Raw genomic sequence first — 115343 nt, 5'->3', positions numbered from 1 at the left:
CGAGAGAGGAAATCAAGACAATACGTGACGTTCTTCTTCGTCTGCCGTTGAGGAGCGGCCTCCAGGCTCTGTCTGGGGCTTGGCATTTAGTTTCAGGAAAAGACGGTGAGCACCCGCGCGACCGGCAGTCCGCCCTCGACGCCCTGAGATATGTCGCCTCCACGTGGATGCAGAGCATGGATCTCGATGCGACCGCAGTTCGGGACGCCGGGCCCGAGCGAATTTTCGTCATATTGATGAACTGGATGAGCGATCGTCAGCTCTGGTTGGACATGCCAAGATTCCAACCGGATGGGCCGGACGATGGGCGCAATCTAGTCGCCATATACCTTGCCGCTACGCTCGTCGATCAATTTAGGGCAAACCCGAATGCCATGATCGACTACTGGACCCGCATCTGCACGATCCGAGAGCTATTCGACTCCCACGTGGTCGATCACTTGGGCGTCGGTGCCTTGATGCAGCATTTGAAGGTCGGCACGAACGAAAAGACGATGCAGTTCGCCAGTCGACTTGCCAGCTGGGAAGCAGGCGGGGCAGGCGCTACCGGACGGCAGCTGTCGCGCGCCATACGCCTCAGCGGCGTCAGCGTGCCCGCCACCCGTCTGAGGGAGCCCGCCTCGGTCCAATACGAGCTCTACGGCATAGATGGAAGTGACTCCCAGAGAGAGGTTTTCACCAAAACCTTTGATGAAACGGACGAAACAGAATGTACGAACCTGCTAATCGCGGCAATGGCAGCACCGTTGCAGGGCTTTCACAAGCGATTGATGTCAAACGGTTGGCCGTACAACCACTCCGGATCCAAGCGACCGGGTATCACGGGATCGCTTGCCAACTCCTTGGGAAGTCTCAGGGCGCAACTGGATCCCGACTCGGGCACCGTCTTCGGACTTGGCGCGATGCATGTCGTCAGCGCACAGCATTCTGAGAACGGCATCTATTCGTTCCTTCGCATCGTCTCCGCAATCGGCGAACTGACCGACCTGATCAAAGACGGACGTGCGTCCGACGACGCCGTCGAGGCGCTTCTCGTTCGCCTCTCCCAGATCCGCAGCTATCCGGCTCCTTCACCTATTCAAGGGGATCTGCAGGACGTAGATCCTCTGGGCGGCGAGAACGAGTTGCTCGACACGAGGCTGAATGCACAGGTCGAAGGTCAAGAGTCCATCGCGCATCTCTTAGCCACCTGGCTGAATTCATTCGAGCAGGATGAAATCAGGCGCATGGCATTGGCACCGGTGACGCTAGCAAGGATCTGGACCCGTTTCACCTATGCCTTCACGACCATACGAGATGGGCTGCAGCACCTCAGAACCCGCTACCTCGGCGTCCTGATGCACCGGTCGGCGATAGCATTTCTACACTCCGTCGGTGTCGAGTCGCTGCGGGCGTCCGGAGAACCGCTCGGCGCCAAGATGGTCGACAATCCTGTCAAGTCCAGCGAGCCCTTCCTTTCGTTGCTGAAGCGGATCGACGAAGTCGATGCCACCGGAAATCCGTCTGTCCGGGATGCCATGCTCTGGTTCCAGTTTCTGTTCTCCTGCCCGTTGTGGGATTACTTCCTCGCAAAGACGGACACGTCGATCTACGGCGTCGATGCCCGGTCGAGCGCGACGCAGGAAGTCTACACCCTATACCGCAAACGCCTGGAAAACCGGTGCGGGATCACGCGCACCTTGCAAGTCCAACTTACCCACCTCGACGACCCGGATATGACGGTCGAGTTCGACAGTCTCTACTCCGTATTGAACACCGTCCAGATTCAAGGATTGCGATCTGCTAACTCCAATGCCAAGTCGTCGCCAGTCGCTGAAGTTCTTTCGCGACTGGGGGCCGTGGTCGAGCCGGCCCCAGCTTCCGTCAAAATGCGCCGTTCGCCTGCTTTAAGACGCGCGCGACCTCTGCCTGCCAAGTCGTAGGCCGGAGAACGGATCGTGGCTGCCCTGATCGACCGCCGTGCATTCTCCGACTACCATGGTCTGGCTGCCCTCTGCTCGGGCCGGCTTCCAACGATCGAAGAGACGCGCAGACGTATCTTCATCGCCGAACGGCGCTCGGATGTCGGCAGGCCGGACCACTTCTACAAAGGCTACCTCGAACAGCGTCTCGGTCTCGCCAAGCATGTCGGCGAAGTTCCCTGGCTCGTCCTGGAGCGGCTGGCCCTCCGATACGTCGAGCGTCGGGAAGGCCGGATCCGGGTGCGTTACGACCGCTTCTCGGAGTGGCACGAACTTCTGCCGTTCATCTCGCCTCTTGCCGTCGTGGTGTCGTTCCTCGTGATCGAGGGCCGTGGGCCGCAGCCCGCCCTCGATCCCCGCAGGTTCCTGGCGCAGGAGTTCGGTAGTACCGCGTTGATCGGCCCGGCCGATCACTCCCTCGACGATCTGATCGAGCGTAAAGGCCTCCACGAACTCCATATGCATCTGAACGGCTCGACCGAGCTCGACATCATCTGGCCGGACGCGTGCAGATCGCCCAGGGAGTATTACCGAGAGCTCGAGAAGGGTTGGTCGGAGAACGAGGAGCCGACTGCCGAGCTCTACGAGCAGATGGAACCCGGTCTCACGCCCCTCGGCCTCTACAGGCGGATCCGCGCGGCACGCCGCGTACGGCGACGTCTGGCGGAGACGGTGGCGATTAAGCTGGGCCGCTCATCCGCCTACGACGGCGTGTCCGAGGTCGCACCGCGGAGCCTCGTCGGGCTGCTGAAGCTCATGGACGGCGAGCGGACGGACCGGGATTTCGGCTCGCCGCGCGGTCCGAAGCTCGCGACGCACCCATGTCGCGTCATATATCCCAGAGGAAAGGCGGAGACCCTCATCGAGGAGGCCGCTTGGCTCTATGCGTGCCTCTCGATCCTTCGGTCCGATCCCCGCGAGCGCGTCGTGGGCGTCGGGCTCTACTTCAACCTGCTGGTTCATACCCAGGTGGCACGGCTGTCGGTTCAGCAGGCGGACGAGACCGGGTTCGACCAGTTCCAGAAATATACCTTCGTCGGGACACGTGAGCGTGTGGAGGCGAAGTACGAGGCTCGCTTCCGTCAGCTGAACGGTCGAGCTCCGTTCGACGCGATCGCGCATCTAGAGGGTCGTTTCGCGCCGAAGCTCACTGTGGTCAGGACCCGGGAGCTGATCGGGAAGATCGTCGACGGCTACCTCGCCTTCCGCGGTTGCCGACACCGGAAGGATGTCAAGCATCTCTTCGGGTCTCCGCCACCATGCCTGACCGGACGAGGCTGCGACGGAAAACGTGGGCCGCGCGGCGGTCGGCCGAACGCGGAGTTTTCGTTGGTAGCCCATTTCATCAAGCGCCAACCCTCGATCGCCGCCGACGTGTCGCGTCGCTGCCGCGACAGCGACCTACGTCTCGCCCTGCGGGCCCAGGCGCGGATACTGGCCGACCTCCACGCGCACAATCCGTTCGCGAGATGCCTGGTGCGCGGAGTGGATGCGGCTGCCAACGAGCTCCACGCGCCGCCCGAACCTTTCGCGCCGGCATTTCGACTGGTCCGAAGGGCAGGCATTCCACGCGCGACATTCCACGTGGGCGAGGATTTCCGCCATCTGCTGTCGGGAATCCGAGCGGTCTCGGAAGCGATGACGTTCCTGGATCTGGGCCCTGGTGATCGCATGGGCCACGCGACCGCTCTCGGCATAGACCCCCGGCTCTGGCTCGAACGCACCGCCGACCGCTTCGTACTGCCAAAGATCGATGCTCTGGACGATGCGGTCTTCGCCCACAGGATCCTGTCGCGGCTTGGAGGATACGAGTGCGATCTTTTCCGTTTGGAGAGTTCGATCGACTCGCATTCGGAAGCCCTCTACGGCAAGGCGCACAGCCCGGCGCTCCTGCACCGCGCCTGGGAGCTTCGAACGCTCGACGCCCTGGAGTTGCGGAACATCGAAATCTCGTTGACGCGTTCTGGCGAACGAGTGGATGCGGAGAAGGTCGCGAAAAGGGCGAAGCTCCTCTCGAAGACGGCGATCGACGAACGACGTCGCACTGAACTGACACTGATCGCCGAGATGATCGAGAAGGCCGGTCCGGCCTACGAAATATTTAGCGCGCGACATGCCTTCGATAGCCGGAAGCGGTCCGGGACGACCGAGATCGATGCCGACGCGGTTTCGGCCAAGGCCTTCTGCGTCCTTCAGGACGAAATCCTCGGCGACGTGAAGAGGCGCGGCCTGGCATTGGAGACGTTGCCGACCAGCAATCTCAGGATCAGCTTCTACAACACCATGGAGGAGCATCATCTCTTCCGGTGGCTCGGTCTCGCCGGACCAGAACTGCGGAACAGACCCACGGTGGTTGTAGGCAGCGACGATCCCGGAATCTTCGCCACCTCCCTCAAGAACGAGTACGCCGCGCTGTCGAGCGTCCTGCGCTCGCGCCACGGAAAGTCGGCCCGCGAAGCAATCGAGATCCTGGAGTCGCTCGCTGATGCCGGCAGGGTGCATCGGTTCCGTCCGGTGGACCCTTCCGACACCATGATGGACGGCCGAACGTGGTCCCGGAAGCTGTGATCCATGCCGACCTCCCATCGATAGGCATCGAGCCGTCCCCTCGGAAAGCGTGTACCCCATTGCCGAGATCGCTACTCCAGCTCGTCGCCCAAACCCAGCGCGTGGGTCCACTACCATGAACGGAAGCCCGCCAGGGGCCGCGATTCGATCATCCCTCTTGCGAGGCTGCTACAACTGCCGTCTTCAGAGCACCAGCCAATTTGGCGGATGTTACGAGGATCCGGAGATGCGATAAGGACCCATCATCCAATCTGCCCTAACGGATCAGGCTAGAGCGTTCACACCAGAAATGGACGCCGACGTGTCCCAGACGGCTCCGACTTTATTCAGCAGCGACTACGCGACGGATTGACTGTCCGCGAAGCGTTGCGGGCCCAACGACCTGAACTCCGCCGGATCCCCCGACTGAAGATTGCATCACAGAGATAATCGTTGTTGTGGCGGCTGCGATAGTCAGCCCCGTCATATCCAGACTCTAAAGTCTCCACTAATTTCCTCCTGGATCCCGTGTAATCGTCGCCAGCACCGATATCGCCTGTCACGTGGGCGAGGTTCAGTCCACTTCCATGAAGATTCGCCACCTACACATCGCGAACGAGTTCGAGCTCGGACTAGGGTCTGGACTCGATCAGCACCAGAAGGCGATGACGGCAACGAGTGCGACGGCCGAGACGTAGTTTCGGGCCAGCTTGTCGTAGCGGGTGGCGATGCGACGGAAGTCCTTGAGGCGATTGAAGGTCGCTTCAATCCGCCAGCGTTCGCGGTAGCGGCGTTTGTCGTAGCGGATCTTCCGCTTGCGGCCGCGCTTGCCGGGGATGATTGGCGTGATGCCTTTTTCCCGTAGGTCGGTCCGGAGCCAGTCGGCGTCGTAGCCCTTGTCGGCGGTCAGACGACGGATACGACCGGGCGCCTCGGCGAGCACGGCTGGGGCGGTGGTGACATCGCTGGCATTGCCCGGCGTCAGCAGGAGGACGCCGGGGCGGCCGAGGACATCGGTGAGGACGTGGATCTTGGTCGTCTGGCCCCCGCGGGACGGGCCGATGCCTTGCGCACGAGCCCCCCTTTATGGATGGCCCGCCCCTCACCGGGCTTCACTGCTAGGTTTGCAGTGTGGCTCACACCAGTGATGGAGCGGACCGATGGCCATTGCGATACTCGGGATCGATCTGGGCAAGAACAGCTGCAGCCTTGTCGGGCAGGATGCGACCGGTCGGGTCGTCTTGCGACGCCGGATGCGGCGCGAGACGGTGATGACCTTTGGCGCAACGCTTCCAGCTTGCATCATCGCCATGGAGGCGTGCTGTGGCGCCCATCACATGGGCCGGGCGCTCGCCGCTCAAGGTCACACCATCCGGTTGATGTCGCCGGAATATGTGCGGCACTACGTCAAAGCGAGAGAAGAATGACGACCGCGACGCTGAGGCGATCGCGGAGGCTGCGACGCGTCCGACCATGCGGTTCGTCGCGCTGAAGTCGGAGGCACAGCTCGACATGCAGACCCTGCACCGGGTGCGCGACCAGCTCGTGGGCGAACGCACGGCCCTGATGAACCAAATCCGAGCCGTTCTTCTGGAGCGCGGTCACATCGTCCCGCAGGGACGCGCCAAGCTCGCCGCCAGATTGGAAAATCTGCTCGATACCGAGGCGGTCTCTGACCTCACGCCACGGATGCGCATCCTCGTGGCGGACGTGCGTGAACGCTGGCAGTCCCTTGACGGACGCATCGCAGCCCTCGACGCAGAGTTCGCCGAACAGGCCCGGACCGACGAAAGCGCCCGCCGGCTCACCACCATCCCGGGCATCGGTGCACTCAACGCGACGGCGCTGGTCGCGGCGATCGGTGATGTGGCGACCTTCGCCCGCGGACGTGATCTGGCGGCCTGGCTCGGCCTCGTGCCGCGTCAGGTCACAACGGGCGGACGACCACGCCTCCTCGGGATCACCAAACGCGGCAGCAAGTACCTGCGCAAGATGCTGATCCAGGGCGCACGGGCCGCGATGCCGACTTTGCGCAAGAGCGATACGCTGATCGGCCAGTGGCTACGGGGCCTGCTGGCGCGGGCGCACGCCAACACCGCCGTCGTCGCGCTGGCAGCCAAGATGGCCCGGACCGTCTGGGCGCTGCTGCGCCACGAACGCGTCTATGAGCCGGCGGCGGTGGCTGCCTGAACCGAGCTTGGTCGGCGAAGCCTTCGTCGGCCTCACCATGTCTGCGAGCGGCGAGAGGAAGATGGCCTGACAGTCGATCGGTGTTCTGGAAGCCTCCGGCGGAAAATGGCGCTCGACGCCGACCCCTTTATGAGGACCAGGACGCGCGGATCTCCATCTTGGCCAACGGCATCGCCGGAAGGCCGGATACGTTTATGCAGACTGCTCAGACCAGCGGATCATAAGCCACTTGCGGACGGGGCGGGCCATACGTTGCCGCCATGCGCCGAGCGGTGAGCCTTGACGTAGGTGCTGTCGATGGCGGCCGCCTCGCCCACCCATCCGCTCTTGGCCAACGCCGTCAGCATCGCCCGCCAGAAGCCACGGCGGGACCAGCGATTGAAGCGGTTGTAGACGGTCGTGCGCGGACCATACGCGGCTGGGCAGTCGCGCCAACGGCAGCCTGAGGTGAGCACGTGCAGGATGCCGGAGATGACTTGCCGATCATCGTTCCGCTCTGGCCCGGGCTGGTTCGTGGGCATGAACGGTTCCATCACCGCCCACTGCTCGTCGGAAAGCCGGAACAGATCTGCCATCGTCGCCTCCATGCTGCAAACGGCGGCTCTGAATCACAAAACGATAACGCTCGCAATGCCTTGGTTCGGTTCACACCCTAAGAACGGTCCCGTACAGCCGGCCAGGCGATAATCCTGGCAGGCCTTCGTAGGACCGTCTCGGCAGACGCTCCTTGCAGGTTCTCGCCGGCGTAGAGTATGCGATACTGGCTGGTGGGTGCGTCGAAGCGATTGCTAGACCGGACGTCCGGCTCGGGGCCGAACCGAACGGGGCAGTTCAAAATCCATTGGACCGGTGCGAAGCCGCCCGTGCATTTCACACAGAACTCCTTATGGCCGCGTAGATGCCATCGTACCGTCATTAACATCGGGCCGTTGTAATCCCGGACTTCGAACGACGACAGGTTCGGTATTCCCATCGAACCCAACGCCATCACCGCTGTGCCAACGATTGGGTATCGTTTTTACAACATTCAATTCTTCAATGATAATTACAAACTAGCAAATATTGCAATTTTCAGGGGTCTACGTGCGCACAGGTCGTCGTGAATGCCGCCGATGAGCCTCTTCAGAATGGTAAGTGCTTGGTCGAAGTAGACGCTGTCAACGACTAGCGCCTCCCTGGAGCGAGCTCGCGCGTAGCTGCCAGCCTTCCCCACGTAACGATCGTTGGCAACGTTCTCGGCGTGCACTACCACGTCGCGCGTGGCTTTGACCTCGGCGAACTGCTCGAAGATGACGATCGGCACGTCAACTTTGACGATACGCTTGAGCCTGTCGAGGTAGTCCCGCGGACGTGCGTAGAGGATCGCCTCCAGCCTTAAGCGGATTTGCTCCTCCAGTACCTTGTGGCGGCCGCGACTGATTAAGTCGACGAGGGGAAGCGTGAGCGCGGGGCCGCCCTTCTCCCATCCCATAAGTCGTTCGGGATGCGCGCGCAGCACGAGACGCATGACGTTGCGCTGGTAGTCTTTCGTGATCGAGACCGCCAGCACCAATGACTTGCGGAACTCGCCCTCCTCCCGCACCTCCGAGAGCAGCCTGGGAATGGCCTTGCCGTCCCGACTTATCCGCGCGGTAGGTTTCCCCGCCGACGGGACCACAAAGTGGAACCTGCGCGCCGCGTCACCCTGACGTGGGAGGATGTGCATTTTCTCCTGTCGCGAATAGGCCTCGAGCGCATCGCGGGTGACCATCTCCACCAGTCTCACGTTGTTTAATCGCCGGAAGTACAGCTGCTTGTCGCGTGCGAGCGGAACGGTCGGCCGAGGCTTCACCTTGACCTCGCCTACCATGGGGCGATCTCGGCCTTGCCAGCTGCCTCTCGGTTCGGCCCTATTGTATCCGAGCCTCCGATCGGGTCGATCATCTCGTGCGTCCCGACATCCATGATCAGTTCTCAGGACGGTTGCTAATCGATCTCTGCGGACCCTTGCAACGTTCGGCGTCGGTAGGGAGCGGCCATCATGCCGAAGCCGTCCGAACATGGGCGAGAAATGATGATTGCAGGATGGTGATCGTCTGATAGCTATCTGTAACCTAAGCCTGGATGGATCCCCCGAATTTGGCAGAGCCTGCCACCACACGCGCCGCGATCCAGAAGCTCCATGACGCATGCGCCGCCGCATTGGCCCTATCGTTTGAGGGGCCGCGCGAGGGGCAGATTGGAGCGCGCTTCGCGTTTGGGTCCAAATTGCAGACGTGGTTCACCGTTCTGAGGGATAGGCCAGAGCGCGCGTTGTACGACGTCGCGCAACGCGAGTACCTTGTGGCGATGCTGAACCTCGCCCAGGGCTAGTACCGCAATCCCTTGAAAAGCCTGAGGCTTGTCCTCGAGCTCCACCTGCAGGGCGTCCTGCTTCCGACCGATCCCGTTGGCCTCTTCGAGTGACTGCGCAACGCCAAGAACACCATCTGGGCGAGGATCATCGAGGACGAGGGCGTCTTCAGAAAGCGCTTCGCGCGGGCGTTCTTCCCCGACCTGGAGCCACGCGTCGGGGCCGGTTCAGGGCCGCGGTAATCGCGATAGCCATTCGTCGCGTCTCGACGGGAGGGCACATCCATGGATGACGAGATGCACGTCATCTCCGCCGGTTATCGATTGCGGTGTGCAGGGGATTCTTAGTACGTTGCACCTTCAAATGAGCGCCGCGACGGTGCAGTGGCGAGTGGTGCAGATTGATCGTTGGCGGTGTCGGGATCGAACCTATAAGCCATCAAATGTGCAGGGGATGGCGTGAAGACGTGCTAACCACCGGTTTCAACAACGACTCCGTGTCTCCGTGCACCGCGACGGTGATCAACTTGGATGCCGCCGCGAACACCGTTCCGACCGAGGAAGTGATCGACGCCGTCGTTGCCACCATGCGCAGCGGCGCGGCCAATCCGGCGAGCGCACACGAGCTCGGCGACCGCTCGCGTGCCGTCCTCACCCGCGCCCGCGATGGCGTACTGTCTCTTCTGGACGGCGCATTAGATGATGGGGTGACATTCACTTCCGGCTGCACCGAGGCAAACAACACCGTGTTCGCGGGCATCCCGGCGGCCACGATCATCACCAGCACCGTAGAGCACCCCTCGGTACTCCGGTCGGCCGAGCGGGCGGCATCCAGCGGAACGACCGTCTTGTTCGTCCCAGTCGATCGGGCCGGCTTGGTGAGTCTCGAGCAGCTCGGAGCAATCGTCGCGTCAGTGCAGGGCCCGCTTCTCGTCTCGATCCAGTTCGCGAACAGCGAGACCGGCGTAATCCAGCCGATTGCCGCGGTCGCGGCGCTGTTGGCGACACGTCCGCAGACGACGTTCCACTCCGACGCGGCACAGGCCTACGGCAAGCTGCCGATCGACCTCTCGCCCGGGGTCGGCCCTGATGTGATCACCGTCTCGGGGCACAAGCTGCACGCCCCGATGGGCGTCGGCGCGATCGTGGCCGCCGAGCGGGGCGTACCGCTCGCACCCCTACTCGTCGGTGGCGACCAGGAAGGATCGCTGAGAGCCGGTACCGAAGCGGTTCCGCTGATAGCGGGCTTTGGCGCGGCCTGCGCGGCGCGCGCCGACACGATGAACGACTGCGTGCTGCACATGTCGCAGTTGCGCGATCGACTAGAGGCCGGGCTGCGAGATGGGCTTCCCAATGTCGTGCTACTCGAGAGTGCGATCGATCGCCTGCCCAACATCTCAAGCGTACGGTTCCCGGGTGTCGACGGCATGTCACTGATCGCCCAACTGGACAGCCGCGGCGTTGCAGCGTCGCAAGGATCGGCATGCTCAAGCCGCCGCCCCGAACCATCGCATGTGCTAATGGCGATGGGTATTTCCGAGAACGACGCCTTTGAGACCGTACGCTTCTCGGTCTCCGCCCTGAACACCGTTGCCGAGATCGACGAGGCGACGTCGATAATCGCCGATACCGTCAACCATCTGAGGAGCGTTTCATGGGCGAAGGCCTGATACGCTTCTCCTATGGCGGCCACGTTACCTTCCCAGTGCGCTATGGTTGGCTACCAAAGGGGCTGTCGCGGATGCGGCAGGAGGGCGCCTTCCATCCAAACACGGAGGTCGGCGACGATCTCGGCCTCGGCTCAAAGATGGTCGAGTCTCTTGGCTTTTGGCTCAAGGCAACCGGACTGGCCCGCGACGGCAATGATGGGCGGTCGGGCCGTGTGCCGTCGGAAATCGCGGATCTGGTCGCGACGCACGATCCGTATTGCGAACTGCCTGGCACATGGTGGTTCCTCCACCTCGTCCTGGCGACACGTGAAGGGACCGTGTGGTCTTGGTTCTTCAACAACCATTCGGACCGCATCTTCGACCGTGCCTCATGTGCCGAGGCCTTCCTTCAGTTCACGCGCGCCAAAGCCCTGCGTCCAGCGAGCGATGCCATGGCGCTCAAGGACGTATCCTGCCTACTCAGTGCGTACGCAGCGCGTCCGGGCGTTGACATCGTCGATCCCGACGACGTGGGCGCGTGCCCGTTCCGTGAGCTTGGATTGATAGTGCGCCACGACTTGGTAAAGCGCTTCGAGCGCACTCGTGTGCCCGTCGGGCTCCCGGTCGAGGCGTTTCTCGCCTGCTCCTCGCTGCTCGCCAAGGAGACAGGTCGTGACGCGCTGTCGCTGCGCGAACTCGCCACGCTCCGTTTCGGTCCGGGCCGCGTTTTCTGTGCCGGCCTCGATGCCGTCGACGAGATGGTCGGCATGGCGGCTGGCGCATCGTGGATGAAGAGCATCAGCGTCGAGACGCTGGCAGGCGAGCGGTATCTTAAGGCCACGGTCAAGCCCATCGAACAGTGGCTCCGCGACTACTATGGCCGCATCAAGGTCGCGTCATGATCGGCTCCGACTTCTTCAAATCGCTTAGCCTGATCGAGGATCTGGAGCATCCAGAGCGCTTCAGCCACTATCGGCCCACCCGCCGGGCGCTGCCGATCATCACCGCCATCGTCGAGCCAGGCGCCACCACGATGGTCATCGCACCCTATGGCAGCGGGAAGAGCCTTGCGGCTGGCGTCGGAGCACTGCTGGTCTTCAACTCGGACGACGACGGGCGCGCGCTCGCACCGATCCTAGACCGTATCGACCAGGTCGATGCGGCAATGGGATCGACCCTGCGCAGCCGATCCGCCGGCACCCTTCAGGGGCACGTCGTCGTCCTGTCTGGGATGGTAGCGGACCCGATAGCGGCGATCGCCGAAGCGCTTGGTATGAAGGAGCCGCCGAAAAGCGTCGAGGGCTTCGGCAAGAAGATGCGGGACGCTGGCTGGGACCACGTCGCGATCGTCTGGGACGAGTTTGGTCGACACCTCGAAGGCTTGGTTGCTGACGGCCGTTCGGGTGAGCTCGACGTCGTCCAGCGTCTGGCGGAACGCGTGTCCCGCGCGACCGGGCCGACGATGAGCCTGACGCTACTCCTGCACCAGAACCTTCTCGCGTACGCGGCGCGCCTCAACGAGACGTCGCGAAGCGAGTGGCGTAAGATCGAGGGGCGGTTCCACCCCCTTCGCCTGATCGAGGACAGTCAGGAATTCTACCGCCTGATCGCTGAGGTTGTCTCGGACATGTGCCCGCCCGAAAGCGCGGCAGTCATGCCGCCCGTCACCCAGGACATGGCCGCCAAGGTTGTCAAGTGGAAGTGGTTAGACGGCATCGAAGACGCGAGCCAGGCGCTCGCAATCCTCAACGACGCGAGGCCGCTCTCACCGGGCGCGTTGCAGATCCTGCCTACACTGGTTGCGCGCGTGGGCCAGAATGAGCGAAGCCTCTTCTCCTTCCTCCGTGAGATCGACCTCACGCGTAAGGTCGGCATCGAGGCCGTATACACGTCGTTCTCGGATGCGATGCGTACCGACGTCGGCATCGGCGGCACGTACCGGCGCTGGATCGAGACCGAGAGCGCCAGGTCGCGGGCCGACACAGCACTCCAGCGCAGTTTACTAGCGGCGGCATGCCTGCTGCAGCTTGGCATCAGCGGCGAACGCCGCTGCCTACCGCGTGACGTCCTGGAGCTGGCGGTCGCGGAGCCGGACATCCCTTCCGCCGATATCGCAACCGCGGTTGACGATCTTCTCAAAGCCAAACTGCTACTTTGGCGCAAGCACACCGACGACGTGGCGGTGTGGCACGGAGCCGACATCGATGTCGCGATCCGAGTGCGGGAGGAACGCGAACGCCGGTCGAGTGCATTCGACCTGCGGGCGTTCCTCGAGGATCGCTTCCCAGCGCCGCATCTACGGGCGCCGCGTCACAACGCCGAATATGGGGTGAACCGCTTCCTGATCGGACGCTACGCGTCAATCAGCGAGTTAAGCGCACTCCTCGCGGACGGTGACTCGGCGGATGGGTCGATCATCTACGTGCTCGCGGAGGATAAGGCGGAGATAGCCGCCGCGCGGAAGCTGGTGACGGAGTCCGACATCAAGGCGATCATTGCCGTGCCGGATCGCCCCCTCGCTGCAGAAAGCGCCGCGATCGAGTTGACGTCGATCGAGGCGCTCCGCGCAGATAAGGAATTCTTGGCGTCCGATCCCATGGTGACCACGGAGATCGACGAACTCCAGTCGGTGGCATTCGAGGAGCTGGCCACACTGCTTCGTGGGCTGCTCGATCCACGTTCCACTGGATCAACATGGTACTCGCAAGGCCAGATTCTGGAGGTGTCGCCGGAGCGCCCCGGACCAATGGCGGCATCCCGCTTGCTCAGCCAATGGTTCGACAAGACGCCGATTATAGCGAACGAGCAGCTGATGCGCAGCGCCGCATCGCGCACGATGCAGACCGCGCGCGTGCGCGTCGTCGGATCCATCCTCGAACGCTCAGACCGCAAACGGCTGGGCTACGAGGAAGGCGATAGAAGTGCGGAAGGGTCAATCTACCGAACAGTGATCGAGAACACGGGCCTTCGCCCTGCAGGATGGACGCGCTTCGCCGATCCTAATCAGATCACCGATCCTGGTCTCAAGGAGGTCTGGCTCCGCATCGCCGGCTTCTTCCAAACACCCACGGGTCGGGACGGCGGTGTGTACCGTGACCTGAGCGAGTTCGTCAGGACGCTCGCGGCGCCGCCGATGGGCGTCCCGATGGCGGTGATACCGGTGCTCATCGCTGCCGGGTTCAAGCACTTCTCACGCGCTGTGGCGCTTTACGACAGCGGTCGATACGTCGCCGACACATTGGGCTTCCAGTTCGACAGCATGGTGTCGAACCCGAAGGGGTTCTGCGTGCAGGTCCTCGACCCCACGCCCGATCTGGTCGAATACCTGTCCGAGATCGCCTACGTCTTCGCGCATGAGCGGCCCAAGGCGGGTGATGAACTCGTCCGCTTCGCGCATGATGCGCTGACACGTTGGCTGCTAACCGTTCCCGATGGATCTAGACGCTCTCAGAAGCTTGGGACACATGCGAGGGGAGTGCTCCGAAGCGTGGGCAGCTTCTCCGATCCCGTCCAGCTCCTCCTCAAGGATCTGCCCACAGAGCTTGGCGCAAAGGGGCCTTCCCCGAGCATCATCGGCAAGCTGGAAACTGCGCGGAACGAAATCGACTATCTACGTGACCAGTTCGCCCAGGATGCTGTCGAGGCGGTCGCCGGGAGTTTCCGATCCGCCTATCTCACAGTCGATCCGCTGGAGGCGATCACCGCCTGGGCACGTTGCTTCGACGCTGCGTCACTAGATCGGCGCGACGACCTACGTATCGTAGACCGCGCCGTGCTGCGTAAGGCCGTCGAGGCGGTAAACGGCCGCTTCTCGCCAAAGTCACTCGCAAACGCGCTCAGCTCGATCCTGCTCCAGCGCAGCCTCGACAAGTGGGACGATCGGACAGCCGCGCAGTTCCGGTCCGCGCTGCGCGACGCGCGAGAGCGAATTGAGGCGGCAGCGCTCGACACTGAAACGCCGACTGCGGCGCTGAGGCCGATTGTCCGGGCCCGCGTCGAGGAACTTACCAGAATGCTTGTTAAGATCGATGAGACCGAACACAGTCGCGTCCGCGGCCTTCAGGTCGCTGGGGGAAAAAGATGAGCTTGGTGGCCATCAACGTCGATGACGCAGTCAAGGATACCGGGGCACGGCACATCGTGCCCGTATCCGGTGGCAAGGACTCGTCCGCTCTCGCCGTGTACTTGAAGCAGCGCAATCCCGAAGTAAACTTCGAGTACGTGTTCTCCGACACGGGCGTAGAGCTGCCCGAGACGATCGACTACCTGGATCGGCTCGAGAACATCATCGGGGTGAAGATCCACCGCGTCTCGGCGATGGAAATGTTCGACGTTGCGGAGAAGCCGGGCCGAACTGCATTCGATGTCGCTCTGTTCGAACACTTCGCGGGCTTCCTGCCCAGCCCGCGTGCAAGGTGGTGCACGCGGATCATGAAGATCGCGCCCTTTGAGCGTTTTATCGGCGGCAATCGAGCCTATTCCTACATTGGCCTTCGTGCCGATGAGAACCGCGTGGGATACCTTGGGACGGGCACGGCTGGTGCCAAACCGGTGGTGATTTCGGAAAAGCCCAACATCACGCCCGTTTATCCGTACCGGGATGACGCGATCGACCTCGCCGAGGTCGGCCGGATCCTCGACAGCGCTGGGCTCGGCTTGCCAGATTACTACGAGTGGCGGAGTCGGTCGGGGTGCTACTTCTGCTTCTACCAGCAGATCGGCGAGTGGCAGGGCCTAAAGGAGCGTCATCCCGAATTGTACGAGAAGGCGAAAGCGTACGAGACGATGAAGAAGGGGCGGAAGTACACCTGGGTCGATGGCCGCTCGCTCGACGACGTCGAGAACATGCCACGGCGGGCTGTGAAATCGAAAGCGGAGGACGGCTGCGCCGTCTGCCACCTTTGATGGGCGCGTCGGCCCACAACAGGCTCGTCGACTTCCTAGCGACATATGGCCCGGTCGCCGCCTCGGACAGCCTGTGTGACGAGAACGTTCGGAAAGCAGAGGACGAGTATGGTGTCGCCAGCATCAGCACGCAGGCACCACGCCTCGAGGACATCGGAACGGAGCTGAACACTGGTGCCGGCAGGAACGTCATTCTCACGGGAACAGCGGGCGACGGCAAGACCTTCCACATCCGGCGCTTCCTTGAGGTGCACCACCCAGAGGCGCTCGTCGGCTGGCCAGGCGCCGAAGGAGTGATGCGCATCCAGCTGCCCGACGATCGGGAACTGTGCGTCATCCGCGACCTGAGTGAGATATCAGATAGTGAAAAAGAGGCCGAGCTAGCGAACTTCGCGAGCGGCCTGCTTGGCGAGACCGACGAGCGGCTGTACCTGGTGGCCGCGAACGATGGGCAGTTGCTGAAATACTTCCGCGATGCCGCGCGTGCGGGCGGAACGGGCGCGGATCGATACCGGCTGTTGCACGAACGCATCACGGGGATGCTGCGCGCCGAAAGCGAGACCGCCGACGGCATGTCACTACGTCTGATGAACCTCAGCCGGACTTGGAGCAGCGCGACGGTCGACGCCATTTTCGACGCGGTCCTCGACCATCCCGATTGGGATGGGGCCTGCTCGGCATGCCCGGGTGCTACGAGCGAAACCCCTTGTCCGATCCAGCTGAACCGGTCGCTGCTGATAGCTTCGGATGGAATGCCGTCATCGTTCCGCACCCGGCTGCGGGAATCGCTCCGCCTCGCCGCGGCGAACGATCAGCATGTACCCATCCGCCAGCTGCTGACACTCGTAGTAAACATCATCCTCGGCGACGCGAACAACGCCGATCGCCCCTTGCTCGATTGCGCCACCGCGAAGAAGCGGACGGCCACGCGGGACTACGGGAGCACTAACCCGTACAACAACGCGATGGGCCGCAACCTGCGCGACGACAGGCGGCGCGCGAACCGAGTGTTCGGGATCTTCGAGGTGCTCGGGATAGGATTCGAGACGAACAACCTCGTCGACGCGATGCTCGTGCAGCGCGAGCCGAAATCACTATACGACACCTTGTTTGATCAGGAGCCGACCTACGGCTCGAACCTCTTCGACCCACTCAGGCGCGAGTATCTGGGTGGTGGCGGCGGCGATGTCGCGATCCGCAATTTCCGCCGCGGCCTCGAGGCCCAGCGCCGGCGCGCCTTTTTCCTTCTCCCCGACCATCCGGACTTTGAGGCGGCAACACCCTGGCGCCTGACTATCTTCCATCACGGGGGCGAATACCTCCGGCTGCTCGACGCGCTCGAGGCGGGGGCAGCTCGGGACGTCACCGACCCGTTCACGCGGCAGCTCGTCCGCGGCCTCAACAGGGCACTTACGGGCATGATGGCCGCGGACGACAACCACCTCTGGCTGTCAGGTACGATTGGCAAGACCGACGACCCGTCAGGAAGGGTCGCTACGGTCGAAGCCGTTGATCGCACCTCCACCACAAATCTATCAGTCAAGCTGTCACGCGACCCGGTCACGCGTCGGCCATCGCTTGGCGTCGCAGTCCCGAAGCTATGGGTCCAGGCCAAGATGCCGCAGCTCGACCTGCGTCCGCTGCTATTCGAGTATTTGATGCGCGTTGCCAACGGGAGCCTGCCAGCGAGCTTCTCGAGGCAGTGCCATCAGGAGATACGGCACTACGCGCTCGTCGCGACTGCCGCCATCCGCGCAATGCATGCCAGTGACGAACCAGGTCCAGAGGTCGTCCGAATGCTTTCGCTCGGCACCCAGGGCGAGGTTCAGGCCAGCAGGATCGAAATCTGATGACGACCAGTCGGAATCAGCACCTGCAGCTTGCGAAGAATGCCGTCCGCGTTCCTGAGACGCAGAACCTTTCGAGTGTGAAGCTGTGGTGCGAGTATGCGATCTGGGGGCTCCTCTTCTACGACGACCAGTCTCCATGGCTAACCGTCGTCGAGGCGCTGCACATCTGCTTTCACCGCAAGGTGCAGGGCGACCCGGTCTTTACGCCCGTCGCATCCGCCGCCTCTACGGAGCACGAGGCGATCACATACCGACTGCGACTCAACTACGAACTCAGGCACATGCTCTTCCGCGACCGCGAGGTGATCCGGATCGCTAACGGACAGTCTGTCGACGAGAAGGCCCGCTGGAAGGCATGGCTTGAAACCGTCAGCCGTGACTATGCAGGTCTCGAACTCGGCTACCTGCGGGATGAATTCGACACGTTCGGCGAGATGGCACGGTCGGTGGAGCTGTTGCGCACCGCCGAAATTGAGGCGCAGTCAGCCAAGCGTTGGACGTCGCGGCACATCCTGCCGCTCGGCCCGGACATGCTGTTCGCGGACGTCAATGACAAGAACTCTCTCGACCGCAAGTTCATGCGTCGGACCGGCGAGATGCTATACATCATGCTGAACCGAGCCACGCGGCGGGAGAAGCTTGGCCAGCTCATCGAGACGCGCCTGCTTGGCGCAGCAAGCCCGTGGAACCGTCTGGCCAAGCGCGTCGGCGGGCCGACCGCGGCATGGGTCGGCGATACGCACATCGGCTACCTGCCCGTGGCCAGTACCACTAGCTACGACCGCCTCGCCGAAGACTGGGTCGCGCTTCTGTCCTTGCGTAACATTCCCGTCGAGAACCTGCTCGATCCACTTGAGCGCGTCAGCGGGCTAAATCAGATTCTCTATATCCTTGAGCGCGCGCAGGTGACGATTGGCGACGAGGTCCCGGTTCCGCCATTCTTCCTCGACCTGCTCGGAGCGCCTGGCAACAACCCCATCCGAAAGCTGTCCGCGAACCAATTCAAGCGGCATCGCTCGATGCCGGTCGAGGCGATTGGAGCCTTCATCGACACCTTCGCCGCATCCAAGGAGTGGGGGGGTGTATTAGCCAGTGCCGCTGGCGCGAAGGAGGCTATGGACCTCCTCGCATCCCGCTTCCTATGGCGGCCGAGCCGATCACCCAACCCGGACTGGATGCCCTCGCCGCAGGACCAACTTGCCGAGCTGCGCACGCAGGCGCAGAACAGCAAGGGGCACTCGATCACATCGACGTTCTCTAGCCATGCGAAGCACATCGGCATGCTCAGGGCCCAGCGCAGCTCTGGCACTTGGTATGCGCCGAGCGACGCGTTCCTTGAGGCGCTGGTGCTGGCGAACGTCACCACTCCCATGGAGTTTGGCGATTTCCTCCATCGGCTGATGACCAGGTACAACATCGTCATCGGACCAGAGGAGGTGCGCGCCGCCTTCAACGTGAAAACGAGCGCGCTTCCAGCACCACTGGCGGACCTGAAGGACAACGAGCGCCGTCTCGAGGACCGGCTCCGCGTGCTCGGCTTCCTCGACCGCAAGTCCGACGACTGCGCGTTTGTCATCAACCCTTTCCACGACGCGACGGCGGCGACCAGCGGAGCAGCGCAACTTGTCCACGCTTGAACTGATCGGACAGGTGGCCGCGCGTCGGCTCGCCGAGCTGCGCGACGCTTCTAACGGCCGCGCCTTCTACTGCATAATCGGCCTCGACGCCGAGGTGACTAGCGCGATCGTCAAGTGCGTGGCGCAGGATGCGGTCGCCCACGGCGGCGACGTCGAGGTGTTCATCCATCCGCGGCTGGCCGTCGGCGACGTGTCGCCCGCTGTCGTCTCGGACCAGACGGCACCATGGCACCGCAACCACGCGACCGCTGGCATGAAGCTAACTGTTTGCACGGTCCCGCCGGACATGGTGAAGGCCACCGAACCGACGCTGGCCCACAACTCGAAGATCGACGAGGCGTGGCTGCTGCAGAGTCCCACGATCTGGTCGCAGGTGGCGCTAAAGCAGAGCTCGCCCGAAATTCGGGACAAGTTCACGAACGTGCTGCAGGGTGTGCTTGACGCGTTCGTTGCGCATGACTCCGAGACGATCGGCGACTTCGTGTCGAGCGTCGTCTTCCAACTGATCGAAAAGGGCCTCGCGCCCGAGAACGCCGTCCGTGCTTCCCTGCCCGCGTTGCGGCTACCGCGCGATAGCGGAGACCCACGGATGAAGATCACGGAGTCGGCGGAGACGGCGGCGCGCTTCTTCCGCAAGATCGTCGAGGACGTGCAGCCGGCGATCTACCTGCGTGCGAAGGACGGCGATCCGCTCAACCGAGGCGAGCTTCGCCAGAGACTGGCGGACATGAAGGCCGACGGCACTATCAATGACGAGGTGCATGACAAGCTCCAGGCCCTGGTCGCCGACCGCAGCGTGCACGACGGCCAGTGGACGCAGAGCCAGCAGGTGGTCTCCGAACTCGGATGGGATCGCATTGAGCCGTTCTTCAACAAATCCAAGCGCAAGCCGAAGCAGTCGTTCGGCGGCGAGACGAAGTTGTTCTTCGACCGCCAGTATCCGGGGGCGCTGAAGCCGGCCGACGATGAGCTGCTGGCCGACCTGGCCAAGGAAAATCTGAAGCCATCCGAACAGGTAGACGATTTCTTCGCCCGGCACCGCCCGCGGCTGCAGACAGAACCGAAGCTTTACAAGCGGTGGGAGCGCATGGTCTTTCGCGCTCCGATCGAGACGAGGGATCTGGGCGAAGGCCTGCTACGTCTCGCGCATCGTGCGTTTCCCGAAATAGAGGACACCAATACCGAGGACGCCTCGCGCGTCCTGTTCATACGCCTCCGCAATGCGGAGAAGATGGATTTCTGGTGTTCGGAGAAAAACACGCGCATCCTGCGGTACCTGCGCGACCGATACCGTGGCCTTCACAAACTGCTCGCGCCGCATGCGGTCCTCGACTTTGGACGATGCTGGGAGGAGGGCTGGGAGCAGAACGTCGCGGAGGAGAACACCAGCAGCGGCAAAGCAGCGACCGAATTCGAGTTCGAGGCCTTCCTAGTCACGGCCGAGGAACTCGCGGCCGTTCTCGAGGACCGATCAAGCAAACCGCACGCCAATCGCGCGCAGATGATCTGGAAACCGCATCCCGAAGCTCTAGGCCTGTCGCTTTCGATCGACCTGCGACAGATCCGACATCAGGACGCCACCCTTCCGACGCATCTAATATCGGGACGCATCCATCAGAACAGAGTAAGCCGCAGCGCGGCGCCTAGCACCGTCAATCTCGCTCAACGCAGCTCCGTGTCAGATGCGTTCCAGCAAAGCGAGGGACTGCTGGCGAACCCGGGTCGCGATGAGAACCGCATCGACATTACGTGGCCGCGCGCACTAGCCGCCATCGTCGAGCAAGGCGTGATCACGTCCGACCAGGGACAGGAGCTGCGTTCCGCCTATGACGCGTTCGTGGTTTCCTACGGTGCGGCCGTCGATGCGCTCGTGCGGGGCGCCGGCATCGGCGCCGACGAGATCCTGCTCCAGGCTGAACTCTACGGTGATCTGCTCCGTAGTGTCATGACGATCGCACCGCAGGAACTGTGCATCCGCGACCTGCTCGCACCCTTAGTGAGCATCGGACTCGTAGCAGTCGAGGGAGAGACGCCTTCGGCCATCCTGACCGCATGGCACCCTCTGCGCCTTGCCGAGATAGGTGCCAAGGCCCGTCAGTTGGCCGAGGCCGTGACCGCCGTCGTCACCAGCAATTCCGACCAGCGCAGCGGCGTCGAGGACTTCGTCTATGACCGGATCGCCACCCTCGGCGGCACGTATTACGGCGACATCGCCTTGCTGCCAGGCCTTAATGACCAGCTCGTCGCCGAGACCCAGGCGATCATGGACTACAGCCTGCTCGAGCCGATCTCGGGCGGCACTCAGCATGGCGTCACCAATGAACCCGCTGACGCGGCGATCGCTGCATTCGACCGTGTCGCCGACGAGTACCTTAAGCTGCGCCCACACGAGCGGGCGAATTTCTCGGTGGTGATCTTAAACGCCGATTCGGAGAACCTTCCGCTCGCCATGGCCAAGGGGCTGTCGCGCCGCGTCGAAGATGACAGTGAGATCAGGTGCGAGCTCGTCGTGACCGACGATGATCCCATCCGGCTTCGCCAAGTCTACGAGCGGCAGAACCGCCGCATCAGCCATGAGATCGACACCAGTCTCGCCAGCGAGGCGGCACGCAACTTCCTGTCGCGTCTGCGTGTCGGCATCTTCAGCCCCGAGACGCTCGCGCAGGAGACGCAGAAGGCGAACGACGTCGTCCTGCTGCAGGACGTGATCGCGCGCAGCAGCAAGGTACGCTGGACCAAAGGGTTCGACGACGGCACGAGCGAGGAGATCGCGACGTTCGTCCCGACCGCGCGCTCGAAGCGACGGCCCTTTCGCAAGGGGAACACCACGTCTGCGCTGTACCTAACCGCGCCAAGGCAGCCACTTGCTGGGCGGATCTACGTCGACGCCCTGCGAACGATCATGATGCGCGACGTGGCAATGAACGCTGAACCCTGGCTCCCCGTGCAGGAGGTCGAGTTCAAGGCCGGCGAGGTCAACCAAATCCTCGTCAAGGCACACAAGCTCGGCAGTTGGGTGATGACCTTCGACCGTGTCGCCGACCGTCGGCTCATTGCGACCGACGAGCGCCGCATCATCCGCTACTTCAGCGTGCCTGGGTCGACGCACAACGTGATCGTGTCGACCGAGATCACGGAACGAGAGCTCGGCAACTGCATCGACGTGGACATCGGCGTCCTGATCCAGGGCCTGGACGCAGACACGTTATCGGCACTTCGCCACCAACTGTTCATTCGGGCGGCGCAGCTGTCCGGTGGGGTCGTGATGCGGGGCGCGCAATGGTCAAACTATGCGCATGAGCTGCTCGGTTTAGTCCTCTCCCAGCGCGAACTTGAGCGTCTATTGCGCGTCGATCGCGAGAATAAGACCGCGTGGTTCTTCCTAGACGACTACCGCGACTGGCTCGACCTAACGGGCGAGATGGCCGACATCCTCGCCATCGACTTCGCGGTCGGTGTCAACGGACCGGAGATCCGCGTGGTCGTCGCCGAGGCGAAGTATGTTGCTCAGGACGGCATCTCCGAGCACCGTAAGCGGTCCGCTGGCCAGCTCGAAGCGACCTGGACGGCGCTCAACCACCGCTTGCTCGGCGGGTCCGTGAACCTAGACCCGGCGATTTGGAGGCACAGGCTCGCGGACATGATCCTCGAGCACATGGATCCGTTCGATCAAGTCGGCGGCATCGGACAGGACCGCTGGCTTGAGGGCCTTCGAGACGGTACCTTCCCGATTTCGGTCGACGGCCACTCAATGGTGTTCAGCCACGAACTGGGCTCCGTATTCGAGCCGATGCCGCACCTGCCCGACGAGGCGAAGTTCGTCGCTGAACGCCGACGTCTCGCACAGTGGGTATTCTCGCGTGCAGAGACAGCCAAGGCACTGAGTGGGCTCGCCGACGACGCGTTGCCTGCCATGATCCACGTGCCGGCAGGTTGGCCACAACTGACGGCTAGCGCGAAACACGACGATATGCAGGCGGCGCCGACGCCTCCACAGGGGAACGAGGGGCCGTCACAGGAAGGCCCACCAGACGACGTACCGCCGCCGCCTTCGGATCCCCAGCCGGACCGGCCCATGCCGACGTCCGGTCCGATGTCAGGAGGATCAGCCGAACCTTTTGCGGCTGACGGACCTGCTGATGTCGCTGGCCCATGGAGTTATCAGATCACGGCGGTCCTGACCCGGTTGAGCAATGCCGGCGATGAGGCAGAGGGTCACACATGGCTCGCTGGGCAGATCGACTCATTGCGTGCGGCCCTGCAGGCCGAGGGCATGGACGCACCCGTGATGGGCCAGCGGCTCACGCCGAACACCGGCCTCGTTTATGTCGGCGGGCGCACGCTGACGGTCGCTTGGCTGGAGCGGAAGCGAACAGACCTGCTCACCCGCTACGGGCTCGAAATCGTGCGCATCTCGCCGATGCCTGGACAGATCGCGATCGGCTTGCGCCGCCCGGCGCGCGCGATCCTTCACCTTGCAGATGCATGGCTCAAGCGCGTGGCCGACCCCGCGGATGGCCAGCGAACCTCGCCGCTGTTGGGTGAAAAGGAGGACGACGGCAGCCTGTGCTTCCTGCCGCTAGCCAGTGGCTACCTCGCCCAGGAGCGCGCGGCGCCCCACAGCCTAATCTCCGGTACGACGGGCAGCGGTAAGGGCATACTGGTCACCAACATCATGCTGGACCTCTGTGCGCTCAACAGCCCTAAAGAGCTGGAGATGCACCTGATCGACCCCAAACGAGGGGTCGACTACGCATGGGCGCGTCGCCTTCCTCATCTCAAGGGCGGCATTGTCGATGATCAGGACGAGGCGATGGCACTTTTAGAACGCCTAACGGGTGACATGGACCGGCGATACGACGAGATCAGCCGCGAGAATTGTCGCAATATCGACCAATACAACCGAAAGATGCATCCGGACCGGCGGATGCCCCGGATTGTTATTTTCTTCGACGAAGTCGCAAACTGGATGCAGGACGACGATTTCAAGAAGGTCGTCGACGGCCTGATCAATAAGATCGCGACTAAGTCGCGCGCCGCCGGCTTCCACCTGTTCATGGTGTATCAGCGCGCCGACAACCAGGTCATGACCATGCAGCTTAGGACGAACCTGGGAAACAAGCTGATCCTGCGTCTAGGCGATGAGGGAAGTTCGCGGATCGCGCTCGGCGAAGCCGGCGCCGACCGGCTGCTGGGCAAGGGGCACCTTATCGCAAAACTCGACACTGACGACAAGATATACCTGCAAGTCCCCTTCATCGGCGACGACGAGGTCGAAGAGCTCGCGGACGCAGTGATCGCGACTTGGGTGGAGGCGCGTCGGGAAGCGGCGGAATAGATGGTCGTCGGGAAGCTCGTACGCGGCGCGCTCTACGTCCACCGTGACGCGATCGGGGCTCTCACGAAGGATAAGCAGTCGATGATCGACGAGGCGGTCGCGATCGCGAGTGCGGCACGTTGGAACGTCGCGCGCGTCGAGAGGCATATCGTTGGCCTGCTCGAGTACGAGGACTTTAACGCCGCAGCCTTCCCGCGGCTCATCGCTTCGACCCGGGTGAACGTCTCGAGAGGCGAGCATGCCCGAACTGATTTCAGCCGTTCGGCCAACCCGCTGATCCTGCATCGCAAGGAACAGCTGGTCATGCAGGATGATCCGCGCGTCAGTCGATGGGCCGAGACGACCCGAAAGCTTGTCGAGAGGGGCCTGTTCAAGGACAGTCACGCCATCGGACGACAAGCAGTCTGGAACGATCGGCTCGTGCAGGCGGGACTAGCCGCGCTAGGGGACGAGGTGGTGCCCGCATGACCGGCGCGACCGTTCACCGCCATCGGACAGCCATGGTGCGGCACACCCTGTCGCAGCCGATGTCGCTCGCGGTTCGTCATAGGATGGTCCGGCCAGGCGTAACGGTGTTCGACTATGGCTGCGGCCAAGGCGACGACCTGCGGGCACTGGGCGCGGCGGGTGTGGAGGCGGTAGGTTGGGATCCGCACTTCGCACCCGAGGCGCCACGGCATGACGCCGAGATCGTCAATTTAGGCTTTGTCCTAAACGTGATCGAGGATCCGGTCGAGCGGGTTGGTGCCCTCAAGGGGGCGTGGGCGCTCGCGACGCGCGTCCTCGTCGTCTCGGTTATGATCGTCGGCGCCGTGCCCGTGGACGGCCTGCGTCGGTTCGGCGACGGGTACCTAACGGCTCGGGGCACCTTCCAAAAATACTTCCAGCAGGCAGAGCTCAAGGCGATGCTGTATCAGGTGACGGGGGTCGAGCCCGTCGCCTTGGCGCCGGGCATCTTCGCGCTCTTCCGCTCGCCCGAAGACGAGCAGGACTTCCTCCTTGAGCGACGGCGCGGACGCCGAGCGTCTACCTGGACTTACCGCGCCGATCGTCCAGCCAGAACCGCCGCCGAGAGACCACAACTTGCGGATCGGATAGCTAAGGCCATCGGCGCCATAGCTAGCTTCGCGCTCGAGCGGGGGCGGTTGCCCCATCCCGACGAGGTGCCCTCGGACGTCCATGATCTTCTTGCCGTCGAGCGTGTGTCGTTCACGCGGGCGATCGAGGCTAGCCACGATGCAGGCATAGATGCAAAGCTGTATGCGCGAGCGGCGTCCGAACGGCGCGAGGACCTACTAGTCCATCAAGCGCTTAATATCCTTAACCGGTCCCACACGGCCGCGCGGCCGAGCCCTGCCATGGTGCGCGACATTCGTCAGCACTTCGGTAGCCAGCAGCAGTTCGGTGAGCAGGCGCTCGAATATCTCCACGCCCTCGCCGATCCGCAACGCACAGTCACCGCCATGCAGCGCGCCTCCGATGCGGGTCTGGGCACGATCGACGAGGATGGACGCCTAGTCATCGATAGCGAACGCGTCGCCCAGCTCGAGGGTGTGCTGAGGTGCTACGTCGGGTGCGCGCTGTATCTGTCGGGCGACATCGAACAGGAGCACATCGTCCGGCTCGACCCGCTTCGTCGTCGCACCACTCTCTTCCCGCTCACGGGAAGGCGCCAGCCGTTCCCTAAGACGCTAACGTCGATAACTATAGACCTGAAGCGACAGGATGTGATCGTCCGCAACGACCCCCGCATCCTGGTACGCAAGGCAGATGTTTTTGGCATGGGACGGCGATCGCGCCAGCGATCTGCTGAAGTTGAGCATCGTGCAGCTACCGGCATCGGTGAGGCGAAAGTTCTGGCCAAAACGTAGACGTGAATACGTATCCTCTACGATTGTATTAGAATTTCCGAAATTACAGGCATCTTCTCAAGCTCTCTCTTCATCGTTGGTACGTCGTATTCGCCATATCGATCGCCGACCGAACGATGTGAGTGCCCAGTGATAGCATCGGTCACATCTCCAGCGAGATTATGGTTGCGTGCCAAAGTTTTGAAACGATGCCGCCAGGAGTGGTTGGGTGCGAGCCTTGGGTCTGTAAGCCCGAGATTGCGAACCCAGCGGCTGAGAATTTTGGTCCCATTACCCCCGCGCTTGCCGAATTTATCGGGCAACAGATTCGGGAAGATAGGCCCGGCCTTCTGTTCGCGCACGAATTCGAGCAACCCCGCCGCGACGAGCGCAGAATGCAGGGGCACGGTTCGTTCCGAGCCGACGTTCTTTAGCGACCCAGCCTCAGCGTCAAAGCGCATCACCGCGATACCGTCGACTTCGGTGAAGTCCTCTACGCGCAATTGGCACACCTCTGAGAGCCTCGCGCCGGAGTAGGCGCACATTAGCGGCACCCAACGTTTGACGGGGTCGCGCTCAGTCGCAGCTGCCCGTAGGATCTGAGCGGCCTCGGCGTCCTTGAAGCCGCGCTTACCCTGGCCGGGCTTCTGCTTGACGCTGATGGTAATGCGCTCGGCGGGATTCTCTACAAGCCGTCGGTTGTCGACGCCCCATTGCAACACGGCTCGCACCGGCGCCAGGCGGCTTTCGCGGATGGTCTTCGCGGACAGCCCCGACGCCACGAGGCTGTCCTTCCAGGCGACGAGCTTGTCGGCTGTAACCTGCACGGCGTCGTCGTCACCGAGGAACGCGGCGAGTTGCTTCAAGACCCGCGTCCAGTCGTAGACCGTTTTCTCGACCGGATCACGTTCGGTGGCCCATCCCTTCACTAGGTCATCGAACGGAACCTTCGACGCCCGCGTCGACACGCACGACGCGGGCGCTCGGCCCCGGGACTGCACCCGCCCGGGCGCTGTCTCCTCCACCATGCTGCCGAGCGCGTATTGCTCGAGCGTCAGACTCGCCCGCTGAATGGCCGCCGCGATAGCCTTGGCAAACGTCAGGCGTCCGACCTCATCGAGCTGCAGGCCCTTCTTCGCGATTTGGGTATCGGCCTGCTTGAGGCACCAAGCCTCCATCTCGTCCTCGCCCCGGTCGGCGTACTCGCCGTGGAGAACTTGATGGACGACATCGGGACGGCCCCACAGCCCGACTCGGCGACGTTGCCAAAGACGCGGGAAAAGCTCCGTGCGCCAGAAATTCGAGCTCGGGTTATCGCGATGGAGGGTGATCCAACGGTCGTGAGCTGGCGCGGCAAGCTCATGCGCTTCGCGCTCACTCAGCTCCTTCGGGCCAGCCTGAAGGGTCTCCCACCGCTGTTCGATCTCAAGGAGGGCCTTGGCATGACGCCGTCGGGCCTCCTCCGGATCGTGCGTCCCGAGGCTTACCTTTTCGATCGACTTGCCCACGAGGGCACGCAGCCGGACCGGCACAGCCTTGCGAACATAGTAGATGCCGCTGTCGGGATGTTTCCAGGGACGGGCCATTGGCAAAGGCATATGTACCACCCGAATGTACCAGTCGGGCCGTACGAACAAGTTGCGTATCAGCAACTTACCGTCATGATTGAGCTTTTAGCAAGCGTGGCGGAGAGGGGGGGATTCGAACCCCCGATGCCCTTGCAGGCATGCCGCATTTCGAGTGCGGTGCATTCAACCGCTCTGCCACCTCTCCGCGAAGGCGCCTCGATGAGACGGGCGGTCACTAGCACGAGTGCTCCGGCTTTCACAAGCGGGGATCGCGGGAAAGCGTGGCCAAGGAGAAGACGAGGGAGCCGGCGGTGTCGCGGTTCGGATGCGCCGGGGTCTTCAGCGTTGCTTAACCGGGGCGGTGCGACGGTCTGCGGGACGCGAATCGGAAACCCGTCGGCGACGCCTTGGACGCCGTACGGGGATTGACAGGATCGGGAAGCCCAGGGATGGCATCGGACGCCGCTACTGCCGTGATCGCCGTCCTGGCCGGCTCCGCGCCCCTGCATCTCATCCGCGTCCTGGCCCCCCTCGGCTGCGTGATCCGCCCCGTCAGCGGCCTGCCCCAGGATCTCGCGACCGATCGCGGCCCTCTGCCGGCCTGCGACCTGATCGTCGTCGAGGCGGGCGCCCAGGAGTCCTGCGCAGTGCTCGCGCTGATCGCACGGGTGCGCGGCCTGGGGGCGCAGGCTCGGACGCCCATCCTGCTGATCGCGGCCGACGATGCGCCACCGGTCCGGCGCGCGGCCGCGGCCGCCGGGGCCACCGATCTCATGGCGTATCCGGTCGATCCCTTCGATCTGCGGACCCGGGTCGGCAACCTGATCGAACTCGCCCTCGCCCGCCGGGCCGCCGAGCACCAGGGCCGGCTGGCGGCCCACACCGTCGAGCGGGCCGTCGTCGAGGCCGCAGCCCGGGAGCGGGAGATCATCCGCCGCCTGATGCTGGCCGCGGAGTTCCGCGACGACCAGGCGGGGGGCCACCTGACCCGCGTCGCCGGCTGCGCCATCGCGATCGCCGAGGGCCTCGGCCTCCCGGAGCAGGAGGCGAACGACATCGCCTTCGCGTCGACCATGCACGACATCGGCAAGATCAGCATCCCGGACCATATCCTGATGAAGCCGGGCGCCCTCACCGAGGCCGAGCGCGAGGAGATGAAGCAGCATGCCCTGCGGGGCTACCGCATGCTCCACGACAGCCCGTCCCACCTGCTGCAGCTCGCCTCCGACATCGCCCTCACCCATCACGAGCGCTGGGACGGCGAAGGCTACCCCCAGGGCCTGAGGAACACCGAGATTCCCCTGGCCGGCCGGATCATCGCGGTGGCCGACGTGTTCGACGCCCTCATCTCCGAGCGGGTCTACAAGAAGGCCTGGTCCCTGGAGCGGGCTCGCCAGCACATCGAGGCACAGGCCGGGACGCATTTCGATCCCGACTGCGTCGCCGCCTTCGTCTCGCGGTGGACCGACATTGTCGGCCTGATCGCGGAGCATCCGCCCGAGAACGCGGCCGCCTGACCCCGGCCGGACGCCGCGGATCCCGGCTCAGCCGGCGAGACATCACCGGATCCGGAGGGCGACAGAAGGCCGGGATCCTGTTACCGCTGCGGCGAAACAGGCATATACTAGAGGCATCTACGTCCGCTATCCTCGATTGTCCGCAGGGGCGGTCCCCGTCGTCTTGCTGGGACGCCGCGGTCGCGGGCTTCGGGATTTCAGTGGCATGGCATGCATGATGGACGCTTCCCGCGAGACAACCGCGCCCCTCACCGATCCGCTGCTCCTCGACAACCAGCTCTGCTACGCCCTCTACGCGGCCGCCCACCGGATGACGAAGTCCTACCGCCCGATGCTGGAGCGGATGGGCCTGACCTACCCGCAATACCTCGTCCTCCTGGTGCTGTGGGAGACCGACGGCATCACGGTTTCGGAGATCGGGCGGCGCCTGCGCCTGGATTCCGGCACCCTGACCCCTGTCCTGAAACGCCTGGAGGTGGCGGGCTTCCTCGTCCGGAGCCGACGGCGCTCCGATGAGCGCGAGGTCGAGATCGCGCTCACGCCGCGCGGACAGGGGCTCCGGGCCGAGGCGGCCGCCGTGCGAGAATCCGTGATGTGCCAGCTCAACATGTCGGAGCCGGAGGTGCAGGCCATGCGGGCCGACCTGAACGCCCTGATCGAGAACCTCAGTGCGGCCGGGTAACGGACCAGAGCGCCGGCCCCGCACCCCGCCGAGCCGCCGAGCCGCCGAGCCGCCGAGCCCGGCTTCGGACGCCGCCGCTCCCTGGAAGGCCGGTAATTTTGCCGGGTAAGTTTTTCTTGAACCGAACGGGACAGGGCCGCTAAGGCGGTGCTGTCGAGCGCGCGATGCCGCGGACAAGCCCTCGTTCACAACCTGTGCGGGATTGAGCGTATCGTGGATTCCCACCGACCGGTTCAGCAGGCCATCACGACCCCGTCCCGGGTTCCGGCAAACGAATTCCCCGGGCCGTGCCCGTCGATCGCTGGCGTGTCCGGGCCAGGACGCATCAGGGTCGAACTTGCCGGTCGGTCCGGCGTTTCCGACCGATGAGTGCGCATGCGGGCGAAGCGGATCTGGCCCCGCGACGGCAGGTTGGTGTTCTGCCGTTCCGGCGAATGCCCGATGGCGGCTTCATGATCATGCTCATCACCTCGCGGGAGAGCCGGCGCTGGGTGATCCCGAAGGGCTGGCCGATGAAGGGGCGCAAGCCCTACGACGCCGCCGCCCGGGAAGCCTACGAGGAGGCCGGCCTCCTCGGCACCGTCGGCAAGCGTCCCCTCGGCTTCTACCTCTACGAGAAGCGCCTGAAGAGCCGCGATGCGGTCCTGTGCCAGGTGAAGGTGTTTCCCCTTGAGGTGCGCAAGCAGCTCAAGCACTGGCCGGAGCGCCATCAGCGCGAGGATCGCTGGTTCAAGCCGTCCGAGGCGGCCGACGCCGTTGCGGAGGCGGGGCTCGCCGCGATCATCCGTGCCGCCTGCAAGCGGGAAACCGGCGCCCTTGCCTGAGACGGGCGGGCGACGTCCCCGCCGCGCCCGTGGGAATTCGGCCACCGACCCGAGAGAAACCGACACAATTCGCTGCGATGCGATTGCCAAGGGGATGATGATCGGCTAATTGCCCGTCCGTCCGGTTCGCACGGCCCTCGCCGCAACCCAGGACGTTTAGCTGCTGTAGCTCAGTGGTAGAGCACCTCATTGGTAATGAGGAGGTCGACAGTTCAATCCTGTCCAGCAGCACCATTATTCTCCAACAAAAACAGCGCGTTCGGGGTGATGGTGCCGACTGCCGCCCGGTCCGGCTTTTAGTCTGGGCAGCACGCGGGCGGTCCAGGTTCGGAACGCGGTTTTCGCACCCTTGCGTCAGCCGCCCGCACGCCCCGTACGACCCTGCTATCGGCCGTTCGAAGCCCCCCCGACCGGCAGCGGATGGCGGAAGCGGACACGGGGCGAAGCAGGGTGTAGGACCGTGCATGGGTCTGGAACCGCCGGCCTTGGAGCATTCCCATGAAACGCGCGACCCTATCGCTGGTGGCCATCAGCCTGTTCATGGCGGCGCATGCGAGCGCGCAGAGCCTTCAGCCTCCATCCGATGGCCCGAGCACGCGCGAAGCGCCACGCACGAAGCGTGAGCGTGATCTCGGCCTGGACGGGAAGCCACGCGGGCAAAGAGAACTGTCGGCTCCGGACCGGGACGGGTACTCCACCGAGGAGCCCGATGACGAGGAGGACGACGATCTCGGGGAGGCCCTCCGTGGGGCTCAGCCCGCCGAGCCGCAGGCCCGTTGATCGTCTGCGGACCGCATGCGCTCTCCGATCCTCGCCCTGGTACTGGCCGTCGCGATCACTCCCGCCGCCCGCGCTGAGCCGGCATCGACCCTAGCCGGGCTGTGGCAGGCTCTCGGCTCGTGTTCGCAGTCGGTGGGGGGCCCGGCAGGCTCGGCCGGCTCAGAGGTCACGGTGCTGCTCAGCATCAGGCGTGATGGCAGCCTCCAGGGGCAACCGCGGATCACGCACGCGAAGCTTACGGGCGACGATGCGGCTCAGAAAGAGTTCCTCGCTGGCGTGCTCGGGGGCATCGCGCGTTGTTTCCCGCTCTCGATCACGGACGGTCTCGGCGGTGCCGTCGCGGGGCGCCCCCTTCGCCTGAGGGTCATGAACCGAGCGAGGGAGCGCGGCGCCTGAAACGTTGCCGCATGCACAAGCTTTGCCGACAGCCGCTAAGAGAAGCCGGGCGATGATATCGTAACCATGTCACGCCGCGCATATCGCTATGGAAATCGCCTGCCGCATTGCGGCAGCCTGGGCAGCAAGTCTGGACTGCGGAAGATGCTTTGATACGGCCTCCGGCAGCGGGAGGGCGAAATGGGAAGCGACGTTGAGGCCGATGTCGTGATCGGCTCTCATGCCGCAGCGTATCCGGCATTCGCCAGATCCGAAGCAAAGCGTTCTGAGCGAAACGCAGACGCGCAGGATCCATCTGCCTTACGGTCGCTCGGAGCAGCGCATTCGTGTGGCAGCCCGTCAGCTCCCGCGGATCGTCATGTCCGCGCCGTCGGCAGCTCACTACCCTGCGTCGCCTGGATGTGCGCGTTCAGGAGGTTGTCCGTCCGGTCCGAACCGAGGACGCTGGAATCGCGGCGGAGGGTCTGCTCTCCCGCACGATGGCCGTGTCCCTGCTCCCGAACGGGCTCGGGCAGACCCAGCCGCGCCTCGTTTCCCTCGCGGGGGACACCCTTCGCCTGAGCACCGCGTCGCCGATCCGCTCCGGCGGCCGGGAGGTCGCCTACCACCTGAGACAGGGCGCCGCTGCCGCAGCCGCCGCCCGTTCGGGCCTGCGTCGCCACGCAAGGCCCCTTGTGGGCGATGATCCGGGGCGATTTGTCGGAACGCCGCGACGGGGTACTCTCTCGCCAGGGAGATACGCCGATGACCGCCTCAACGACGGCCGCCAGGGCCGCGCCATCGATCTATGACCGGGACCTCGACCGGAACCCGGCGAATTACCAGCCGCTGACGCCCCTGAGCTACCTCGACCGGTCGGCGCGGGTCTTCCCGGATCACTGTGCGGTGATCCACGGCCCCCTGCGGCGCAGCTATGCCGAGCTCTACGCGCGCTGCCGCCGCCTCGGGGCGGCCCTCGCGGCACGCGGCATCGGGCGCGGCGACACCGTCGCGGTCGTCCTCGCCAACACGCCCGAGATGATCGAGGTCCATTACGGGGTGCCGATGTCCGGCGCCGTGCTGAACACCCTGAACACCCGCCTGGACGCCGCCGGTCTCGCCTTCTGCCTCGACCACGGCGAGGCCAAGGTGCTGATCACCGACCGGGAATTCTCGAAGGTCGTGGCCCCGGCGCTGGCCCAGGCCCGGGTCAAGCCCCTGGTGATCGACGTTGACGATCCGGAATTCACCGGCCCCGGCACGGCGGTCGGCAGCCTCGGCTACGAGGCCCTGCTGGCGGAGGGCGACCCGGCCTGGGACTGGGCGATGCCCGGCGACGAGTGGGACGCGATCTCGCTGAACTACACGTCGGGCACCACCGGCGACCCGAAGGGCGTGGTCTACCACCATCGCGGCGCCGCCCTGCTCTGCCTCGGCAACGTCATCACGGGCAACCTCGGGCAGCACCCGGTCTATCTCTGGACCCTGCCGATGTTCCACTGCAACGGCTGGTGCTTTCCCTGGACCCTCTCGGTGGTCGCCGGCACCCATGTCTGCCTGCGCCAGGTCCGGGCCGGCGCGCTCTTTGCGGCATTGGCCGAGCACGGCGTCACGCATCTGTGCGGCGCGCCGATCGTGATGCAGCTCCTCTTGAACGCGCCCGCGGCGGAGCGCCGCCCCCTGCCCCGGCGGGTCGCCTTCCTGACGGCGGCCGCGCCGCCGCCCCAGGCGGTTCTCGGCGCCATGGGGGCCGCCGGCTTCGACGTCACCCACCTGTACGGTCTCACCGAGACCTACGGCCCGGCCGTGGTGAATGCCTGGCATCGGGACTGGGACGCCCTCGACGACGAGGTCCGCGCCGCCAGGATGGCGCGCCAGGGCGTGCGCTATCCCGTGCTCGAGGGCTTCGACATCCGCGATCCCGAGACCTGCGAATCCGTGCCCGCTGACGGCGAGACGATGGGCGAGGCGATGTTCCGCGGCAACGTGGTGATGCGCGGCTACCTGAAGAATCCGAAGGCGACGCAGGCCGCCTTCGCGGGCGGCTGGTTCCGCTCCGGCGACCTCGGGGTCAAGCATCCGGACGGCTACATCCAGCTCAAGGATCGCTCGAAGGACATCATCATCTCGGGCGGCGAGAACATCTCCTCCATCGAGGTGGAGGACGCCCTGTTCCGCCACCCCGCCGTCTCCGCCGCCGCGGTCGTGGCCCGCCCCGACGCGAAGTGGGGTGAGACCCCGATGGCGTTCGTCGAGCTGAAGCCCGATGCCACCGTGGAGGCCGACGTCCTCATCGCCTGGTGCCGCGAGCGGCTGGCCGGCTACAAGCTCCCGCGCCACATCGTGTTCGGAGAGTTGCCGAAGACCTCGACCGGCAAGGTGCAGAAGTACCTGCTGCGGGAACGGGCGAAGGAGACGTGAGCGGGCGACGGCCCCGCCCGGCGCCCGCTCACGGTGGGGCCGCGAACCTGCGATGGACCAGAGCCGCATCATCCGTCGTCAGGCTGTAGAGCGTCTCGATCGTCCGATCGAGATTGGAGCGAACCTCTCGGAAGCGCTCGATCGCCTCCGCCCGGACCTTCACGCTGGGATTGGCATTGAGGCGCGCACCCAGCTGCATCAGGTGTCCGACCTGGGCGACGATCGCAGCGTGCGTCCGCGCCTCGCCGGCATCTCCGAGGTCGAGCAACTTGATCGGCAAGGCGGCGAGTTCGTTCGTTCCGACATTGTTGTTGGAGCTGGTCAGCTGGAATCGCCATTGCAGCAGCCGGCTGTTCAGGCAGGCGAGGATGTATTTCGGGGACAGATCGCAAGTCGGTGCGACGACGACCGCGTTGGTCGAATCGGCGAAGTACCAGCCCGGCTCCGAGAGGGTCGCGACGATCCGATGCCGCTCGTCGACGCCGGTGATCCTCTGGGTCGCGATGCGCCGGACGCCGACGGCATCCGGCGTGATGTGGGCCTGCTCGTAGCGCGCACGGTCGAACCATTCGACGCGCCCCTGGCTCAGGATGCGATGGATCGCGTAGGCGGAGACCTCCACGCCCTTCAGGAGCCTGCTATGTCGGGGATCGTCCGTGATGTAGGCGCGGTAGATCGTCTGGTTGATCTCGCCGCGCGCGATCCGAATCCCCGCGATTCCGTCGAGGCGCGCGACCGAGTTCGCCTGATGCAGCTTCTTGGCCAGCTCCCATGAGACCTGATCGGTGATCGGGATCGGCAGGCCCAGGGGATCGATGGCCGCCAGTTCGCTCCGTCGCATCGTGACGTCCCGGGAGGGATCGTCGAACGACGCCCGGGGATAGACGTGGAGGCTGATGCGCGGGTTGTGCTTGCGCCGGGACGGCGGGCGCTTGCGGCCTCCGACGATCACCGTCGACAGCTTGGCATCGTAGAAGACGCGATGCTGGCGGATGTCCTTCTGGGGAAAGGCCCGCGCGTTCAGCTCGTCGACCTGATCCAGGACCGCGAGGCGCGTCGTCTTGCAGCTGAAGTCGGCGAGCAGCGCCAGGGGCACGATCATGCCCAGGGAACCGTTGTGCCTGACGAGCTGCAGGCTCTGGATCAGGAAGAACCGGAACAGGTTCAGCTTGCCGCCCTTCGCGGCGTCCAGTCGGTCCGTCCGGGCGAGGTAGGCGCGGAAGACATCGTGGGGCCAGGAGGCCGCGCCGCGCTCCTTCTCGATGACGTCGTAGGGCGGATTGCCGATGACCGCGTCGAACCAGCCGCGGGCACGGACCTCCGGAAACGACAGCTCCCAAGAGAACGGTTTCGCCTCGGTGATCCGCAGGCCGGCCGGCAGAAGCGCGTGGGCATCCTGTCCGACGAGGCTGTTTCCGACATGGATGTTGCCGGTCAGGTCCGGAAGAAACGTCTCGTTCGGGAACAGTACCCTCTGCCGCCCCAGGGTGGATTGGGTCTCGCCCTCGAGGATCTTGAGATAGATCGACATCTCCGAGACTTCGGTGGCCTGGCGATCGATATCGACGCCGAAGATACAATCCTTGGTGATGCGCTTCTTCAGCTCGCTGGTCAGCTTCAGGTCGCCATGGGCGTCGAGATAGACGGATTTGCCGTCCCGCTTGTCCACGTTGAGATGGTAATAGTGGATATGCGCCTGAAAGAGCATTTCCAGTGCACGGATCAGGAAGGTTCCGGACCCGCAGGCCGGATCGAGGATCCGGATGCGACGCATCTGTTCCGGCGTCTTGCCGTCGAGGAGCGGCGCCAGGGCGCCGTCGACGATGTGGGCGACGATGTGCTCGGGCGTGTAGAAGACGCCGCCCTGCTTCCGGATCTCGGGCTTCGGGGTGACGTTCCCCTGTTCGTCGATGACCGAACCGAGGAAGCGCTCGTAGACCGACCCCAGGATCTCGATCGGCAGGGTGCTGAAGAGATAGGGCGACTCGTCACCGGCCAGATGATCGATGAAATCGGCGAGCCATCGGTCATCGACCACGCAGGACTCGACGAAGTGGGCCGGCGCTCCGGCCCGTCCATAGAGCCCGCCGTTGAAGGCCGCCCGCATGTTCGCCTGGTTGCCGACGATCACGGTCCACAGCTCGCCCTTCCGGCGTCCGTGCCGTTCCCAGAGCGCCAACGCCTGCCGGAGCGTCTGGAAGGTATCGATATCGCGGTCCTCGCAGACCCTCTGAAAGATGAGGCGATCGAGGATCACCTGGACGGCCTCGTTGATCGACTCCACGTCCCAGTGCAGGGCTGCGTTGTGCCGGATCAGGGACTCGGCCAGCCGGGCGCGCTCGCCTTCGAGGTATTGCAGGAAATCGGTATCGACGGCCCGGTTGCGGTCCGGCTTGATCAGCCAGAGTTGACGGTCGGTCCGGGAGGTGACCTTGGGCAGGTTCTGGATGAAGGCTTCCAGGGAACCGGCCGCGACGGCTTGCCGTGACAGCAGGTCCCAGATCTTGGGCGCCGCATCCCGGTAATCCTGGTAGCAGAGGCGCCAGCCCGGCACGACGCTGAACGGCTTCTCCCGACTCGGCTTCCCCCCGACGACGAACAGGTTCAACTCGTCGAAATTCGTCGTAAGGCCGATCCAGAGACGCAGGTTGTAGACGTAGTTCTGCAGCTGGAACCGGTGGTTCTCCAGCTTCTCGGGAAACTTCTTCGCCTCGCAGACGAAGCGATCGAACCCGCCGATCCGGAAGACGTAATCCGCCTTGCCGTTGATGACGCCGTCATAGGCCCTGTACTCGACCCGCACGTCGCGCATGAAGGGCGGGTCGTCCTTCGTGTTCCTGACGTCCCAGCCCAGTGCCTCGAAGAACGGATCGAGGTACTCGTTCCGCAGCGAGTACTCGTCCAGCCCCTTGCGATATTCCGGACGATACTTCGCGAAGCGCTGGCACAACCGGTCCAGGACGACGAGAAACTGATCGAACTCGCGGCCTCGCTGCAGGTCCATCCGAAACACTCCAACGCTTGCGCATCCATCTCGACCGCGTGTTCCGGCGTCATCCGATCGCCGGACCGGCACCGGGGCGAAGACGGACAGGCCCGGCCGCCTGCCGGGCCTCCCCGCACGGCGTTGCGGAGCACCACAGCGCGGGCGCCCGCGACTCCCGTCCGAACGGACCGGGCAGACCCGAAGAGGCCGGTCTCCGACCGGGGCGGGATCGAGGTCGTCGCAGGGGCCACCTGGGGAAGGCTGCAGGGCGGGGGCGATCGAAAGCGGGAACGCTGAACATGGCCCAACCTAACGTTGGTAATAAATATATTCTAGGTGTTATTTTGCGATCCTGAGGCGCCGCCGAGGGCGCGAGAGGCGGGACGGAAAAACGAAAAAAGGCCGGGCTTTCGCCCGGCCTCCCGTCATCGGTGCTTGAGAAGGGTGTGCGTGCTTAGGCGACGCCGCCCGAGCGCTCGAAGCGCTTGCGCTCATTGGGGTCGAGGTAGGTCTTGCGCAGGCGGATCGACTTCGGCGTGACCTCCATCAGCTCGTCGTCCTGGATCCAGGCGAGCGAGCGCTCCAGGGTCATGCGGATCGGCGGCGTCAGGCGCACGGCCTCGTCCTTCGAGGTGGTACGGATGTTGGTGAGCTTCTTACCCTTGAGCACGTTCACCTCGAGATCGTTCTCGCGGTTGTGCTCGCCGATGATCATGCCCTGGTAAACCTTGGCGCCGGGCTCGATCATCATCGGGCCGCGATCCTCAAGGTTCCACATGGCGTAGGCCACGGCCTCGCCCTTGTCGTTGGAGATCAGCACGCCGTTGCGGCGGCCGGGCATCTCGCCCTTGTAGGGCTCGTAGGCCTTGAACAGACGGTTCATGATCGCGGTGCCGCGCGTATCGGTCATGAGCTCACCCTGGTAGCCGATGAGGCCGCGGGTGGGCGCATGGAAGACGAGGCGCAGGCGGGAGCCTCCCGACGGCTTCATCTCGATCATCTCGGCCTTGCGCTCGGACATCTTCTGCACGACGACGCCGGAATACTCCTCGTCGACGTCGACCACGACCTCCTCGACCGGCTCGAGGACGTTGTCGTTCTCGTCCTTGGAGAGCACCACGCGGGGACGCGAGACGGCGATCTCGAAGCCCTCGCGGCGCATGGTCTCGATCAGGATGGCGAGCTGGAGTTCGCCGCGGCCCGAGACGAAGAACGAATCCTTGTCGGCCGCCTCCTCGATCTTAAGCGTGACGTTGCCCTCGGCCTCCTTGAACAGGCGGTCGCGGATCATGCGGCTCGTGACCTTATCGCCCTCGGTTCCGGCCAGCGGCGAATCATTGACGATGAAGGACATGGTGACGGTGGGCGGATCGATCGGCTGGGCCTGGATCGGGGTCTCGACCTGCGGATCGCAGAAGGTGTCGGCCACGGTGCCCTTCACGAGGCCCGCGATGGAGACGATGTCGCCGGCCTCGCCCACATCGATGGGCGCGCGCTCCAGGCCGCGGAAGGCCAGGATCTTCGAGACGCGACCGGTCTCCACGAGCTTGCCGGTGCGGTCCATGACCTTGATGGCCTGGTTCGGCTTCACGGTGCCGGACGCGATGCGGCCGGTGATGATGCGGCCGAGGAACGGGTTGGCCTCCAGCAGGGTGCCGAGCATCCGGAACGGACCCTCCTCGACCTTGGCCTGGGGCACGTGTTCGAGCACGAGGTCGAACAGCGGGGCGAGGCCCTCGCTCTGGTCGCCGTCGGGCGCCGTCGCCATCCAGCCGGCGCGGCCGGACCCGTAGAGGATCGGGAAGTCGAGCTGCTCGTCGGTGGCGTCCAAGGCCGCGAAGAGGTCGAACACCTCGTTCACCACTTCGGTGATGCGGGCGTCCGGACGGTCGACCTTGTTGATCGCCACGATCGGCTTCAGGCCGATCTTGAGGGCCTTGCCGACCACGAACTTGGTCTGGGGCATCGGGCCCTCGGCCGCGTCGACGAGCACGATCACGCCGTCGACCATCGAGAGGATGCGCTCCACCTCGCCGCCGAAATCGGCGTGACCGGGGGTGTCCACGACGTTGACGCGGGTGTCCTTCCAGACGACCGAGGTCGCCTTGGCCAGGATGGTGATGCCGCGCTCCTTCTCGAGATCGTTCGAGTCCATGGCGCGTTCCTCGACGCGCTGGTTCTCGCGGAACGATCCGGACTGCGACAGCAGCTTGTCGACGAGCGTCGTCTTGCCGTGGTCGACGTGGGCGATGATGGCGATGTTGCGAAGCTTCATAGGGTATCCGGAAGCGAGAAGAGCCCGTCACGCGACGGGCCGCAGGAATGCGGCCGGCTGCGCCGGGTCACGGGATCGAGCTATCGCGTCGCAATATAAGGTGTGAGGCTCCGGGGCAAGGGGCGACCGCCGTCGGACCAAGCATGCCCCACCCCCGTCAGGCGCGGGCGGCCTCCAGGCGCATGGCCCGACCCCGGTAGCGGCCAAGCGTGGTGACGCATACGAACGAGATCGCCGCGAGCGTGGTGCCGAAGGCGGCGATGGGCCACCAATGGCCCTGGAAGCGCTCGGCCAGGAGGGTGCCGATGATCGGGGTCAGGCCGCCCGCGATCGCGCCGCAGACCTGGTAAGCGACGGAGATCGCCGTGTAGCGCACCCGCGTGGGGAAGGCGCCGGCCACGTAGCCGGCGATGACCGCGTAGAAGGTGGCGCTGCCGAGCACGTTGAGGGCAAGGCCGAGCATCAGGGCGGGGACGGAGCCGAGATCGACCAGGAGGAACAGGGGATAGGGCGCCAGCATCGCCCAGATCAGGGTGCCCTGGAGGAACAGGCGCTCGTTGCGAATCGCCTCGGCGATCCGCGCGCCCACCGGCGTCATCACGAACTGGACGCAGGCCGCCACCAGCAGCGCGTCGAGGATCGTTGCCCGGGGCAGGCCGAGATACTGGGTCGTGTAGGTGATCATGAAGGTGTTGAAGAGGTAGACCGATCCGATCGCGAAGGTGTTGGCGCCCGCCGCCAGGGCGAGCGGCGTCAGGCTGGTGGCCAGAACCTCGCGGATCGGGGCCTGGGCCGGGGCGGCCGTCCGGCTCGCGGCGTCTCGATCCTCCTGGAAGTCGGGTGATTCGCCGACGCCGAGGCGGATGAACAGGCCGACAAAGAGCAGCACGACGCTGACGAGGAAGGGCAGGCGCCAGCCCCAGGCGAGGAAGCTCTCCCTGTCCATCAGGCCGGCGACGCGGAAGGCCAGCAGCGACAGGATCTGCCCGGCCGGGCTGCCGAGCTGGGCGAAAGAGGCGAAGAAGGTCGAGCGTCCCTTTGGGGCATGCTCGGCGGCGAGCAGCACCGCCCCGCCCCACTCGCCGCCGACCGCGATGCCCTGCAGGATGCGCAGGACCACGAGGGCGAGGGGCGCCCAGATGCCGATGCTGGCATAGGTCGGCAGCAGACCGATGCCGGTGGTGGCCAGGCCCATCATCACCAGGGTGACCACCAGCGCCTTCTTGCGCCCGAGCCGGTCACCGACATGTCCGAAGACCAGCCCGCCGAGGGGCCGGGCGAAGAAGCCGACCGCGAAGGTGCCGAAGGCCGCCAGGGTCGCCACGAAGGGCGTCGCCTCGGCGAAGAACAGCGGCCCGAACACCAGGGCGGCGGCCGTGCCGTAGATGAAGAAGTCGTACCACTCGATCGTGGTGCCGACGAAGGCCGCGACGGCGGCCCGGGCCGGCTGGCGCGGCGCGGACTCTGGCATCGAAGGTTCGGACATGCGGTGGTCTCCCGGGCGATCGAGCGGGGCGGAGGGACGGTCCAGCAAGCCCCGGACCGCCCCGCACGCAATGGGGCACACGGTCGAGCCCGATGCCCCGCTCCAACCGATACGCGCCGGGCCCGGCCGCTACTTCGCCGCCACCGGCCGCACGGACCAGGTGGCCCAGTAGACGGGGCGGCCGAACACGCTGGACGCGTTCGCGCCGCCCGGCCCCGGCGCGAGCCGGTCGAGCCAGGTCAGGAAGCCGGCCTTGGCGCGGTAGTTCGTCGGGGTCGCGAGGTTGCCGTACCGGTCCGTCATCCAGAAATGCTGGCCGCGTCCGAAACGGCCCGACCCGTCGCCGCCCGAGCGCAGGCCGAGATAGGCGGTGGAGCGCATGATCGCCTGCGGCTCCGAGAACCAGGTCAGGCCCGCCAGCGAGCCCGGCGCGAGGTCGGCGGTGTACTGCACGCAGATGTCGGCCACGGGACCGTCCATGGTGTTGGCGGGGCGGTTGCAGCGATAGGCCGCCACCCAGCGGTCCATGTCCCGGGCCTTGGCCACCCGCACCAGGCTCTGGGCCGGCAGCGGCTCGGCGACGGTCCGGGCCGGCGACCAGACGCGGTCGGCGGTGAGATCCCGGCTGGTGCGCAGGTAGAGGCCCATTCGCCGGTTCGCCGCCGGCTCGTTGCAGTCCGAGGGCAGCACGTCGGTGTAGTAGTAGTGGTAGACTTGATCGACCACGCTGATCGCGCCGACCAGATCGGTGCGGTCGAAGCCCTGCCCGGCGCAGTTGCCGATGAGTGCCGCCCCGGTCTCGTCGAGGACGGCGCTGGGGCTCGGCGCCTCGGGCGTCCGCGACCGGCCGCGGCGGGAGCGTGCTTCCGGACGGTCCCCGCCGAACGGCGTCCAGACCGTGCCCGCCTCCGTGCGGCCGCGGATGTCGAAGCTGGCGAAGTCCAGCGTGCGGGCCTGGAGCAGCGCGTGCCGGTTGCCGGCCTCGGTGGGCACCGCCGCGAGGAAGAACACGTAGCTGTAGGCATCCCCGCCCCAGGCGCGCCCCGCCACCGTCATCGGATGCCGGGCCGCGATGCCCTCGCCGGCCGGCTCGGGCGCCGGGGCCGGTGCGGGTTCGGCCCGGCGACGGCCGCGGCGGCGTCCGCGCTCCTGGGCGCCGGCGCCCTCCTGGCTGCGGGCGACTTCGCGGGCCATTTCCCACAGGCGCCCCTGGGTCGGCGGCATCGTGGTGGCGAGTTGCTCCGGCATCGCCCCGGAGCGGACCGAGCCGCCGTCGAGGGGGTCGGTGGCACGGCGCGGCGCGCAGGCCCCGTCCGCAGCGCCGCGCCGGGATTTCTTGGCGATCAGGGGCGTCTCGGCCTGGTACACGGCCTGGAGCGGTCCGGTGCCGGGCGTCGTGCGGATCACCTGCACGCCGCTGGCGGATTCACAGGCCGGGGGCGCGAAGAACACCCCTTCGGCCTCGCTCCCCCGGCAGATCTCCAGGGTGCCGCCGCCGGTGACGTAGCAACTCGTATCGGTGGTCTGCGCGCCGGCAGGGCTTGCCGCGAACCCCAGGAGAAGCGGCAGAAACGCCGACGGGACGACCCGCGGGCGAGCCGGCTGACGGGGAACGCCGGAGGGCGCAGCGAGGGGGAAGGTCCGCGGATGTGTCACGGTGGAGAGGGTTAGCGTAGCCCCGCGGTTCGACAAGGCTTCGCCGGGGCGCCATCCACACCGTCGGTCCTCACATTTCCGCGCAGGGTCGCCGGGTCAGCCAGCGTCCCGGGCCTCCGTCCCGCACCACTCGGCGATGAACAGGGCCATCGCGGTGGTGATCCGCTGCACGGAGGCGAGGCTGACGCGCTCGTCGAAGCCGTGGATGTTCTGGCTGATCGGGCCGTAGCAGAGCGCCGGCACCCGGTCGTAGAGGGCGTAGACCCGGGTATCGAGATAGCTCGGCGACATGAAGCTCTGTAGGTCCGCGCCGGTTGCGGTCCGGTGTGCCCGGCCGAGCGCCGCCTCGGCCTCCGATCCCTCCGCCAGGGCGTAGCCCTCGGCGAAGAAGCCGTCGAAGCTGACGCGGGGCGGCGTGTTCGACAGGAAGGCGTCGTCCCGGGCGAAATCGCCGATCGCCTGCTCCACCGCGCGGGCGGCCTCCGCCGCCGAAACGCCCGGATAGAGGGCGATGCGGCAGTCGATCCGGCACCAGGCCGGCACCGAGGAGGCCCAGTCGCCGCCCGCGATCCGGCCGACATTGAGGTTGATGGCGTCGGGCTGGTCGGCGAAGTGGGGATGGGCCGCCTTCTCGGCGTTCCAGCGCGCCTCGAGGGCCCGCAGGGCGCCGATCACCCGATAGGTGGCGTCGATGGCGTTGGCGCCGGCGCCCATCTCGCGGACATGGACCGGACGGCCGCGGACCTCGACGGTGAACCACAGCACCCCGACATTGGCGCGCACGAGTTTCTCGTCTTCGGGCTCGGGGACCAGCACGGCATCGGCGCGGTAGCCGCGCAGATGGGTCATCAGGGCGCCGTTGCCGGTGGATTCCTCCTCGACCACGGATTGCAGGGTGACGGTGGCCGCGGGCTGAAGGCCGATCCGGGCCAGCGCGTCGAGAGCGAACAGGTTGGCGGCGTGGCCCGCCTTCATGTCGGCCGCCCCCCTGCCGTACATCCAGTCGCCGTCGATGACGGGCTCGAAGGGCGGATGGGTCCAGAGATCCGCGGGGCCGGGCGGTACCACGTCGACATGGGCCTGGAGGATCAGCGAGCGCCCGGTCTCGGCCCGCGGCCGATGGATGCCCACGACGAGGGGCGCCTGCGAATGCGCCTCCGACATCGCCGCCCCGCCCGGATGGGCGGCAAGGGCGGCCCCGTCCATGGTGAAGCGGTCGATGGCATAGCCGCGGGCGCGGAAGGCCCGGAAGACGAAATCCTGGATCGCGTGCTCCGCGCCCCGCGTCGACCCGAACCGCACCAGGGCCTGGGTGTGGGCGACCTGCTCGGGAAATCCTGCCGCGACGGCCTCGGCGATGCGGGCGGCAAGGGCGGGATCGAGGGGCATCGGCGCTCCGGCGCTGGCGAGGGGTGCGGCCAGGATAGCGGTGCCGGCCGGTTCAGGCGAGCAGCGCCGCCGCCAGCGCCACGGGCAGGGCAAGCAGCGCCGCCGGGCGGATCCAGGCCGGGCGGTAGGACACCAGCCCGACCACCAGGAGCGCCGCGCCGGTGAGCGAGCCGATCCACTGCACAGGGCCGAAATTCCAGTCCGAGGTGACCACGGCGGCCGCGAAGGAGGCCGCGATGGCGGCCCAGCCGGCGAGCCGCAGCGCCCCGGCGCGGGTCCGCGTCTGGCTGCGCCCGGCGATGGCCCGGTGGTGGCGGTCCATGGCGAGGCAGAGGGCCGCCAGCCCGGCGAAGCTGAGGGCGAGGTTGAGGGCGATGGAAAGCGGCGTCATGCTTCGGCGAAACCTTCGGGCACCCGGGCCGGACCGGGGCGTGCGGCCTGCCGGCGCGCCTCGTAGTCGGAAACCTTGCGCGCCCCGAGGGCCAGGGCGAGGCCCAGCCCCAGCATGGCGGCGTCGAAGGCCAGGAAATCCAGGCCGCGATCCGTGGTCAGCGCGCCGACCACCGGCACGGCGCCGAACAGGAAGCCGGCGGCGAGGCCCAGCTCGGTCCAGGCCCTGCGGTGCGGGCGAAGCAGGGACACGAAGGCAGCCAGCGCCCAGGCGCCGAAGAAGACGCTTCCCTCCCAGGTCGCCCGGTGGGCGAGGTCGACGGGCAGCAGCCGGTTGCCGAGGAGAAACGCCGCCATGCCGATGGGCAGGCCGAGGATCGTCCCGAGGTTGAGGCCGCGCACCAGGCGCAGGCCGAAGCCCGGCGCCTCGCCCGCCTTCGGCGCCCGGGCGACGGTCCAGAGGACGAGGCCCGTGGCGATGGTGGCCGAGCCGAGCAGGCCGCAGAGGAAGAACAGTGCCCGCAGGGCCGTGCTGGCGAAATGCGCCTCGTGCAGGCCCATGAAGCTGGTGAAGACCTGGGCGGCCGGCTTCAAGGGCTCGACCCGCTCGACGACGGTCCCGGAGGCGGCGTCGAAGGCGATCTGCGGATGCTGGTGGGCGAGGCCGTGGGGCTCCTCGAAGACGGCGACCACGGTGGCGTTGGCATCGCCCGGATTGTTGACGATGACCATCTCGAGGGGTTCCGACACCTCGCCCTGGGCCCGGGCCAGCAGCGGCGCCAGCGGCACGGCCTCGCCGGGTCGGCCGGCGGCCGGGCGCCAGGTCGTGGTCTGGGCCGCCTCGACGTAGAAGCGCAGGTCGTCGCCCTTGTAGGCCGCCGTCACGCCCCAGGGCATGTACATCACGCCGAGGGTCACGATCCCCGTATAGGTGATCATCAGGTGGAACGGCAGGGCTAGGACGCCGGTGACGTTGTGGGCGTCGAGCCAGCCGCGCTGGGCCGACTTGTCCCGCCGGAAGGTGAAGAAATCGGCGAAGATGCGCCGATGCGTGACGATGCCGGAGATCAGGGCGATGAGAAGAATCATCGCCGCGGCGCCGACGATCCAGCGGCCGAGGACCGGCATCATCTGGAGCTCGTAATGAAAGCGATAGAAGAAGTCGCCGCCCTGGGTGTCGCGTGCCTTGGTGGGCGCGCCGGTCTCGACGTCGAGCATGGCCTGCCCGAGGGGAGCCTCCAGGCTGTCCATCCAGTAGACGGCGATCATCGGCCGGTCCGGCTGCGGCACGGAGACGTACCAGGCCATGGCCTTCGGCGCATGGGCCTTCAGGTAGGCGACGCCGCGCTCGGCGGCCGGAACCGGATCGGAGGGACCGGCGTGCAGCTCCGGGCGCATCCAGAGCGAGAGGTCTGCGCGGTAATAGGTGGCGGTGCCGGTGACGAACACGGCGAACATCACCCACCCGGTGACGAGCCCGGCCCAGGTATGGAGCCAGGCCATCGACTGGCGAAATCCCTGTCTCATGCGGGCGGTCCCATCGCGACGCCGTCGAGGGCCAGCCAGAGGCCGAGGCCCACCAGCGCGATCGGAAGCCCGAGGCCCAGAGCGGCGCGCAGCAGGGTCCGGGCGGCGAAGACCCAGATCACGGCGCCGGCCAGGATGGCGAAGCTGATCAGGGTCGCGGTGGCCACCGCCTCGGAGCGCACCATCGGCAGGGTCAGCGACAGGAACGCCGTCGCGAGCCCGGCCAGGGCGTATCCGCCGAAGGCCGCCAGCCCCACGCGTGCCGCCACCGCGGAGCGGTAGCGCCAGCCACGTCGCAAGCGGGCCCTGTCGAGGGGACCGGAAATCTCCGTCACGGGCAAACCCTTCGAGACTTACACGAGCGAGACCGGTGCGGAGACAGGCCCCGCAACGGCAGGCAAGATCGGCAATCCCGGCCGGGACAAAGCGCCGGCCGAGTCCCCAACGCGTGAGGATCACCCCCGCTATAGCGATCCTGGTCTTGGGCTCGCAAACCCTATGTTATGGAATCATTCCAATTCGACTTTGGGATGCTGCGTCGCGCCTGCGGCAACGTCGCGGTTCGCACGCCAGTGTGACGGCGCGCAGGACGGTGGCGGCGCGCGGAATTCGTGTTGACGGGCCGCAGGTCGCGCCCTGTGCAACCGGACCGCGGGTTAGGATAAGGTGACGGCGAGCGTCCGCTTCCCGCCCACACCGCCCGAGAAACAAGACACCCGATCGTGACCGCAAGCTCCCCCCGTCCCCCGATCCGCTTCCGCGGCCGCTCGTTCATGGCCCTGGTGCTCGCCCCGGTGCTACCCGTCTCGGACTGGCTCGACGAGCTCGACGCGCTGGCCCGGCGCTCGCCGGCCTTCTTCGTGGGTCGCCCCGTCATCCTCGACGTGGCCGGGCTCGGGCTCGAGCGGGAGGCCCTCGTCGCCCTGGTGGCCGACCTCGCCGCCCGCGACGTGGCCGTGATGGGCATCGAGGGGGCCGATCCGGGCCAGCTCGGGGCCGGCCTGCCCCCGCCCCCGGCGGGCGGGCGCCCGGTCGATGCGGTCCCGACCCCGGAAGCGACGGCGGATGCCGCGCCGGTCGTGCCGTCCGCGCCGGCTCCGTTCCGCTCGCTGATCCTCGATACGCCCGTGCGCTCCGGACAGACGATCCTGCACCTAGAGGGCGACATCACCGTGATGGGCTCTGTGGCCTCCGGGGCCGAGGTGATCGCGGGCGGCTCGCTCCACGTCTACGGCGCCCTGCGCGGCCGGGCGATCGCAGGGGCGGCCGGTAACCCGGAGGCGCGCATCACCTGCCGCCGGTTCGAGCCGGAACTCATCGCCATCGACGGGCTCTACCGCACCGCCGACGACCTCGGCCCGGTCCAGCGCGGGTTGCCCGCCCAGGTCCGTCTCGAGGGCGATGCCATCAAGGTGGCCGGTCTGGACTAGGCCCTACCGGCCCGTCCAGGCCGGGGGACGCTTGGCGAGGAACGCCTCCATACCCTCGCGAAAATCCGCGCTTGTGTAGCAGAGGCGGATCAGGTCGTCGCCGGGACGCTCGTCGCCCGCATCGTCCGCGTCCTGAAGGCGGCGCAGGCCCTCCTTGGTCGCCCGCAGGGTGAGCGGCGCGTGACCGGCCACCAGGGTCGCGAGCTCCGTGGCGCGGGCCGCCAGGGCCTCGGCATCGGCCACGACCTCGCCGACGAGCCCGATGGCCAGGGCCTCCTCGGCCCCGACGAGGCGGGCGGTGAAGATCATGTCCTTGACCCGCGCCGGCCCGATCAGGGCGGAGAGCCGCCGCAGGTTGCCCAGCGAGAGGCAGTTGCCCAGGGTCCGGGCGATGGGAAAGCCCAGGCGGGCGTCGCGGGTGGCCAGCCGCAGGTCGCAGGCCGCCGCGATGGCAGCGCCTCCGCCCGTGCAGGCGCCGGCGATCGCCGCGATGGTGGGCACGGACAGGCGCTCCAGCGCGCCCATCACCCGGTCCATGAAGCGCTCGTAGTCGATCGCGTCCTGCGCGCTCGTGAAGCTCCGGAACTGGGCGATGTCGGTGCCGGCCGCGAAGGCCTTCTCGCCCGCACCCGTGATGACCAGGGCCTTGACGCTCCCGTCCGCCTCGAGGCGCGCACAGGCGTCGATCAGGCCCTGGTACATCCCGAAGGTGAGCGCGTTGCGCGCCTGCGGCCGGTTGAGGGTGAGACGCGCGATGCCGCCCTCGACCGTGAAGAGGAGTTCGTCGATCTGGGTCATGCGGGGTCCCTGGGCGCCGGGCGCGGATGCGTGCCCCTTCCTCTCGCCCATCGGGGCCGGGCGGAGCAAGCGGCCGGCCCCCTTCCCGCCTCAGAACACGGACGGCACGAACATCCCGGGCGGCACCGGGTGGCGGGTGTAGTCGTCGTTGCGCTCGCGGTCCGGCAGGTGCACGGGCGGATGCGCGACGTCGCCGTAGGGGATCTGCGTCAGGAGGTGGCTGATGCAGTTGAGGCGGGCGCGCTTCTTGTCGACCGCCTCGACCACCCACCAGGGCGCCTCGGGGATGTGCGTCCGGGCCAGCATGTCCTCCTTCGCCTTGGTGTAGTCCTCCCAGCGGCGGCGGGACTGCACGTCCATCGGCGAGAGCTTCCACTGCTTCAGCGGATCTTGGATGCGCATCTGGAAGCGGAAGGCCTGCTCCTCGTCGGTGATCGAGAACCAGTACTTGAGCACGATGATCCCGGAGCGGGTCAGCATACGCTCGAATTCGGGCACGGAGCGGAAGAATTCCTCCACCTCGTCGGGTGAGCAGAACCCCATCACGCGCTCGACGCCGGCGCGGTTGTACCAGGAGCGGTCGAACAGCACGTTCTCGCCGCCGGCCGGCAGGTGGGCGACGTAACGCTGAAAGTACCACTGGGTGCACTCGCGCTCGTTCGGGGCGGGCAGCGCCGTGACGCGGCAGACGCGCGGGTTGAGCCGTTGGGTGATGCGCTTGATCACGCCGCCCTTGCCGGCGGAGTCGCGGCCCTCGAAGATCACCACAACGCGCAGCTTGTGGGCCTGGACCCAGTCCTGCAGGCGCACCAGCTCGTGCTGCAGGCGGAACAGCTCGCGGAAATAGACCTTGCGGTCGAGGCCGGTCGGACGGGCGGGCTGCCCGAGTCCGTCGGCCAGGCGCTCGAGGCGCTCGTCCTCCATCTCGAGCTCGAGTTCCTCGTCGAAATCGTCGGCGACCTCCCGGCGGATCGCCTCGATCTGCGCTGCCCGCTGTCCGCCGTCCATGTGGAAGCCCCGTCCCCGCCGAAATGCCGGCTGCGCTTAGACCACGGCATCATGACAGGCTTGATACGACGTGAGGGGCCGGCGACGGTCCGAGGGAACGGGGACCGCACATCGCGGGTTGAACGACAAGCTGCGCCATTTCGCGGGCCGAGAGCCCGGCTCGCCCGGCGCCCCACACATCTGGAGGGTCCACCCATGAGCCTGATCGGACGCATCGTCACCAAGCTCCTCGGCAACGAGGATCGTCCCGTGGTCCGCGACGACCGCAACTACGATTCCGGCACGCCGCTCGGCCGCCTCGTGACCAAGATCCTGCGGAAGTAAGAGCGCTCTCCGGGCGGCCGAGGCCGCCCGGTTTCCAAAGCCCTGGTCGGCTGAGTCCGCCCGGCTCCGGACTGTGCTCGCGGCTCAGGCCGCCCGGCGCTTGGCCTTCTTCTCGCGTCCCTGGCCCGGCGCACGCTGGCCGGCCCGGGTCCGGTCGAGCACGAATTTCGCGTAATCGTCCATGTCGCCCGCAAAGGGCTTGACCGTGTTGTCGGCCGCCAGCCACAGGCGATCCGCCACCAGCTCCATCAGCGAGCGGTCGTGGGTGATGAGGATGACCGCCCCGCCGTAATCGTTCAGCGCGTCGAGGAGCGCCCTCCGGCTGTCGATGTCGAGATGGTTGGTCGGTTCGTCGAGGATGAGCAGGTGCGGCGCCTGCATCGCCACGAGGTTGAGCAGCAGGCGCGCCCGCTCGCCGCCCGAGAGCGCGTCCACCGTCGTCTCCTGCTTGTCGAAGGCGAGGCCGAAGCTTGCGAGCTTGGCGCGCCGGGCCGACTCGCTGTCGTCGGGGCGCTCGCGCCGGATGATCGCGAGCGGCGTGTCCTTCGGGTCGAGGGCCTCGATCTGGTGCTGGTGGAACCAGCCGACCTGCACGCGCCCTTCCCGCACCATGCGCCCGTCCCGCACCGCGAGGGCGCCCGCCGCCATCTTGGCGAAGGTCGACTTGCCTGCGCCGTTGACCCCCAGCAATCCGATGCGGTCGTCGACGTCGAGGGTCAGGTTGAGGTCGCGCAGCACCGGCGCGTCGTCGCCATACGCGATGGTGGCGTCGGTAAGGTGCATCAGGGGCGGAGCCAGCGGCCGCTTCGGCGAGGGCAGGTGGAACGGTGCCACGTGCTCCTCGATGGTGGTGGCAATCGGCTCCAGCTTGGCGAGGCGCTTGACGCGGGACTGCGCCTGGGCGGCCTTCGAGGCCTTCGCCTTGAAACGATCGATGAAGCTCTGCAGGTGCGCGCGCTCCGCCTCCTGCTTCTGCTTGGTCGAGGCCTGGAGACGGGCCTTCTCGGCCCGGCGCTTCTCGAAGTCGTCGTAGCCGCCGGTGTAGAGTTCGAGCTTGCCGCCGGCCACGTGCAGGATCGCGTCCACCGAGTTGTTCAGGAGCTCGCGGTCGTGGCTGATGATCAGGGCCGAGTGCGGGTAGCGCTTCAGGCGCGCCTCCAGCCAGAGGGCGCCCTCGAGATCGAGGTAGTTGGTAGGCTCGTCGAGGAGCAGCATGTCCGGCTCGGCGAAGAGCGCAGCGGCCAGGGCCACGCGCATGCGCCAGCCGCCGGAGAATTCCGCCATCGGCCGGGTGAGGTCCTCCACGGAGAAGCCGAGGCCGGCGAGGATCTCGCCGGCGCGCGCCGGGGCCCGGTCGGCGTCGATCTCGATGAGGCGGGCATAGATCTCGCCCAGGCGCTCGGGCGCGGCGGTCTCCAGCTCGGCGTTCAGGGCCTCGCGCTCCACGTCGGCGGCCAGGATCGTATCGATCAGGCTGACGGGGGTCGCGGGGTGTTCCTGATCGACGGAGGCGACGCGGGCGGTCTTCGGCAGCAGGATGGCGCCGCCGTCCGGCTGCAGTTCACCCAGGATGATCTTGAAGAGCGTCGACTTGCCGACGCCGTTGCGGCCGACGAGCCCGACCTTGGCGCCGGGCGGCACCGCGACGCTGGCGCGATCGAAGAAGCGCCGACCCCAGGCGCTGAAGGTGAGGTCGTCGATCTGAATCATGCGGGGGCTCGTCGGGGGCGGGGGCACCGGACGGACCCGGACGCGGGCCGGACCCTATCGCACCGCACCATCCGGCGCGAGGGGTGCGGCACGCAACCGGCCCCCTCGCCCCACGCGCCTCAGGTCGTGCCCGGGCGGGAAACGACCCGGGCGCCGGCCTATTGCGCGGCCACCACCGAGGCCTTCACCAGCGGCGCCACGGGCACGCTCTTGCGCCAGAACGTGCCGGTGCGGCCGGTCTCGTAGCCGGTCTCGTACAGGCTGCGCATGTAGCCGGTGTCGAAGCCGCGGGCCGTGGAGGTGTTGGGCGCGGATTCGTCGATGTAGGCGAGGTTGAAGCCGATGCCGTTGTTGCGGGTGAAGGCATAGGTCGAGGCCAGGGTGGCGCGGCTGCGGGCTCGGCTCGCCGTGGTGAACGCGCGCTCGACGATGGAGAGCGTGTTGTTCTGGGCGAGGTCGAATTCCGGTTCCAGGCGCCCGTTGATGATGACGTAGATGTCCGACTTGGCGCCCGCCTTGAACCGGCCGTCGCGCAGCAGGAACGATTGCGGGAGGGTGAAGACCGGCGTCACCACGGAGCCGTCGACATGCATCTCCTGGAAGGTGCGCTGCGCCGCCTGGACGTCGATGAGCTGCGGCGGGAACACCGCCGGGATGCTGGCCGATGCGGTGAGCACGTCGGTGAAGAGGTCGAGGGCGGCGGGGCCGCCGCTGGTGGCGATGGCACCCATGTTCCAGATCACGGCGCGCTGGGCATCGAGGTTCGTCGTCACCACGAGGAGGCGACGGCCCTTGGCATGCTGGGCGGCGACCGCCGCCAGGAGGTCCGGCGTCACGTAGCGCCGCACGAGGTCCCGCAGGCGCCCGTCCCCGAACAGGCCCGAGCCGAACAGCACGTTGGCGAAGCTCGGCGACTGGACCAGAGTCGAGGCGACGCCACTGGTGTAGATGTCCTTCAGGATGGCGTCGTATTCCGGCCCGACGAAGGCGAAGGGCGCGATCAGGGCACCGGTGGAGACGCCGGAGACCAGGGAGAATTCCGGGCGCTTGCCGGACTCGGTCCAGCCGTTCAGCAGGCCGGCGCCGTAGGCCCCGTCGCCGCCACCGCCGGACAGGGCGAGGTAGGCGAACGGCACCCTGCTGTTCTGGGGGCGCGCCGACATCTCGGTGAAGGTCTTCTCCGAGGCATCCGCGTAGGCGCGGACGTTCGGATCGAGCCCTGGCAGGACCGCGTCGGCCGCCTCGCTCGCCGTGTAGGGCGTGCGCGGCGTGCTGCCACAGGCCGCGACCTGGCCCGCAACGAGCAGGGCCAGGAGCCCCCGGGTCCAACGGCGACGACGCAGGTTCGACATGTCCACAGCCAAGTCCACAGCCTCAATCCCGGAGCCCGACCCCGGCACGACCCTAGCACGGAAAATGAGCTTGGCCGTTGCCGTGTTCCGGCTACGCTTCGCGACGCTGGACCGGTGTGGCATTCGGGCAGCAGCCGCGCGATCCCACGGGATCGTGCGGAAGCATGTCGACGGCCGGAGCCTCCGCGGCCCGGCCCGACATCAAATGAACTTCCTGCGCACACGTCCGTTGGAGCACCATACGGTGACGGTTGACCGTTGCGGTCACGATCCGACGTCCAGTTTCCCTCGCGAAACCTGCTTTCGCCGACCGGTCGCGCTCACGCGGAGCGGCCGTGCCGCCCGCATGTGCCGTCGATGGTCCTGACGATGACGGCGTGAGCAGGACAGCCCCAGGGATCGGTGGCGCGAGGAGGCAGAGGCGATGGAACGAGACGACGCGTGGCACCTGACGGGCGATCTGATGGTCGAGCACGGCAAGGGCGATCCGTTCGCCGCCGCCATCCGGGCCACCCGCATGCCCATGATCGTCACGGACCCGCGCCGCGACGACAATCCGATCGTCTTCGTCAACGATGCGTTCCTGCGCCTCACCGGCTACGAGCGCGGCGAGATCATGGGGCGCAACTGCCGCTTCCTGCAGGGCCCCGACACCGACCCGAACGCGATCCAGCAGCTCCGCGAGGCCGTGGGTGCCCGGCGCGACATTTCCGTCGACATCCTGAACTATCGCAAGGACGGCACCTCGTTCTGGAACGCCCTCTACATGAGTCCGGTCATCACCAAGGGTGGTGACCTGCACTACTTCTTCGCCTCGCAGCTCGACGTCACCGACCGGGTCGACGCGCAGATGCGGACGCAGAACGAGAAGGAGCACTTCGAGCGCGAGGTCGCCAAGCGGACGCGCGAGCTGTCGGACGCCCTGGCGGCCAAGACCATGCTCGTGCACGAGGTCGACCACCGGGTGAAGAACAATCTCCAGATGGTGGCCTCGCTCCTCACGATGCAGACCCGGAGCATTTCGGACCCCACGGCGCGCGAGGCAATGAAGTCGATGCTGACCCGGGTCGAGGCCCTGGGAACGGTGCACAAGCGCCTCTACCAGTCCCACGACGTCGAGCGCTTCGACGTGGCCGAGTTCGCCCGCGAGCTCGCCACGGACCTCGTGCGCGGCTCCGGCCGATCCGAGATCAGCCTGCACCTCGACCTGGAGCCCGTGGAGGTCCCGGTGGAGAAGGCGCCGCCCGTGGCGCTGATGATGAACGAACTCATCACCAACGCGCTGAAGCACGCCTTCCCCAGCAACCGGCCGGGACGCCTCTCGATCCGGGTCCAGCCCGATGGACGCTACTTCGGCATCCGGATCATCGACGACGGCATCGGCATGCCCCAGGAGGTCGTCGGCACGCGCTCCTTCGGCAAGCGCCTGATCGAGAGCTTGGCGCGCCAGCTGAATGCCAGTATCGCCTGGCAACCGGGCGATCCCGGAACGTCGATCGACATTCGCCTCCCGCGCGAATCCCCGGGCGCCAAGGACAGCACGTGAGCGAACCCCTCCGGGTACTGATCGCGGAAGACGAGGCGCTCATTCTGATGCAGCTGAAATTCCTCGTGGAGGATGCCGGCCACGTCGTCCTCGGCAGCGCGGCGACCGCCGCGGAGGCGATCGGGATCGCCCGCGAGGTGCGGCCGGATCTCGTTTTCGTCGACCTCCAGCTGCGAGGCGGCTCGTCCGGCATCGACATCGTCCGGGCGTTGCGGGACGATGCCGCCATGATCCTGGTCTTCGTCACCGCCAATGCCCAGCACCTGCCCGAGGGATTTGAAGGGGCTGCCGGCGTGATCGCCAAGCCCTTCACCGAGGCGGTCATCTTCGACACCCTGGCGTATTTCAGCGAGTGCGTGCACGCGCCGCCGCCGCGCTCCCCCCTGCCCCTCGGCCTGCGCCTCGCGCCCGCCTATCGCGACGCCCTCGGCGTCTAGGCCGGCTCAGCGGTAGCCGGCCGCCTGCAGCTCGAACAGCTCGGCGTAGCGGCCACCCAGCGCCTGCAGCTCCGCATGACTGCCCGATTCGATGACCCGACCACCGGCAAGGACCAGGATGCGGTCCGCCATGCGCACCGTGGAGAAGCGGTGCGAGATCAGCACCGCCGTGCGCCCGTGGCTCAATTCGCGGAAGCGCTGGAAGACCTCGAACTCGGCCCGGGCATCGAGGGCGGCGGTGGGCTCGTCGAGGATCAGGATCTCGGCTTCGCGCATGTAGGCGCGGGCGATGGCGATCTTCTGCCACTCGCCCCCCGACAGGTCGACGCCCTCGGCGAAGCGCTTGCCCAGCGGCTGATCGTACTGGAGGGGCAGCCGGCCGATGACGCCGTCGGCGAGGCTGCGCCCGGCCGCACGGGCGATCCGGTCGGGGTCGTCGCGCGCCTCGATGCGGCCCACGGCCACGTTCTCGCGGGCGGTGAAGCTGAAGCGCACGAAATCCTGGAAGATCACGCCGATGCGGCCGCGCAGGTCCTCGAGGTCGTAGGCGGAGAGGGGCCGACCGTCGAGGAGCACGCGGCCCTCCGTCGGGTCGTAGAGCCGGGTGAGCAGCTTGACGATGGTGGTCTTACCGGCGCCGTTCTCCCCCACCAGGGCCAGCACCTCTCCGGCCGCGAGGTGGAAGCTGAGGTCGCGCACCGCCCAGGTGTCGGTGCCGGGATAGCGGAATCCCACCGCCTCGAAGACGATTCCGCTCCGGATCGGACGCGGCAGGGGCGCCGGGTTCGCGGGTGAGCGGATCGCCGGCACCACGGCGAAGAACGAGAACAGATCGTCGAGATACTGTGCCTGGGCGGCGATCTGCGAGAAGCCGAGGAGCAGCCCCTCGATCAGGCCGCGCAGGCGCTGGAAGGAGCCCGCCAGGAAGGCGAGGTCGCCGATGGAGAACTGACCCGCGGCGGTGCGCCAGACGATGGTGGCGTAGGCGAGATAGTAGGCCAGCGTGCCTAGGGCCGCGAAGGCCCCGCCCCAGCCGGCGCGGCGCAGCGCCAGGGCTCGGTTGTCGGCCACGAGCTTGGACGCCAGCCCCCGGTAGCGCTCGGCGATGTAGCCGTTCAGCCCGAACAGCTTGACCTCCTTGGCGGATTCCACGCTCGCCCCGAGGAAGCGCAGGTAGTCGATCTCGCGCCGCTCGGGCGTCCGGGTCCAGGCCAGCCGATAGCCCTCGCGGTTGAAGTAGGTCTCGTTGAGGAAGGCCGGCACCAGGGCGACCACGAGCAGCAGGATCAGCCCGGGCGCGAAGGCCACGAGGCCCAGCGCGAAGGCCACGAGGGTGATGAGATCCTGCCCTTGACCGAAGAGCTGGAACAGGAGGTTCGAGCGGCCGGTGACCTGACGGCGGGCCCGCTCGAGGCGGTCCTGCTCCGCGCTGTCCTCGAACTGCTCGAGGTCGAGCTCGGCGGCGTGTCGCATCAGCTTCAGGGTGGCGGACGTGCCGTAGAGGTCAGCCACGAGGCCGTCGACCAGGGTGCTGGCCCGCCCGAGGAGGTCGGCGAGGATGGCGAGGCCGAACTCCGCCGCCACCAGCATGGCGAGGTGCCGCAGGGCGGGATCGGACAGCCAGGCCTCGGGCCCGAGTCCGCCCGGATGCGGCCGGCCATGCTCGGCCACGATCGCGTCGAGGATGAGCCTGGCGAGGTAGAGCATCGCCACGGGCAGGCTCGCCCGCGCCAGACGCAGGCCGAGGCTCACCACGAGCAGGCGGGGGCTCGCGGCATAGACGAGGCGCGCCAGGGCCGGGAGGTGGCGCAGGGCGCCGAGGCGCGCGGATAGGACGGTCAGAGGGGAGAGGCGGTCGGGCATCGGCCGGGACCATGACCGGGAGCGGCACCTCCGTCGATGCCGCAGACGCCGCACCCAGTCGCGCAGATGTCAGCGCGGGACCGGCCAACGTCTTCAAGCTCTTGAGGACAGGCGATTCGCCGGCGAGACTTCACTTTATCGCCTATGTTAGGCGTTCATCCTCTTCTCAGGCGCGAGGCCGCCCTCACAATGCTCAGCGGTTCAGCGGTCCTGCGGGTCGGCATTCTCATCGTGGTGGCAGCCGTCCTGGCCGGGATCATCCAAATGCTGCGTCCGCAGGACAGCGGAACACCGGAGACGCCCATCACCCGGACGGCCCCGGAGACCGGGGCCGCCGGAACCCAGGCGGCGGTGCCGCCGGCCGCGACGCGGCCCGTCTCCCCGGTGGCGCCGGCGCCCCTGTCGCAGGCCGTGCCCACCCCGGCGCCACAAGCCGCCGTGCCGCCGACGCCCGCGCCCGCACCGAATGCGCCCCTGCCGGCGCCCGCGCCGACGGCGCCGTCGCCCCATTCGCCAGCGCCGAGCGACCCGGCGCCGGCCCTCCCGGACCTCGGGACCGCCTCCCGCCCGACGCCCCCGTCGGCCGGCGAGGAGGCCATCGACACCGCCGCCGAGACGGCCGGGCCGAGGGGCGTCGCGATCGTCGACCTCAACACCGGAACCGTCGCCGAGCTGAACGGCCTCCGGGGCGGCGGCATGATCGGGCGCGCCATCGTGCAGAAGCGGCCCTACGCCTCCGTCGGCGAGCTCCTGTCGAAGCGCGTCCTTAGCCGGGCGGTCTATGAGCGGATCAAGGATCAGGTCACGGTGCGCTGAGCCCCGTTTCGGGTAGCGCGCCACGCGCCGTCTGCCTAAGATACCCCTCCGGCACGCCGGAAAATCGCTTCGATCACCAGGGACGAGCCATGTTTGCGCAAGCCGGGGGCGTTACCTTTCGCGAGGATCTCGGCGTCGAGGAGACCACCGAGACCGACAACATCGTCCGGTGGGACGGCGAGAAGCTCTACGTGGAGCACGACATCTATCACAACGGCCAGCTGGTCCACCGCAAGTACCGAAAGAACGTCAGCGAGGCGGTGGCCCGGGCGCTGCAGACGCTGATCAACCGCGCGCAGCAATAGGCGGCCGGATCCCTGCGCGGGCGCCTCCGGCGCCGGCGCGCTACTTTCCGATCCAGTCGTGCCCCGCCACCACGGCCTCCACGGTGCGGGTCCAGGTGCCGGGCTGGTCCGTGGACCCGGTTCCGAGCGCGCACTGCACCATGACGCTGTCGCTCCAGCGCCCGTACTTGTAGCCCACCGCCGGCAAGAGCCCGACTCGGACGAAGCCGCAGGCTTCGTGGAGGCGCAGGGACGCCTCGTTCTGGGCGTCGATGTAACCGATCATCTGCCGGTAGCCGCCCGCCGCGCAGGCCTCGATCAGCGCCGGCAGCAAGCGCCGGCCGATCCCCGCGTTCAGGTGCGCGTGGTGGACGTAGATCGAGTGCTTGAGGGTGTAGCGATAGGCGGGACGCTTGCGGAACGGCACCGCGTAGGCGTAGCCCGCCACGATCCCGTCCCGGTCGGCCACGAGGTGCGGCAGGCGCTTCTTGCGCATGGCCTTCCGACGCTTCTTCAGGTCGTCGGGATGGAGCGGGTCCTCCTCGAAATCTCCGACATCGCCGACGCCGCGCCGGATGTGGTGGGCGTAGATGTCCACCATGTCCGGCACGTCGGCATCCGACGAGGGCCGGATGACGAGGTCGGGATCGCTCTCGGCCACGCCCGCCATCAGCGCCCCTCGCGCATGACGCGGGGCTCTCGCATGACATACGTGTGGAACCGGATCGTGCCGTCGGGATCGACGTCGCGGAACACGCCCTGGATCTCGGCCTCGAAGCCCGGGAACAGGTTCGCGGAGCGCTCGAACATCTTGAAATAGTCCAGCATGGGTTTGGCCCGCTCGTCCAATCGCTCGCCCGGCAGCACCGTGCCGATGCCCGGCGGGTAGACCAGAAGCAAGGTCGTCGCCACGCGGCCCTCGGCTTCGGCGATCGGCACGTAATCGACGTTGTTGCGGGTGAGCTGCTGGACCGCCTCCTTCGGCGTCATCACCATCTCGGGCAGGTGCCCCGGCTCGAACTGCTTGCGCTGGAGCGTGCTGGTGCCGTGCTCGCGATGGAAGGCGTGGAAGTCGGCGCACAGGTCGCGCAGGCGCACGCCCTTGTAGCGGTTGGGCCGGCGCCGGACGAATTCGGGCATCGCCTCCTCCAACGGCACGTTGTCGTCGTGCAGGCGCTTGAAGGCGACCAGCCCCGAGATCAGCGTGCCGGCCTTCGAGGATTCGACGCCCGGCGTCAGCAGGAAGAGCAGCGAGTTGAGGTCGTTCTTCTCCGGCACGATGCGGTTTTCCCGCAGGTACTGCGCCACGATCGGCGCCGGCACCCCGTGCGCGGCATATTCCCCGGTGTGCCGGTTGAAACCCGGGGTCAGCACGGTGAGCTTGTTGGGGTCGGTCATGGCGTAGTCGGGCGCCACGTGGGTGAAGCCGTGCCAGTCGGCGCCGGGTGTCAGTTCCCAGTACTTCACGTTGCCGGCGAGTTCGTCCGTCGACAGGCTTTCCCACGGCACCTTGCCGTCCGGTCCCTCGACCGTGTCCGGCACGAAGGGATCGAAGAACCAGCGCTTGAGCGGATCGCCCTCCTTCTCCTCGAACTCGCGGCGGATGGCGCGGACCTTCTTGCGCCACTCGATTCCGAGGCGGATCGTGTCGTCCCACAGGACGACGCCGGAGCGCCCCTTCATCATCTGCGCGCCGACGTCGAGGGAGGCGAACAGGGGGTAGAACGGCGAGGTCGAGGCGTGAACCAGGAAGGTCTCGTTGAAGCGCCGGTGCTCGATGCGCCGGGTCTGGCCGCGGATATGGCTGTCCTTGGTGTGGATCTGCGAGGCCTGGGAGAAGCTCGCCAATTGCTTGTGGGTCGATTGCGTGGCGATGATGCCCGGCGAGGTCTCGTCGAGGCCCTTCAAGCCCATCGCGAAGCGGCCGGCGAAGAGCGGGTGGAACTTCATGAAGCCCGCCCAGGCCTCGTCGAAGAGGATGTAGTCGCAGAGATGCCCGATCTTATCGAGGATCATCTGCGCGTTGTAGATCGTGCCGTCATAGGTGCACTGCTCGACCACCGCGACGCGGAACGGCCGCTCGCGCCGCCAGGCCTCCGTGTCGGTGATCAGCGGGTTGGTGCGGATCTTCTCGCGGATGCGCGTCTCGTCCAGGGCCTCGTGGTACATCGGGCCGATCAGGCCGTAGGCGTTGCGGTCGGTCTCCAGGAAGACCGGGATCGCACCGCCGAGGAACAGCGCGCCGTGATGCGCGGCCTTGTGGTTGTTGCGGTCGAACAGCACGAGGTCGCCCTCGGCGACCAGGGCCGAGAGCACGATCTTGTTGGAGGCCGAGGTGCCGTTCAGGACGAAGTAGGTCTTCTCCGCCCCGAAGATGACGGCCGCCTCCTTCTGCGCCTTCAGGGCCGGGCCCTCGTGGACGAGGAGATCGCCGAGATCGAGCACCGAGTTGTCGAGGTCGTCGCGGAACACTGCCTCGCCGAGATGCTCGACGAAAATCCGCCCGATCGGGGAGCGGTTGTAGAAGATGCCGCCGTTGTGGCCCGGGCAGGTCCAGAGCTGGTTGCCCTGCTCGGCGTAATCCACCAGCGCGCCGAAGAACGGCGTCTTCAGGGTCTCGGCATACTGCTTCACGCGGCTCACCAGGCCGCGGGCGATGTAGTCCGGGGTTTCTTCCGCCAGGAAGATGTAGCCGTCGATGAAGTCCAGCACCTCGACCGGGATATCCTCCAGGCGCTTGCGGCGGACCATGATGACGATGGGCATCTCCAGCCCGCGCTTGCGCATCAGGTTGATGAGGGCCGCCGCCTTGCCGTCGAGGCCACGCTTGCCCCAGTCCACCACCATGCAGCCGATGGCTGAATCGGTCTGGACCGCGATGGCCGCATCCTCGACGCGGCGGGCCCGCACCACCTCGAAGCCGAGCTTCTCCACGGAGCCGATGATCTGCTGGACGCGCACGCCCTCAAGATCGTCCGGGTCGAAGTTCGGCGCACACATCAGGACGGTGAAGCGGCGGAAGAAGTCCATGCGGAAAAGGCTCCCAGAGGCGTTTGGCGCACCGTTCGCGACGGGACGTGACGCTTCGATGACGATCGTGCGGCGGTCGCGGTGTTTTCAGGTACGCCCCGCCGCGACAGAGAGCCGGCTTACGATCCGCCGCGCCGTTTGACGAGCCCGCGCGGGCGGATCATGTGGTCGACCGCCAGCGCCGCGAGGCCGCAGATCAACAGGACGAGACGCGCGCCGTTCTCGACCTCGCCGAGGACCAGCCCCTCGATGGTCAGGCCGAACCTGCCGGTGCCCCGGGTCGGCGGCAGCACCCGCGCGGTGCGGATCGACGGTGTGACGAGCGGGCGCTTTGTCTCGGCGGCGTTTCACCCGGCGATCTCGTCCCGCGGCAGGCGCGAGCGCCCGGACAGGACCGGCCGGGCGCGGCGGAGGGAATGGAGGCGCGGAACCAGGCGGGCGGCCCTGTCTCCGGCAATCCTTCCCCGCCGGCGCCGGGAGACAGCGCCATTTCACCCGCGACAAACGCCCCGGCATCGGGCTTGCTCCGCGCAAGGCAGAACAGCGGGGCGGCATGGTCGAGAAGCTTTTTCACGCAGGGATGAGCCTCGCCCTGCTGCTGGCCGTGGCCGTGCTGTTCTCCACCAACCGGCGGGCGATCTCGCCCCGCGTGGTCCTCTCGGCCCTGGCGCTGCAGGTGGCGCTGGGGGCCCTGGTGCTGTTCATCCCGGCGGGCCGGACAGGCCTCGCGGCGGCGGCGGGATTCGTCCAGACCGTGCTGAACTACGGCGACCGGGGCACCGCGTTCCTGTTCGGCGGCCTCGTCGAGCCGCGGATGTTCGAGCTGTTCGGCGGCAGCGGCTTCATCCTGGCCCTGCGCATCCTGCCGCAGATCCTCTACGTCTCGGCGCTGATCGCGGTGCTCTACCATTTCGGGGTGATGCAGGCGGCCGCGCGCGGCATCGGCGCCGTGCTGCGGCGGCTGATCGGCACCTCGCCGATCGAGACCTTCTCGGCGGTGATCACCATCGCCATCGGCCAGAGCGAGATCGCCATCGCGCTGCGCCCGTTCCTGGGGGCGCTGACCTCGGCCGAGCTGTTCGCGGTGATGTCGAGCGGGGCCGCCTCCACGGCGGGCACGATTCTGGCCGGCTACGCGGCCCTGGGCGTGCCGATGGAGTACCTCCTGGCGGCCAGCGCCATGGCGGTGCCGGGCGGGCTTCTCTACGCCAAGATCCTGGTGCCGACGACGGAGCCGAGCCGGGTCACCTCCACGCGGGTCACCTTCGCGGAGACGCGGGCGGTCAACGTGATCGAGGCGGCGGCCGACGGCACCCAGAAGGGGCTCGCCGTGGCGGTCTCGGTGGGGGCGATGCTGATCGCGTTCACGGGGCTGATCGCCCTGCTGAACGGGTTCATGGGCTGGACGGGGGGCTTGTTCGGCTATCCCGCCTTGAGCCTGGAGGGGGTGCTCGGCGCGGTGTTCGCGCCGCTGGCCTGGCTGATGGGCGTGCCCTGGGACCAGGCCGGCCTCGTCGGCGGGGCGCTGGGTCAGAAGATCGCCTTCAACGAGTTCCTGGCCTACGCGCAGCTCTCGCCGGTCCTGAAGGCGGGCAGCCTCGATCCGCGCACGGCCGCGATCCTGTGCTTCGCGCTCTGCGGCTTCGCCAACCTGACCTCGGTGGCGATCCAGCTCGCGAGCCTCGCCAGCCTCGCGCCCGAGCGCAGGGCGGAGATCGCCCGCTTCGGCCTGCGCGCGATCCTGGCCGGCACCCTGTCCAACCTGACGAGCGCGACGCTCGCCGGGTTGTTCATCGGGGCCTGACGGCAGTGCCGGCCGGGATGCTTGCGCGGAGGGTCATGCGGCGGCGAGTTTCGCCGCCTTGACCTTTGCGGGGCCGGCCTTGGCGACGGCCGTGAGCGGCAGCTCGATATCGATGTCGAGGGTCGACATGTCCTGGCCGCGGTCGAGGCGGATCTGGACCTTGTCGCTGTTGACCTCAACGTGCTTGGCGATGACCGCGAGGATCTCCTCGCGCAGCACCATCACGAGATCGGAGCCGCCGACCCCCGCCCGTTCATGGGCGAGGATGAGTTGCAGGCGGTCGCGGGCGACCGGCGCCGAACCGCGCCGGTTGAACATGTTGAGGAGGCTCATGCTGCCCTCCGGGTGAAGAGTTTGTCGAGGAAGGACTTCTTGTCGGTGGGGACCGACATCGGGACCGCATCGCCGTTGAGGCGGCGCACGGCGTCGGTGTAGGCGCGGGCCGGGGCGCAGAGCGGATTGTTCAGGGTCACCGGGCAACCGACGTTGGAGGCGCGCAGGACTTCCATGCTCTCCGGAATGATGGCGAGCAGCGGGATCGAGAGGATCTCGAGCACGTCCTCGATCTTGAGCATGTCGCCGCGATCGGCCCGGGCAGGGTCGTAGCGGGTGAGGATCAGGTGCTTCTCCATGGTCTCGCCGCGCTCGGCCTTGAGGGTCTTGGAGTCGAGCAGGCCGATGATCCGGTCGGAGTCGCGCACCGAGGAGACCTCGGGGTTGGTGACCACCACCGCCACATCCGCGTGGCGCATGGCCAGCGTGGCGCCGCGCTCGATGCCGGCCGGGGAGTCGCAGATCACCCAGTCGAACTTCTCGCGCAGCTCGTCCATGACGCGGGCGACGCCCTCGTCGGTGAGCGCATCCTTGTCGCGGGTCTGCGAGGCGGGCAGCAGGTGGAGCTTGTCCAGGCGTTTGTCGCGGATGAGGGCCTGGTTGAGCTTGGCGTCGCCGTTGACCACGTTGATGAGGTCGTAGACGACGCGCCGCTCGGCGCCCATCACGAGGTCGAGGTTGCGCAGGCCGACATCGAAGTCGACCACCGCCACGCTCTTGCCGGCCTGCGCGAGCGCCGCGCCGAGGGCCGCCGTCGTCGTCGTCTTGCCGACGCCGCCCTTGCCTGATGTCACGACCAGAATTTTGGCCATATGAGCTGTCTCCTCAATCCAAGGATGCGAATTTGATGGCGCCGCCATCGAGCCAGATTTGCACGGCCTTGCCGCGCAAGTGGTTGCCCATCTCCTCGGCCGTACGGACGAGGCGGTCGATGCCGAGAAGCTCGGGCTCGAACTTGCGGCAGCAGATGCGGGCGCGGGGGTTGCGGGCGGCGCCGGCGATGGCCCGGCCGCGCAGCGCGCCGTAGACGTGGATGGAGCCGCCGGCGAGGATCTCCGCGCCGGAGGAGACCGACCCCATGACGGTGACGTCGCCGGTGGGGTGGACGATGGATTGCCCGGACCGGACCGAGCCCTCGATGGTGAGGGACGTCGTGGCCGGCTCGGGAGGTGCCGGCGGCACCTCGGGCTCCGGCTCCGGCTGGGCCGGGATCTCGATCGTGTTCGAGGGCCGTCCCTGGACGAGGAGCGGCGGGCGCCCCGGTCCGAGGAGAGACACGTCCGTACCCTCGATGCCGAGGATGCGGATCTGCCGGCTGCCGAGTTCGGCGAGCAGGCTGTCGAGGTCAGGCGCGGCGGGCGCCAGCGCCGCCACGTCGAGGATCAGGGCGCGCCCGTCGAACAGGGTCGGCGAGCGCTGGAGCGCCTCGTCCAGATCGGCGAACCAATCGGGAAGCGGTGTCTCCGGGGCCAGCACCAAGGACTTGAAGGCGCGGCCACGAAGCTGAACGGGTCTGCGGGGAGGGCTTGTGTCAGTCACGGGCTCTCGCGATTCCTTACCAGACCATTGATGCCCGGTATGGTTACCGCTTCGTTAACAACCCGTGTTCAAAGGATTAAAGGCGCGCATTTTCCTCTGATCCGATGATCCAGGGATGGAGCACGCGAACAAGCATCGGCCCCGGACGGCGCGCGCGACGGCCTGGGGCCTGTCGCACGCCCCCTCCGGGGCCGGGTCCGTATGTGAGGGTCATCGCCCGAGCGACGCCCGCCGTCACCGCGTGGTGGGCAGCAGCCAGTTCGGCAGCCACATGGCGATGCCGGGGACGAGGCAGAGGATCAGGATCGCCACCGCCATCAGGATGACGAAGGGCAGCGTGCCCCAGATGATGTCCTTCAGCGGGATGTCGGGGGCGATGTTCTTGATGACGAAGATGTTCAGGCCCACGGGCGGGTGGATCAGGCCCATCTCCATGGTGATGGTCATCACGACGCCGAACCAGACGAGGTCGAACCCGGCCGCCTTCAGGGGCGGCAGGATGATCGGCGCCGTCATCAGGATGATCGAGACCGGGGGCAGGAAGAAGCCGAGCAGGATCACGAGGCCGAGGATCGTCACCAGCAGCACCCAGGGGGAGAGCTGCATCGCCACGATCGCGGCCGCAGCCGACTGCGAGATGTGCAGGTAGCTCATCACGTAGGCGTAGAGGAGCGACATGCCGATGATCAGCATCAGCATGGTCGATTCCCGCAGGGTCGCGGTGAGGATCGGGCTGACGTCGCGCGGGCGCCAGACGCCGTAGATGACGGCGATCAGGCCCAGCGCCAGGAGGCCGCCGAGGCCCGCCGTCTCGGACGGAGTGGCGTAGCCGCCGTAGAGCGCCACCATCACGCCCGTGAGCAGGATCACGAAGGGCAGCACCCGCGGCAGCGTCGAGAAGCGCTGACGCATGCTGTAGGTGTCCTCCGCGAGGATCGCCGAAGCGGTGCCGTTCCGTTCGTAGGCGACCTTCGCGGCCGCGTATTCCGCGCGGAACCGGTAGACCGACCAGGCCGCGAACAGGCCGACCAGGAGCAGGCCCGGTCCGATGCCGGCGAGGAACAGGCGTCCCAGCGACTGCTCGGCCGCCACCGCGTAGAGGATCATGGTGATCGAGGGCGGCAGCAGGATGCCGAGGGTACCGCCCGCCGCGATGATGCCGGCGGCGAAGCCCGGCGAGTAGCCGCGCTTGCGCATCTCCGGGATGCCGGCCGAGCCGATGGCCGAGCAGGTGGCCGGGCTCGACCCCGCCATGGCGGCGAAGAGCGCACAGGCGAACACGTTGGCGATGCCGAGGCCGCCGGGGATGCGGTGCATCCAGGCGTGCATGGCCGAATAGAGGTCCTGGCCGGCCTTGGACCGCCCGATCGCCGCGCCCTTCAGAATGAAGAGCGGGATCGACAGCAGGGTGATCGAGGCCATCTCCTCGTAGACGTTCTGCGCCACCGTATCGAGGGAGGCGCCCGGCATGAAGACATACATGAAGGCCAGGGCGACGAAGCCCAGGGCGAAGGCGATGGGGATGCCGGCGAGCATCGCGCTCAGGGTGGCCCCCGCATAGAGGAAGCCGATGGCCGCGACGCTCATGGATGCCTCCCGGTGACCTTCGTGTCCGGCACGGTGTTGGCGAGGGGATCGCCGAGGGGCCGCGTGCCCGTCGGTGTGGCGCCGGACTGCCCCGCTGCATCGCGGTTGAGATCGGCCCCAAGGCCGATCTTGGGGTTCGCCCAGCCCGCCTTCTCGGCGCCGTAGAGGATCTCCTCGGCGATCTGCAGGGCGAACTGGAGGCCCAGCAGGGTCATGCCGATCGCCATCAGGATGTAGGGAATCCAGAGCGGCGGCCCCCAGCTCGACTGCGACACCTGCCCGTCGACCCAGGCCTCATGAAGCAGAGTCCAGCTTTTCCAGGCGAAGAACGTCACGAAGACGAAGCTGATCACGTCCGCCACCAGGAGGCGGGCGCGGTTGACCCGCGGCGAGAGCAGGCCGGTCAGCGCCTCGATGGCCACGTGGCCGCGCTTGGCCTGCACGGCGGCGGCCGAGAAGAAGGTGGCGCCAACGATGAGGAACACCGCCATCTCGTCCTGCCAGTCGGTGGGCTCATGCAGGACGTAGCGGATGACGACGCTGTAGCTGAGGACCAGGCAGGCGCAGACGAGCGCGATGCCGCCCAGCAGCATGATGACGTGATTGACGCCCTTCAGGGCCCGGTCGATGGTGCCGAGGAGCCCCGGAACCCGGGGCTCTGCCGTCGTGTGCGTCGCGGCGGCGGCCGAGGCCGCGTCGAAGGCGTGGCTCACGACACCTGCTCCGCCAGCTTGAGGAGCTCGGCGCAGCCGGCCGACTTGCCGGCGAAGTCCTTCCAGGCGGTATCCCGGGCGATGTCACGCCACTGGCCCAGGGTCTTCTCGTCGAGGTTCTGGACCTTCGCGCCGGCCTTGGCGAAGATCTCCTCGACCTTGGTGTCGTCCGCCTTGGCCCCGGCCTGCCCGAACGGCTCGAGCTCGGCGCCGATGGTCATGATCAGGTCCTGCTGGTCCTTGGGCAGGCGCTCGAAGGCGAGCTTCGACATCATCAGCGGCTCCAGCATGAACCAGTAGGAGCGCTCGCGGCCCGAGGTCAGGGCCTTGCCCAACTCTTCCAGGCGGAACGAGATCAGGCTGGTGGACGAGGTGATGACCGCGTCGCAGGCGCCCGTCTGCATGGCGGCGTAGGACTCGCTCGAAGGAATGGAGAGCGTGGCGGCGCCGGCCTGCTTCATCATCAGGTCCATCTCGCGCGACCCGCCCCGGACCTTGAGGCCCTTGGCGTCGGCCGGCGCGTAGAGGGGACGCTCCCGGCTGGCGACGCCGCCCGCCTGCCAGACCCAGGAAACGAGGATAATGCCCTTCGCGTCGAGGATCTCGGTGAGCTTGCGGCCCACCGGCGCCTTCTTCCAGGCGATGGCCTGCTCGTAGGAGCTCACCAGCGCCGGCATCAGCCCGATGTTCAGCTCCGGCACCTCGCCGCCCGCGTAGGGCGAAGGGTAGAGTGAGAGGTCGAGGGCGCCCTTCCGCATGGCCGCGAACTGGGCGTTCGTCTTCATCAGCGACGAACCCGGATAGACCTGCACCTCGAGGGCGCCCTTCGAGCGCTCGGCCAGGGCCATCGCGAACTTGCGGCACATGCGATCGCGGAAGTCGCCCTCGTCGATGGTGCCGCCGGGGAACTGGTGGGAGAGCTTCAGGGTGGTGGCAGCCTGGGCCCGCGAGCCCAGGGACAGGATGGCTGGGGCGGCGAGGCCGCCGGCAACGAGGGCACGGCGTGTCAGCATCATGGCGTGTCTCTCCCTAGGCCGGACCCCGGCCGCTCGTTTTTGCAGCGCAGCATTTATACTGCACCGCGTCTTCGTTATACATGAAACGACGCCTTGTATATTTTGTCAACGCGATTGAATAATGGTGGACGCCTGATTTTTGCGAGTCGGCGGGATTAGGACGGGCCGGGATCTCAGCGCATGAACCAATCGCGCCGCCTCAGGCAGACCATCGAGACCGAGATCGTGGACGGTCGCCTCGCCATCGGCGCGCGCCTGGACGAGACGGAACTCGCGGAGCGATTCGGGGTCTCGCGCACGCCGATCCGCGAGGCGCTGCTGCAACTGGCGATGACGGGCCTCGTGGAGATCAAGCCCCGGCGCGGGGCCATCGTCAGCGCCCCCGACCCACAGCTCCTGATCGCGATGTTCGAGACCATGGCGGAGATCGAGGCCTCCTGCGGGCGGCTCGCGGCGCGCCGGCTCATCCCCGACGACGAGGCCGCCCTCAAGGCGGCCCTGGCGGCCTGCGCCGCCTCGGCCGCGGCCGGCGACCCCGAGACCTATTACGCGGAGAACTACATCTTCCACACGGTGGTGTACCGGGCCTGCCGGAACGGGTTCCTGGAGGAGCAGGCGCGCCAGCTGCACCGGCGGCTGGCGCCCTTCCGCCGACTCCAGCTTCGCGCCCGTAACCGCCTCGGCCAGTCCCTGGCCGAGCACGACGCCATCGTGGCCGCCATCGTGTCGGGCGACGAGACCGCGGCTTCCGACCGGCTGCGGGCGCACGTCATCGTCCAGGGCGACCGCTTCTCGGATCTTGTGGCGGGTCTGCGCTCGATCAACGCCGCGGCCTGACCCTTCGCGGAGGGCTTCGCTCGCATCGCCGCCCGGGGCGACGACACAACTGGTGGATGTCGCCGGGTGAAGGGCAAGTCAATCTTAAGGGAGGCCCGCTAATCGAGGAACGCTCTTTCTCGCCAAGCGGTCACCGGCTTTCCCCATGCGCCTCTCTCTCAAGTCGACGCTGATCGGCCTTTTCGGTCTACTGGCGCTCATCACCACCGGGCAGGGCCTCGTCTCGTTGACGAAGATGGCTGCCATCGGCGACCGCATCACGGTCCTGTCCGACAACGCCCTCCCCTCCGTCGATGCCGCCCATGCCATGAACGCCCTGGTGATGCGGATCCGGCTCTGGCAGTTCCGCTACGTCATCGCCGACACCGCCGAGGAGCGCACCAACAGCGTCGCGCAGGCCGCGACCCTGGCCACGGACCTGGAGACCCGGCGCGCGGCCTACGGGACCCTGGTGAGTTCCCGCGCCGAGGGCGCCCTCTACGACGAGGTCAGCGCCAAGCTCGCCCAGATGGGCCAGGACTGGACCCAGCTCCGGGCCATCGACCCCGCCCGGCGCGACGAGGTCCTGACCCTGTTCCGGGGGCCGATGAACGCCAACTACCTCGCCACCAGCGCCAGCATGCGCAAGCTCGTGACGCTCAACGGCGAGGCCGGCGAGGCCGCCAAGGCGGCGGCGCGGGCGGAACAGGCGAGCGCCGTGCGGACCACCCAGGTCACGCTCGGGCTCTCCGTCCTCATGGCACTGGCCGCCATGGCCCACACGATCCGCGGTATCACACGGCCGCTGGGCGCGATGACGGCGGCCATGCGGCGCGTGGCGGACGGCGAGGCCGAGACCGAGATCCCCAGCGTCGGCCGCCAGGACGAGATCGGCGCCATGGCCGACACCCTCGAGACCTTCCGGGCCAACCTCCTGCGCAGCCGCGTCCTCGAGGAGGAGACCCGCCTCGCCCGCGCCGGCGCCGAGGCGCAGCGCAAGGCCGCGATGCGCGAGATGGCCGACGGGTTCGAGGGCGCCGTCGGCGGCATCCTCGACCGGGTGACCGCGGCGGCGGGCCAGTTGCGCGGCACGGCCCAGAGCATGGCGACCACCGCCTCCGAGACCGCCCAGCAATCCGGCACGGTCGCGGCGGCGGCGGATCAGGCGGCCTCCAATGTCGGCATGGTGGCGGCCGCCGCCGAGGAACTCGGGGCCTCGGTCCAGGAAATCGGGCGCCAGGTCGACGGCTCCACGGAACTCGCCCAGCGGGCGGTGGACGAGGCCGCCCGGACCGCGTCGCAGGTCCAGGAACTCAGCGCCGCCGCCGCGCGGATCGGCGACGTCGTCGCCATGATCTCGACCATCGCGGGCCAGACCAACCTGCTGGCCCTCAACGCCACCATCGAGGCGGCGCGGGCCGGCGAGGCCGGTCGCGGCTTCGCCGTGGTGGCGGCCGAGGTGAAGGAACTCGCCAACCAGACGGCGCGGGCCACCGAGGAGATCAGCGGCCAGATCGGCCGCATCCAGGGGTCCACCGGCCAGGCCGTGACCGCGATCGAGGGCATCAGCGGGCGGATCCGCGAGATCAGCCACGTGGCGACCTCGATCGCGGCGGCGGTGGAGGAGCAGGGCGCGGCCACCCAGGAGATCGTGCGCAACGTCAGCGAGGCCGCCACCGGCACCGGCGAGGTCACGACCAACATCGCCGGGGTCGCCGGAGCGGCCGAGGCGACCGGCGCCGCCGCGTCCCAGGTCCTGGCCTCGGCCTCCGAGCTCTCGCACGAAGCGGAGCACCTCGCCCAGGAACTGGCACGCTTCCTCGGCACGGTTCGCGCGGCTTAATCAAATAGAATGTCCCCGCGGGCAATCACGCCAGATCCTCGCGCGGACTCTTTACTTTCCTCGGTTTCGATCGTCCAATAACCCTTGCGGGGCGTACGGAAACGGTCTTGCGAGGGAGGGAACGATGATGACCCGACATCTTCTCGGTGCGGCTCTGGCCGCGTGCCTCGTCCTGCCCGTGGCGGCCCGCGCCGACACCGCCGCCACGGCCGGGCGCAGCGCCGCCGAAACCTGGGACAAGACCTACAACAGCGGCGACATGGACGCCCTGGTTACGCTCTACGCCCCGGACGCGCTGGTGATCCCGAAGGGCGCGGCGATCTCGGGACCGAGCGAGATCAAGACGTTCTTCTCGGGGCTGAAGGCAAAGGGCTTCGACGATCACCGGATCACCGTCCAGTCCGCGCGGGAGACAGGCGACGTCCTGGTGCTGTCCGGGCGCTGGGAGATGAACGGCCCCGGCGAGGGCGGAGCCCGAAAGAAGTTCGAGGGCAACTGGATCAACGTGATGGAGCGCCGCCCCGACGGCTGGCGCACCGTGCTGCACACCTGGAACTAGCGCTCGGAGCGGCGCCGCCCGCGCCCCCCCCCGGCGGATGGCCCGCCGGGTCGGACCGGCGCGAGGAGGGATGGCGGCTCAGGCCGCCGACCCGGCTGCCTCGCGGCTGGCGGCGCCGAAATTCTCGGCGATCACCGGGGTCCGGGCCCGGATGTGGGCGCGCATGAGCAGGGCGAGCGCTTCGCCGTCGCGGGCGCGCAGCAGCGTGATCATCCGCTCGTGCTCGGCCACCGACTGCGCCCACTGCTCCGGCGTCTGATGCACGGCGTAGCGCGAGCGCTGGATGCGGCCCGAGAGGCTGTCGTAGATGCCCCCGAGGGTGGCGTTGCGGCTGGCCCGCATGATGGCCTCGTGGATCTCCCGGTTGAGGGCGAAGTAGACCCCCTCCTCGCCAGCCCGCCAGGCCGCCACCATGGCCTCGTGGTCGCGGGAGATGCCGTCGATCTCCGCGTCGGTGATGATGCGGCAGGCGAGATCGGCGGCGGTGGCCTCCAGGCCGGCAATGACCTCGATCATCTCCTCGATCTCGGACTGCGACAGGCTGGCGACGCGGGCGCCGCGATTGGGCAGCAACTCGAGAAGCCCCTCGGTGGCGAGGATCTTGATCGCCTCGCGCAGGGGCGTGCGGGAGATGCCGAAGCGTTCGGTCAGTTCGCTTTCGTTGATCCGCGCCCGCGGCTCCAGCTCACCCGAGCGGATGAGGTCGCGCATTCGGTCGACGACCTCATCGTGCAGATAGCGCCGGTTGATGCCGAGGCCCGGTTCGATCTTGTTCATGGGTCCACGACGTCTGGAAGAGGAATGAAAAATACTCCCTCTGGTAATGCGTCGACTGAGACCTGTCGAGGGAGTGCGGAACTATAGCCCGGTTCCGCGCACAGGCCTCCGGCGAAAGCCAGGCGACCCCACCGGGATGACGGATCCGCGGGTCTTCGAGCCGCCTGCGGCCTCACCCGACACCACCCCGCCCTGATCCGGCGGGAGTGTCTCTCAGCGAAGCTCCTCGTGCCAGGTCCGGCCGTCGCGCTCGATCAACGCGATGGCGGCGGTGGGACCCCAGCTTCCGGCGGGATAGGGGCGCGGCGGCTCGGGCCGGTCGGCCCAGGCCTTCAGGAGGGAATCGGCCCAGGCCCAGGCGACCTCGACCTCGTCGCGGCGCATGAACAGCGTGGCGTTGCCGCGCACCACGTCCATGAGCAGGCGCTCGTAGGCATCGGGGTAGCGCTGCTTGAAGGTCTCCTCGAAGGAGATGTCGAGGTTGGTCGGCCGCAGCCGCATCCCGCCCGGACCCGGATCCTTGGTCATGACTTCGAGCTTGATCCCCTCTTCCGGCTGGAGCCGGATGACGAGGCGGTTGGGCTCGCGTCCGAAGGATTCCGCCGGGAAGATCGAGAACGGCGAGGCGCGGAACTGCACCACGATCTCGGACAGCTTCCGAGGCAGGCGCTTGCCGGTGCGCAGGTAGAACGGCACGCCGGCCCAGCGCCAGGACTGAACCTCGAGTTTCAGGGCGACGAAGGTCTCGGTCCGGCTGTCGACGTCTCCGCCGAGATCGGTGCGGTAGCCGTCCACCGGCTGGCTGCCGACGGCGCCGGCCGAGTACTGGCCGCGCACCGTCACGCTCTGCACGTCGTGCGGCGTGATGGGCTTCAGGGCCCGCAGGACCTTCAGCTTCTCGTCGCGCACCGAATTGGCGTCGAGGGAGAGCGGACTCTCCATCGCCATCAGGCAGAGGAGCTGCAGCATATGGTTCTGGACCATGTCGCGCAGCGCGCCCGAGGTGTCGTAGTACCCCGCGCGGCCCTCGACTCCGACGGTCTCGCCCACCGTGATCTGGACGTGGTCGATGACGTCGGCCGTCCAGAGCCGCTCGAAGATGGTGTTGGCAAAGCGCAGGGCCAGCAGGTTCTGCACCGTCTCCTTGCCGAGATAGTGGTCGATGCGGAAGATCTGCTCCTCGGGAAACACCGTGCCGACCGCATCGTTGATGGCGCGGGCCGACTTCAGGTCCTTGCCGATGGGCTTCTCCAGCACGACGCGGGACTTCTCGCCGATCAGGCCGTGCTTGGCGAGATTCTGGCAGATCGAGCCGTAGAGGTCGGGTGAGGTGGCGAGGTAGTAGGGCCGCACCTGGTCCGGGCGCTCGGCGAGCTTGGCGGCCAGATCCTCCCAGCCCTCGTCGCCGGCTCCATCGACCGCGACGTAATCGAGGTGGTCCAGGAAGGCGGCGAGCTTGTCCTCGCCGATGTCGCCGGCCGGAACGAAGCGCTTGATGGCGTCGCGGGCGCGCTCGCGGAAGGCCTCGGTGGTCATCTCCGAACGCGAGGCGCCGATGATCCGGCTCGTCTCCGGAATCTGTCCGTCCATGAAGCGGTAGAACAGGGCCGGCAGCAGCTTGCGCGTGGTCAGGTCGCCGGTGGCGCCAAAGACGACACAATCGAAGGAGGCGACGGGGATAATGGTGGCCAAGTGCGGCTCCCGTTCGGTTTGCAAGTCAGGCGGTTCGCGGGTCGGCAGGCGAGTCGGTTTGCAGGTCGGTTTGCGGGTCGCGACGAATCGCCCCCGGTGTGTCGGCTTCCCCGCGACGCTATGCAAGGCACCCGCCACCCGAGGGGCGTGCGGGAGGGCACCCCTCCCCGCGCCCGGTCACGATCCGGCGAAACGCGTGAACGCCGCTCCATGGTTCGGATGCCAGCGGGACAGCGCCGGCCGGTTCTCGATGATGTCCCCGGCCGCCCAGGCGATCCGCTTCTCGTCCTGTGCCCGGGTGGTCTCGTTGTCCGGACACAGGATGTAGAAGTCGCCCCGGGCCAGTCCGGCCATCAGGGCATCCACAGTTTCGTCCGGCGTCCAGGCGCCGGCGGGCTTCTCGCTGACCCCGCGGGCCCGCGTCAGCCCGGTATAGACGAATCCCGGGATGAGCAGGTGCGCGCTGACGCGGACGCCCTCGCGTTCGCGCAGGTCGTGGGCCAGGGCCTCGGTGACGACCTTCACCCCCGCCTTCGAGACATTGTAGGGCGTGTTGCCGGGCGGCGTGGTGATGCCCTGCTTCGAGCCCGTGACCACGATGGCGCCAGGCTCGGTCCCGGCCATCATCGCCGGTGCGAAGGCCTGGATGCCGTTGATGACGCCCCACAGATTGATGTCGAGGATGCGCGCCCACGTCTCGGGGTCCGAGAACAGCCGTCCCCCGGCCTCGATCCCGGCATTCAGCATGACCACGGCCGGCGGCCCCTCCGCACAGGCCGCCGCGCCCAGGGCCGCGACGGCCTCGGGCCGGGCCACGTCCGTGGCCATCGCGTGGACGGACGCCGCCGTCCCGCCGCGCGCGACCTCGGCGCGGGCCGAGTCCAGCGCCGCGCCCGGCAGGTCGGCGAGCCAGACCCGCATGCCCGCCGCGGCGAAGCGCCGGGCGGCCGCCAGCCCGATGCCGCTCGCCGCCCCGGTGACGACGGCGGTCCGCCCCGCCTGAATTGCCGGATGGTTGGTCATGGCCGCTGCTCCTCTGCCGTTCCGGGGCGGGAGTTAGGGCGCGCGCCGGCCCCCGTCACGGCACGGCAGGAGATTGGTAACCGTCTGTGCGCATGGTCGGGGAGACTTGCCACTCGAAAGGTTCGCGATGCTTTCGCGCCACAGGACCGTCGCTCTCCGCCCGCACCGCCTCCGCGCGGGCCTGTCGCCCCTGGCCCTCCTCTGGGTGCTGGGCGGCGCCGCCACGGCTCAAGTCTCCGGCGCGCCGGAAGCCCCCGCGCCCGCGAAGGCTCCGAAGATCGAGAGCCTCACCACCACCACCGCTCCGGCGACGCCCGCCGTCCAGGCGATCGCACCGGGCGCAGCCGAGGCCACCGCCGCCCCGGCTGCCGCCCAGGCCCGGAAGTCGCGCGAGCTGCCGCCGCTGGTGGTGGCCCGGGTCTCCGCCGACCCGGTGCCGACCCTCAGTCCCGCGACGTTCCTCGACACCCTGCGGATGGCCGACCGCTATCAGGCCATGGTGGATGCCGGCGGCTGGACCGCGCTGCCCGCCGACCTCGTGGTCAAGCCCGGCGCCGGCCATCCGGCCATCCCGGCCCTGCGCAAGCATCTCGCGCTCGTGGGCGACCTGGCTGCCGATGCCCCGATGAACGACCAGCTCGACGCCACCCTGGTGGCGGCCGTGAAGGCGTTCCAGGCCCGCCACGGCCTGCCCGAGACCGGGCTGATCGGCCGCCAGACGGTGGCGGCGCTCAACGTGCCGGCGGCCACCCGCCAGCGCCAGCTCGCCGCCTCCGCCGCGCGCCAGATCGGCTCGAACTTCGCCTATGGCGACCGCTACGTGGTCGTGAACATCCCCTCCGCCACGGTGGAGGCCGTGGACCACGGGGTCGTGGTGCGCCGCTACGTGGCGGTGGTCGGCAAGCCCGACAAGGCGACGCCGCGGATCGAGGCCCGCATCACCGACGTGAACCTCAATCCGACCTGGACCCTGCCGGTCTCCATCATCAAGAAGGAGATCATTCCGAAGATGCGCAAGGATCCCGGCTACCTCGCCCGGGAGCGCATCCGCATCCTCGGTCCCGGTGGCGTCGAGGTCGACCCCACCGCGATCGACTGGTCGAGCGAGAAGGCGGCCAACTACACCCTGCGGCAGGATTCCGGCCTGGACAATTCCCTGGGCCAGGTGCGCATCGACATGCCGAACAAGCAGGCGGTCTACATGCACGACACGCCGTCGAAATCGTTGTTCGCCCGCGAGGTGCGGTTCCATTCCCATGGCTGCGTGCGCGTCGCGCAGGTGAAGGAGCTCGCCGGCTGGCTGCTCGAGGGCACGCCCGGCCCCAACGGTCCCGGCTCGACCTGGGGCCCGATCGAGATCGAGACCAGCATCGCCACCAACGAGCGCCTCGACATCAAGCTGCCGAAGCAGATCCCCGTGACCTTCGTGTATCTCACCGGTTACGCCACCCCGGACGGCCGCGCCCATTTCCGGGACGACATCTACGGGATCGACAGCCCGGCGGTGCCGATGCCGGACGTGGCGGCGACGGGTACGATCGCGCCGCCGACCGCTCCCAAGTCGGCGGCCGTGCCCGCGACGCCGAAGGCGTCCAGCACCGGGTCCGCATCCGCCCGGACTCCCGGCGACAAGCCGTCCCTTGCCAAGCCGTCCCTTGCCAAGCCGTCCCTTGCCAAGCCGTCCCTTGCCAAGCCGGTTCAGGCTGCGCCGGTCCCACCCAAGCCCGTGCCGAAGGTGATCGCGGATAAGGGAGCCGTGCCCGGCGCGGCCCCGGCTCAGAGCCCCGGCAAGGCAGCTGCGCCCAGGCCGACGAGTACCGGCGCCGAGAAGACGGCAGGCGATTTAGTCCCCCCGGGATCGATCCCCAGCCGCGCGGCGCTTCCCCCCACGGATTGAGCCCAAGCCGGCCGTTCCCCTATCGCAAGGGCTCGCCCGGCGCGATGGGGGGCGCCTTCCTCCGGTCCGCCCCGGCCACCTGTCGTGGCCCGTCCGCTCGGACGCTCTCGGGAGTCGACGCGCGGCTGACAAGACCCGGGATCGCCATCAATTGATTGGTATCATCTTGCGAGCGCGTTCCGACGGGGGCCGTGCGAGGAGACAGATCACCCAGGGTCCGGCGGAACGCGCGGAGCAGCGTCGCAGAGCGAGGTGGTGAGTCTCCTGCCTGGCACCTGGCCATGGCGGTCTCGTGGGTTCTGTCTCGACGTGCCAGCGGCCTTGATCGAGGGCGTACCGCGCGTGGCAAGGTGCGTCGGACGAGGCGCCTCAGAGAAGCGTGACCTTGCCGTTGCCGATGTCATAGAAGCCGCCGACGACCTTCACCTGCCCGCGGGCGACGCGGTCCGAGAGGATCGGCCCGGCCTGCTCGAGACGCCGGACGTTGTGCCGGACATTCTGGGCGATCGCCTCGGCAAGGGGATCAGGTGCCCGCGCTTTCTCGGCCAAGTCGACCGCCGGCCGGATCGCGTCGATCAGCATCGGCAGATGGCCCGGAAGCACGACGTTCGTCTTCATGACCTCGATCGTCGCCTTGACGGCACCGCAATCGGAATGGCCCAGCACGAGGATCAGCGGCGCGCCCAGCACCGCCACGCCGTATTCGAGGCTGGCGAGGCTGTCGGTGTTGACGAAATTGCCCGCGACCCGGACGACAAACAGGTCCCCGGGTCCCTGATCGAAGACGAAATCCGGTGCGACTCGGGCATCGGCGCAGCCGACCACGCAGGCGATCGGATGCTGTGCGGCGACCCTCGCCGCTCGGCCGGCGGAAAAGTCCCTGTACGACGGCGTATTCGCTGCGTAGCGCCCGTTGCCTTCCAGCAGGCGCGCGAGAGCCGCGTCGGGCGTCATGACGTTCGACCCCGAGACCTCCGCGGCCGCTCCGGGTGCCGCCGGCATGGCGAGCGCGCCGGCAGCGACGGCGGTCAGCAAGGTGCGGCGTGAGACATGAGATGCATGCTGATCACACACGGTCGCAATTCCTAGTCGAAATACTTATGCCTAATCATCTCAGGGTTGTATCACGCCGGTTTTCCGTCGCCAAGTCCGAACTCCGCAGGAAGTTCGGGACGTGACAGGGCTCACGGGTCAGCGCTGACCGACCGCTCCGATAGACCGCAGGGCAGGCAGGCTGGACGATCATGTTCGCGCGGGTTGATGGGCTCGGGTCGAGGCCCGTTCTCCGCGAGCTATGGGGATTTCCGGTGACGGAGGTGGTCAGGCGGCGCGGTGATCTGGGTTCGCTGCGACCTCGGTCCCGTCGCGGACGACGACGCCGGCCACGACCTTCGGCACCGGGTTCTCGCCCTCAGCCGAGCTGGACCACGTCCTGAACGACCGCGAGCAGCCGCGCGTCGCCGTGATCGTCAACGGCCTGAGCGCGGTGAACATCGACGCGGATCTGGTGCGAGGCGGCCATCCGGACCGCCCTTCGACGTCCGCCCGATCGACACGGGGCCGGGGCGCCTTCGAGGCCGCCCCCTATCGCGGAAGGCCCGATCCGTTCCCGGTCCGGCAGCGGGGCGCCTGAACGGCGCCCCCGTCCGGTCGCCCGCGACGGAGCGACCGGACGGGTCGGCGATCAGGAATCGAGGCCGCCGTCCTCGTCGATGTCGACCAGGAACACGATGTCGGCATCCTCCTCGTCCTCGTCGTCCGCCTCGTCGTCGTTCGAGGCCTCGGCATGGCGGGCATCCGGCTCGTAGGGCTCGTCCTCCTCGGAATCGTCCTCGGCGAGGGCGTCCTCGAAGATCTCGATCTCCTCCTCGGTGGCCGCCCGGACCTTGAGCGGAGAGGTGCCGTTCCACAGCACCTTGCCGTCGCTCTTCATGGTCTGGATGTCGTCCTTGAAGCCATCGCAGGTGAAGAGGTCGTTGGCGACCTCCTCGGAGCCGTTGATGACCGCGATGGCCACGCCATCGATCTCGAGTGTGAACATCGCGAATCCTTGTTGTCTGCAGCCTCGGGGCCGCCGTCCGTGTAGGGGCGAACGGGGCGGAGGCCAAGGCCCGGACGGGCGGGGGTTGGTTTGCGGCGGGTGGCCGGGCCTCAGGCCCCGCCGCTCGCCCGGGCGATGGCGCGCTTGACCACGCCCTGCACGTCGGGATTGGACAGGAACAGGTCGTGGTTGATGAGGCCGCCGCCGTAGTCGGAGGCGTCGGCCACGCGGACCCCGAGGGCTTCCAGGCGCTCGCGATCCGCCGCGCCGGCGCGCACGATGCCCCCCGCGATGGCCCCGGAGAGCTCGAGGGCGCGGTCGTTCGTCGACGAGATCACCGTGATCTTGTGCACGTCCGGCCCCATCCGCTCCACCGCGCTGGTGAAGAGGTCGATGTCGATGTCGGGGGCGGCCAGCACCACCGCGCCGATGCGGGCCATGGCGGCCTCGCCGGCCTCGGCCCGCAGCATGCGCAGGGTCTCCAGGGTCAGCAGCGTCCCCATGGAATGCGCGACGATGTTGATGCGCCCGCCCGAGGGGGAGTTCGCCAGCGCCTTCAGCAGGTCCTCGAAGCCGTCGCGCGACCACAGGGCGCTCTCGCGGTCGTAGCCGTAATCGAAGGTGGCGGCCGCCGAGGGCCAGGTGAACAGGGCCGAGGCGCCGCGGAAGCGGATGCCGTCGGAAAGCTTGGCCGCACTCAGGGCCGCCGACTGGAAGCTCTCGCGGTAGCCGTGGACGTAGATCAGCACGTCGCGCCCCAGCGCCGCCTGGGCGAAGGCGGCGGCCGCCCCCGCGCCGGTCTCGACCTGCGGTACCGCCGTCACCGCCCAGTCGCCCGTCACCACGGAGGAGACCTTGCCGATCAGCGAGCGGTCGGGCGCCGACAGCCGCACCTCGGCGAAGCTGAGGCCCCGGCCGCGCTCGGAGGTGAAGTAGGGGCTCTTCGGTGGCGAGCCGACGGGCTTGCGCGTGGTGGCCACCAGCAGCACCGGGCTGACGTCGAGGGCCGACTGGCGCTCCGGCGCGCCGCCCCCGACCGCATCGGTGACGAGGCCGTCGGCGACGCAGCCGGCCAGCCCGGGCGTCAGGCCGGCCACCCCCGAGAGGGCGGCGAAGCGCAGCAGCGCGCGACGGGTGGGAGGCTGGGATCGGATCATGGGTCGGAGCTCGGGTCGGATCATGTCGTGCAAGGCGGCCCTGAACGTGGTGGCCCCGGGACGGGCGCAGCGCGTCAGTATCCTGTCGATCAGGATCGTGACCATGGCGGGGCGGAGGCGTGGCCGTGGCGATGTGGATTGCGGGCAGAGGCAGGGCTGTGGCCCCGGACCCACAGGGCGGCACGCCCCAGGTTCACGCCGGTTTGCGGGGGAAGCGCCCGCGCGCCGGGCCGCCCCCCTCGACGAAACCGGGCCGGACCGGCAAAGAAGACAACCATGGCCGCCTCCCCCGCACCCGCCCTCGACATCGATGCCCTGCGCGAGCGGCTGCTCGCCGGAGACCGCGCCGCCCTGGCGCGGGCGATCACGCTGGCCGAATCGAAGCGGCCCGATCATCGGGCGGCGGCGCGCGGCCTCATCGACGCGGTGCTGCCGCAGACCGGCACGGCGATCCGCGTCGGCATCACCGGCGTGCCCGGCGTCGGCAAGTCGACCACCATCGACGCGCTCGGCGCCAACCTGACGGCGGCCGGCCACAAGGTGGCGGTGCTGGCCGTCGACCCCTCCTCGACGCGCACCGGCGGCTCGATCCTCGGCGACAAGACCCGGATGGCGCGCCTCGCCCTCGACCCCAACGCCTTCATCCGGCCCTCCCCCTCCTCCGGCACCCTGGGGGGCGTCGCGGCCAAGACCCGCGAGACCATGCTGCTCTGCGAGGCGGCGGGCTTCGACGTCATCCTGGTGGAGACCGTCGGCGTCGGCCAATCCGAGACGGCGGTGGCGGACCTGACCGACTTCTTCCTCGTCCTGATGTTGCCGGGAGCCGGCGACGAGCTCCAGGGCATCAAGAAGGGCATTCTCGAACTCGCCGACATGATCGCGGTGAACAAGGCCGACGACGGCGAGGGCGAGCGCCGGGCCAGCGCGGCCGCCTCGGAGTATCGCGCCGCCCTGCACATCCTCTCGGCGCCGAGTTCCACCTGGACGCCCCCGGTGGTCACGATCTCGGGCCTGAACAACAAGGGCCTCGACGGCCTGTGGGAGCGGATCGTCGACCATCGCAACAAGCTCACCGCCACGGGCGAGATCGCCGCGAAGCGCCGGGCCCAGGACGTGAAGTGGATGTGGGCCCTCGTGCACGAGCGCCTGCATCAGCGCCTCGTCGGCTCGGCCGAGGTGCGCCGCCGGACGGCGGAGGCCGAGGCTTCGGTGGGGCGCGGGGACGCCTCGCCCGCCGCCGGGGCGGAGGCCATCGCCACCCTGATCGGCCTCTGATCCGCATGACGGGACCGCTGCTGGTCGCCGGCTTCGGTCCGTTTCCCGGCGTGCCGCGCAATCCGAGCGCGGCCCTGGCTCGGCGCATCGGTGCCCTCGCGCGCCCGAAGCTGGGCGGCATTCCAGTGCGCGTGCTGATCCTGTGCACCACCTATGCGGCGATCCCCGACAGGCTGGCGCCGGCCCTGGCCGAAGCGCCGGCCGCGATCCTCATGCTCGGCGTCGCGACCCGCGCCAAGCGGGTCCGGGTGGAGATGCAGGGCCGCAACCGCACGAGCCGGCTCTTTCCCGATGCCTCCGGCCGGACCGCGTCGCGCCTGACCCTGGAGCGGGATGGTCCGCCCGCGCGCCGCTCGCCCACGGCGGCCTCCGCGCTCGCGACGCTGCGCGGGCACGGGATCGCGGCGGTCCCCTCGCGGGATGCGGGGCGCTACCTCTGCAACGCCAGCTATTTTCGCGCCTTACGCGAATCACCCCCGGCGCTGTTCGTGCACATCCCGCTCCCGCCCCGGACGCAGCGGCCCGCAAAGGCACCCGTGCGGCCGCGGCGCGAGGCCCCCGGGGAGCGTCTCGCCCGGGCCTGCGCGGAGGTCGCGCGCCGTCTGGTGATCCGCGGCCGGGCGCGCGGCTGAGGGGCGTGCGACAGGGCCCTTTGCCGGCGCGGGAAGATTTTCACCCCCGGCATGGGTCTCCTTCGCGCCGTCGGGCGTTCTGTGAACGTCGGATACGGACGCCCCGACCCGGACGGGCGGTCCGCATCATCCACGTTCAGGAGAGAGACCATGGTCGATACGGATCGCATCGTCGGCGCCGCCAAGGAGTTCGGCGGTAAGGTTCAGGGCGCCGCGGGAGACCTCGCCGGTTCCTCGCGCACCTCGGCCGAGGGTCGCTACCGCGAGGCCGAGGGCCGCGCGCAGGACATCTACGGACAGGCCAAGGACACCCTGCGCGACGTCGCGGACAACGTCTCGGATTACGCTGGCGACGCCTACGAGCGCGGCGGTACCTACCTGCGCGACGGCAGCCGGGTGGTGGGTCACCGCGTGGAGGAGAACCCGTTCATCGCCCTCGTGATCGCGGGCGCCGTTGGCTACGGCCTCGCCCTGCTGCTGCACGGGCGCCGCTGAGCCCGCACCCTAGCCGCCCCGCTCCGTCCGCCATCGCGGCGGAGCGGGGCGGCCATACGGGACCGCGCTACTGCGCCGTCCAGCCGCCATCCATGGCCATGTTGGCGCCGGTGATCTGGCTCGCCGCATCCGAGGCCAGGAACACGGCCAGGGCCGCCACCTGGTCGATGGTGACGAATTCCTTCGTGGGCTGCGCCTTGAGCAGCACCTCGTTGATGACCTCGTCCTCGGTCATCCCCCGCGCCTTCATGGTGTCGGGGATCTGGCTCTCGACGAGCGGCGTCCAGACATAGCCCGGCGAGATGCAGTTCACCGTGATGCCGTGCGTGGCGAGTTCGAGGGCCGCGGCCTTGGACAGGCCGACGAGGCCGTGCTTGGCCGCCACGTAGGCGGACTTGAAGGGCGAGGCGACCATGGAGTGCGCCGAGGCCGTGTTGATGATCCGGCCCCAGCCGCGCTGCTTCATGCCGGGGATCGCGGCGCGCATGGTGTAGAAGGCCGAGGACAGGTTCAGGCTGATGATCTGCTCCCACTTCTCCGGCGGGAAGTCCTCGATCGGCGAGACGTGCTGGACGCCGGCATTGTTCACGAGCACGTCCACGGAGCCGTAGGTCTCCTCCGCCAGTCGGATCAGCCCCGCGATCTCGCTGGGCTTGGTCAGGTCGGCCGGCGAATGGGCGGCCTTCACGCCGAACTCGGATTCGATCCCGGACCGCGCCGCCTCGATGTCCTCGGGCTTGCCGAAGCCGTTGAGGACGATGTTGGCGCCCTCCTTGGCGAAGGCGCGCGCGCAGGCCAGGCCGATGCCGCTGGTGGAGCCCGTGACGACGGCGGTCTTGGATTTCAGGATCATGGAAGTCTCCTAGGGGCACTCTTCGACGCGGGGGATCCTAGCGCGTCCGACAGGCGCGCGGTCGAACAAAGCCTGAGCGCGGGGTCCGGCACGACGCGCGACATCGGGTCGATCAGGCGAGATAATCGTGCAGCACCTGCCCGTAGGGCAATGTGAAGTCCACGACCATGTGCCGGCCGCCGACGATGCGGCGCACGGGCAGGTCGGCTACCCGGCAGTTCACGTGCGGAATCAGGTGAAGGCGAGCCTCCCCCTCCGAGGCGCCGTGGACGGTGATGTCCTCCAGGCGGTAGCCGACGAGCTGCGCGACCTTCGGGCCGCCGTCGACATCCGGGAGCAGCTTGAGGTTGACGTTGAGTTTGCCCAGGCCCTGCTTCACCGCGGCGAGATCGTGCTCCAGGCTCCGGTGCTTGTAGGTCATGGTGCCCATCGCGACCCGCTCGTCGTCGTAGTGCAGCGTCCCCGTGAGGGTGTCCTTGGTGAGCCTGAGGCGGGGCACGCCCCACTTCTTCGGGAAGCCCCAGATCTCACGCCCGGCCGTGATCGGCGGCTCGTCGTCGAGGTACATCTGGATCGAGAAGTTGCAGGGCTCGCCGTCGAAGGTGGCGAGAGCGCCCGAGCCGCTCTCCTCGTAATCGCCGAACCCGGAGGAATCCGGCATCTTCATCCACTCGTAATAGACGCGATTGTCCGGATGCGGCTCCAGGGGCTCGGGCAGCGCCCGGCGCAGGGCGTCCGCATCGGTCTCGTAGGTCACGATCAGGTATTCGCGCCGGAGGAAGCGAAACGGCCCGCGCGGATAGCTCGGGCTGAAGGCGGGCATCGAGGGCGTCTCGAGGATCTCGTCGCGGGTCACGGGCTCGTCTCCCTGGGGGTGAAGGGCGTTCAGTCCTGCGCGTCGCGGGTCAGGTCGAGCACGCAGATTCCGCTCGCGTCGGGCCGGCGGTCGCGCCAGGCCGGCGCGCGCAGGGACCGGCGCAGGTCGCCGAGCCCCGCGGCCCAGTGCTCCAGCATGGTCGCGCGCGAGAACTCGTAATCCTTCGAATTCCCCTCGTAGGCCTTGCGACGATAGATCAGCTGCAGGATCGTCACGACGTTGTCGTGACTGATCCGTCGCAGAAACGCGGCATCGGGGTCGTCGCGCCATTCGGGCGGCAGCTTGCCCAGGAGGCTGCGCGTGGCGGCCTTGGCCTTGCGGATCTCCAGGCTCATGTCGGTGTTGAGCCGGGTCCGGCTGGAGAAGCGGATATCCTTCTCGCGCTCGGCCGCGTCGATCAGGGTCCGGGGCATCGCTCCGCGCGCGGAGAACAGGTCCACCTGGAACACCACGAGGTCGCGCCGGCGCTCCTCGTCGAGGACGTATTGCAGCGGCGTGTTCGAGACGATGCCGCCGTCCCAGTAGGGCTCGCCCGCGATGGTGACCGGCGGGAAGCCCGGGGGCAGGGCACCGGAGGCCATGATGTGCTCGGGCGTGATGCGGTCGCACCGGGTGTCGAAGTAGGCGAAGTTTCCGGTGCGTACGTTGACGGCACCGACGCTGAGGCGGGTCGCCCCCCCGTTGATCAGGTCGAAATCCACGAAGCGCTCAAGGGACGCCCGGAGCGGGGTCGTCTCGTAGTAGCTCAGCGCCTCCGGCGCGCCGGCCGGATAGAAGCTGGCGGGAGGAAAGCGGGGGTTGAAGAAGCCGGGCACCCCGAAGGCGGCGACCCAGCCGGCACTGGCCTCGTTGAAGGCCGCCCGCGCCCGCTCCCCGGGAAACCAGGGAACCCCGGTCACCCCCGAGGAGACCAGCTCCCAGAAGGCTCTCATCCGCTCCACGCGACGCTCCGGCGGGTTCCCGGCGATCAGCGCCGCGTTGATGGCTCCGATGGAGATGCCCGCGACCCAATCCACGGCGTGGTCCTGGGCGGCCAGCGCTTCGTAGATGCCGGCCTGGTAGGCGCCGAGCGCCCCGCCGCCCTGGAGCACGAGAACCTTCGTTTCGCCGCTGGGACATGCCGTCACGACCGGCCCTCTCCTATCCGGACCACACCCCGCCTCGGGGGATCCCGGGAGGCGTCCCGCCCACGGCCCGCCTAAACCCAATCCATGGTTGCCGTAAGCGTGCAGTACCACCATGACGCAAGGCCTGGGCGACCACCATCCCTCGGGTGGGACGAAGCGGCCCGGTTGTCAGGCCCTCGGCCTGCGCGCTCGGGCGCCCGGGTGTGGCGGCCGGCGGTGACGACCCGGCACGATTCGCATCCGAGCCTCTCGGCTCGACCGACGGACTCCCGGCCGAAACGCGCCGGCGGGACACGCGGTCGAGCCTCGCCCCGGTCCCGTGGACGGTTGACAGGCGCAGTTCCTTCGCCAACACCCCCCGCCCAGTCGCGGCTTTTCCCGCACGCCCTCCGCCGCAATCGTCCCTGACCCGGCCGCCCCGCGCGCGATGGCGACGAACAAGGATCCCTGACCCATGTCGGTGACGCGCTCCTATCTCGACTTCGAGAAGCCGGTGGCCGAGCTCGAATCCAAGCTGGAGGAGCTGAAGACCATGGCCGCCCGCGATGGCGCGGTCTCGATCAGCGAAGAGGTCGGGCGCCTGGAGGCCAAGGCCGCCGCCGCCCTCTCGGACATCTATGCCGGCCTGACGCCCTGGCAGAAGACCCAGGTCGCCCGCCACCCGCAGCGCCCCCACTTCATCGATTACTGCGCCGGCCTGATCTCGGATTTCAGCCCACTCGCCGGGGATCGCGCCTTCGGCGAGGACCAGGCCATCGTCGGCGGCTTCGGACGCTTCCGCGGCCGTCCGGTCTGCGTGCTGGGCCAGGAGAAGGGCTCCACCACCGAGACCCGCCTGCGGCACAATTTCGGCATGGCCAAGCCCGAGGGTTACCGCAAGGCCGTACGCCTGATGGAGCTCGCCGACCGCTTCGGCCTGCCCGTGCTGGCCTTCGTCGACACCGCAGGCGCCTTTCCGGGCATCGAGGCGGAGGAGCGTGGACAGGCCGAGGCCATCGCCCGCTCGACGGAGGCCTGCCTCGCCCTCGGTGTGCCGAATGTCGCGGTGGTCATCGGCGAGGGCGGCTCGGGGGGCGCCATCGCGCTCGCCACCGCCAGCCGGGTGCTCATGCTGGAGCACGCCATCTACGGCGTGATCTCGCCGGAAGGCGCGGCCTCGATCCTGTGGCGCGACCAGGGGCGCGCGGCGGACGCCGCCACCGCCATGAAGATCACCGCGCAGGACCTGCTGCGCCTCGGCATCATCGACGGCATCGTGCCCGAAGCGACCGGCGGGGCCCATCGCGGGCGCGAAGCCGCGATCGCGGCGACGGGGGCCGCCATCGAGGCCGCCCTGGTGGAGTTCCAGGGCCTCGGCCCGGACGAGATCCGGGACCGGCGCGCGGCGAAGTTCCTGGAGATCGGTCGCAAGCTCTGAGAGTGCGACACTGCGCCGCGGATGCGCGCGGGAACCAAACCTCCCGATGCGTCCGTTGCGCCCGCCAAGGTTTCGCCACACCGACGCCTGGCGGATCGGCGGCGAAAAACCTGTGAAATCAATCCTCTTTCCGTCGGCACGCTCCGCGCGGCATCAAATGCGGCGAGATCGGGTCGACGGGCCGATGATGTCCGCAATCCACATCCCGCCCGGGCCACGAAGGCGGTCTCCTTGCGGTAACAACCGGGTAAGTTTAACGACGCTAAGGGGTTGGGGAGTGGCATGCCACGGGCGCGAGCCCGGGGCTGCGTGACTGAGGATAGGTTCCCCATGGCTATGCGCCCGCTCGTGGCCGCCGGTTTCGCTCTGCTCGCCCTGTCGCTCGGCGCCTGCCAGGACGGTTCGATGGGCGGTGGCGTTCCGCTGCGGGCCCTGGCCCCGGTGCCGCCGAAGACCCTTGCGCTGATGGCCCAGAAGGGCATGTCGCAGAGCGATCCCATCCTGATCCGCGCCTACAAGCGGGAAGCGGAGATGGAGGTGTGGAAGCGCGGCACCAACGGCCAGTACGCCCTCCTCAAGACCTTCCCGATCTGCCGCTGGTCGGGCCAGCTCGGCCCGAAGACCAAGCAGGGCGACCGCCAGGCGCCCGAGGGCTTCTACACCGTGACGCCGGGCCAGATGAACCCGAACTCGTCCTACTACCTCTCGTTCGACACCGGCTATCCGAACGCCTACGACCGGGCGAACGGGCGCACCGGCAACTACATCATGGTGCACGGCACCTGCTCGTCGTCGGGCTGCTTTGCCATGACCGACGAGTCGATGGGCGAGATCTACGCCCTGGCGCGGGATTCCTTCGCGGGCGGCCAGCGCGCGTTTCAGTTCCAATCGTACCCGTTCCGGATGACGGCGGCCAACATCGCCAAGTTCCGCAACGACCCCAACGCGCCGTTCTGGAAGAACCTCAAGGAAGGCTCGGACTACTTCGAGGCCCTGCGCGACGAGCCGCGGGTCGGCCTGTGCGGAACGAAGTACGTCTTTGGCGGCGCCGACGCGGCGGCCGGCTCCTGCACGCCGCGGGTCGAGCCCCAGGTGGCGGAGAAGCGCGAGCGCGACAACCGCGAGATCGCCGACCTGATCGCCAAGGGCACGCCCGCCACCCGCCTCGTCTACGACGACGGCAGCCAGAACCCAGTGTTCCGCGGTCAGCAGACGCCCGCCAATACCCTGACCTTCGCGAGCCTTGGCAAGGCGCCCCCCGAGCCCGAACTGCCCTACGACCCGAAGGACTATGCCCAGCACAAGCTCGGCGACGTCAGCCGTCCCGAGAGCCTGGCCGCCGGCGAGCGCGAGATCGAGGTCGACGCCAAGGGCCATCCGGTGATGATGGCCGCGGCCGCCCCGATCCCCACCAAGGCGGCCGCCGCGAACCTCGCCCGGAAGGGCACCGCCCCGGCGGCCAAGCCCGAGCCCGTGGTGGCCGAGCCGGCCAAGCCCGCCCGCGTGATGGTGGCCGACGCCGAGGGCGATCCGGCCGCCTACAAGAAGCTCTTCGGCAACGTGTTCAGCAACGGCGCGCCCGCGACACCGGCCACCGACGCCGCCACCGTCCCGGCCGTGGCCGCGGCGGTGCCGGAGCCCATCGCCGCCAAACCTGCGCCCAAGCACGCCCCCGCGAAGGCGGCACACGCCGCGCCCGCCCCGGCCAAGGGCGGCAAGCCGGACGAGGAGAAGGCGGCGAAGCCGGTCCACAAGACCGCATCGGCCGCCGCGACCGCCTCGCCGAAGACCACCGGCTCCACCACGCCCAAGAGCTCTCCCACGCCCAAGGATTGAGGTGAGGAACCGAGGCGGGCCGGGCCGCTCCGCCTCAGCGCGTGCCAAGGAGCATGGCGCCGAAGCCGAGGAAGATCCCGCCGGTGATCCGGTCGAAGGCCCGCCGGAGCGCCGGGCGGGTCAGGGATGCGGCGAGCCGGCGGCCGCCGAGGGCGTAGACCCCGTACCAGAACAGCTCCGCCCCCGCGAAGGTGACGATCAGGATCGCGAATTGCGGGGCCTGCGGCCGTGCCGGCTCGACGAATTGCGGCAGGAAGGCGCTGGCGAACAGGAGGAGCTTGGGGTTGCTCAGGCCGATCAGCAGCCCGTCGCGGTAGAGACGCCTCAGCCCGACCGGCGCAGGGCTCCCCGTGTGCCCGGGGACGTCCAGCGCCCCGTCCCGCCCGCGCCAGGCCCGGATGCCGAGCCCCACGAGATAGGCGACGCCGGCATAGCGCAGGCCATCGAACAGGACCGGCGACGCCAGGAGGACGGCGCTCAGTCCCGCCGCGGAGGCCACCAGCACAAGGACCACGGCGCTCAGGCACCCGGCCATGGCGGCGAGGCTGCGACGCAGGCCGACGCGGACGCTGCGCGCCAGGATATGCAGCATGTTCGGCCCCGGCTTGCCGGACAGGAGGAAGACGGCGCCGAAGAACAGCCACCAGGTCTGGAAGGTCACGGCCGGGCTCCCGGATCGAACGCGCACGCCCTGGTGCGCTCCGGCAGCCTCTTAGCAGACCGCGTCCGGGGCCGCGCCCGGCCGAGAGGCGGGGCAGCCCGGCGCGCAACGAAAAAGGGCCCCGCGAGGGACCCTTCTCCAGATCAGTCAGATCGGTCGACCGATCACATCCGGCGCATCATGCGACGGTGCATCATCCGGCGCTCCATGTGACGGCGCATCATGCGGCGCTCCATGCGACGGTGCATCATGCGACGCTCCATCCGGCGCTCCATGCGCATCTGCACGGTGGACACGGTCTCGGGGGCGGTCACGCCCAGCGGGGCACCCGGTGCGGCCGAGGCGGAGGTGGCGAGGCTGGCACCGCCGAGCGAGGCGAGCACGGCGAAGGCAAGGGTCAGTTTCCTCACGTGAAGACTCCCATTCTCATTTGTCCGAGCGCGGCACCCGGTTTGTTCTCTCGCACCCGAGGCCGAGAAACTCGTGTCGCGCACCGGAGTGAGCGGCAGGCCCCGTTCCGGCCCGCCGCTGACAACACCTGAGTCAGAGATTCGTTTCCTCGAAAGCCCGCACCCACTCAGCACAAATTCCGGAGCGGACGATATCGTCGAGGGTAAATTCTACCACCGGGATCGGCATCATCCGACTCTTGATCAGGTGGATCACCGTGCGCAGGCCAGACGTCTCGCGTAAGTCCGTCTGGGACACGTCGCCGTTGATGATCACCTGGCAATCGTCACCGATGCGGGTGAGGAACATCTTGATCTCGGCGGTGGTGGTATTCTGGGCCTCGTCGAGGATCACGAGGCAGTTCTTGAAGGTGCGCCCACGCATGACCTCGAAGGGCACCACCTCGATGTCGCCGGTCTTCACCGCGATCTCGAAGGCGGCCTCGCCCATGCGCTCCTTCATGGTCTCCGTAAGGGGAGCGACCCAGGGGGCGATCTTCTCTTCCAGCGTTCCGGGAAAGAAGCCGAGGGAGCGGCCGGAGGGCACGTTCGGCCGGGTGATGATCACCTTGGCGATGCGGCGCTGGCGGAGCTGGTCGGCGGCGCGGGTCCCGGCGATGAAGGTCTTGCCGGTGCCGGCGGGGCCGAGGACGATCACCTGCTTGTGAAGGGCAAGGGCGTCGAGGTACTGCGCCTGCCGGTCGGTGAGGGGCTGGATCGGACTTAGGTTGCGTTCTTCGTCGAAGCGGGTCTTGTGCAGCCGGACCGGACGGTCCTCAACGAGTTCAAGTCGTGCGCGGCGTCTCTTCATCGATCAACACTCCAACCGGACTTGCCAACCTGGATTTAATCTGAGCCTGACTTGCTGAACTTGCTTTGCATCACTTTCGATTGATCCCGTTTCGGCGATCCTTTCGACTTCGCCCGCTTCACAGCCAATCCGGAGACCGCCCTCAAGTTCCGGACGGGTCCCTCAAGGCTGTGGATTCCCGTTACGGTCCCGATGACCGCAGGACTGTGCGTTGCACGCACCATGCCGCGCCGGGCGCGACAGGGGCGTGACATCCACTATTCTTCGGAATGATGTAAAAAGTCTGCGTCGATGCTGCGCTGCGGGAGCCGATCCGCCGCGGCGGTCGATTGCCCTGGGCTGTGTCGCAAAAGACGCAGTCCGCATCCGCCCGACGTCCTCCGCAGCCCCCGCGTCCCGCGATCAGGCCGCCTGGATGAAGCTGTCGAGGACCATCTTCCGGCCGGCCTTGTCGAAATCAACGGTCAGCTTGTTGCCGTCCACACCCGCGACGGTGCCGGGGCCGAACTTGGTGTGGAACACCCGCATGTCGACGCTGAAAGCGGAGGGCGCGCCCGTCGATTTGGCGATGAGCTCGCCCTCGATCTGGCGCAGGCCGCCCCGACTGGCCGGCGAACGGTTGCCGACCCCGTAGCCGTTGGCGTTTCCGGACTGCGCCGTATTGGCCTGGGCCCGCTGCCAGCCGGGCGTGCCGTAGGACGAGCCGAAGGGCGCCGGGTTCCGGTCGAAGCGCGAGGCCCCGGCCGCGAAGTGGGCGGGGGCATCGATCACGTCGACGCTGTCCTCGGGCAACTCGTCGATGAAGCGGCTCGGCACCGTGGAGGACCACAGGCCGTGGATGCGCCGGTTGACGGCGAAGGACAGCTTGGCGCGCTTGCGGGCCCGGGTCAGGCCGACATGGGCGAGGCGGCGCTCCTCCTCCAGCCCGGCGCGGCCGCTCTCGTCGAGCGCCCGCTGGTTCGGAAACAGGCCATCCTCCCAGCCCGGCAGGAAGACGGTGTCGAATTCCAGGCCCTTGGCGGCGTGGAGGGTCATCAGCGAGACCCGGTCGGCCCCCTCCTGCTCGCTGGCCTCCATGACCAGCGAGACGTGCTCGAGGAAGGCGGCGAGGTCCGGGAACTCCTCCATGGAGCGGACGAACTCCTTGAGGTTCTCCAGGCGTCCGGCGGCGTCGGCCGACTTCTCCTTCTGCCACATCTCGGTGTAGCCGGATTCCTCCAGGATGGTCTGCGCCACCTCCGAATGCGGCTGGGTTCCCACCAGCCGGGCCCAGCGTGAGAAGCTCTCGACCAGGGCGCGGACGCCGGACCGGGCGCGGGGCTTCAGCTCGTCGGTCTCCACGACGAGGCGGGCCGCCTGGAGCAGCGGCACCCGCTCGGCCCGGGCATAGGCGTGCAGCGCCTGCAGGGTGGCGTCGCCGAGGCCTCGCTTGGGCGTGTTGAAGATGCGCTCGAAGGCGAGGTCGTCGGAGGGGTTGGCGGTGACGCGCAGATAGGCGAGCGCGTCGCGGATCTCGGCCCGCTCGTAGAAGCGCGGGCCGCCGATGACCCGGTAGGGCAGGCCGAGCTGGACGAACCGGTCCTCGATCTCGCGCATCTGGGCCGAGATGCGCACCAGCACGGCGATCTCCGAGAGGGGATGCTGCTGGGCCTGGAGACTCTCGATGGCTTCCGCCACCTGGCGGGCCTCCTCCTCCGAATCCCAGGCGCCCGACACCGTCACCTTCTCGCCGGCGACGTCCTCGGTGCGCAGGGTCTTGCCGAGGCGGCCCTCGTTCCTGGCGATGAGGCCGGAGGCGGCGGCGAGGATATGGCCGGTGGAGCGGTAGTTGCGCTCCAGGCGGACCACCACGGCGCCGGGAAAGTCGTGCTCGAAGCGCAGGATGTTGTCGACCTCGGCGCCACGCCAGCCGTAGATCGACTGGTCGTCGTCGCCCACGCAGGCGACGTTGCGGTGGCCCTGCGCCAGCAGGCGCAGCCAGAGGTACTGGGCGACGTTGGTGTCCTGGTACTCGTCCACGAGGATGTAGCGGAAGCGCTGCTGGTAGTTTTCCAGCACGTCGGGGTTCTCGCGCCAGAGCTTGAGGCAGAGCAGCAGCAGGTCGCCGAAATCGGCGGCGTTGAGGGTCAGGAGCCGAGCCTGATAGGCGGCATAGAGCGCCCCGCCCTTGCCGAAGGCGAAGGCCTGGGCCTCGCCGGGCGGCACCTGCTCGGGCAGGAGGCCGCGGTTCTTCCAGCCGTCGATGGCCGAGGACAGGGCGCGCGCGGGCCAGCGCTTCTCGTCGATGTTCTGATCGACGATGACCTGCTTCATCAGCCGCAGCTGGTCGTCCATCCCAAGAATCGTGAAGTCGGAGCGCAGGCCCACCAGTTCGGCGTGCCGGCGCAGGATCTTGGTGCCGATGGAGTGGAAGGTGCCGAGCCAGGGCATGCCCTCGCCGGCCGGCCCGATGAGCCCGCCGATGCGGTGCTTCATCTCGCGCGCGGCCTTGTTGGTGAAGGTCACCGAGAGGATGTCGAAGGGCCGCGCCTTGGCCGTCGCGATCAGGTGGGCGATGCGCGTCGTCAGCACCCGTGTCTTGCCGGTGCCGGCCCCGGCCAGCACGAGCACCGGCCCGTCCGTCGCCTCGACGGCGCGGCGCTGCTCGGCGTTCAGCCCTTCGAGGTAGGGCGAGCCCTGTGGCCGGAGGGAGGCCATGGCACGGGCGGCGATGGAGGTCGGGGCGGCGTCGGAGGCGGATGCGCCGGCCGCGTCGAAGCGTTGAGTCATCGCGCATCCCTGGACCAAAACGCGAACGGCGTCGAGGGTCGCGCGCGTTTCCGGAGTGGCCCGGCCTCCGCCTGGACGGTCTCCGAGGCTCCATCTCGGAAGCACCTCGTATCCCGGAGAGTGTCGGATCGGCGATTAAATTCATCCAAAATCGGATGAGGAATTTCCGCCAGCCCGGGCCAGGACTATGTCTCGACGGGATGGGTGAGGCGCGGCGATGGGCGAGCTCTATCAGTCGGGGAGCATCATCATTCGGTTCTATGCCAACGATCATCTGCCGCCGCATTTCCACATCCTGACACCGGATGACGAGGCTCTCGTGGAGATTGCCACCCTCCGACTGTTGGCCGGCGCCCTGCCGGGCAAGATCGAGCGCGAGGCCCTGGCCTGGGCCGCCGAGAACCGCGCCGCCGTCGCGGCCGAATGGAATCGGACCAACGCCCGCTTCCCGATTGCCTGAGGAGGTTGCCGTGAACGATCCCCTGCCCCGCATCTCAACCGTCATCGCCACGGGTCCCACCGGCCTCGGCGTGATGTGGCGCGACGACCGGTCCGACCGCGTGGACCTCGCCGGATGGATCGCCACCGGCGGTGAGATCCTGTCGCCTCTGAACGATCCGGCCCTGTTCGCGACGGTCCGGCTCGGAGATCACGGGACCTCCGTGGAATGGGGCAGCGAGGACGGGGACCTCGCCATCGATGCGCATCATCTCAGGCTGATCGCGGACGAACAGCGGCGGTTCGGCCGCGCGGAGGTGACTGCGTGGCAGACAGCCGCCGGACTGTCGAACCAGGAATCCGCGGATTTCCTCGGCCTCTCGCTGAGCACGTGGAACGCCTACAAGGCGGGCATCAGCGCGGTGCCGACTCCCGTTGCGATGGCGTGTCGGGCGGCCCTGCGCGACCCGATCCTGCTCCACGCCCATTACCGGCCGCGCAAGCGGGGCCGCCCGCGCCGCGTGGGTGCACCCAGCGCGGCGTAGGGTGGCGCGGTCCGCCAGGCAGAGACCGCGACACACTGAGACTCCGGCGGCCAAGGACGGAAGAGGACTGAAACCCGCAACCTCCCGTCGCTGCCGACGATCGATGCGGCAGTCTCACGCAGCGTCGCAGAACCTTCGAAAACCGGAACCCGCCTTCCCACCGGCAGGTCGTCTCACCAGATCACGACATCACAGTGCACCTGACAAGGACGCCGCCATGCGTAGCTCCCCCGCCCTTCTCGCCGGCCTCGCGCTCCTCGCCGCCGGTCCGGCCCTCGCCCAGGTCTCGTCGCGGGGCGTCGACAGCCTGAATGCCACCAACGAGCGCCTGTCCAACCGCAGCGAACTCCGGGGCATCGAGCAGCGCCAGCAATTCGACACCAACCAGACGCGCCTGCAGATCCAGCGCGGCGACCTGTTCCGGCCGAGCGCGCCCCCCGCCCCGATCGTCGTTCCGGGCCGTCGCTGAGCCGCGGCCCCGGGGCGCCGGACGCGGCGCGCCGGCCCTGGCGCGCGCGGGCGTTCCCTGTGCTATGTCCGCCGACGGAGCGGGGCCCGACCCGGGTGACGAGGCGGAACAGAGACGGTGCGTGACATCCTGACCGCGCTGGCGGGCGCCGTCATCCTGCTCCTCGTCGCGGCGCTCGCCGTCCCGCCCTTCGTGGCCTGGGAGGGCTATCGCGGCACGATCGACCGGACGATCGCGCGCTCCCTCGGGGTCGCGGCTCAGACCGAGGGCCGTATCGGTGTCCGGCTCCTGCCCTCGCCGCGCCTCAAGCTCGATCGCCTGCGGCTGGGGTCCGGGGCCGGCGCCGCGCAGAAGCCCGCCCTCGACCAGCCCCAGCTCGACCTGCAGTGGATCAAGGCCGAGATCGCCCTGGCGCCCCTGCTGAAGGGCGAGATCCTGTTCACCGAGACGCGGGTCGGCCGGGCGGAGGTCAAGCTCCCCGTCACCGATGGCGAGGCGATGCTCCTGCCCACGCGCGGGCTGTCGGCGGCCCTGCAGCGCGACCTCGCCATCGAGGACCTGTCGATCCGGCAGTTCGTGCTGACGACCCAGGTGCTCGCGACGGGCCGGACCGAGCAGTTCTACGCCGAGGCCCTTCAGGTCTCCGCGCCCGCCCTCGTCGGCCCCTGGCGGGCCGAAGGCACGAGCCGGGGCGTCCCCTTCCGGGTCTCGACCGGTGAGCTCGGGCCCGACGGCGTCAACGTGAAGATCGCGGGCGGCGGCGACACGCAGCCCCGCTTCGAGGCCGATGCCCGCATCGGCCTCGCACCCGCCGGCACGGCGACGGGCGGACGGCGCCTGACCTCGGCGGTGGCCGAAGGCAGCGCCCGGATCGTCGTCGGGCCGCCGGTCCAGGCGGCAGGCGCCTATCTGCCCTTCTCCCTTGCCGGCAAATTCAAGGGGCGCGGCCTGACGGCCCGGTTCACCGACGTCGCCATGGAGATCGATCCCGGCGGCCAGGCCCTGCGCCTGGGCGGCTCGGGTCAGCTCGACCTGAAGCAGTGGCGCGGCGCCCTGGCGCTCTCCGCCCGTCGCCTCGACCTCGACGCCTTCCTGACCTCGGCGGCCGGACAGGCGCTGATCGCCCGCGGCCTGCCGAACACCGGCGGCCGCAACGGCCTCGGACTGCCGATCATGGTGGACCTGGACCTCGCGGCGGAGAGCCTGGCCCTCGGCCTCGACGAGTGGACGGGGCTGGCCGCCAGCGGCATCCTCGACCGCACCGGCGGCGTGGTGCTGCGCCGCCTCGACGTCACCGCGCCGGGCGCCACGGCCCTGGGCGCCAGCGGTGAGATCGACACCGAGACCGGCCTGCGCTTCACCGGGCGCCTGTCCCTCGACACGCCGGCCTCCGACGGGTTCGGCCGCTACCTGCGGCGCCTCGGGCTCGAAGGCCCGGCCGTGGCGGTGATGGACGGTCGTCCGGTGCAGGTGAATACCGACCTCTCGGTGGCCGCCGGCACGGTGTCCCTGCGCAACCTGCGCCTCGGGCTCGGCGAGGCCCGCATCACCGGCAATGCCCGCTACACGGCGGCCGAGGGACCGGCGCGCGGCCGCTTCGATGCACAGCTCGCCGCGCAGGGCATCGACATCGCCGCCCTGCCGGTGCTGAGCGGCACCCTCGCGGACCTTCGGGGCCACGATGTCGGGATCACGCTCCAGGCCCGGGACGTGCGCTACGGGCCCGCCGGCGCTCATTCGGGCAACGGCACCATCGCGGCGAGCATCCAGTCGGACGGCCCGAGCCTCGTGGTCGACAGCCTCGCCATCACCGACCTGGCCGGCGCCAATGCCAAGCTCTCGGGCCGGATCAGCCCGGACGGCACGGGCCGGATCGCCGGGCAGGTCTCGGCGGCGGTGGCCGCCCCCCTGTTCGCGCTCCTCGACCGGGTCTGGGTGGCGGAGGCCCGCCGGGTCCCGGCCTTCCTGCGAAACGGGGCCCTCGACCTCGCGGTCAACCTCGAGCGGGATGCGGGCGCGGCCGACACCCTGCGGGTCGGCGCCAAGGGCGACGCGGCGGGCGGCACCCTCGACCTCGACCTCCTGAGCCGGGCGGGCCGCATCGACACCCTCGACCTCACCATCGCGACGGCGAACGCGGCCCCCTGGTTCGGGCGCACCGATGTCCCGGCCCTGCGCCGGCCCGGATACCTGCGCATCGCCGGCGTACCCGCCCCGTCCGACGGCACCGCGTCTCCCGGGGGCCTCGCCCTGCGCCTGAGCGGGACGGTCGCCGACATCACCGTCGCGACGGTGCAGCCGATCCTCCTCGACGCCGCCGAGCCCCTGCCGCGAGCCGGCGCGCTTCAGCTCGCCCTGCCCGATCTCGCGCCGCTCCTCACCCTGGCGGGCAGCGCCGTGCCGATCCCCGGGCCGCTGCCGGCCGATCTCGGTCTGCGCCTGTCGCGGGCCGGCCCGGACCTGCGCCTGGGCGTCGTCGGCCAGATCGCCGGCCAGCCCGTCTCGGCCGACCTCACCCGCACGGCCGAGGGCGCGATCGGCGGCAGCGCGTCCCTGACCCGCCTCGCCCTGCCGCTGCTGGCCAGTGCCACGATCCTGCCGACCGAGGCCCCGCGCGGACCCGGCCAGAGCCCCGCGAGCGCGCGGTTCGCGCCGGTTCCGGCCGGCCGGCCGGCGGTCTCCCTCGGCCTCCGGGTCGACAGCCTCGACCTCGGGCGCGGGCTCACGGCGACCGGCGCGACCCTCGGCGTCACCCTGGACGGCGAGACCCTGACCCTGCGTGACCTCGACGCGACCCTCGCCGGTGGACGCATCGCGGGACGCGCGACCTCGACACGTCAGGGCGGCGCCGCCGCGTTCTCCGGCGAGGGCCAGATCACCGATGCGGCGATCCCCGGCTTGGTCGGCCCGGGGCCGGTGGACGGTCGGGTCTCCGCCCAGCTCCGCTTCGGCAGTTCGGGCGAGAGCCTGACCGGATTGATGAACAACCTCGGCGGCAGCGGCACCCTCACGCTCACCGGCCTCAGCCTGCCGGGGGCCGATCCGGCCGGTCTCGATCGGGCGCTGACACGGGCGCTCGCGGAGGACGATCCCCTGCGGGAAGGCCGCCTGCAGGCCCTCGCGGCCGAGGAGCTCGGCGCGGGCCCGCTCACCGTGAAGGGGCCGGTCTCGAGCCCGGCGAGCCTCGTCGGCGGTACCTTGCGGGCCGGCCCGCTGACCTTGCCCCTCGGATCCGCGCGCTGGAGCGGGACTCTCGGCGTCGACCTGGGGGACGCGCGCATCGATGCGCGCGGGTCTCTCCTCGCCGGCCAGGCGCCCAAGGGCTGGAGCGGGGCGAACCCCTCGATACAGCTCGGCTTCAGCGGTCCGATCCGAAACCCTGAGCGCAGCATCGACGCCGGACCGGTGACCAACGGGCTCGCCGCCCTGGTGCTCCAGCGCGAACTCGAGAAGATCGAGCTGTTCGAAGCCGACCAGAGCGAGCGCCAGCGCCGCCGCGCCCGCATCGAGATGGACAGGGCCCGCGCCCTCGCCATCAAGGCCGCGGCGGACAAGCTGGCGGCCGAGAAAGCGGCCTCCGAGGACGCCGCCCGCCAGGCGCGTCTGCGGGCACAGCAAGCGGCCCAGCAGGAGGCCGAAAGGGCCGCCGAAGAGGCGGCGCGCCGCCAGCGCAGCGAGCCGGAGCCGCCCCGGGACCGGGACCGGGACCGGGAGGGTACGCCCCCGGGCCCCTAGCGGAAGGGGTGGGCGGTACCGTTCTACATGAAGATCAGTTCGTTGATCTGACCGGCCAAGTCGGCATCGTAGGACCAGTTCGACTTCCCCACCAGATCGGTGGTGCGGAGCACATCGCGGGGAACGCCCCCTGGACCCTCGGCCATCAGGGTGTCGTTCTTGAACAAGCGCATGTAGCCCCCGTCGTCCACACTGGCCTGCCATCGGGCCGTTTCGCCTTCCACGATCGCATCGTAGGCGGTGATCCGGTAGGTTTCCGACCCCGCGATGATCTCGAAGGCCATGTCGTCACTCGTCCAGGCTTGACCGAGCCAGACGTTGTCCTCCCAGGCCCCGTTGCCGGTGTCGAAGATGCGCTGGTAACTGCCACCGGCCAGATCGTCGAAGCGGGCTTCGGCGAACACCTTGAAGGCGCCCTCGATCTCTGGGATCCCTTTGTACGCGGTGACCTCCAGGTCGCTGACCTTGCCCGCCAGTGGGGCATCGATGGACCAGGGGGATTTGCCGACGAACTCATTGGTCCGTTCGATGTCCTTCGGCACGACGCCCTGCCCCTCGGCCAGGATCGTACCGTCCTTGAACAGGCGCATCCAGCCCGCCTCGTTGACGCTGGTCGTCCAGGACGCCTCCTGTCCCTCCACGATCGCATTCCTGGCAATCAGGGTTCCCTCCCTGCTCCCGTTCTGGATCGTGAACTGCATGTCATTCGACGTCCCGATCTGGCCGAGGAAGACGTTGTCGCCACTCGTTCCGTTGCCCAGGTCGTAGACCCGCTGCCAGGGACCCGCATCGAGGTCGTCGAACCGGACCTTGGCGGTGGCCGAGAAGGCGCCGTGAAGATCGGCGACTCCGTCCGCCTTGAAGCTCAGGTCGTAGACGGTGCCCATGAGGTCCGTGTCGTATGACCAGTTGGACTTGCCCACGAGGTCGCTCGTACGGACGATGTCGCGGGGGACCTCACCCTGCCCCTGCGCCAGGAGGACCCCGTCCTTGGACAGGCTCATGCGCCCGTTGGGGTCCACGGCAGCCGTCCAGCGCGCCTCGACCCCCTGCACGATCGCATCCTTGGCCACGATGCGATGCACGCCGGAGCCGGCATAGATCTCGAAGCCCATGTCGCGGCTGCTGCCGACCTGGCCGAGCCAGATGTTATTGCTCCACGCTCCGTTTCCGGTGTCGAAGACGCGCTGATGGCTGCCGCCGGCGAGGTTATCGAAGCGCACTAGGGCGCTCGCCACGAAGCCGCCGTCGATCTCCGGGATGTCGGCCACGAAGGCTTCGTCGGAGGTGTCCGTCAACAGCATCTCGAACCGGCTCTTGGAGTCGGTCCCGATGGGGCCGAAGCGTGCCCGGAGGTGAGCCAACAAACCCTTCACATCAAGTTCGACGTCGCCGATGCGCAGGGATTCGATCCCCATGAGGATGTCGACCTCGCCGCTGGCGATGTTCTTGATCCTGAGGGCGCCGCCCCTGTTGGTGGCATCGTAGATGACGGCAAAGTCGGCGGGGTTACCGGAATACGTCGCCCGGTCGCGGCCCTCGCCGCCATCGAGGGTGTCGTACCCCCACCCCCCATCCAGGATATCGTCGCCCGCACCACCGATCAGCGTATCGTTGCCGCCGCTGCCGAACAGGCTGTCGTCGCCGGTCCCCCCGTCGATCCGATCGTCGCCCCACCCGCCATCGACCCAGTCGTCCCCACCAAAGGCAAAGAATTCCTCGTTCGGGTAGTCGAGCCCGATCCGGTCAGCCCGCTCGGTGGCGATCGGCATGCCCATATCCTGGAAGATCGCGAGATCGAGATCCGTGATCGGCGCACGGCTGCCCATAGAAGACCAGGGATCCATCAGATCCTCTCGACCGGCGACATGGGAGCGGGATTCGTCGAGCGGGATCGAGCGGCCGTTCGAAGCCTGAACGTTGGGCCCATAGAACTCGTTGTTCCCGTTGGACCATGTGGCCGGAAGGTCGACGAATCCCAGGGCATGCCCGAATTCATGCTGGAACAGCGAATAGGCATCGATTTTATCCCACGGAACAGAGGCCGCACCCGTCGGATCGTAAAACAAGCTGTCGAGCCGGTGCTCGCCCAAGGTCACCTTCCCGTCCGGAGCGCCTCCATTTCCGTCCCAACCCAAGCGCGCCTTGTGAATGGCTGCCGAGAAGCGTCCGTCCCAGGTTCCGTTCGGACCCCCGTTCGCGAGATAATTCCCACCTCCGACGTTGCCGATTGCGACGGTGAGGTCGATCGTGCCGTTGCCCTGGATATACTTGCCCCAACCATCGGCGGCAGCTTGCGCAGTGGCTAGGATGAGGTCCGCTCGCCCGCCGGCTTGGCTCCGGGACCAATCGTCGGCCCATGTCACTGAAATTCTCGTCATGCACACCCCCTCGGGCCACAACCAAAAGTTGCCTCACGGGAGAATGCCGACCAGGGATGCGGCGGATCTTACAACGATCAATAAAGTTGCGCGGTTCGAAGCAATTCGGGGCGGGATTTCGTCCCGCCCCTCGATCTGGCTCGACCTTCGCCCGCGTACGCCTCTCAGGCCCTGCCGACGGCCAGCAGGGCGAAGGCCTGGATCAGGCCGACCTCCTCCAGGCGATCGAAGCGCCCGGCGGCGCCCCCATGCCCCGCCTCCATGTTGATGCGCAGGAGGATCGGGCCACCGCCCGTCATGGTCGCCCGCAGGCGCGCGACCCACTTCGCCGGCTCCCAGTAGGTCACGCGCGGGTCGGTCAGGCCACCGAGCGCCAGGATCGCCGGATATGCCTTGGCCGCCACGTTGTCATAGGGCGAGTAGGCCAGGATCGTCTCGAAGGCCGCGAGGCTCTCGCGCGGGTTTCCCCATTCCGGCCATTCGGGCGGCGTCAGTGGCAGTTCACCATCGAGCATGGTGTTCAGCACGTCGACGAAGGGCACGTCGGCCACGATGCCGGCAAACAGCTCCGGCGCGAGGTTGGCGACCGCCCCCATCAGCATGCCGCCGGCCGAGCCGCCATGGGCCACGATGCGGCCCTGGGCGGTATAGTCGGCTTCGATCAGAGCGCGGGCACAGGCAACGAAATCCGAGAAGGTGTTGGGCTTCTTCTCGCGCTTGCCATCGAGGTACCAGCGCCAGCCCTTCTCGGTCCCGCCACGCACGTGGGCGATGGCGTAGACGAAGCCGCGGTCGACCAGCGACAGCAGGTTGGTGCGGAAGGCGGCCGGCATCAGCGTCCCGTAGGAGCCGTAGCCGTAGAGTAGCAGCGGGGCGGTACCGTCGAGCGGGCAATCGCGCCGGTGTAGCAGCGAGATCGGCACGGTCTCGCCGTCCGCCGCCGTGGCGAACAGGCGCCGGGTGACGTAGTCCGCCGGGTTGTGGCCGCTGGGCACGGTCTGACGCTTACGCAACTGCCGGGCCCGGGTGACGCAGTCGTAATCGTAGGTCTCCGCCGGCGTCGTCATCGACGAGTAGGTGAAGCGGATCACCGCCGTCTCGAACTCGTGCCCCGGCTGCAGGCCGAGGGAATAGGCCTCCTCGGCGAAGGCCACCACGTGCTCGTTGCCCTTGGTGTCGCGCACGACGATCCGCGGGCGTGCATTCTCGATCTCGAGGCGCACGAGATGATCGGCGATCACGTGCTGGTGACGGATCATCACGCCGGGACGATGGGCGATGACGTCGGTCCAGTTCTCGCGACCGGGAGCCTCCACCCGGGCGGTGACGATCTTGAAGTCCTCGGCTCCGTCGGCATTCGTGAGGATGAAGAGGTGGTTGGCCCAGTTCTCGACCGAGTAGATCAGCAGCGGCTCGCGCGGCTGCACCACGGTGAGCGTACCCTCCCCCGTCCGACGGTCGAGGAGATGAACCTCGGACGTTTCGTGGTCGCTGGCCGTCACCATGAGGTAGTCGCCCGATTGCGTCTCCTCGATATGGACGAAGAAGCCGGAATCGGCCTCCTCGTAGACGAGGGTATCGGCATCCTGCGCGGTGCCGAGACGATGGCGCATCACTCGCGCGGGCCGGTGGTTGTCATCGACGGCGACGTAGAAGAAGGCTCGGGAATCGGCGGTCCAGACCACCTCCCCGGTGGTCGCCTCGACGCGATCCGTCAGCTCGGAGCCCGTCTCCAAATCACGCACCCGGATGCTGTGCAGTTCCGAGCCCTTGGTGTCGGCGCTCCAGGCGAGCAACCGGTGGTCATCGGAATGGACCGCTGCGGCGATCTCGAAGAAGGTCAGCCCTTCACCTTCGCGATCACCATCGATGAGGATGACCTCCCCCTCTTCCGGCCCCCCATCGGCCGCCGTCTCAGCGCCCTGCCCGGGGATCACCACGACGGTACGCGGCCGCCGACACACCAGCGGATACTGTCCGCCCTCGCGATGGCGGGTGTAGTAGGCATAGGGGCCGTCATGCTCGGGCACGCTGCTGTCGTCCTCCCGGATCCGAGCACGCATCTCGGCGACGAGGGTTTTGCGCAGCGCAGTGGTGTTCGCGAGCGCGTCGTCCGAATAGGCGTTCTCACCTGCCAGATGCTCCCGGATATCGGCGGGCAGGGCCGCCGGATCCTTAAGGACATCCCGCCAGTTTTCAGCCTTCAGCCAAGCATAGTCGTCGCGGATCACATGGCCGTGGACTTCGTAGGTGTGCGGGCGCACTTCCGCGACCGGAGCGGTGGCTGAAACCGAAAGGCTTGTTGATTGGGAGGCCATCGCAAAAAATCCTGGCGCAGGGTCGAGACACGGAGACGCGTCGCTCCATATTGCCGTGCCATGTGGCGCGAGCGTGAGCTGCAAGCAAGCGCGTGGGGAGTGCGGGACATGGAACGAGGGATGCGGCCGCTGCCGCGGCAATCTGTCCGACGGTCTCTCTGGGGCTCATGCTCGGACGCCTGGATGAAGATCCCGAGAATTCGGCAAGGTTGAAATATTGTTCGCAACAGTTGCTTGACGTTATCGAACTGCGCACGCCCGTCTTGCGATGTCATTGAGAATAGCATATCAAGAAATCGTAGCGGGCGAAGTTGCTGCGCATTCTACAGCGCATGCAGGACAGACGGTGACGCCGCGGGTTCGATCCGCGGAACGAGCGAGCATCGGCGCGAAGGCGGTCGAGTTGCTTGCGTACCCTATTCACTGCATCGCGTCAGGAGAGCTCTTCCGATTATGACCGACATCGAACACTCCGCGGATTATGTCGAACTGACCGTCGACATCGTTTCGGCTTACGTGAGCAACAACCCGGTGCCTCCCGGCGAACTGGCTCAGTTGATCACGCGCATTCATGGGGCACTGACCCAGATTGCCAGCGGCCAGATCGAGGCCAAGACGCCTGCCGCGCCGCTTCAGCCCGCAATCTCCGTGAAGAAGTCGGTGACGGCCGATCACATCATCTGTCTCGAAGACGGACGGACCTTCAAGTCGTTGAAGCGCCACCTGCGCGCTAAGTACGACATGAGCCCGGAGCAATACCGCGCCAAGTGGGGCCTGCCGCCCGACTACCCGATGGTTGCTCCGAACTACGCCAAGGCGCGTTCGGACCTCGCGAAGGCGATCGGTCTCGGACAGACCCGCAGCGGGAACTACGACGAAGCGGCTTGAGGCTGCGACCGCTCCGGAGCACCCGTGGTCTCCGGAGCCCGTCTCCGTTGGCGAAAAGGCCTCGATCGCGTCGCGACCGGCCCCAACCACCCCGAACCGGGACGGGCTGACGAGCGATTGGCAAAATGGCCGTCAAGACTTGAACTAGGATATTTTTCCCGTACTGTCGGCTCTCTGGCGCGTGCCACCGCTGTCTTGAGTACTGGAACAAAACATGAACATTGATCGGACTGCCCCGTCGATCGCTGCCGTGCGTCCGGCCCGGGAGTATGGCGCCCGCCCTCTGCACGCCCGTTGCGGGAACGAGGTGTTGAGCCCCAATGCCCGGCGTCTTCTCAACGCCCTCGCGCAGGAAGGCGCTTACGCGCTGCCCGATCCCACCGAGACCGAGGAATGGATCGTCCGGGAGGGCGGTACCGGCATCTCCGTCGGCGGCGGTCGCTTCGGGCGAAGCGCGGGCGCCGAATTGCTGGCCAGAGATCTCGCGGAATGCGGCTCGGGACGCCGGGCCCGCCTGACGATCAGCGCGGCCGGACGGGCGCGGTTGCGCCGGGAAGCGGCCGGCCCGCAGACCCCCTATCTCGCCCAGCATCTCGACCTCGTGAGCAGCCTCGTCGCGCCGGACCGGCCGGTCCGCGATGCTTCCGAGAGCCCCCTGGCCTGGATGGCGCGGCGGCGGGATCGCGACGGCACGCCTCTCATCGACGCAGCCTGCTTCGAGGCGGGGGAACGCCTGCGCCGGGACCTGACCGGGGCCGCGCTGATGCCGCGGATGGGTCAGGATTGGAGTGGCGTAAAGGTCGATGGATCAGGTCCGCGGGATCCGGCCGCCGGCTCCGACGCGATGCTGGCCGCACGCCAGCGGGTCCGGGCGGCCCTCGATGCCGTCGACAGCGACCTGTCCGGCCTGCTGATCGACCTGTGCGGCTTCCTCAAGGGCCTGGAGCGGATCGAGGCGGAGCGACGCTGGCCGGCCCGCTCGGCGAAGGTGGTGGCGCGGATCGCCCCGGCGCGCCTGGCCGAACATTATGGGCTGGAGCGCGCGGCGGTCGGGCCGGACCGTGCCCGGTCGCGCCTGTGGCGGGAAGCCTCCGGTGCAAGCGGCGCGGCGGGGCTGATCGGTTCTCGGCGGGGGCCGTTCAGGCGGCTGTCAGGCGGATCGCATCCCGGTGGATGCGCTCCGCCATGGCCCGGACGCCGTTGGAACGCTTCGAGGTCAGATGGGCCCCGAGCCCGATCTCCTTGAAGGTCTGGAAGACGTCGACCTTGGCGATGTCCTCCGGCGCCTTGCCGTCATGAAGGGCCATGACGAGGGCGATCAGCCCCTTGGTGATCACCGAATCGCTGGTCCCCCGCAGGTGCAGGCGGGGCGGGGTCTCGGCGCGATCGATATGGGCGTCGACCCAGACTTGGCTCTCGCAGCCATGGACCCGGTTCTCCTCGGTCAGCAACTCCTCCGGGAACGGCGGCAGGGCACGCCCGAGTTCGATCAGATACTCGTAGCGGTCCGGGCCCTCATCGAGGATGCCGAAATTGTCGATGATCGTCGCAATATCTGGAAGCATGGGTGGGGGAACGGCTCCTGTGCGGCGGCACCCCTGCGCATATAGTCCATGCCGGCGCCAATGCGATCCTCAGGACGGCTGCGCCAGGACCTCGGGGAGTTGCAGCGCCAGGGGTTCGGCGGCCGTACCGATGCCCCGAACAGCGATCTCGGCCTGCGAAGCATAGGCGGCGATCAGGCGAGGGCCGAGATTCGGCACCTCGAGCTTGCCGGGGGCGGCGCCCTCTCCCGCTCCGGAGACGATGCTGAGGCGCACGGGACCGCCCGCCGCCGCGTCGATCTGGATCGCGATGGTGCAGGCGACCGTCTCGGCGGTGGTATCGAGGCATTCCGACACAACCTCGGCGACGATCATCCCGAGGGCGTTGGCGGTGCGCGGCTCGACGAGGCTGGTGCCATGACCGCCGACGGTGACGCCGATGCGCCCCGCCCGGCGCAACTGGCCAAGGCCGGAGGCAAGCCGGTGCAGGTAGTCGCGCAGGTCGATGGAGGCGATGTGGGGTGCCTCGTGAAGGTGCTGCTGCACGAGGGCGATGGCACGGACCCGTTGACCGAGCGCCTCGAAGCTGCCTCGGCAGGGGGCCGGCGCGGCACGGCCGTAGAGACCGATCAGGCTGACCATCACCTGGAGGTTGTTGCGCACCCGATGGTAGACCTCGGCGAGGAGCGCCTCCTTCTCCACCAGCGCGCGCTCGGAATGCTCCTCGGCATGCTTGCGGTCGGTGATGTCGAAGCAGGTCCCGAGAAAGCCGACGAAATCGCCGTTCTCGCGCAAGGGCTTGGCGGTATCGAGCAGCCACCGGTAGGCGCCGTCGTGCCGGCGCAGGCGGAACTCGGACGTGAACGGTTCCTGCGCGGCGAACGCCTTGGCCACGATGGCGGCGTGGCGCTCGAGGTCGTCGGGATGAAGGCCGCGAAGCCAGCCGTGGCCGAGTTCCTCCTCGACCGAGCGGCCCGTGAAGGCGAGCCAGGATTCGTTGTGATGGACGGCGGCCCCCTGGGGATCGGCACGCCACATCATCAGGGGCACGAAATCGGCGAAACGCCGGAACTCGCCGCACCCCATAACACTCACCGATGCCGCCTCGGTCGACGGTGTGTCCGCGGCCATGATGTCTCGATCCACCCGTTCCAAACACCGGCCCCGTCCGAGCCAGCGCCGGTCAACGTGCCGGGCATGGGCCCGTTCCGATCCTACGTTGTGATGGGGGGCCGCCATCCGCTGCCGGCATGGATGCCGCGGGACGGCGGCGCCGTCAGAGCATGCTGGGCAGGATCCGGTCGGGCGGCCGATGCCCGTCCATGAAGGTCTTGATGTTGATGATGACCTTCTCGCCCATGTCGACGCGGCTCTCGTGGGTGGCCGAGCCCATGTGGGGCAGGAGCACGACCTTGCCGGCGCGGGCGAGCTTGACGAGGCGGGGGCTCACCGCCGGCTCCTGCTCGAACACGTCGAGGCCGGCGCCGGAGATGTCGCCGGCCTCGATCAGGCGGGCGAGGGCGGTCTCGTCGATGACCTCGCCGCGGGCGGTGTTCACCACCACGGCCTCGGGCTTGAGGAGCTTGAGGCGGCGGGCCGAGAGCAGGTGGTAGGTGGCCGGCGTGTGCGGACAGTTCACCGACACGATGTCGACGCGGGCCAGCATCTGGTCGAGGGATTCCCAGTAGGTCGCGTCGAGGTCGCGCTCGATCTGCGCGGGAACGCGCCGTCGGTTGTGATAGTGGATCTGCAGGCCGAAGGCCTTGGCCCGGCGGGCCAGGGCCTGGCCGATCCGGCCCATTCCGACGATGCCGAGGCGCTTGCCGGTGATTCGGCGGCCGAGCATCCAGGTCGGCGACCAGCCGGTGGTCCAGGCGTCGTCCGGGATGATCCGGGCGCCCTCGGTGACCCGGCGGGCCACGGCGAGGATCAGCGCCATGGTCATGTCGGCGGTATCCTCGGTGAGGACGCCGGGGGTATTGGTGACGGTGATGCCGCGCTCCAGGGCCGCGGCGACGTCGATGTGGTCGACGCCGTTGCCGAAGTTGGCGATCAGCCGCAGGTTCGGGCCGGCCTGGGCGAGGAGTCCCGAATCGATCTCGTCGGTCACCGTCGGGACCAGGACGTCGGCCTCGCGCACGGCCGCCATCAGGGCGTCGGGCGCCATCGGGGCATCGTCGGTGTTGAGTCGGATCTCGAAGAGCTCGCGCATGCGCGCCTCCACGACCTCGGGCAGACGCCGCGTGACGACCACGAGCGGCTTGCGCTTCAACGACGACATGCACCCTCCCCGCGAACGGTGTCGGCCAGCCCCGATCCGACCCGGCCGGTCTCCGGCGCGATCTCCGATGCGGGGGCGACACCGCCGGCTTACCGCGCGTTAACCACGCACCGGTCAAGACATTCGAGACGACCGGGCCGACAGCCGGAAGGCCACGACCCCAGGGTCCTCTCGACCCTAGGGCCTCTCTACCAGAGAGGCCGCGGAACACAATGCACGCCGGGGCCGGCCGCCACCCTTCGGCTCGCACCGGACAGCGTGAAGGATCACCGGACGATGCGCGCGCCTGCCCTGCTCCTCACCCTCGCGACCCTGCTGTCGGCCGGCGCCGCCGCGGCCGCCCCGGCGTCGGGGGCCGGCCCCGACGTCGCCCTCGGGCCGGTGACGAAGCTGCCCCTGCCGCGCTACGCCAGTCTGAAGACCGACCGGGTCAACCTGCGCGAGGGCCCCTCGAAGGACCACCGCACCCTCTGGGTGTTCCAGCGGGCCGGCCTGCCCGTCGAGATCGTGGCCGAGTTCGAGACCTGGCGCCGCATCCGCGATTCGGAGGGCACCGAGGGCTGGGTACTGCACTCGCTGCTCTCGGGCCGGCGCACCTCCATCGTCACCGCCGGCAAGGGGGGCGACAAGGCCCCGGTGCCGCTCTACGCCAAGGCCGAGGAGGCCTCCGGCGAGGAGGCCCGCCTCCAGGCCGGCGTCATCGGCAGCGTCAAGACCTGCACCGGCGCCTGGTGCCGGATCATCGTGGCGCTGCCCCAGCGGCGCGGCGACGTGGACGGCTACATCCGCCAGGACCGGCTCTGGGGCGTCTATCCCAACGAGAAGGTCGAGTAGGCCGCCCCCGTCGGCGACGGGCGCCCCTCACGATTGGCGCATGAAGGTGTCGGGCGTCCCCGTGCCGTCGGTGACGAAGCGGATGTCGCGCGGCTCGCGCCGGGGCGTGTCGACGGAGAGGAACACCATCGGCTGCTCGAGGATCTCGGGGACCGCGTGCACCACCCCGCGCTTGAAGAACACCAGCTTGCCGGGGCCGACCTCCACCGGCGCCTCGTCGCCGAATGTCATCAGGCAGCGCCCGGACAGCACGTAGAGGTACTCGTCGCAGGAGGCGTGGCTGTGCGGCGGCGTCGGATGGTAGACCCGGAACACCCGGGCGCTGGCCGCCGGATCGTCGGTGAAGCGGTGATCCGCCACCATGGTGTCGGAGGTCTCGGGCAGGCGCGCGGCCTGCTCCGCCACGTCGAAGACGCCGTGCGCCGTCAGGCTGTCCGTACTCATCGCATGCGTATCCTTGATTTTGCCGGTTGTCTCGCAGCCCCGGCAGAGTAGCGGGAAACGCTGCCGCCGGGGAGCCGGTCCCGGGCGGCCCCCTCGGGCCCGGAAACCGCGCGCGGCGCGGCTCAGCCCGCCCACCGGATCGTGTTGCGGCCGGCCTCCTTGGCCTCGTACAGGGCGCGATCGGCCCGCCGCGCCAGGTCCTCGTAGCTCTCGCCCGACCGGGCGGCGGCGATTCCCATGCTGAGGCTGAGGGACGCCACCGGCTGGCCGCCCAGGGCCAGCGGTGCGTTCTCCACGGCCGCCCGGACGCGCTCGCCGACGCCCCTGGCGAGGTCGAGATCGCTGTGGGGCAGGAGGATCATGAACTCGTCGCCGCCGAGCCGGCCGACCCGGTCCCCGGCGCGGACATGCGACGACACCAGGGCGGCGAAGTGCCGGAGCGCCTGGTCGCCGGCCTGGTGGCCCCAGCGGTCGTTGATCTGCTTGAAATGATCGAAATCCACGGCGATCAGGCTCAGGGAACCCGGCGCCTCCGCGCGCAGCCAGCGCCGGGCCTCGGCCTCGAAGCCCCGGCGATTGAGGGTCCCGGTCAGGGCGTCGGTGATCGCCGAGGCGGTCATCTCCTGGCCGTGCGCGGCCAGGGCCGCGGTGAGGCGGGCCCGGGCGGTCACCTCGGCGGCGACCGGCAGGCAGATCACGAGCGTCACGGCCAGGAAGGCCTGGAAAGCCTGGGCCTGCGTCGCCGCGTCGGCGGCGATCAGGATCATCGGCCCGCGCCCCTGCATCGTGGCGATCCCCCCGATGACCGCGACCAGCATCACGGCAGCCTCCACGCCGAGGCGTCCGACCCGGAACGTGACGAGCATCAGCGGGGGGAAGATCGCGAAGAGCAGGGGCCGCGTCGCCAGGAAGAAGACGCCGTAGGCGACGAGGCCCACCAGGACCAGCAGCGCGGCCGAAAGGCCTCGTTCGCGCCAGGTCTTCCGGGCGAAGCCGTCCACGAAGTCGCCCCGGACGACCGTGGAGAGGAAGGGTGTGAAGACCAGGAGGCCGAGGCCGTCGCTGGCGACCCAGGTGGCGAAAGCCTTGGGCAAGGGTTCGCCGTACAGGGCGAAGGCCGTCAGGCTGCCGGGAACGGCGCTCACCGCGGGCGCCACCAGGCCCGCCACCAGGATGAAGCGCAGGACGGCGCCCGTCGTGTGCAGGATGCCCTCCCGCTCGCCCGATCGCCGCAGGAGGGAGACGGCCAAGCCGACCTCGATGAGATTGGCGAGGCCGTAGAGGATCGCTCCCGCAGAGGCCCCCCGGGTGATCAGGTTGGCGGCGACGCCGGCCACGAAGCCCGCGCTCAGCACCGCGCCCCAGCGCGGCCGCTCCTGCGCGAGCAGGAGGGCCACGAGGATCGCGTTGGCCGGCCAGATGGTGGCGATGTCGCGTCCGTTGCTCGTCAGATGGATCGTCAAAGCGGCGGCTGCGAAGTACGAGATCGCCGCGAGGAACCAGATCCCCACGATCGGATGCCCAATCAGTCTGACTAAGTCTCTGATGATCATGCCTAAATCTAAGGCTTGTCAGATTAATTATCAGTTAAACCCGATAAAACTCGACTAAAGGCTGAATCCATGACTGTAGTTGTATCGTGGATCTGCGTATCAACCCGGATCATCCCGGAGCATCGCGGTTTGCCGGCGAGGCCGGCGGTCGCGGCTCTGCGGGCCGCCACGGCCGATCACCCGGCCTTTTAGACCCTGCGCAAGCCGCCCCGAGCGCGTGCGCGAATCCGGATCGGCGCGTCCACCGCCCGGTGCAGGGTCGGCCTGCGCCGGTGCTTCATGCACGCCCCCTCTCCGGGAGATGGGCTTGTCCGGGCACGACGCAGGCGGGCGCGCATGATGTCCTGTTCCCTCCGATGCGTCGTCGCGCATCGTTGTCCACTCGGAAGACTTCCGATCAGCTTGTTGGGCGAGCAGGATGATTCGTCTTAACAAAGGACTGATGACGAAATTGTGATTTCGTCTTGGATGATGCCATTCAGGTCTTTTCGGGGGTCTTCGAAACGTCGGCGTTCCACCAATGCCCTCCTTTCAATCATGTCCGTTTGCCGGCACGGATCGCTCGCCGGACGCCGCGGTGACGTCCGCGCGTCTCGATGTCCGGGCGGCGATGAAGCTCAGGATCGAACCAATCCGGCCGCTTCAACGCCTGATCCCGGGGGAACATCCGGTCGTTGCCGGCCGAGGCCGGAATGGAGCGCGGGCCGTCCCGCCGCGCGATGCCCGGGACCGGGGAGCGCCGGGCGGTTCCATCGACCCGGGATCGGGTCGTCATCGGGCGTCTGCCCTCTTCACGACCGGCAGAATCCCACCATCGCGCGACGATGAATAAAGTCCATGAATAGGATTTTATGTTTGACAGCGCGACGCTCCTGGGGTATCAACAGGGCACGCTCAGGAAGTGTGAGTGGCACGGGAGACGGCGATGGCGAAGCTCGTGCCGATCGTCGCCTCGATCCGGGGGGCCGTCGAGGCGGCCATGCGGGACACCACGCGCCCCGTCACCGCCATCGCGGCCGAGACCGGGGTGCGGGTCACCACCATCCGGACCTGGAACAAGCGCTTCGGCTGGCGCCCCGCGGCGGCGACGGCCTCAACGGCCTTCACCCCCGCGCGCTGGAAGCCGGCGCGGCGGGCGGCGGTGGCCCGGCTCTACCGCGAGGACTGGATCGACATCGGCGACCTCGCCCAGGCCCTGGGCGTCGCCCGGCACCGGGCCGAGGCCCTGTTCGCCCAGTGCGGCCTGGAGGGGCGCCGGCCCGGCGAGGTCGGGCGTGCCCTGGGGCTGGACGCCGATCCCCGCCGGATGCGGGCGGCGCTCCGGGCGCAGATCGCCCGGCAGATCCTGCATTTCGACGCGGCCCTGAACGGGGCGGCGGGCGCTCCGGCCTTCGACAGCGCCCGGGTCCTGCGGGATCTCGGCGGCCTGAAGCGCCTTCTCGACGAGACGACCGACGACGGGGCGGGGGGAAGCGATGGGGCAGGCTCCGGCGACCACGACGCGACCGCCCGCGACGGGGCGGGCGACGACCTGCCCGCCCTGCGCGCGGAGATCGCGCGGCGCGCTGCGGCACTCGGCGGCGAGCGGGCAGATGCCGGCCCTGCTGGCGAGCCTGCCGCCGCCCCTGATCCGGGCCCTGGCGACTGACTGGCTGCTGGCGGCGCGGGACGACCAGCTTCCGCCCTGCCCGTCCCTGCCGGACTGGACCACCTGGGCGGTGATCGGCGGGCGCGGGGCGGGCAAGACCCGCACCGGGGCCGAGTGGGTCCGCGCCCTGGCCCTGGGCGACCCGGCCTTCACCGCCCGGCCGGTGGGGCGGATCGCCCTCGTGGGCGAGACCTTCGCGGACGTGCGCGACGTCATGGTGGAGGGGCCCTCCGGCCTTCTCGGCCTGGCCGGGCAACGGCCGCGCTGGTCGCCCTCCCGCCGGCGCCTCGACTGGGACAACGGCGCGGTCGGCCTCGCCTTCTCGGCCGAGGAGCCGGATTCCCTGCGCGGGCCCCAGTTCGGCGCGGCCTGGTCGGACGAGATCGCCAAGTGGCGCTACGCCGAAGCCGCCTGGGACATGATCCAGTTCGGCCTGCGCCTGGGGCACCGCCCGCGGGGCCTCGTCACCACCACGCCCCGGCCGATCCCGCTGCTGCGGCGGATCCTCGCCGACCCGCGCACCGTGGTCAGCCGGGCGCGCACCGCCGACAACGCGGCGAACCTCGCCCCGGCCTTCCTCGAGGCGGTGGTGGGCCGCTACGCCGGCACCCGGCTGGGGCGCCAGGAGCTCGACGGCGAGCTGATCGCGGACCGGGCCGACGCCCTCTGGAGCCGCGACCGCCTGGAGGCGGCCCGCGTCCCGGCGGCGCCGGAGGCCCTGCGCCGCATCGTCGTGGCGGTGGACCCGCCGGCCTCCTCGAAGGCCGGGGCGGATGCCTGCGGGATCGTCGCCGCCGGCCTCGACGCCGCCGGCCACGCCTACGTGCTGGCCGACGCCACCTTGGGCCGGGCCGCCCCCGAGGCCTGGGCCGCGACGGCGCTGGCGCTCTACCACCGTCTCGCGGCCGACAGCCTCGTGGTCGAGGTCAACCAGGGGGGCGAGATGGCCACCGCCGTCCTACACCAGGTCGACGCCGCCGTGCCGGTGACCCCCGTGCGGGCGACGCGCGGCAAGTACCTGCGGGCCGAGCCGGTCTCGATGCTCTACGCACAGGGCCGCGTCCACCATGTCGGCGCCCTGCCGGCGCTGGAGGACGAGTTCTGCGACTTCGGGCCGGACGGCCTCTCCTCCGGCGCCTCGCCGGACCGCCTCGACGCCCTGGTCTGGGCCCTGACGCACCTCCTCCTGCGCAGCGGCCCCGAGCCGCGCATCCGGCGGCTCTGACGCCCCGTCCACACCGACGCTTCCGCGAGGCCCCGATGGCGAACCTCCTCTCCCGGCTCGTGCGCCGCGCCGCGCCCGCGGCCCCCGACAGCAAGGCGGCGCCCCTCGCGGGCCTCGGCGTCGCCTTCTACGGCGAGGGCCCGGCCTCCTGGACGCCGCGGGACATCGGGGCGCTGGCCCGCGCGGGCTTCCAGAGGAACGCCATCGTGCACCGGGCCGTGCGGCTGGTGGCCGAGGCCGCCGCCGCCCTGCCCCTCGGGCTGGCGGGGACGTCCGCCGCAGGGCCGCACCCTCTGGCGGCGCTGTTGGCCCGGCCGAACCCGCGCCAGGGCGGCGCGGCCCTGCTCGAATCGCTCTACGGGCACCTGATGGTCTCCGGCAACGCCTACCTCCAGGCCACGGGCCTCGACGGCGTGCCCCGCGAGCTCCACGCCCTGCGGCCCGACCGGATGCGGGTGGTGCCCGGCCCCGACGGCTGGCCGGCGGCCTACGACTACGCGGTGGGCGGCCGCACCCTGCGCTTCGACCAGGGCGCGGACGGCGTGGCCCCGATCCTCCACCTCACCCTGTTCCACCCCACCGACGACCATTACGGCCTCTCCCCGATGGAGGCGGCGGCGGTGGCCCTCGACATCCACAACGCGGCGGGGGCCTGGAACAAGGCGCTCCTCGACAACGCCGCCCGGCCCTCCGGCGCCCTGGTCTTCGCCACCGCCGCCGGCTCCACCTTGAGCGACGCGCAGTTCACCCGGCTCAAGGGCGAGCTCGAGGCGAACTACCAGGGCGCCGGCAATGCCGGGCGGCCCCTGCTGCTGGAGGGCGGGCTCGACTGGAAGCCCCTGGCGCTCTCGCCCAAGGACATGGATTTCGTCGAGGCCAAGAGCGGGGCCGCCCGCGAGATCGCCCTCGCCTTCGGGGTGCCGCCCCTGCTGCTGGGCCTGCCCGGCGACAACACCCACGCCAACTACGCCGAGGCCAACCGCGCCTTCTACCGCCAGACCGTGATCCCCCTGGTGCGCCGCACCGCCGAGGCCCTGGCCCACTGGCTGGAGCCGGCCTTCGGCCCCGCCCGCCTGGAGCCCGACCTCGACGCCATCGAGGCCCTGGCCCCCGAGCGCGAGAGCCTGTGGCGCCGGGTCCAGGCCGCCGACTTCCTCACCGAGGCGGAGAAGCGCGAGGCGGTGGGCTACGGGCCGCGCTGAGGTCGGACGGTCCGCCGGCCCAAGCCCGCCGGCCCAAGCCCGCCGGCCCAAGCCCGCCGGCCCAAGCCCGCCGGCCCAAGCCGCAGATCCCGTGTCTCAGGTCTCGTCCAAAGCCGGAGGGTTCGTCTCGGACTGGCCGGCCGGCCGCACCTGCGCCGACCCGGAACAGCGGACGAACGCCACGGGATAAGCCGGAACGTGCCGATCCTCGGAGACGAAGACGGCGCCTTCGGCGTTTGCCTGGGCGATGAGCAGGTGATCCCACGGATCCCCGTGGTGGCGCGGAAGGTCACCGAGGGCCAGCAGATGCGCCGGGGCGATCCCGATGATGTCGAAGCCCTGGTCCCGCACCGCGTCGAGGATCCTGTCGAGGTCGGCCTTCAGCTTTCCGACCCGCACCTTCACCTGGATCTCCCAGAGGGACGCGACCGAGACAAGCACGTCGTTGGCGGGGTCCGCGATCATGTCCTGGGCGACCTGGCCGAGTCTCGGGTCCGCGAGCAGCCACCAGAGCAGGGCGTGCGTATCGAGAAGAAGCCTCATTCCCCCCCGCTTTCCGAATTCGCGCCCTCCAAATCTTCGCCCTCCAAATCTTCGCCCTCCAAATCTTCGCCCTCCAAATCTTCGCCCTCCATGGCGGCCAGCAGCTCAGGAGGCAGGACATCGAAATCCGGTGCCATCTCGATCTGCCCGCGCAGGGTGCCGGGCCGGCGCAGACGGGACGGTGGGGGCGGCTGCACGATCGCGATCACCTCGTTGTGGGCGGTCACCGCGAAGGATGCGCCGTGGCGCACCTGCCGCATGAAGCCGGCGAAGTTGCCGCGAAACTCGCGCACGCCGACCTTTCGCGGCGGCTCTGGTGAAGCCTCGTCGTCCTGGGCCATGACCCGCCTCCATTGTGCACACACGATGTGTACACATTGGAACGAAGCGGTCAACGCGAACTACCCCGGTCCGTCGCACCGGTGCTCACCACCGCCCCCGTCCCCTCGCAGGGTCCTGCTCGCGGCGGCTCGAAGGATAGGCCGGAGCCGGCCGTCTCCCGTTCAAACCACGCGGCGGAGTTTCCCATGGACGGCCATTTCACCGGCTATGCCAGCCTGTTCG

89 protein-coding genes, 2 tRNA genes and 4 pseudogenes (2 of these 95 cut by a window edge) are annotated in these 115343 nt (G+C 68.2%); 46 read left to right on the top strand and 49 right to left on the bottom strand.

The window, feature by feature from the left end:
• Positions 1 to 1922, top strand: partial view of a hypothetical protein gene (locus tag ASF41_RS25310; RefSeq protein WP_156653423.1) — the 3' portion only. It extends 1096 nt beyond the left edge of the window; only the last 1922 of its 3018 coding nucleotides appear in the window; the start codon falls outside the window, past its left edge; its stop codon occupies positions 1920 to 1922.
• 15 nt (positions 1923 to 1937) lie between these two features.
• Positions 1938 to 4529 (top strand): hypothetical protein, encoded by a 2592-nt coding sequence (locus ASF41_RS21290; RefSeq protein ID WP_056496762.1) that lies wholly within the window; start codon positions 1938 to 1940, stop codon positions 4527 to 4529.
• A gap of 628 nt (positions 4530 to 5157) precedes the next feature.
• On the opposite strand, the pseudogene ASF41_RS21285 reads toward ASF41_RS21290, so the two are convergent.
• Positions 5158 to 5589 (bottom strand): annotated as a pseudogene (locus tag ASF41_RS21285) (IS5 family transposase); the annotation flags it as partial.
• Between the two features lie 79 nt (positions 5590 to 5668).
• Here ASF41_RS21285 and ASF41_RS21280 point away from each other — a divergent pair.
• Positions 5669 to 6698: pseudogene (locus ASF41_RS21280) on the top strand (IS110 family transposase).
• Positions 6699 to 6952: 254 nt separating this feature from the next.
• Here the strand turns inward: ASF41_RS21280 and ASF41_RS21275 are convergent.
• Both ASF41_RS21275 and ASF41_RS21270 read right to left on the bottom strand, forming a co-directional pair.
• A pseudogene (locus ASF41_RS21275) lies at positions 6953 to 7273 on the bottom strand (IS5 family transposase); the annotation flags it as partial.
• Between the two features lie 470 nt (positions 7274 to 7743).
• On the bottom strand, positions 7744 to 8547 hold the full coding sequence (locus ASF41_RS21270; protein WP_056496757.1) for a hypothetical protein: 804 nt from the start codon (positions 8545 to 8547) through the stop codon (positions 7744 to 7746).
• A 949-nt stretch (positions 8548 to 9496) separates the two neighbouring features.
• Between ASF41_RS21270 and ASF41_RS21260 the strand changes: the two genes are divergently transcribed.
• The 9 genes from ASF41_RS21260 to ASF41_RS21220 all read left to right on the top strand — a co-directional run bounded on the left by ASF41_RS21260 (position 9497) and on the right by ASF41_RS21220 (position 26279).
• Positions 9497 to 10699 carry a cysteine desulfurase family protein gene (locus ASF41_RS21260; protein ID WP_162242144.1) on the top strand — a complete coding sequence of 401 codons (1203 nt, stop codon included), beginning with the start codon at positions 9497 to 9499 and terminating at the stop codon, positions 10697 to 10699.
• The gene (locus ASF41_RS21255; protein ID WP_056496749.1) at positions 10684 to 11580 is read left to right on the top strand and encodes a DUF4007 family protein; all 897 of its coding nucleotides are present in this window, start codon (positions 10684 to 10686) and stop codon (positions 11578 to 11580) included. The genes ASF41_RS21260 and ASF41_RS21255 overlap by 16 nt, the downstream gene beginning before the upstream one ends.
• A complete protein-coding gene (locus ASF41_RS21250) occupies positions 11577 to 14762 on the top strand; it encodes a hypothetical protein (RefSeq protein ID WP_056496746.1) in 3186 nt (1061 codons plus the stop codon). The genes ASF41_RS21255 and ASF41_RS21250 overlap by 4 nt, the downstream gene beginning before the upstream one ends.
• Positions 14759 to 15583: a phosphoadenosine phosphosulfate reductase family protein gene (locus tag ASF41_RS21245; RefSeq protein WP_056496745.1), complete on the top strand. Its 825-nt coding sequence runs from the start codon at positions 14759 to 14761 to the stop codon at positions 15581 to 15583. The genes ASF41_RS21250 and ASF41_RS21245 overlap by 4 nt, the downstream gene beginning before the upstream one ends.
• Complete coding sequence (locus tag ASF41_RS21240) at positions 15583 to 17433, top strand: hypothetical protein (protein WP_056496742.1); 1851 nt, start codon at positions 15583 to 15585, stop codon at positions 17431 to 17433. The genes ASF41_RS21245 and ASF41_RS21240 overlap by 1 nt, the downstream gene beginning before the upstream one ends.
• Entirely contained in the window at positions 17433 to 19070 is a 1638-nt protein-coding gene (locus ASF41_RS21235) for a hypothetical protein (RefSeq protein ID WP_056496738.1), read from the top strand. The genes ASF41_RS21240 and ASF41_RS21235 overlap by 1 nt, the downstream gene beginning before the upstream one ends.
• Entirely contained in the window at positions 19057 to 24408 is a 5352-nt protein-coding gene (locus ASF41_RS21230) for an FtsK/SpoIIIE domain-containing protein (RefSeq protein ID WP_056496735.1), read from the top strand. Before ASF41_RS21235 ends, ASF41_RS21230 begins: the two co-directional genes overlap by 14 nt.
• A gap of 81 nt (positions 24409 to 24489) precedes the next feature.
• Complete coding sequence (locus ASF41_RS25485) at positions 24490 to 24876, top strand: hypothetical protein (RefSeq protein ID WP_162242143.1); 387 nt, start codon at positions 24490 to 24492, stop codon at positions 24874 to 24876.
• Complete coding sequence (locus tag ASF41_RS21220) at positions 24873 to 26279, top strand: DNA phosphorothioation-associated putative methyltransferase (protein ID WP_162242142.1); 1407 nt, start codon at positions 24873 to 24875, stop codon at positions 26277 to 26279. The genes ASF41_RS25485 and ASF41_RS21220 overlap by 4 nt, the downstream gene beginning before the upstream one ends.
• A gap of 17 nt (positions 26280 to 26296) precedes the next feature.
• Here ASF41_RS21220 and ASF41_RS21215 read toward each other — a convergent pair whose 3' ends face one another.
• On the bottom strand, positions 26297 to 27910 hold the full coding sequence (locus ASF41_RS21215; RefSeq protein ID WP_244479740.1) for a site-specific integrase: 1614 nt from the start codon (positions 27908 to 27910) through the stop codon (positions 26297 to 26299).
• 31 nt (positions 27911 to 27941) lie between these two features.
• A tRNA-Ser gene (locus ASF41_RS21210) sits at positions 27942 to 28031 on the bottom strand.
• 244 nt (positions 28032 to 28275) lie between these two features.
• Between ASF41_RS21210 and ASF41_RS21205 the strand changes: the two genes are divergently transcribed.
• The 7 genes from ASF41_RS21205 (at position 28276) to ASF41_RS21175 (ending at position 34425) form a co-directional block, all read left to right on the top strand.
• The gene (locus ASF41_RS21205) at positions 28276 to 29343 is read left to right on the top strand and encodes an HD-GYP domain-containing protein (RefSeq protein WP_056212088.1); all 1068 of its coding nucleotides are present in this window, start codon (positions 28276 to 28278) and stop codon (positions 29341 to 29343) included.
• Between the two features lie 217 nt (positions 29344 to 29560).
• Positions 29561 to 30025, top strand: coding sequence for a MarR family winged helix-turn-helix transcriptional regulator (locus tag ASF41_RS21200; protein WP_200917550.1), 465 nt, complete (start codon positions 29561 to 29563; stop codon positions 30023 to 30025).
• A 365-nt stretch (positions 30026 to 30390) separates the two neighbouring features.
• Positions 30391 to 30849 carry an NUDIX hydrolase gene (locus tag ASF41_RS21195; protein WP_056212083.1) on the top strand — a complete coding sequence of 153 codons (459 nt, stop codon included), beginning with the start codon at positions 30391 to 30393 and terminating at the stop codon, positions 30847 to 30849.
• Between the two features lie 159 nt (positions 30850 to 31008).
• Positions 31009 to 31083, top strand: a tRNA-Thr gene (locus tag ASF41_RS21190).
• A gap of 264 nt (positions 31084 to 31347) precedes the next feature.
• A complete protein-coding gene (locus ASF41_RS21185) occupies positions 31348 to 31629 on the top strand; it encodes a hypothetical protein (RefSeq protein ID WP_056350857.1) in 282 nt (93 codons plus the stop codon).
• Positions 31630 to 31644: 15 nt separating this feature from the next.
• Positions 31645 to 32025, top strand: a complete 381-nt coding sequence (locus tag ASF41_RS21180; RefSeq protein ID WP_056496726.1) for a hypothetical protein — start codon at positions 31645 to 31647, stop codon at positions 32023 to 32025.
• A 744-nt stretch (positions 32026 to 32769) separates the two neighbouring features.
• Complete coding sequence (locus ASF41_RS21175) at positions 32770 to 34425, top strand: acyl-CoA synthetase (RefSeq protein ID WP_056496723.1); 1656 nt, start codon at positions 32770 to 32772, stop codon at positions 34423 to 34425.
• A gap of 28 nt (positions 34426 to 34453) precedes the next feature.
• On the opposite strand, the gene ASF41_RS21170 is transcribed toward ASF41_RS21175, so the two are convergent.
• From ASF41_RS21170 to ASF41_RS21135, 8 genes are all read right to left on the bottom strand, one after another.
• Complete coding sequence (locus ASF41_RS21170) at positions 34454 to 37429, bottom strand: Eco57I restriction-modification methylase domain-containing protein (RefSeq protein ID WP_056496718.1); 2976 nt, start codon at positions 37427 to 37429, stop codon at positions 34454 to 34456.
• Positions 37430 to 37865: 436 nt separating this feature from the next.
• On the bottom strand, positions 37866 to 39686 hold the full coding sequence (gene typA / locus ASF41_RS21165; RefSeq protein WP_056212074.1) for a translational GTPase TypA: 1821 nt from the start codon (positions 39684 to 39686) through the stop codon (positions 37866 to 37868).
• Positions 39687 to 39843: 157 nt separating this feature from the next.
• Positions 39844 to 41172, bottom strand: a complete 1329-nt coding sequence (locus ASF41_RS21160; RefSeq protein WP_200941303.1) for an MFS transporter — start codon at positions 41170 to 41172, stop codon at positions 39844 to 39846.
• Positions 41173 to 41301: 129 nt separating this feature from the next.
• Positions 41302 to 42828 carry a hypothetical protein gene (locus ASF41_RS21155; protein WP_082501483.1) on the bottom strand — a complete coding sequence of 509 codons (1527 nt, stop codon included), beginning with the start codon at positions 42826 to 42828 and terminating at the stop codon, positions 41302 to 41304.
• 96 nt (positions 42829 to 42924) lie between these two features.
• A complete protein-coding gene (locus ASF41_RS21150; RefSeq protein ID WP_056382250.1) occupies positions 42925 to 44217 on the bottom strand; it encodes an ArgE/DapE family deacylase in 1293 nt (430 codons plus the stop codon).
• Positions 44218 to 44269: 52 nt separating this feature from the next.
• Complete coding sequence (locus ASF41_RS21145; protein ID WP_056212070.1) at positions 44270 to 44608, bottom strand: DUF3325 domain-containing protein; 339 nt, start codon at positions 44606 to 44608, stop codon at positions 44270 to 44272.
• Entirely contained in the window at positions 44605 to 46134 is a 1530-nt protein-coding gene (locus tag ASF41_RS21140) for a PepSY domain-containing protein (RefSeq protein WP_056496716.1), read from the bottom strand. Before ASF41_RS21140 ends, ASF41_RS21145 begins: the two co-directional genes overlap by 4 nt.
• The gene (locus ASF41_RS21135; protein WP_407067309.1) at positions 46131 to 46469 is read right to left on the bottom strand and encodes an iron transporter; all 339 of its coding nucleotides are present in this window, start codon (positions 46467 to 46469) and stop codon (positions 46131 to 46133) included. The genes ASF41_RS21140 and ASF41_RS21135 overlap by 4 nt, the downstream gene beginning before the upstream one ends.
• Positions 46470 to 46907: 438 nt before the next feature.
• Between ASF41_RS21135 and minC (ASF41_RS21130) the strand changes: the two genes are divergently transcribed.
• Positions 46908 to 47564, top strand: coding sequence for a septum site-determining protein MinC (minC, locus tag ASF41_RS21130; protein ID WP_056496714.1), 657 nt, complete (start codon positions 46908 to 46910; stop codon positions 47562 to 47564).
• Positions 47565 to 47567: 3 nt separating this feature from the next.
• Here minC (ASF41_RS21130) and ASF41_RS21125 read toward each other — a convergent pair whose 3' ends face one another.
• Both ASF41_RS21125 and ppk2 read right to left on the bottom strand, forming a co-directional pair.
• A complete protein-coding gene (locus tag ASF41_RS21125; RefSeq protein ID WP_056350873.1) occupies positions 47568 to 48362 on the bottom strand; it encodes an enoyl-CoA hydratase/isomerase family protein in 795 nt (264 codons plus the stop codon).
• Between the two features lie 90 nt (positions 48363 to 48452).
• Positions 48453 to 49370 carry a polyphosphate kinase 2 gene (gene ppk2, locus ASF41_RS21120; RefSeq protein WP_056496711.1) on the bottom strand — a complete coding sequence of 306 codons (918 nt, stop codon included), beginning with the start codon at positions 49368 to 49370 and terminating at the stop codon, positions 48453 to 48455.
• A 195-nt stretch (positions 49371 to 49565) separates the two neighbouring features.
• On the opposite strand from ppk2, the gene ASF41_RS21115 reads away from it, so the two are divergent.
• Positions 49566 to 49694 (top strand): hypothetical protein, encoded by a 129-nt coding sequence (locus ASF41_RS21115; RefSeq protein ID WP_055945825.1) that lies wholly within the window; start codon positions 49566 to 49568, stop codon positions 49692 to 49694.
• An 84-nt stretch (positions 49695 to 49778) separates the two neighbouring features.
• On the opposite strand, the gene ASF41_RS21110 is transcribed toward ASF41_RS21115, so the two are convergent.
• The gene (locus ASF41_RS21110; protein ID WP_056277513.1) at positions 49779 to 51404 is read right to left on the bottom strand and encodes an ABC-F family ATP-binding cassette domain-containing protein; all 1626 of its coding nucleotides are present in this window, start codon (positions 51402 to 51404) and stop codon (positions 49779 to 49781) included.
• A gap of 158 nt (positions 51405 to 51562) precedes the next feature.
• Positions 51563 to 52756: a patatin-like phospholipase family protein gene (locus tag ASF41_RS21105; protein WP_056212057.1), complete on the bottom strand. Its 1194-nt coding sequence runs from the start codon at positions 52754 to 52756 to the stop codon at positions 51563 to 51565.
• A 424-nt stretch (positions 52757 to 53180) separates the two neighbouring features.
• Between ASF41_RS21105 and ASF41_RS26495 the strand changes: the two genes are divergently transcribed.
• Together ASF41_RS26495 and ASF41_RS21095 are read left to right on the top strand one after the other, a co-directional pair.
• On the top strand, positions 53181 to 54302 hold the full coding sequence (locus tag ASF41_RS26495) for a histidine kinase dimerization/phosphoacceptor domain -containing protein (protein ID WP_056382263.1): 1122 nt from the start codon (positions 53181 to 53183) through the stop codon (positions 54300 to 54302).
• The gene (locus ASF41_RS21095) at positions 54299 to 54739 is read left to right on the top strand and encodes a response regulator (RefSeq protein WP_056496708.1); all 441 of its coding nucleotides are present in this window, start codon (positions 54299 to 54301) and stop codon (positions 54737 to 54739) included. Before ASF41_RS26495 ends, ASF41_RS21095 begins: the two co-directional genes overlap by 4 nt.
• 6 nt (positions 54740 to 54745) lie before the next feature.
• Here ASF41_RS21095 and ASF41_RS21090 read toward each other — a convergent pair whose 3' ends face one another.
• Positions 54746 to 56602, bottom strand: coding sequence for an ABC transporter ATP-binding protein (locus ASF41_RS21090; RefSeq protein ID WP_056496705.1), 1857 nt, complete (start codon positions 56600 to 56602; stop codon positions 54746 to 54748).
• A gap of 189 nt (positions 56603 to 56791) precedes the next feature.
• Here ASF41_RS21090 and ASF41_RS21085 point away from each other — a divergent pair, with 189 nt between their 5' ends.
• Both ASF41_RS21085 and ASF41_RS21080 read left to right on the top strand, forming a co-directional pair.
• The gene (locus ASF41_RS21085; RefSeq protein ID WP_056496703.1) at positions 56792 to 57418 is read left to right on the top strand and encodes a helix-hairpin-helix domain-containing protein; all 627 of its coding nucleotides are present in this window, start codon (positions 56792 to 56794) and stop codon (positions 57416 to 57418) included.
• 89 nt (positions 57419 to 57507) lie between these two features.
• Positions 57508 to 57723, top strand: coding sequence for a hypothetical protein (locus tag ASF41_RS21080; RefSeq protein WP_056212048.1), 216 nt, complete (start codon positions 57508 to 57510; stop codon positions 57721 to 57723).
• A gap of 40 nt (positions 57724 to 57763) precedes the next feature.
• Here ASF41_RS21080 and ASF41_RS21075 read toward each other — a convergent pair whose 3' ends face one another.
• The 3 genes from ASF41_RS21075 to ASF41_RS25305 form a co-directional block, all read right to left on the bottom strand.
• On the bottom strand, positions 57764 to 58372 hold the full coding sequence (locus ASF41_RS21075; protein ID WP_056212046.1) for a GNAT family N-acetyltransferase: 609 nt from the start codon (positions 58370 to 58372) through the stop codon (positions 57764 to 57766).
• Positions 58372 to 60732, bottom strand: coding sequence for an Orn/Lys/Arg decarboxylase N-terminal domain-containing protein (locus ASF41_RS21070; protein ID WP_056350881.1), 2361 nt, complete (start codon positions 60730 to 60732; stop codon positions 58372 to 58374). Before ASF41_RS21070 ends, ASF41_RS21075 begins: the two co-directional genes overlap by 1 nt.
• A gap of 119 nt (positions 60733 to 60851) precedes the next feature.
• Positions 60852 to 61025, bottom strand: coding sequence for a hypothetical protein (locus ASF41_RS25305; protein ID WP_156653421.1), 174 nt, complete (start codon positions 61023 to 61025; stop codon positions 60852 to 60854).
• A 260-nt stretch (positions 61026 to 61285) separates the two neighbouring features.
• Between ASF41_RS25305 and ASF41_RS21065 the strand changes: the two genes are divergently transcribed.
• A complete protein-coding gene (locus ASF41_RS21065; protein ID WP_056496700.1) occupies positions 61286 to 62536 on the top strand; it encodes a NupC/NupG family nucleoside CNT transporter in 1251 nt (416 codons plus the stop codon).
• Positions 62537 to 62569: 33 nt separating this feature from the next.
• On the opposite strand, the gene minE is transcribed toward ASF41_RS21065, so the two are convergent.
• The 6 genes from minE to dctP all read right to left on the bottom strand — a co-directional run bounded on the left by minE (position 62570) and on the right by dctP (position 67724).
• Positions 62570 to 62869, bottom strand: a complete 300-nt coding sequence (gene minE / locus ASF41_RS21060) for a cell division topological specificity factor MinE (RefSeq protein WP_056212040.1) — start codon at positions 62867 to 62869, stop codon at positions 62570 to 62572.
• Complete coding sequence (gene minD / locus ASF41_RS21055) at positions 62866 to 63681, bottom strand: septum site-determining protein MinD (protein WP_056212038.1); 816 nt, start codon at positions 63679 to 63681, stop codon at positions 62866 to 62868. Before minD ends, minE begins: the two co-directional genes overlap by 4 nt.
• Positions 63682 to 63694: 13 nt before the next feature.
• Complete coding sequence (minC, locus tag ASF41_RS21050) at positions 63695 to 64408, bottom strand: septum site-determining protein MinC (protein WP_056212036.1); 714 nt, start codon at positions 64406 to 64408, stop codon at positions 63695 to 63697.
• A gap of 234 nt (positions 64409 to 64642) precedes the next feature.
• Positions 64643 to 65995, bottom strand: coding sequence for a TRAP transporter large permease (locus tag ASF41_RS21045; RefSeq protein ID WP_056212034.1), 1353 nt, complete (start codon positions 65993 to 65995; stop codon positions 64643 to 64645).
• Positions 65992 to 66708 carry a TRAP transporter small permease gene (locus ASF41_RS21040; RefSeq protein WP_056212032.1) on the bottom strand — a complete coding sequence of 239 codons (717 nt, stop codon included), beginning with the start codon at positions 66706 to 66708 and terminating at the stop codon, positions 65992 to 65994. Before ASF41_RS21040 ends, ASF41_RS21045 begins: the two co-directional genes overlap by 4 nt.
• Positions 66705 to 67724, bottom strand: coding sequence for a TRAP transporter substrate-binding protein DctP (gene dctP, locus ASF41_RS21035; RefSeq protein ID WP_056212030.1), 1020 nt, complete (start codon positions 67722 to 67724; stop codon positions 66705 to 66707). Before dctP ends, ASF41_RS21040 begins: the two co-directional genes overlap by 4 nt.
• 180 nt (positions 67725 to 67904) lie before the next feature.
• On the opposite strand from dctP, the gene ASF41_RS21030 reads away from it, so the two are divergent.
• The 3 genes from ASF41_RS21030 (at position 67905) to ASF41_RS21020 (ending at position 70942) form a co-directional block, all read left to right on the top strand.
• A complete protein-coding gene (locus ASF41_RS21030) occupies positions 67905 to 68561 on the top strand; it encodes a GntR family transcriptional regulator (protein ID WP_056212028.1) in 657 nt (218 codons plus the stop codon).
• 145 nt (positions 68562 to 68706) lie between these two features.
• Positions 68707 to 70383 (top strand): methyl-accepting chemotaxis protein, encoded by a 1677-nt coding sequence (locus tag ASF41_RS21025; protein ID WP_056496697.1) that lies wholly within the window; start codon positions 68707 to 68709, stop codon positions 70381 to 70383.
• Positions 70384 to 70507: 124 nt separating this feature from the next.
• A complete protein-coding gene (locus tag ASF41_RS21020) occupies positions 70508 to 70942 on the top strand; it encodes a DUF4440 domain-containing protein (protein WP_056496694.1) in 435 nt (144 codons plus the stop codon).
• Between the two features lie 78 nt (positions 70943 to 71020).
• Here ASF41_RS21020 and ASF41_RS21015 read toward each other — a convergent pair whose 3' ends face one another.
• The 3 genes from ASF41_RS21015 to ASF41_RS21005 all read right to left on the bottom strand — a co-directional run bounded on the left by ASF41_RS21015 (position 71021) and on the right by ASF41_RS21005 (position 74434).
• Entirely contained in the window at positions 71021 to 71719 is a 699-nt protein-coding gene (locus tag ASF41_RS21015) for a GntR family transcriptional regulator (protein WP_056212020.1), read from the bottom strand.
• A gap of 213 nt (positions 71720 to 71932) precedes the next feature.
• Positions 71933 to 73411 (bottom strand): glucose-6-phosphate dehydrogenase, encoded by a 1479-nt coding sequence (gene zwf / locus ASF41_RS21010; RefSeq protein WP_056277483.1) that lies wholly within the window; start codon positions 73409 to 73411, stop codon positions 71933 to 71935.
• A gap of 177 nt (positions 73412 to 73588) precedes the next feature.
• On the bottom strand, positions 73589 to 74434 hold the full coding sequence (locus ASF41_RS21005) for an SDR family NAD(P)-dependent oxidoreductase (protein ID WP_056496691.1): 846 nt from the start codon (positions 74432 to 74434) through the stop codon (positions 73589 to 73591).
• A gap of 127 nt (positions 74435 to 74561) precedes the next feature.
• Here ASF41_RS21005 and ASF41_RS21000 point away from each other — a divergent pair, with 127 nt between their 5' ends.
• On the top strand, positions 74562 to 76331 hold the full coding sequence (locus tag ASF41_RS21000) for a murein L,D-transpeptidase (protein ID WP_082504722.1): 1770 nt from the start codon (positions 74562 to 74564) through the stop codon (positions 76329 to 76331).
• 369 nt (positions 76332 to 76700) lie between these two features.
• On the opposite strand, the gene ASF41_RS20995 is transcribed toward ASF41_RS21000, so the two are convergent.
• From ASF41_RS20995 to ASF41_RS20985, 3 genes are all read right to left on the bottom strand, one after another.
• Entirely contained in the window at positions 76701 to 77405 is a 705-nt protein-coding gene (locus ASF41_RS20995; protein WP_056496687.1) for a carbonic anhydrase, read from the bottom strand.
• A 610-nt stretch (positions 77406 to 78015) separates the two neighbouring features.
• Positions 78016 to 78372 (bottom strand): hypothetical protein, encoded by a 357-nt coding sequence (locus tag ASF41_RS20990; protein WP_056212012.1) that lies wholly within the window; start codon positions 78370 to 78372, stop codon positions 78016 to 78018.
• Positions 78373 to 78482: 110 nt separating this feature from the next.
• Positions 78483 to 79529, bottom strand: a complete 1047-nt coding sequence (locus tag ASF41_RS20985; protein WP_056212010.1) for an alpha/beta hydrolase — start codon at positions 79527 to 79529, stop codon at positions 78483 to 78485.
• A gap of 276 nt (positions 79530 to 79805) precedes the next feature.
• Between ASF41_RS20985 and meaB the strand changes: the two genes are divergently transcribed.
• The 3 genes from meaB (at position 79806) to ASF41_RS20970 (ending at position 81931) form a co-directional block, all read left to right on the top strand.
• Positions 79806 to 80804: a methylmalonyl Co-A mutase-associated GTPase MeaB gene (meaB, locus tag ASF41_RS20980; protein WP_056212008.1), complete on the top strand. Its 999-nt coding sequence runs from the start codon at positions 79806 to 79808 to the stop codon at positions 80802 to 80804.
• A gap of 5 nt (positions 80805 to 80809) precedes the next feature.
• Positions 80810 to 81436 carry a peptidase C15 gene (locus tag ASF41_RS20975; RefSeq protein WP_056496684.1) on the top strand — a complete coding sequence of 209 codons (627 nt, stop codon included), beginning with the start codon at positions 80810 to 80812 and terminating at the stop codon, positions 81434 to 81436.
• Between the two features lie 150 nt (positions 81437 to 81586).
• A complete protein-coding gene (locus ASF41_RS20970; protein ID WP_056277469.1) occupies positions 81587 to 81931 on the top strand; it encodes a CsbD family protein in 345 nt (114 codons plus the stop codon).
• Between the two features lie 67 nt (positions 81932 to 81998).
• Here ASF41_RS20970 and ASF41_RS20965 read toward each other — a convergent pair whose 3' ends face one another.
• The 3 genes from ASF41_RS20965 to ASF41_RS20955 form a co-directional block, all read right to left on the bottom strand.
• The gene (locus tag ASF41_RS20965) at positions 81999 to 82784 is read right to left on the bottom strand and encodes a 3-hydroxybutyrate dehydrogenase (RefSeq protein WP_056496681.1); all 786 of its coding nucleotides are present in this window, start codon (positions 82782 to 82784) and stop codon (positions 81999 to 82001) included.
• A gap of 112 nt (positions 82785 to 82896) precedes the next feature.
• Entirely contained in the window at positions 82897 to 83640 is a 744-nt protein-coding gene (locus tag ASF41_RS20960; RefSeq protein ID WP_056496679.1) for an acetoacetate decarboxylase, read from the bottom strand.
• Between the two features lie 29 nt (positions 83641 to 83669).
• Positions 83670 to 84788 (bottom strand): patatin-like phospholipase family protein, encoded by a 1119-nt coding sequence (locus tag ASF41_RS20955; RefSeq protein ID WP_056350898.1) that lies wholly within the window; start codon positions 84786 to 84788, stop codon positions 83670 to 83672.
• 454 nt (positions 84789 to 85242) lie between these two features.
• Here ASF41_RS20955 and ASF41_RS20950 point away from each other — a divergent pair, with 454 nt between their 5' ends.
• Complete coding sequence (locus ASF41_RS20950; RefSeq protein ID WP_056496676.1) at positions 85243 to 86205, top strand: acetyl-CoA carboxylase carboxyltransferase subunit alpha; 963 nt, start codon at positions 85243 to 85245, stop codon at positions 86203 to 86205.
• Positions 86206 to 86535: 330 nt separating this feature from the next.
• Entirely contained in the window at positions 86536 to 88041 is a 1506-nt protein-coding gene (locus ASF41_RS20945; protein ID WP_082504721.1) for a murein L,D-transpeptidase family protein, read from the top strand.
• 34 nt (positions 88042 to 88075) lie between these two features.
• Here ASF41_RS20945 and ASF41_RS20940 read toward each other — a convergent pair whose 3' ends face one another.
• From ASF41_RS20940 to ASF41_RS20925, 4 genes are all read right to left on the bottom strand, one after another.
• A complete protein-coding gene (locus ASF41_RS20940) occupies positions 88076 to 88702 on the bottom strand; it encodes a LysE family translocator (RefSeq protein WP_056496673.1) in 627 nt (208 codons plus the stop codon).
• 164 nt (positions 88703 to 88866) lie between these two features.
• Complete coding sequence (locus ASF41_RS20935; RefSeq protein ID WP_056211991.1) at positions 88867 to 89112, bottom strand: hypothetical protein; 246 nt, start codon at positions 89110 to 89112, stop codon at positions 88867 to 88869.
• A 133-nt stretch (positions 89113 to 89245) separates the two neighbouring features.
• On the bottom strand, positions 89246 to 89962 hold the full coding sequence (locus ASF41_RS20930; RefSeq protein ID WP_055945921.1) for a PhoH family protein: 717 nt from the start codon (positions 89960 to 89962) through the stop codon (positions 89246 to 89248).
• A 402-nt stretch (positions 89963 to 90364) separates the two neighbouring features.
• Complete coding sequence (locus ASF41_RS20925; protein ID WP_056496671.1) at positions 90365 to 92731, bottom strand: ATP-dependent helicase; 2367 nt, start codon at positions 92729 to 92731, stop codon at positions 90365 to 90367.
• A gap of 217 nt (positions 92732 to 92948) precedes the next feature.
• On the opposite strand from ASF41_RS20925, the gene ASF41_RS20920 reads away from it, so the two are divergent.
• The 4 genes from ASF41_RS20920 to ASF41_RS20905 all read left to right on the top strand — a co-directional run bounded on the left by ASF41_RS20920 (position 92949) and on the right by ASF41_RS20905 (position 97918).
• Positions 92949 to 93191: a DUF4160 domain-containing protein gene (locus tag ASF41_RS20920; protein WP_056211987.1), complete on the top strand. Its 243-nt coding sequence runs from the start codon at positions 92949 to 92951 to the stop codon at positions 93189 to 93191.
• A 10-nt stretch (positions 93192 to 93201) separates the two neighbouring features.
• Positions 93202 to 93714 carry a DUF2442 domain-containing protein gene (locus tag ASF41_RS20915; protein WP_056211985.1) on the top strand — a complete coding sequence of 171 codons (513 nt, stop codon included), beginning with the start codon at positions 93202 to 93204 and terminating at the stop codon, positions 93712 to 93714.
• 217 nt (positions 93715 to 93931) lie between these two features.
• Positions 93932 to 94183 (top strand): hypothetical protein, encoded by a 252-nt coding sequence (locus tag ASF41_RS20910; protein WP_056211983.1) that lies wholly within the window; start codon positions 93932 to 93934, stop codon positions 94181 to 94183.
• 117 nt (positions 94184 to 94300) lie between these two features.
• A complete protein-coding gene (locus ASF41_RS20905; RefSeq protein WP_056496668.1) occupies positions 94301 to 97918 on the top strand; it encodes an AsmA family protein in 3618 nt (1205 codons plus the stop codon).
• 23 nt (positions 97919 to 97941) lie between these two features.
• On the opposite strand, the gene ASF41_RS20900 is transcribed toward ASF41_RS20905, so the two are convergent.
• Together ASF41_RS20900 and ASF41_RS20895 are read right to left on the bottom strand one after the other, a co-directional pair.
• Entirely contained in the window at positions 97942 to 100299 is a 2358-nt protein-coding gene (locus ASF41_RS20900; protein WP_056496665.1) for a calcium-binding protein, read from the bottom strand.
• 164 nt (positions 100300 to 100463) lie between these two features.
• Positions 100464 to 102617, bottom strand: coding sequence for a S9 family peptidase (locus tag ASF41_RS20895; RefSeq protein ID WP_056496660.1), 2154 nt, complete (start codon positions 102615 to 102617; stop codon positions 100464 to 100466).
• Between the two features lie 453 nt (positions 102618 to 103070).
• Between ASF41_RS20895 and ASF41_RS20890 the strand changes: the two genes are divergently transcribed.
• Together ASF41_RS20890 and ASF41_RS24420 are read left to right on the top strand one after the other, a co-directional pair.
• Entirely contained in the window at positions 103071 to 103505 is a 435-nt protein-coding gene (locus ASF41_RS20890; protein WP_056211977.1) for a MucR family transcriptional regulator, read from the top strand.
• 202 nt (positions 103506 to 103707) lie between these two features.
• A pseudogene (locus ASF41_RS24420) lies at positions 103708 to 104589 on the top strand (DUF6456 domain-containing protein); the annotation flags it as partial.
• A 55-nt stretch (positions 104590 to 104644) separates the two neighbouring features.
• Here the strand turns inward: ASF41_RS24420 and ASF41_RS20880 are convergent.
• The 3 genes from ASF41_RS20880 to ASF41_RS20870 form a co-directional block, all read right to left on the bottom strand.
• Complete coding sequence (locus ASF41_RS20880; RefSeq protein WP_056211975.1) at positions 104645 to 105070, bottom strand: SufE family protein; 426 nt, start codon at positions 105068 to 105070, stop codon at positions 104645 to 104647.
• 69 nt (positions 105071 to 105139) lie between these two features.
• On the bottom strand, positions 105140 to 106180 hold the full coding sequence (locus ASF41_RS20875) for a sensor histidine kinase (RefSeq protein ID WP_056496655.1): 1041 nt from the start codon (positions 106178 to 106180) through the stop codon (positions 105140 to 105142).
• A 145-nt stretch (positions 106181 to 106325) separates the two neighbouring features.
• Complete coding sequence (locus ASF41_RS20870; RefSeq protein WP_056211971.1) at positions 106326 to 107330, bottom strand: D-glycerate dehydrogenase; 1005 nt, start codon at positions 107328 to 107330, stop codon at positions 106326 to 106328.
• A gap of 276 nt (positions 107331 to 107606) precedes the next feature.
• Between ASF41_RS20870 and ASF41_RS20865 the strand changes: the two genes are divergently transcribed.
• Positions 107607 to 108164, top strand: a complete 558-nt coding sequence (locus ASF41_RS20865; protein ID WP_056211969.1) for an SH3 domain-containing protein — start codon at positions 107607 to 107609, stop codon at positions 108162 to 108164.
• Positions 108165 to 108191: 27 nt separating this feature from the next.
• Here ASF41_RS20865 and ASF41_RS20860 read toward each other — a convergent pair whose 3' ends face one another.
• Positions 108192 to 108608 (bottom strand): cupin domain-containing protein, encoded by a 417-nt coding sequence (locus tag ASF41_RS20860; protein WP_056211967.1) that lies wholly within the window; start codon positions 108606 to 108608, stop codon positions 108192 to 108194.
• Positions 108609 to 108730: 122 nt separating this feature from the next.
• Positions 108731 to 110119, bottom strand: a complete 1389-nt coding sequence (locus ASF41_RS20855) for a diguanylate cyclase (RefSeq protein ID WP_200941302.1) — start codon at positions 110117 to 110119, stop codon at positions 108731 to 108733.
• A gap of 967 nt (positions 110120 to 111086) precedes the next feature.
• On the opposite strand from ASF41_RS20855, the gene ASF41_RS20845 reads away from it, so the two are divergent.
• Genes ASF41_RS20845 through ASF41_RS20835 form a run of 3 tightly spaced genes read left to right on the top strand, consistent with a single transcriptional unit; the run spans position 111087 to position 114236 of the window.
• Positions 111087 to 111809, top strand: a complete 723-nt coding sequence (locus ASF41_RS20845; protein WP_056211963.1) for a hypothetical protein — start codon at positions 111087 to 111089, stop codon at positions 111807 to 111809.
• Complete coding sequence (locus ASF41_RS20840; RefSeq protein WP_056496649.1) at positions 111754 to 113034, top strand: DNA-packaging protein; 1281 nt, start codon at positions 111754 to 111756, stop codon at positions 113032 to 113034. Before ASF41_RS20845 ends, ASF41_RS20840 begins: the two co-directional genes overlap by 56 nt.
• A 35-nt stretch (positions 113035 to 113069) precedes the next feature.
• Complete coding sequence (locus ASF41_RS20835) at positions 113070 to 114236, top strand: phage portal protein (protein ID WP_056211958.1); 1167 nt, start codon at positions 113070 to 113072, stop codon at positions 114234 to 114236.
• 96 nt (positions 114237 to 114332) lie between these two features.
• Here ASF41_RS20835 and ASF41_RS20830 read toward each other — a convergent pair whose 3' ends face one another.
• Both ASF41_RS20830 and ASF41_RS20825 read right to left on the bottom strand, forming a co-directional pair.
• A complete protein-coding gene (locus ASF41_RS20830) occupies positions 114333 to 114779 on the bottom strand; it encodes a type II toxin-antitoxin system VapC family toxin (RefSeq protein ID WP_056496647.1) in 447 nt (148 codons plus the stop codon).
• Complete coding sequence (locus ASF41_RS20825; protein ID WP_348271637.1) at positions 114776 to 115120, bottom strand: antitoxin of toxin-antitoxin stability system; 345 nt, start codon at positions 115118 to 115120, stop codon at positions 114776 to 114778. Before ASF41_RS20825 ends, ASF41_RS20830 begins: the two co-directional genes overlap by 4 nt.
• 186 nt (positions 115121 to 115306) lie before the next feature.
• Between ASF41_RS20825 and ASF41_RS20820 the strand changes: the two genes are divergently transcribed.
• Positions 115307 to 115343, top strand: the 5' end (the start) of a protein-coding gene (locus ASF41_RS20820; protein WP_056211953.1) for an HK97 family phage prohead protease. It continues 530 nt past the right edge of the window; only the first 37 of its 567 coding nucleotides appear in the window; it begins with the start codon at positions 115307 to 115309; its stop codon lies beyond the right edge, outside the window.

The sequence above is a fragment of the Methylobacterium sp. Leaf111 genome, assembly GCF_001423285.1.
GTDB lineage: Bacteria > Pseudomonadota > Alphaproteobacteria > Rhizobiales > Beijerinckiaceae > Methylobacterium.
This window is presented reverse-complemented; position numbering and strand designations above follow the sequence as displayed.

Excerpts from the sequence above, each read along its gene's own strand:
- ASF41_RS21270 (WP_056496757.1), bottom strand. The coding sequence starts at position 8,547 with ATGGTAGGCGAGGTCAAGGTGAAGCCTCGGCCGACCGTTCCGCTCGCA.
- ASF41_RS21255 (WP_056496749.1), top strand. The coding sequence starts at position 10,684 with ATGGGCGAAGGCCTGATACGCTTCTCCTATGGCGGCCACGTTACCTTC.
- ASF41_RS21250 (WP_056496746.1), top strand. The coding sequence starts at position 11,577 with ATGATCGGCTCCGACTTCTTCAAATCGCTTAGCCTGATCGAGGATCTG.
- ASF41_RS21245 (WP_056496745.1), top strand. The coding sequence starts at position 14,759 with ATGAGCTTGGTGGCCATCAACGTCGATGACGCAGTCAAGGATACCGGG.
- ASF41_RS21240 (WP_056496742.1), top strand. The coding sequence starts at position 15,583 with ATGGGCGCGTCGGCCCACAACAGGCTCGTCGACTTCCTAGCGACATAT.
- ASF41_RS21235 (WP_056496738.1), top strand. The coding sequence starts at position 17,433 with ATGACGACCAGTCGGAATCAGCACCTGCAGCTTGCGAAGAATGCCGTC.
- ASF41_RS25485 (WP_162242143.1), top strand. The coding sequence starts at position 24,490 with ATGATCGACGAGGCGGTCGCGATCGCGAGTGCGGCACGTTGGAACGTC.
- ASF41_RS21220 (WP_162242142.1), top strand. The coding sequence starts at position 24,873 with ATGACCGGCGCGACCGTTCACCGCCATCGGACAGCCATGGTGCGGCAC.
- ASF41_RS21205 (WP_056212088.1), top strand. The coding sequence starts at position 28,276 with ATGGCATCGGACGCCGCTACTGCCGTGATCGCCGTCCTGGCCGGCTCC.
- ASF41_RS21200 (WP_200917550.1), top strand. The coding sequence starts at position 29,561 with ATGGACGCTTCCCGCGAGACAACCGCGCCCCTCACCGATCCGCTGCTC.
- ASF41_RS21195 (WP_056212083.1), top strand. The coding sequence starts at position 30,391 with ATGAGTGCGCATGCGGGCGAAGCGGATCTGGCCCCGCGACGGCAGGTT.
- ASF41_RS21185 (WP_056350857.1), top strand. The coding sequence starts at position 31,348 with ATGAAACGCGCGACCCTATCGCTGGTGGCCATCAGCCTGTTCATGGCG.
- ASF41_RS21180 (WP_056496726.1), top strand. The coding sequence starts at position 31,645 with ATGCGCTCTCCGATCCTCGCCCTGGTACTGGCCGTCGCGATCACTCCC.
- ASF41_RS21175 (WP_056496723.1), top strand. The coding sequence starts at position 32,770 with ATGACCGCCTCAACGACGGCCGCCAGGGCCGCGCCATCGATCTATGAC.
- ASF41_RS21170 (WP_056496718.1), bottom strand. The coding sequence starts at position 37,429 with ATGGACCTGCAGCGAGGCCGCGAGTTCGATCAGTTTCTCGTCGTCCTG.
- typA (WP_056212074.1), bottom strand. The coding sequence starts at position 39,686 with ATGAAGCTTCGCAACATCGCCATCATCGCCCACGTCGACCACGGCAAG.
- ASF41_RS21160 (WP_200941303.1), bottom strand. The coding sequence starts at position 41,172 with ATGTCCGAACCTTCGATGCCAGAGTCCGCGCCGCGCCAGCCGGCCCGG.
- ASF41_RS21150 (WP_056382250.1), bottom strand. The coding sequence starts at position 44,217 with ATGCCCCTCGATCCCGCCCTTGCCGCCCGCATCGCCGAGGCCGTCGCG.
- ASF41_RS21145 (WP_056212070.1), bottom strand. The coding sequence starts at position 44,608 with ATGACGCCGCTTTCCATCGCCCTCAACCTCGCCCTCAGCTTCGCCGGG.
- ASF41_RS21140 (WP_056496716.1), bottom strand. The coding sequence starts at position 46,134 with ATGAGACAGGGATTTCGCCAGTCGATGGCCTGGCTCCATACCTGGGCC.
- minC (WP_056496714.1), top strand. The coding sequence starts at position 46,908 with ATGGCCCTGGTGCTCGCCCCGGTGCTACCCGTCTCGGACTGGCTCGAC.
- ASF41_RS21125 (WP_056350873.1), bottom strand. The coding sequence starts at position 48,362 with ATGACCCAGATCGACGAACTCCTCTTCACGGTCGAGGGCGGCATCGCG.
- ppk2 (WP_056496711.1), bottom strand. The coding sequence starts at position 49,370 with ATGGACGGCGGACAGCGGGCAGCGCAGATCGAGGCGATCCGCCGGGAG.
- ASF41_RS21115 (WP_055945825.1), top strand. The coding sequence starts at position 49,566 with ATGAGCCTGATCGGACGCATCGTCACCAAGCTCCTCGGCAACGAGGAT.
- ASF41_RS21110 (WP_056277513.1), bottom strand. The coding sequence starts at position 51,404 with ATGATTCAGATCGACGACCTCACCTTCAGCGCCTGGGGTCGGCGCTTC.
- ASF41_RS21105 (WP_056212057.1), bottom strand. The coding sequence starts at position 52,756 with ATGTCGAACCTGCGTCGTCGCCGTTGGACCCGGGGGCTCCTGGCCCTG.
- ASF41_RS26495 (WP_056382263.1), top strand. The coding sequence starts at position 53,181 with ATGGAACGAGACGACGCGTGGCACCTGACGGGCGATCTGATGGTCGAG.
- ASF41_RS21090 (WP_056496705.1), bottom strand. The coding sequence starts at position 56,602 with ATGCCCGACCGCCTCTCCCCTCTGACCGTCCTATCCGCGCGCCTCGGC.
- ASF41_RS21085 (WP_056496703.1), top strand. The coding sequence starts at position 56,792 with ATGCTCAGCGGTTCAGCGGTCCTGCGGGTCGGCATTCTCATCGTGGTG.
- ASF41_RS21080 (WP_056212048.1), top strand. The coding sequence starts at position 57,508 with ATGTTTGCGCAAGCCGGGGGCGTTACCTTTCGCGAGGATCTCGGCGTC.
- ASF41_RS21075 (WP_056212046.1), bottom strand. The coding sequence starts at position 58,372 with ATGGCGGGCGTGGCCGAGAGCGATCCCGACCTCGTCATCCGGCCCTCG.
- ASF41_RS21070 (WP_056350881.1), bottom strand. The coding sequence starts at position 60,732 with ATGGACTTCTTCCGCCGCTTCACCGTCCTGATGTGTGCGCCGAACTTC.
- ASF41_RS21065 (WP_056496700.1), top strand. The coding sequence starts at position 61,286 with ATGGTCGAGAAGCTTTTTCACGCAGGGATGAGCCTCGCCCTGCTGCTG.
- minE (WP_056212040.1), bottom strand. The coding sequence starts at position 62,869 with ATGAGCCTCCTCAACATGTTCAACCGGCGCGGTTCGGCGCCGGTCGCC.
- minD (WP_056212038.1), bottom strand. The coding sequence starts at position 63,681 with ATGGCCAAAATTCTGGTCGTGACATCAGGCAAGGGCGGCGTCGGCAAG.
- ASF41_RS21045 (WP_056212034.1), bottom strand. The coding sequence starts at position 65,995 with ATGAGCGTCGCGGCCATCGGCTTCCTCTATGCGGGGGCCACCCTGAGC.
- dctP (WP_056212030.1), bottom strand. The coding sequence starts at position 67,724 with ATGATGCTGACACGCCGTGCCCTCGTTGCCGGCGGCCTCGCCGCCCCA.
- ASF41_RS21030 (WP_056212028.1), top strand. The coding sequence starts at position 67,905 with ATGAACCAATCGCGCCGCCTCAGGCAGACCATCGAGACCGAGATCGTG.
- ASF41_RS21025 (WP_056496697.1), top strand. The coding sequence starts at position 68,707 with ATGCGCCTCTCTCTCAAGTCGACGCTGATCGGCCTTTTCGGTCTACTG.
- ASF41_RS21020 (WP_056496694.1), top strand. The coding sequence starts at position 70,508 with ATGATGACCCGACATCTTCTCGGTGCGGCTCTGGCCGCGTGCCTCGTC.
- ASF41_RS21015 (WP_056212020.1), bottom strand. The coding sequence starts at position 71,719 with ATGAACAAGATCGAACCGGGCCTCGGCATCAACCGGCGCTATCTGCAC.
- ASF41_RS21005 (WP_056496691.1), bottom strand. The coding sequence starts at position 74,434 with ATGACCAACCATCCGGCAATTCAGGCGGGGCGGACCGCCGTCGTCACC.
- ASF41_RS21000 (WP_082504722.1), top strand. The coding sequence starts at position 74,562 with ATGCTTTCGCGCCACAGGACCGTCGCTCTCCGCCCGCACCGCCTCCGC.
- ASF41_RS20990 (WP_056212012.1), bottom strand. The coding sequence starts at position 78,372 with ATGTTCACACTCGAGATCGATGGCGTGGCCATCGCGGTCATCAACGGC.
- ASF41_RS20985 (WP_056212010.1), bottom strand. The coding sequence starts at position 79,529 with ATGATCCGATCCCAGCCTCCCACCCGTCGCGCGCTGCTGCGCTTCGCC.
- meaB (WP_056212008.1), top strand. The coding sequence starts at position 79,806 with ATGGCCGCCTCCCCCGCACCCGCCCTCGACATCGATGCCCTGCGCGAG.
- ASF41_RS20975 (WP_056496684.1), top strand. The coding sequence starts at position 80,810 with ATGACGGGACCGCTGCTGGTCGCCGGCTTCGGTCCGTTTCCCGGCGTG.
- ASF41_RS20970 (WP_056277469.1), top strand. The coding sequence starts at position 81,587 with ATGGTCGATACGGATCGCATCGTCGGCGCCGCCAAGGAGTTCGGCGGT.
- ASF41_RS20965 (WP_056496681.1), bottom strand. The coding sequence starts at position 82,784 with ATGATCCTGAAATCCAAGACCGCCGTCGTCACGGGCTCCACCAGCGGC.
- ASF41_RS20950 (WP_056496676.1), top strand. The coding sequence starts at position 85,243 with ATGTCGGTGACGCGCTCCTATCTCGACTTCGAGAAGCCGGTGGCCGAG.
- ASF41_RS20945 (WP_082504721.1), top strand. The coding sequence starts at position 86,536 with ATGGCTATGCGCCCGCTCGTGGCCGCCGGTTTCGCTCTGCTCGCCCTG.
- ASF41_RS20930 (WP_055945921.1), bottom strand. The coding sequence starts at position 89,962 with ATGAAGAGACGCCGCGCACGACTTGAACTCGTTGAGGACCGTCCGGTC.
- ASF41_RS20925 (WP_056496671.1), bottom strand. The coding sequence starts at position 92,731 with ATGACTCAACGCTTCGACGCGGCCGGCGCATCCGCCTCCGACGCCGCC.
- ASF41_RS20920 (WP_056211987.1), top strand. The coding sequence starts at position 92,949 with ATGGGCGAGCTCTATCAGTCGGGGAGCATCATCATTCGGTTCTATGCC.
- ASF41_RS20910 (WP_056211983.1), top strand. The coding sequence starts at position 93,932 with ATGCGTAGCTCCCCCGCCCTTCTCGCCGGCCTCGCGCTCCTCGCCGCC.
- ASF41_RS20900 (WP_056496665.1), bottom strand. The coding sequence starts at position 100,299 with ATGACGAGAATTTCAGTGACATGGGCCGACGATTGGTCCCGGAGCCAA.
- ASF41_RS20895 (WP_056496660.1), bottom strand. The coding sequence starts at position 102,617 with ATGGCCTCCCAATCAACAAGCCTTTCGGTTTCAGCCACCGCTCCGGTC.
- ASF41_RS20890 (WP_056211977.1), top strand. The coding sequence starts at position 103,071 with ATGACCGACATCGAACACTCCGCGGATTATGTCGAACTGACCGTCGAC.
- ASF41_RS20880 (WP_056211975.1), bottom strand. The coding sequence starts at position 105,070 with ATGCTTCCAGATATTGCGACGATCATCGACAATTTCGGCATCCTCGAT.
- ASF41_RS20875 (WP_056496655.1), bottom strand. The coding sequence starts at position 106,180 with ATGGCCGCGGACACACCGTCGACCGAGGCGGCATCGGTGAGTGTTATG.
- ASF41_RS20870 (WP_056211971.1), bottom strand. The coding sequence starts at position 107,330 with ATGTCGTCGTTGAAGCGCAAGCCGCTCGTGGTCGTCACGCGGCGTCTG.
- ASF41_RS20865 (WP_056211969.1), top strand. The coding sequence starts at position 107,607 with ATGCGCGCGCCTGCCCTGCTCCTCACCCTCGCGACCCTGCTGTCGGCC.
- ASF41_RS20860 (WP_056211967.1), bottom strand. The coding sequence starts at position 108,608 with ATGAGTACGGACAGCCTGACGGCGCACGGCGTCTTCGACGTGGCGGAG.
- ASF41_RS20845 (WP_056211963.1), top strand. The coding sequence starts at position 111,087 with ATGGCGAAGCTCGTGCCGATCGTCGCCTCGATCCGGGGGGCCGTCGAG.
- ASF41_RS20840 (WP_056496649.1), top strand. The coding sequence starts at position 111,754 with ATGCCGGCCCTGCTGGCGAGCCTGCCGCCGCCCCTGATCCGGGCCCTG.
- ASF41_RS20835 (WP_056211958.1), top strand. The coding sequence starts at position 113,070 with ATGGCGAACCTCCTCTCCCGGCTCGTGCGCCGCGCCGCGCCCGCGGCC.
- ASF41_RS20830 (WP_056496647.1), bottom strand. The coding sequence starts at position 114,779 with ATGAGGCTTCTTCTCGATACGCACGCCCTGCTCTGGTGGCTGCTCGCG.
- ASF41_RS20825 (WP_348271637.1), bottom strand. The coding sequence starts at position 115,120 with ATGGCCCAGGACGACGAGGCTTCACCAGAGCCGCCGCGAAAGGTCGGC.